Here is a 114,553-nt window from a genome sequence, read left to right as displayed (position 1 = left end):
GAATCACCGCGCCGGGGTAAGCCACCATGTCATCGAGAAATGCGCCGTTGGTGGCGTGATTGCTCACATAATCGTGATCGTCCAGGTGGCGCAACAGGTCCAGGTAGCCCTTGAGGCTGGCTACCGGACTGGTCAGTTTGAACGCCAGACTATTGAGCCAGCCCGGTGAGCGGAACCAACCCGGTGGGAGTTCGTGGGCGCGCCAGCCGGTACGTCGCCGCAGCCAGCCCAGGGTATGGCTGATGCGTTGATACTGGCGGCCGAGTATCCCGTTGCGATGATAGTCCGTGGGCGCGCCGACCAGGACCAGATTGCCGATGTCCGGATCACGTCCCAGCGCGCAATAGCACAGACTGAACAGCCCGCCGAAACTCCAGCCGTGCAGATTCAAGCGACGTTCGCCGCTGTGCTCGCGAACCCGTTCCAGCATGCCGGGAAGGCATTCGGCAAAGTAATGGGCCAGCCCCTGACGGTCGTGCGCCCTGCCGGGGCGTCCCCAATCGATCAGGTACAGCTCGAAACCCCTGGCGCGTAAATAACGCACCAGACTGCGTTGTGGGAACAGGTCGTAGATCAGCATGTTCACCGCCAGCGGCGGCACCAGCACCAGGGGGGTACGCTGTCGTTGTGTACTTACCACCAGCTCGCTGCCGTCTTCCAGCGGGACGGAAGTTTCCGCCAGCGGAGGGTAGTAGCGCAGCCGGGCCAGCCCATCGTCATGGATCACTTGAAACGGTGTGGTCTGCGCCTGAATCAGCGGGCGCGGACGGATGATCCATTGGCGGGCGTTTTCCAGGGTGGCGCGGGCGGAACCCAGGGCGGGAACGGAAAGCGGCATGATACGAACGGTTTCGGCGAATAGCGGGGCGCGCAGTGTACTGGGGGACGGGGTGGCCGGGAGTTGCCGGTGAGCCGCTGGCCCCTGTCGTGTTGGCAAGCCGCGCGCCGCCCGGCGGTTCAGAAAATGCCGTTGTCCAGACCGGCGGCCAGATACAGCCCCAGTTCTTCCACCTGCTCCACAAAGGCATCCTGCCAATCGCCTCGGCAGACCAGTGGTGGCTGCACCCAGTTCCAGCGCAGACCGGTAACGATGGATTCGATGGCGCGGCGAGTGCCGGTGCCATCGTGGCCGGCGCGGATGTAAAGCGCGCAGGGCAGTCCCTGTTTGTGTTCCAGTACGGCGTAATAGGTACGGTCAAAAAAATCCTTCAGTGCGCCGCTCATATAGCCCAGATTCTCGGTGGTGCCGAGCAGAATGGCATCGCAGGCCATGACGTCATCGGGGCCGGCTTCCAGCGGCGGTTTCCAGATCGCGCGGACATTCTCGATGTCGTCATGGCCGGCGCCGCGCAGGGCGGCGTCCACCAGTTTGCGGGTATTGGGCGAGGGCGTGTGGGCCACGATCAGCAGGGTTTTGGTGTCGCTCATGAGGTCAGTTTAAGGAGCCTCCCCCAGATTCACCAGGTCCGGGTCGATACCCAGGGCTGACAGATTCTCGGTGGTCACCCGCTCGGTGCAGAAACGCATCAGATAGTGCGGACCGCCGGCCTTGAAGCCGGTGCCGGAGAGGCGTTCACCGCCGAACGGCTGGCAGCCGGGCACGGCGCCGATCTGGTTGCGGTTGATGTAGAGGTTGCCGACGCGGACTCGCTCCACCCAGTCATCGATGTGCGCCTGGATGCGGCTGTGAATGCCCAGGGTGAGGCCGTAGCCGGTGCGCTCGATGTAGTCGATCACTTTGTCCCGCTCATCGTGACGCCAGGCGGCGATGCACAGCAGCGGCCCGAAAATTTCTTCTTCAGGCAGGTGTTCCCAGTCCACCAGCGCCGCTTCCGGCGCCACGTAGAATCCCTGTGCGCCAAGAGCCGGGTCAACTTCCGGCGTGACCGCGCTCCAGCGAGCGTGGCGGCGCAACCCGGCGCGGGCCTGTTCCAGTTGATCGCGGGCGCCGGCGTTGATGACCGGCCCCACGTCGCTGGCCAGCAAGGCGGGATGGCCCATTTTCAGCGACGCCATGGCGCCTTCGAGCTTGGGCAACAGGCGGTCAAGCAAGGTGTCCTCCACCAACAGCACCCGCAGGGCGGAGCAGCGCTGACCGGCGCTGGTGCAGGCGCTGGTCAGCACGTCCCGTACCAGTTGCTCAGGCAGAGCGGAGCTGTCGGCGATGAGGACATTGAGTCCGCCGGTTTCGGCGATCAGCGGCAGCAGGGGACCGTCACGGGCGGCCAGGGTGCGTTCGATATGTTTCGCGGTGGCGGTGCTTCCGGTCACCGCTACTCCGGCGAGGGCAGAATCGTTAAGCAGGGCGTCGCTGATTTGGCTGGCCTCGCCGCCGACGAAATGCAGCGCCGCCTCTGGCACGCCCGCCTCGTGCAGCAGTTGCACCGCCCGCCAGGCGATGAAGGGTGTGTCGGAAGCCGGCTTGGCCAGTACGGTGTTGCCACTGACCAGCGCCGCGAGAACCTGCCCGCAAAAAATCGCCAGCGGAAAATTCCAGGGACTAATGCAAAGGAAGACGCCACGGGCATGCCAGGTCAGTTGGTTGGCCTCACCGCTGACATGCTCCAGGACCAGCGGTGTTCCCTGCAGTGTCTCCGCCTGTTGCGCGTAGTAGCCACAGAAGTCATGGGCTTCGCGCCAGTCGGCGAAGGCGTCGGCGAAGGTCTTGCCCCCTTCCAGCATGAGCAAATAAAGCAGTTCCGGCTGATGCTGTTCCAGCAAACCGGCGAAACGTCGCACGATGTCCGCTCGTTCCGACACTGGCCGATGGCTCCAATCAACGAAGGCCTCCCGCGCCTGGGCATAGGCCTGATGGACCGTGTCAACGTCGGCAAGGAAAACTTCTCCGAGTTCGCGGCCGTCGGCGGGGCTGTGGCGAGGCCGGGGATGATCGTTCGACGCGCCGGCGCGCCAGCGGTGATCGTGCCATTGATGCAGGGATTGCCGTAATGAATGCAGAACGTCAGGGTCGGTCAGTGACGGTAGCGTCGGCACCCGGCGGGGCGAGAACCGTTCTGGTGGCGGCAGCAATTCCTGTGGTTGTTCCCGGGCAGGGCGCCAGTTCAGGGTAGGGTCCACCGCCAACTGTTCCGCCGCGATGTGTTCATCCAATAGCAAATTGACGAAGGATTGGCTGCTGCCGTTTTCCATCAGACGCCGGACCAGATAGGGCAGCAGCGTACTAAATGGGCCCACGGGGGCGTACAGGCGAAGTGGATAGCCGTGCCGTTCAACGAAGACCCGGTGCTGGGCTTCGCCCATGCCCGCCAGTCTCTGGAATTCAACATCGCCGCTGAAGCCGTCCAGATGATGATGCAGCCAGGCCAGGGTATGGCAATTGTGCGTGGCGAATTGCGGATAAAAACACGTCGGTTCGGACAGCAGCCGTTTGGCGCAGGCCAGGTAACTGATGTCGGTATGCACTTTACGGGTATGGACCGGGTAATCACACAGGCTCTGCTGTTGCGCCAGCTTGATCTCGGTGTCCCAGTACGCCCCTTTCACCAGGCGCACCGGCAATTTCAGATTATGTTCGCGCGCCTGATCGGCCAGCCAGTCGATCACCGCCGGCGCCCTTTTCTGGTAGGCCTGCACCGCCACGCCCAGCCCCTGCCAATCAGCAACTTCCGGCAGGGTGAGGGCTTGCCCGAACAGGCGCAGAGCGATCTCCAGGCGGTCCGCCTCCTCCGCGTCCAGGGTTACCGGAATGCCGGTGGTGGCGGCGCGGGACACCAGATCCTGCAAGCGTGGCCACAATTGCTCCCGCACGATGGCCCATTGGGCGAATTCGAAACGGGGATGGAGCGCGGACAGCTTGATGGAGATGCCGTCCCGGGCCAGCACCGGCAGGCTCGGGTCCTGACCGGCGAGCACCTCGATGGCCTGGCGATACTGGCGATGGTAGTGCTCGGCTTCGGCATCGCTCTGCGCTGCTTCACCGAGCATATCGAAGGAATAACGCAGCGATGGATCGCGGCGCCGCAGAGCTTGTGGCAGGGTTTCGCCGAGCACGAACTGGCGGGCAATCAGTTGCACACCCTGCACCAGGGCGCGGCGGAACAGTGGGTCTCCGAGACGCCGGCGCAGCCCATGCCAGGCATCTGGAAGACTTTCATCCTGCTCCAGCCAGCGGGCTGACAGGGACAGGCCGCGGGCGGCGACCTGTATCAACGCCGGGGCGTCGTCGTCCGGCAGGCTCCAGTCGCCACGGGTGAGCAGATCGTGAATCAGGTCGTTGGCGTTATCGGCATCGGGAATGCGTAACAAGGCCTCCGCCATTGTCAGCAGCAGACGGCCCTCGCGGGAATTCAGGCGCCAGCTGTGCAGGAACTGTTCGAACAGGGCCGGGCGGGCGGCGCGGGCCGCCTCCACCAGAGACTGGCATTCGGCGGCGATGGCCTGCCGGTCCGCTTCGGCGAGCCTCAGAGCGGGCAACAGATCGGCGATCAGGGTGTTCTGATCCGCCAGATGAAGCGCCCGCAACGGGGCCAGGTCGGGGCGGGGGGCGGGCAGGTCGGCAAGCGGTGGGATCATGATGTCGATCTCCAGGCTCTCCATGAAGCCATCAACGGGGGTATGCTGATGGCAACGGGGCGTGCGGAAAGAGTCACGTCTGTTTTGAGGATAACCGCGACGGGCGGTTTCGGCGAGGATTGGCCATGTTGTCATTACCCGCGCTGGCGGCGCCGTCCTATCTGGGTGGACGGCGACCGGAAAGGCCCTGGCGGCCTGGAGATATCCGCTTGACGCCGTTGTGGCGAAGACTGCGGCGGCGCCATGGTCTTACGCTGGACTGGCGCGGCTGTTTAACGCCACCGGACAAGGCGTCCGGCCAGCCCGCCCTGGCCGAATACCTGAACAGACTTCGAGACGGCGTGTACAACGAACTGAGCAGCGGCCGGCCATTGTTCGTGCTCGGCGGCGATCACGCCAATGCCATGGCGGTGTGGGACGCCGCCATGGCGGCGGTCGGTGAGCGCCGCTTCGGACTGCTGTGGATCGACGCTCATCTGGACTGCCATACCTTCATGACCACCCCTTCGGGCAATGTGCATGGCATGCCGCTGGCGGCCTTGTTGGGGCTGGCGGATCCGCCCCTGGCGGCGCTGATGCCCGGCCGCTGCCGGTTGCGGCCGGAAGCACTGTGTCTGTTCGGGGTGCGCAGTTATGAGCGTGCCGAACAGGAAGCCATGGCGCGCTTGAAGGTCCGCGTGATTCAGGCGGCCCGGGTGCGCCGCGACGGCATCGACGGGGCTTTGGACGGAGCGCTGGATCACCTGGAGCGGCACTGCGAGCACTATGGAATCAGCATCGATCTTGACGCTATCCATCCGCGCCAGGCGCCGGCGGTGGCCACGCCGGTGGTCGGGGGGCTCAATGGTCCGGCCTTGTGTCAGGCGTTGTGCCGGAGGGTGGATCCGGATCGCTGCCGGATCCTGGAAATCGCCGAGTTCTACCCGTCGCTGGATCGCGCCGGCCGCACCCAGCGGCTATTGGCGGATCTGGTTGGCGCCTGGTGGTGGTCCCGCGGCAGCCGTCGGCGGGGGTGGGCCTGAGGCCTCGTCAATTGCCCGCCACCAATGAAAACAAGTCCTTCGGATCGGCCAGATCCGGTACCAGGGTCACCTCGCTACCGATGTCGTATCGCTCCGCCAACCGTGCCACCAGGTCCAGCACCGCCAGGTCCTCCACGGCGATGCCCACGGCATCGAACAGGGTGATTTCATCATCGTTGTCACGCCCGGGGCGCTGATCGGTGAGCACTTCCCACAATTCAGCATGGACGCTGGCGGCCCCGGTTTGCTGGATCTCGCCTTCCTGTTCGCTTTGCGGCCGGTACTCCACCACGGTTTTGCAACGGCGTATCACCTCTGGTGACAGTTCCGTTTTACCCGGGCAGTCGCCGCCCATGGCGTTGATGTGGACGCCGGGACGCAGCAGTGCTTCGTCGATCAGGGACTGGTGTTGCTTGGCGGCGGTGAGCGTGATCCAGACATCGGCGTCACGGAGCGTATCGGCGATGTCCTGTCCCCGCCGCAGCCGGAAACGGTGGCCGAGATGGCCGGCGAATTTGTCCATGGCGGTGCCGTCGATGTCGAAGTAGTTGACCTCCGTCACCGGCAGGCGGCTGGCCAGGGCCAGCACCTGGAATTCCGCCTGGGCGCCGCAGCCGATCAACGCCACCCGCTGGCTTTCCAGCCGCGCCAACAGGCCGGCGGCCAGGGCCGCCACGGCGGCGGTCCGCACCGCGGTCAGCAAGGTCATCTCACTGATCATCAGCGGATAGCCGCTGGGCACGTCGGCCAGCAGGCCGATGGCGGTGACACTGAGTTTGCCCCGCGCCGGGTTGCCCGGGTGGCCGTTCACATATTTGACGCCATAGAGCCGGTCATCGGCGCAGGGCATCAGTTCGGTAACGCCGAAAGGGTAATGGAAGGCATGGCGGGGAGAGAGCTGTAACTCCGGCCAGCGGCGCAGATAATCCTCGATGGCATCCACGGCCAGTGCCAGGAAAGGTTCCAGGCCGACGCGCCGGATCAAGGTCTGCATATCGGTCACGGTGATCAGCTTCATACGCCCTCCCGCGTGGATACATCCCCATGCTACCCCCGCTGGCCGCCCTACAGATAGTCCAGAGGCAGGGCACTGGTGTCGATCACCCGCCGCATCACGAAGCTGGAGTGCACGCCGCTGACACCCTCGATGCGGGTCACCTTGTTGAGCAGAAAGTTCTGATAGTGGTCGATGTCCGGCACCACCACCTTGAGCAGGTAGTCCGCTTCCTGGCCGGTGACCAAATAGCACTGCTGCACTTCCGGGTACCGCGACACGGTGGCCTCGAAATTGGCGAAGCGCTCAGGGATGTGGCGATCCATGCTGACCTGAATCATGACGGTGAGGTCCAGACCCAGCTTCCGGGGATCCAGCACCGTTTCCCGCCGCAGGATGATCCCCGCCGCTTCCAGCTTTTGTACCCGGCGCGAGCAGGGTGAAGGGGACAGGCCGACCCGCTCAGCCAGTTGTTGGTTGGTGAGACCTCCGTCTTCCTGGAGAGCTCGCAGTATGCGGACGTCGGTACGGTCCAGATTTGCCGGTTTTTCCATCGTTGCGACGATTCCTGTCTATTTTCGAATGATTTTCGAGATAATATTGCTCAATATTCGAAAATTTAGGGAAAAAAGCAAGCACATTGCCTGGTTGTCTACGTAAACTGTCTCTTGTCGTCACGGGTCACAAGTCCGGGCGACACCGGAAGCGGCCCCGCCCTACCCGGCGGTGGTCGTACCCGGATCCGCGTTGGCCGGTGATCCCGGAGAACGACAGAGGGCCTGCCTGGCGGGCCCCCAGAACCCAAAAAGCGGGCTTCCCTTACCAGGGTATCAACTGGAGTCACTTCATGAGTTTCGATCATCGCAAATACAGTCCTTTCGTCACCGTCGACAAACCGGATCGCAAGTGGCCGAGCCGCCGCATCGAGCAGGCGCCGCTATGGGCCGCGGTCGACCTGCGTGATGGCAACCAGGCGCTGATCAAACCCATGTCGGTGGCGCAGAAAAAGCGTTTCTTCAAGCTGTTGGTGGAAGTGGGCTTCAAGGAAATCGAAGTGGGTTTCCCGTCCGGCAGCCAGATTGATTTTGATTTCTGCCGTGCCCTGATCGAGGAAGACCTGGTGCCGGACGATGTCCATATCCAGGTGCTCACCCAATCACGGCACGAGCTGATCGAGCGCACCTTCGAAGCGATACGTGGCGCCAAGAACGCCATTGTTCACATTTACAACGCCACCTCGCCGACGTTCCGCGATCAGGTGTTCAATGTGGACAAGGAAGGTTGCAAGGCCATCGCCGTGCAGGCCGCCACCTGGGTGCGTGACATGGCGGCGCGGCAGCCGGAGACCCATTGGAGTTTTGAGTACTCGCCGGAGACTTTCAGTGCCACGGAGACCGATTTCGCCGTTGAGGTGATCGATGCCGTGAATGAGGTATGGCGCCCGGATCAGGGACAGCGGGTGATCATCAACCTGCCCGCCACGGTGGAGGTGAGCACGCCGAATGTGTTCGCCGATCAGGTGGAGATCGTGCATGAAAATATCCGCTATCGGGAGCATGTACTGATCAGTGTCCATACCCATAACGACCGTGGCTGTGGCGTGGCCGCCGCCGAGCTGTCGATGATGGCCGGCGCCGACCGGGTGGAAGGCACCTTGCTGGGTAATGGCGAGCGCACCGGGAACATGGATCTGGTCACCTGCGGCATGAACCTCTATACCCATGGGGTCGATCCCGGAATTGATTTCTCACGGATGAAGGAAATCGTGCAGGTGGTGGAGGAGATCACTGATATCCCCACGCATCCCCGTCATCCGTACGCCGGCGACCTGGTGTTCACTGCCTTTTCCGGCAGCCATCAGGATGCCATCCGTAAGTGTCTCGGCCTGTACAAGCCTGGTGACATCTGGCGTGTGGCTTATCTGCCCATTGATCCGGCGGATCTGGGCCGGCGCTATGAGGAAGTGGTGCGGATCAATTCCCAGTCCGGTAAAGGCGGCGTGACGCACGTGCTGGAGCGGGACTACGGCATCAGCCTGCCGCGCTGGCTGCAGCAGGAAATGGCGAAACTGGTACAGAGTGATGCCGAGGAAGACGGTGGTGAGATCGATAGCCGCCGGGTACATCAGCGCTTCAACAGTGACTATCTGGAAGTGCCGAATGGCTGGACCCTGCGTTCCTATGACCTGCATCGCGGCGAAGAAGGGGTGCAGGCGCAGATCAGCATTGGCGATGAGCGTTCACCGGTGACGGTGCTGTCCGGCCGCGGCGAAGGTGCCGTTGGCGCTCTGGTGGAGGCACTCAATCGACGCCAAGGGTGGCAGTTGCAGGTGGAAGCGTTCGATGAGTATTCCTTGGGCGACAACACCGAAGCCAATGCCATGGCCTGTGTCCGGGTGCAGGTTGGCGGCCACACACAAAGTGCCGTGGCGCTGGCCGCGGACACCACCGCCGCTGCCCTGCAGGCGATCCTGTCCGCCGCTGGCCGCATGGCCGAAGCTCAGGCGCGGAAAAGCGCCTGAGATTGGCATCGCGAGCCTGCCCCTTCCCATTCGTTTCCGATCACCGGTCCTGTTCTTGTGGCTGGTGATCGGTTTTGTCCTTCTTCTCTCCGGGCTCTCCCTCGCTTCCATCATCTTTTTCGCCTGGATTTGGTGGCGAGCAATCATCAATCCAGGCAACCGCCTCGGTGGGGACGAAGTAGGTCTTTTTTGAGCTTGTGCCGTGTGGGCGTACCACATATTGGCTGTCCGCTTCCGTCAGAATTTTCAATGGAATGCTCGTGATGGGGGTAGCGTGTATATCATCTAGAACAGAAAGCTGAGTGTTCAAACCAAAAATTGCACAGGCCCTGGCGCCTGAGGCGGAGATTTGTAGAGCATTGGCGGTTAATGCCGACCCCACCGGTTGAAGAATGGTGTGGGATAAAGTCATCAATGCCAGCGCAGCGAAAGTGCTAGTGGCGATCGGCTGCTTATTTTTTGACAACGTACCTATGAAAATGGCGCCAAGGATTTGAGTGAGTATCAAGGCGATGAAAAAAGTACTAATTAGAGAGATTCTTTGATCATTGGGTCCTTGTTGGATACTGCTTTCCGAAATCGCTAATGCGGGAAGGGTAAAGATAAAAAAAGTCAGGATTTGAAATAGGCTGCTGAAGAGACTTATAAAAAAAGCATGAGTTATGCTTTTCCTGGTTCGGAATATAATGGCTGCCAGTGTGGTTAGGAAAAAAGTAGCGAAGACGAGGAGCAGACCTGACGTAGTGATTCGGGTTCCATCTTCCGAATTTGGTTCTAGAGCGAGAAGTTTGTATACGGTTGCCAACCATATGACGCATGACAATAGTGAGGCCATCGACCAGATTAGAGCAAAAGGATGTTTCTGAAAGAGTAGTTTCGCTCTTCCCGTTATGCTCTGAAATCGACTCCGCTTGGTCGCTAGTAGAAGCCTTTTCTTTCTGGAAGGAACTCTGACTTTTGGTAGCTCTGAATACAGAAAGAGTGCAGGAGATATAATCATTGCAACGATGAGGGTAATCGCCAGCAACTGAAATACAAATAAGGCCGGTAACCCAGTAATGATTCCGGGTGAGAATAAGCTTAGTGGGACTTTTTCGTGGACGATATAGCCATAAAGCCCCAGTACGGCCAGGACAAGAACCATACTGGCCAATGGCCAGGTCCGCTCATTTAACCATTTCAAGTCACGACTGATTGATTTTATTGCGCGGTGGGTAGCAGGGCCGCCGGAGGTTGAAAGTGCTGTCTTGTTCAAACCTAACTATCCATGAATATAGAAAACCCAATTAATCCGAGCCGATATCGAAAAAACGCCCCAGCAACACCGACAGCAACCGCTGATTGGCGGTGAATGCCTGGGGCATGCTGAGGATTTCCGTGGCGCTCTGGGTCCAGGGGCCGGGGCTCAGGTCGGTCGCGCATTCCTGGCATAGGGTGCGGGCGTTGTCCTCGCCCATTTCCAGGTGAAATTGCAGGGCCAGGACGTTTTCACCGTAGCTGAAGGCCTGATGCTCGCATCCCCAACTGCGTGCCAGATGCAGGGCGCCGTCGGGGATTTCGAACGTATCACCGTGCCAGTGAAATACCGCGGGTGCATCGTTGAACAGGCTGCCCAGCGGGTGCTGGCGGCCCAACTCGGTGCTCTGTACCGGAAAAAAGCCGATCTCCTTGTCCGGATTCTTATGCACCCTGGCCCCGAGCGCGCGGGCGATCAGTTGGGCTCCCAGGCAGATACCAAGCACCTTGTGGCCGCGATCGATGCAGGCGCGGATAAAACGCTTCTCGTCCGCCAGCCAGGGGTAGCGGTGCTCATCGTCCGCGCTCATGGGCCCGCCCATGACGATCAGCGCGTCCAGGTCATCCGGATCGGGCAGCTCTTCACCGTGATAAAGGCGGGTGGCGGTGATGCGCGCGCCATTGGAGGCCAGCCAGGGTTCTATGGCTCCCAGCTTCTCGAAGGGCACATGGGTCAGGTAATGGATGCGCATGACCAGCCTCTCAGTTCCGGTTACAGGTACTCCGCGGTGAACACCGCCAGCAGATGGTGTTCCTGGTCGTAGAGACTAAGCCGCTCACCATCGATCCGAAAGCCCCGGGTTTGCTCCAGACTGGCGAGGAAGGCGCCGGAGACATTGTCTCCGGCGCAGGCCCGTTCGGTGGTGGTTAATTCCGTGAAGGTGAGGTTGTCGCCGTCCACGGTGAAACCGCCGGTAAGGCGATTGCAGCTGGTATCGCCCTTGACCGTGTTATCGCCGGCAAGGATCAGGTGGGCCTGGTTCCGGCCCTCGGCGGGGGGCGGGGCGGTCCGGCCGTCCACGTCAATCAATTTCCAGTAGGTGTTGGTCAGTTGCGCGGAGGGTTGTTCGCACTGCTCGGGCTCCATCACCTTGCGATAATCGCGAACCACCAGGGCGTCCACCAGCGTACCGGCTTCCCGGCCGCGCCGTTTTTCCAGGGTCCCGTCCAGTTCCATGAACATGGGGGCCATGGGTTCCAGGCCGGCTTGCTGGTAAGCCTTGGCCAGGGCATCGGCCATGGCGCCGGTCACGGTCAGGCGCCGGTCGCTGTCGCAGGGCGTGAAGATGGCCTGCTCGTTGTGGTAAAGGTAACGACCGACGAAGCTGACCGGTGCCGGCCCGCTGTCATGGGCGGTCATGTTCACCGTGGCGAGCCGCCCTTCATCGTCCCGCTGCAAAGGGGTGTCCCCGGTGGTCATGACAACACCGCCATCGACGATGACCCTGGCGTTCACCGAATAGTCGGCGCCGGCCTTGAGGCGCCCCTTGGCCAGGTACAGATGGAACGGCTGCGGACTGTCCCGCAAGTGAACCAGGCGCTGCAGCAAGGGGGTCCGGTTGGCGTCCATCAAGGTCACGGCCAGCACCGCTTGCGGGGGCAGTTTGGTATCGCTGGCGAAGGTGATTTCGCCGGCGATCTCTTCCACCGCTTCGCTATCCCGTTGATACACACCGGTGTAAGGGAGGTTTTCGTCCTGCTCTCCCTCCTGGCCTTCCAGGGTCAGTGTGTCCTGCTCCAGGGCCACGCTCAGGGTGGCTTCGTTGACGTTATCCTGCCCATTCAGGTAGCGCAGGATCAGTTGATCGTCGCGGCGTTCCCAGCTCAACCCCTGGTGCTTGCTGTCGCCAACCAGAAACAATTCGCCGTCCTCGGCCAGTACCAGGATGCGTGTTGCCTTGTCACCGTCGGGGCGCCAGGCGCCGCTGATGCTGTCCCGTTTCACGGCGGCCGACTCGGGGGCTGGGCTGGCTTGCTCGGGCTGCGGTTGCGGCGCAGCGGGGGCATCGGGGGAGGGGCTGTCGTCACAGGCAGCCAATAGCGCTACCAGGGGCAGCACGAGCCCGATTGCTTTCATAGGAAGCTCTCCAAATTCTGTCTTGAATATCTAGTCGAATCGAACGCCAGGTTCGAACCCGTGGGTGCGTGATGGTGAGATACCATCCGCCCCGTTTTGTTCAGCTCCGGTCTGGCAAGGCCACCAGCGGGAGCTGGTTTTGTATCCACTGGGTGCGCTGGTGAACGTAATCGGTGACACCACGCACGTCGTAGTAGCTGGGGCGCGGCAGCATCGCCGCCAGTTGCGCCGCCTGCGCCGGCCCCAAGGACGCGGCGCTGATGCCGAAGTAATGCCGGGCGGCGGCTTCGGCACCGAAAATCCGGTTGCCCCATTGGGCGGTATTCAAATACAGCTCCAGGATCCGCTGTTTGGACATGGTCGCTTCCAGCATCAGCGCGATCAGCGCCTCCTGGCCTTTGCGCCAGTAGCTGCGGTCACTGTTCAGGAACAGGTTCTTGGCCAACTGCTGGGTGATGGTGGACCCCCCGGCCACCGGGCGCCCCGCCTTGCGGTTGCGCTCGATGGCGTGGCGGATTCCGCGCCAGTCAAAGCCGATATGCTCAACGAAACGGGCATCCTCGGAGACCAGCACCGCCCGTTTCAGGTCCGTGGCGATCTGATCGTAATCACGCCACAGATACTGCACCGTGCCGTGTTGGCGGGACCGTTCCATGAAGGCGGTATTTTGCGGGTTGTAGGCACGTAAATACAGTACCTGGCCGAGGAACCACAGTTGTGTTCCCAGCACCACGATGACGGCCAGACCCAGCAGCGAAAGAAAAAAGCGTTTCATGGCGTACCCGTTCCGTCCGGCGATGCCGGCGGCGTCCCTTCTCATGATCCCGGTCTATGTTGTCCAAAAGCGGCGGGTTTGTCAGGTTGAAAACGTCGGGAACGTGACCGGAGCCTGCTCCTGGTCAGCGTCCCGGCACCGGCAGGTCGAGCTTGGGCGGCTCATGCCGCTTCGGTGAGGAAAATGGCTTGGCGGTGTTTCGAGGCTGGTCCTGGCTCTTGGTGCCGGTCATATCGTTGATTTCCAGCTTGTGTTTTTCCGTGGGGTTCTCCTCGAGAGAGCCGGAATCATCGTTCTGCAGGCGGGTACGCGGAGTGCTGCTCAGGCCTTCGTAGTCGAGGCCGTAATTGTAGTCTTCCTCGTAGACGTCATCGCCGCGGATGTAATCGTAGCCGTCCGCGTGAACCGAGCCGGCGGTCAGCAGGCCGGCCGCCAGGAGGGCGATAAGCAGGCGCATGAGGCTTCTCCCTGTGGCTTCACGGAAGATTGGACGCCAGCGGGCCGGAGGGGTTCCCGGCCGGGTCAGTCTTGCTCGGGCGTCTTTGCTGTCAGAGCCACGATCGCCTCGCGATTGTTGACGAACAGATTGTCGTCACCAAGCCGTTGCAGCAAGCCGATGTGGGCCAGACGGTCGCGCACCTGCTTTTTCACCCCGGACAGGGCCAGCCGGATGCCGCGCCGCTGCAGGTCCTGATGCAACTGGGACAGGGTGTCGGCACCGGTGGCGTCCATGTCGTTGACCGCTGAAGCGCAGATCAGGATAACCCGGAGATCGCTTTCTTTTTGCAGGCGTTCGCGGATGAAACGGTCCATTAGCGGCGCGGTGATGTAGGTCAAAGAGGCGTCCAGGCGCAGCGACAATACCCCCGGCGCGATCGGAGGCAGGCCGTTGAGGGTACGATCGCGCAAGGTACCGGCGGGATCCAGCCCCAGCTCAATCAGGCGCGGGTGGGCGCGCCGGTAAAGAAAGAACACCATCGCCAGCAGAAAGCCGGTGAGGACACCCCAATGCAGGTACGGCACCGCGATCAGAGTGGCGATGAAGGTGGCCACGGCTACCACGCCATCGTCCCGCGAGGTGCGGAACAGATGCAGAAAGGCCTTCGGCTGGATCAGATTGAGTACCGGCACAATGATGATCGCCGCCAATACCGCGCGGGGCAGATGTTGCAGGTAACCGGTGAAAAACAGCAGGCAAACCAGCGTACACAGGGCGGCGAACAGAGCCGACCAGCCGCTGGTGGCCCCCACGTAGAGGTTCAGGGCGCTGCGGGAGAAGGAACCGCTCACCGGGAAAGCGCCGCTCAGACCACTGGTGATCTTGGCCAGGCCCTGGCCCACCAGTTCCTGATTCTGATTCCAAAGGCGGCCGTCCGGATTGGGCAGGGTGCGGGCACTGGCCATGGCTTCGGTAAAGCTGATCAGGGCGATGATCACCGCCGCCGGCAGCAAGGCGCGGTGTTGTTCAAGGGTGAGGGAGGGTGGCCATTGGGGGGTGGGCAGACCGGCGGGAATCAGTCCCACCACGTTCCCTCCCAGTGCCTGATAGCCGAACAGGGCACTGATGGCGATGCCCACCACACACACCACCAGAACACCGGGCAGGCGTGGCGCGAAGCGTTTTTGCAGCCACAGCAGTGCGATCGACCCCAGGCCGAAAGCCAGGGTCCATAGCCAGGCGGCGTCGGCATCGGCCAGATGACGCTGGAGGCCGGCCAGGGCAGTGCTGAAATCCTGGCTCTCCAGGCCGAGCAGGGCTGGCACTTGAGACAGTAAAATGATCAGTGCCGCCGCGTTGATGAATCCCGTTATCACGGCGTTGGAGATGAAGTTAGCGATCACTCCAAGGCGAAAGGCGCCAAGCAGGAACTGGATCAGACCGGCATACAACGCCAGCCAAATGGCCAGCACCACCCATTGGCCGCTTTCCGGTTCGGCCAGAGGGTGCAGCGCGGCGTAGGTCAGCAAGCTGGTGAGGGCCACCGGGCCCACCGCTAGCAGCGCCGAGGAGCCCCACAGAATCCCCACGATACTGGGCAACAGCGCGGCATAGAGCCCGGTGACCGGGGGCATGCCCGCCAGAGTGGCGTAGGCGATGGCTTGAGGAATCAGTACCAGTCCCACGGTAATGCCGGCGAAGGCGTCCTTGCGCAGTGATTGTGCGCTGGGACGGGGCCACTGCGTGAACGGCAGCAGGCGGCGGATCCAGGGCTTCATTGAAACTCCATGAGCGACATCGCGGCGCGGCTCACGGTAAGACCGGAGCGCCGGTGCAAGCTTATTTGAGGTAATGTGAGGCAATTATAAATGAGGAGAGGCGGGTATTGAAATTGGTTCTCCAGCCTATTTTTTGATGGCTGGTTATTAACAGGGATGATTACGGCAAAGGCTGAAAGCGGCCACTGGCCGCTTTCGCCAGGATGGATCACTCCACGGTGATGAAAACAGGGTTGGAGTAGAACCACAGATCGTTGTAATTGCGGGCGTTGATGGCATCAAAGCGGGCGGCGTCATTGGCTACCTCTACTTTGGCGTCCGGCAGCGGCTCGCCGTCTTCCATTTGACCAGGCACATTGACCGCCAGATTGGTGCCGCGCAGACGCAGGTACTGATCGCCGGTGACGGTGAGAGTGTGGGTGATGACATTGTAACCGTCCTCGTCCACGGTCCAGTCGTTGGCGGTGAAGCGGGCCAGAACCCGGGTGCTCGGGTTGCTGGCGGACTGGTAATCGGCGGAATCGGGTTGCGCGGGCGCCTGGACATCGCCGACGATCAGGTCCACATGATCCACCGTCGGTTTCATATAGGCGGACTGGCCGCTTTCCAGCGGATACTCGTAGTGATTGGTTTGCGGGCTACGGAAGCGGATGGTCACCGTCACCTGTTCGCCCAGGGCCGCCGTCAGAGTGCCGCCCATCGGCGTGCTGCCTTCGGTGCTCTCGGCCTGAAACTCCAGTGCGTCGATCAGATCACCGAAAACGCCGAACAGACGGCCGCCGCGCAGACCGTCCAGCAGGGCGGAAGCATCCTCGCCATCCTTCCAGACATAGGTTTTGGCGTACTCGCCAGGGGCATAGCCGCTGCTGTATCGGCCCTGCGCCGTGGTGAAATGGTAGTCGGAGTTGGCCACGTTCCAGATCCGCCGGCCTTCACCCAGCAGCGCGTCCCAGGTGCCTCCCAGTTTCGCTACCAGGTAGTCGACACCGCCATAGGTGCGCGAACCGAGGTTTTCCTCGGTATAGGCCTCGGCGTAGCCGCCCCGATCCGGCTCCATCTGATTACCGACCATGCCTTCGATGGCGAAGAACTGATCGGGGGCCAGGTCGTGCATCTGACGGATCTGGGCGATGGTGTATTTGCCCATGTAGCGGGAAGGGTGATTCAACAGCATATAGCTGTCGGGATGATTGTCACGCAGCCAGCGTAACGCGGTGAGGGCGTCCTCGTGGGTAGTGTTGGCGCGCGGCTGATCGCCCAGGCTTTCCACCAAAGCGGGATCGAAAAGGCTGGCATCGCGGGTGGTGAACAGATACTCGAATTCCGCCACCGCTTGCAGATTGGCCTCGGACATCGGGTCGTCCATGCCGATGCCGACATTGACGTGATCATGGGTCGGCATGTCCCACTCGAAAGAGGAATACATCAAGGCGCCGGGATAGCGGTCCTGGTCCAGGGCCTGCTTCAGATAAGGCACTTCGTAGTCGATGAGCGCCTGATAAAAGGGTATGGATTCTCCCAGCTCGGCGCCGTCATGATCCCGATAGGACGTGCGCAGATGATTGGAAATGGTGAGCCAGTCCAGGTCGTAGCGGGTGAAAGCATCGTCCAGCACGCTTTCCAGGGACACCTGGGCATCGTCGGATTGATAGGTATGCACATGCAGATCGCCGGCGCTCCAGGTCCCGCTGGGTTGCGGTTCTGGAGTTGGCTCCGGGGTGGGTTCCGGAGAGGGTGAGGAACTGTCCCCGGAGCCGCCGCAGGCGCTCAGGAAAGTGGCGAGTGTGATGGCCGACAATAAAGAAACGCGAGAGTCGCGGGAAAAAAGAAATGACATTAAAAGTACTCTCCAGATCAGGGCACCAGGTCTGGCGCCGTGAAAAAGAAGAGCACTGTGGATCAATCAAGTGACGATATAATGACGCGGAGCTACATACTGGTCAGTCTTTCTTTTCTTTCCAAAAGCGCAGGTGAAGAGCGGCGGCTTCCTCTTCCAGTAGTGGTCCGATCACCTGAACGGAGCGCTGCCCGGCGGCGAAAACCGTCCGGCAGGGCAGGTCCAGGGTCGGATTCTCGGGGTGGTTGCCGGTAATCGCTTTGAGTCGTTTCTCGGAAAGACCGTAGACCACGCGTCCGACGCCCGCCCAGTAGGCCGCCCCGGCGCACATGGCGCAGGGTTCGGCGGAGGTATAGAGCGTGCACCGGGCAAGAAAATCCGGTGAGTAAGATTGAGAAGCACGCGTGAGGATCACCCGTTCCGCATGTCCGGTCATATCATGATGAGGCAGGAAGGCGTTCTCCTGTTCCAGCAGAATTTCGCCATCGGCATCCACAAGTAGCGCACCGAATGGATGGCAGCCATCGTTCAGTGCCCGTTCGGCGACCAGGAAGCTTTGCTGTATATAGTGCTCGTGATCCAGTCCCCGTGATATTTCATTGGTGTTCATGGTTCTCCCATTCATCTCTTAATAGCTGCGACGGCAGAGCGATAAAGCGCGCTCAGGATTTCGGCAGGCTCCAGGGAAACCACCATTTCTGGATCATTGCCACCAGCCGGAACAGGATCAGACTGATGGTGACCAGAATGGCCAGTGCGGCAAACGCCTGGGGCACTTTGAAAAACGAGGTGGAGAAGGCGATGAAAAATCCCAGTCCATTCTCGGCGGCGACAAATTCCGCCACCACCGCGCCGATAATGGCCAGCGTGATGGAAATGCGCAGCGCGGAGAAAATATGGGGCACCGCGAAAGGCAGTTGAATGTTGCGAATCTCGCGCCAGCGGCTGGCCCCGAGGGAACGGGAGAGCTCCAGCAGTTCAGGAGGTGTCGACATCAGTCCGGTGACGGTGGAAACGACGATGGGGAAAAAGGTGATCAGGAATGTAATGACGATGCGCGGCGCGTCTCCGGCGCCCAGCACCACCACGATAATCGGCGCCACGGCGACGATGGGGGTGGACTGCACCACCACCAGCATCGGGTAGAGTGTTCGGGACAGCAGCCGGCTGTTGGCCAGAGCCACCGCCAACGGAATGCCGATCATCACCGCCAGCGCATAGCCCAGCAGGCTGACCCGGAGCGTTGCCCAGATATGGCCACCCCAACTGCTGGGGCTCACCGCCAGTGCGCCTTCAACGATGGCGCTGGGAGGGGGAAGCAGATACACCGGCACGTCCAGCAGACGGCAGCCAAGCTCCCAGATCAGCAGCAACAGCAGGGCGGCAAGGACCGGTGCTCCCCGGTCCAGCAGTCGCAGAAGCGCGCCCCCGGCGGATTCAGGCGAGGACCGCATGGCTGAAGACCTGGCCGCGGATATGGTTGGCGATTTCATGGAAGCGGGGCTCCGACAAGGTTTTCAGGGTGCGCGGGCGTGGCAGGCCCACGTCGATGATCTCGCGAATGCGTCCGGGGCGGGCGGACATTACCAGGATGCGGTCCGCCAGCAGCAGGGCTTCGGGAATGGAGTGGGTGATGAACAGCACTGTTTTGGGGCGCTCGGTCCAGATGCGTAGCAGCTCGAAGCTCATCTCGTCACGGGTCAGGGCGTCGAGGGCGGAAAACGGTTCGTCCATCAACAGAATATCCGGGTCGTGCAGCAGGGCACGGGCGATGCCCACCCGCTGTTGCATGCCGCCGGATAATTCGGAGGGGCGTTTATGGGCGAAGTCCCGCAGCCCCACGGTGCCCAACAGTTCCTGCGCCCGCTGTTTTTCCTCAAGGGTGACGCGGCCGTACTTGTGCTTCATCGGAAAGGTGATGTTGTCCTCCACATTGAGCCAGGGCAGCAGCGTGGGCTGTTGGAATACGATGCCGATTTCCTCGCGGGGCTCGGTCACCGGCAGCCCATAGATTTCCGCCCGCCCGGAGGTGGGCCGTACCAGGCCGGCGATCACCCGAAGCAGCGTGGATTTGCCGCAGCCGGAAGGACCGATAACGGCAATGAACTCGTGCTTGTGAATGTCGAAGCTGACGCCGTCCAGCGCGTTGATGACACCGCCATCGGAGGAAGTGAACACCTGGCCCACATTGTTGAAGCGAATGCTTGGTCGCGGGCCGTCGTTATCGTCGTGGGGCGCCATGAAAACCTCGAATCGGGTTTGAGTCCATAAAGCCACCCGGAGTGGCCGTCATAGTGTGAGCGTTGCAACATGCGCGCCAAAAGCAGAGATTTCCGCACGGGCCGTTGCCAGACCGGCATCATCCTAAGCTGCGAAAAAAAACGCGGGCCGGAAAGCCCGGACCCGCGTGCAATGAAAACGTTTTCTTGATGTTGTGCTTGCCTACTTGCTGATGAAGTCACCACTGACGGCGTCTTCCGGATTCAGCGTATCCTCCGGTAGCCCCTGGGCTTTGGCGACCCACTTCCAGGTGGTCGCAAGGAGAGAGGGATTGAAAGTGCCAGCGCCATCGCGCTCGCTGATTTCGTTTTTCATCAAAGGAATGGAGGCGGAAAACTCCTCGGCGGCCACCTCCGCGTCCACTTCCGCCACCTTCGCCTTCAGCGCTGCTCCCGCTTGTTGGGGATCTTCAATAGCCATTTTTTGCGCCTGGCGATAAATGGTGAGTACCTTTCTGACCAGCTCCGGCTTTTCCTTGATCAGACGGTCGGATGCAAACACCGAGAGGCCATAGCCATCAAAGCCATAGTCGGACCAGGGTAAAACCCGGATCTCCTTGCCGGCTTGCTTCATTAAGGCGTTGAAGGCCGGCAGCTTGGTAATCCAGTTGATGGTGCCGTCCACCCGGCCGGTACTCATCATCGGGCCCATGGCCCCGGGGTCCACTTTGGTGACACGCACATCGTCCGGCGACATGCCGTTGGCTTCCAGGACCAAGGGCCAGGTGACATTGGAGGCGGAGAAGGTGGCGGTAGCGAGATTCTTTCCTTTCAAATCGTCCAGGGTTTCGATGCCGGAATCGGCACTGACGAAAACCGCATCCGGCTGTTTGGTATAAACGGAAAGCACGGCGGTTACTGGCACGGTGGCCCCTGCCTTCGCTTGCAGTAGCGCGGACAGGCCGCCGGTTCCCATGTCGGCGGCGCCAGTGGCCAGTTTGGTGACCACATCGCTGGAACCACGCCCTGACATGATTTCCACTTCGATATCCTCGGCGGCGAACAAGCCTTTTTCCACGGCGAGGTAAATGATGGCCTTGTCGCCGGCGGGCAACCAGTCGTTGAGCCAGCGGATTTTATCCGCCGCCTGAACGCCCGCCGTCATGCTCACCAAGACGGCGGTCAAAAGGTAACGTCTGAAACGGTAGATCATGGGAAACTCCTTTCGAGTCCGGGGTCGCGTGCGGCGATACACCCTCGTCTATCTATAGTGGTCCATGCAAAGGGCATGCCTTGTCCCGTGTGTTAACGCGATGAAAGAAACCAGCCAGTATCTCTCCAAGCTTTTGGGGGGAAGCCAGTTGCGGGGCATGCCCTGTATCGAGTGTGGCGACGTCTGCGCCGGGCACCTGTTGTTGCATCCAGCGCTGTGCCTCCAGGATCACCGAGCGGTCACGCAGCGCTTCCACATACAAGCGTGGTAATGCGCCGAAGCGCTCAGGTGTCCAATGCGCGACACCAGCGCGAGGACCTTCCGGTTGTGGTGTGAGCTGTCGCGCGGCGGCCCAGGCGGGAGCATCGTCGACGTCGTGAAAAAAGATGTCGCGGGCCGCGGCGGGCGGCACCTTGCTGTAACGGCGCCTTTGGTCCCAGGTCAGATGCGGGCCGATGCCGGCGGCGGCGGGATTTCTCTGGACCAGATGCCGGGTCAGGTCGGCGAAGCCGGTGCCCGTGGGCAGCATCATTCCTGCCACGTAGGCGATGCCCGCGATATGGTCCGGGCGGTTTTCCGCCACCTGGGTGGCGATCACGCCGCCGCCCGAGTGCGCCACCAGGAAGGCGGGGCCGTCGAGCTGATCGAGGGCTGTTTCCACACAGGCGACGCAGTCCGTGAAATCGACCTGCTCCGCGGTGCCGGTACCGTGGCCATTGCCGGGCATATTCAGCGCGTGGGGATGGAATCCCCGCTGACGCAACAGGGGTACCAGGGCGTCCCAGACCCAGGCACCGGCCCAGGCGCCGTGAATCAGAATGACATCGTTCATCGAGTTACTGGAGCTACTTATAGGTGCGTTGATACATGTCGATCATGTGCTGTTCGACGGTGACCGGCGGATACTTCGGAGAAGCGCCTGGGGCAAGACAGCTGGGCAGGCACCGCACCTGATGGTCCGGATTTCCGGAATGGAAGAACGGCACGGAGAAACGCTCACGGCCGGACAGGTTGACCACGCGATGCAGGGTCGAGCGATAGCGGTCATTGGTCCAGCGGGCGATCATGTCACCCAGGTTCACCACATAGGTGCCGGGAACGGGATCGGCATGAATCCAGCCCTGGCTGGCTTGATCCCAAACCTGCAGACCGGGATTGTCGTCCTGTAGCAGCAAGGTGATGCCACCAAAATCGGTATGGGCGCCACAGCCTTTTTCGCCGGGCTCGGGATTGCCCGGTTGCGGCGGATAGTGCAACAGACGCAGGACCGCCATCGGCTCATGGCAAAAATCAGCGAAGTAGTCTTCCGGCAAGGAGAGTGATAGCGCCAACCCTTGCATGATCCGCGCGCTGAGTTCGTTCATGGCTTCGAAGTAGGTTTCCATGGTCTCACGGAAGCCGGCTTGCCGTGGCCATTGGTTGGCGCCGTGATTGAACTTGCCGGCGCGTACCGCCGGATGGTCGTCCGGCAAGTCGCGGCCAATATAGTAGCCTTCCTTCAGATCCGGTGGCGCGTCCGCTTCCAGAGTCTGGCCGCGCAGCGGTTCATAACCCCGGTTGGCGGGCGAAAGCGCTTTGTCGACCTGTTTTTTGGTCGCCAGTGGCTGTTCGAAGAACGCCTTGGCGGCAGCGAACACCCGCGCCTGCAAGCGTGCTTCGATACCGTGGTTGCGAATGTAGAAGAAGCCCTTGTCGAGGCAGGCGGCGCTGAGTTGTTCGGCCACCGTTCGGCGTTGTTTCTGGTCACCGTCGATCAAGGCCCCGATATCGATGATCGGCAGTGACTGCTGATTAACCTTTTGCGCTTGCAGGGTGCTCGTCATGGAACTTCTCTCGTTGGCGGACGATCCTTGCCTGCCAGTTTGCGCGGCGCCCCGGCGGTGCCAAAGAAGAGAATATCGACCGTGCCGATGCCGATCCGGCAGCGGCGCCGGGAATCAATCGGTCAATGGTTCACCGATGTCGTTGGCCTCACGGCGTTCCCGCTCCGCCAGTTCGTCGGCCAGCAATCTTGCGACGGCATCGGCCGCCACCGGCAGGGAGCGGCCGGTACGGGCGTAAATGCCGAGGTCGCTGAAAACCGGACCATTGTCATTGAGAGGAATATGTCGGAGTGCGCCCGATGCCAATTCCGCCTCCAACCCGATGCGGGTCTGGAAGGTGACACCGACACCGCGCCGCGCCAGCTCCTTGCCCAGCTCCACCGAATTGGATTGCACCACGCCTTTGTCATCGATGCCGGCGCGCTCGATGGCGGGTTTGAGCAGGTGGTACACCGACAGGTCGGTCTTCGCCAGGATCAAAGGGTACTCAGCACAGGTGGCGAAGCTGACTTCGTGGCGTTTTGCCAGAGGATGCTCAGCCGGCACCAGGGCTCCGAGCCGGAACCGGCCTACCATGATCTGTCGCAGGCCGGTGCTGCGTTGCAGGGCGAAGGCCATGCCCAGGTCGGCGGCGCCGCTGGTTACGGCTTCGGGAATGTCGCGGGAACCGAGGGTGACCACGCCCAGGGTCACCTTCGGGAAGTGCTCCCGGGCGCGTTCAATGATGGTGGGCATGAAGTCCGAGGTGACCCCTTCCACGGTGGCGATTTCCACGTGACCGGTGCGCAGCCCTTTGAGCGCGTCCAGCTCCGAGCGTGCCCGTTCCGCGTCCTGCAATACCACCAGGGCATGGCGGGCGAAGATCTCACCGGCGGTGGTCAGCCTGAGTCCACCAGGCAGGCGTTCGAACAGTGGCGTGCCAACTTCGTCCTCGAGTTTCAGGATCTGCCGGTTGACCGCGGAGGACGCCACGAACAAGCGCCGTGCCGCTTCCCGTATGGAGCCGGCGCGGCGTACCGCGTCGAAGTACACCACCGCCGGAGAATGAACGCGCAACCGTGTGCTCATCGGGAGCCTCTCTATCCGTCGATCAATCTATCCGTCGATCAATGTTCGCGACAATTGATTGTGCCGTTCCACCAGGCGTGGCAGTTCCACGGTGGTGAGCTGCCCGTCACGCACCACCGTCTTGCCATTAACAATACTCAGAGAGACTCGCCGGGGCGCGCAGAACAACAGGGCCGCCAGCGGATCGGACAAGCCACCGGCGAAGGCGATGTCGTCCAGTTTCCAGGCCACCAGATCGGCGCAGTAGCCAGCCTGGATACGCCCCAGATGATCACCGCGCCCCAGTACTTCGGCGCCGCCACGGGTAGCCAGTCGCAGTGCTTCGCGGGCCGACAGGGCAGTGGGGTCTTCGTCTCGGACCCGCGCCACCAGCATGGCCTGGCGGGCCTCTCCCAGCAGATCATTGCCGTCGTTGGAAGCGGAGCCGTCCACGCCCAGGCCGACACGGACACCGTTGTCCAGCATGCGGCGGATCGGGGCATGGCCCGATGCCAGGCGCATATTGGAACAGGGGCAGTGGGCGACGCCGGTGCCGGTGCGGCCGAATAACTGAATACCGTGCTCGTCCAGGTGCACACAGTGAGCGTGCCAGACGTCGTCACCGACCCAGTCCATTTCCTCGGCGAATTGCGCCGGTGTCATGCCGTAGCGCTGCTGGCTGAAGGCCAGATCCTTGCCGTTCTCGGCGGTATGAGTGTGCAGCCGCACGCCAAGATCACGTGCCAGGATCGCGCTCTGACGCATCAAATCCGGCGAGACCGTGAACGGCGACGATGGCCCCAGCGCTACCTGCAACATGGCATCGGCGCTGGCATCGTGGTGCGTTTCCACCACTCGCTGCATTTCCTTGAGCACCGCGTCCTCATTCTTCTCCACCACCAGATCCGGCGGCAGCCCGCCCTGACTTTTGCCCAGCGTGATGGCGCCACGGACACCGTGATAGCGCAGGCCCATGATCGAAGCCGCCTCGATGTTGTCCTCCAGGCGGCCGCCGTTGACATAGAAGTAAGCGTGGTCGGCGGCGGTGGTGCACCCGGAAAGCATTAACTCCGCCATGGCGGTTTGCGCCGATACCGTCATCATTTCCGGGGTGATATTGGCCCAGACTGGAAACAGGGCGTCGAGCCAGTCGAACAGCTCGGCGTCTTGCGCCGCCGGTAAGGCCCGAGTCAGGCTCTGGAACATATGGTGATGGGTGTTGACCAGACCCGGTATCAGCACATGGCCACTGAGGTCGATGGTTTCGTCCGCCTCCCGGAACAGGGTGTCGCTCGGGCCCACCGCGCGAATGCGGTTGCCTTCGATCAGAACGGCGCCGTCACGGATCTCGGTGCCGTGATCGTCCATGGTCGCCACTACAGTGGCGTTTTTCAGTAGCAAAGTGCGGCTCATCACCCGGGCTCCCTTTTCTAAAAAGCAAAAACGCGAATCAGCGCGACCCGAGGACCGCGCGGAAGAACGTACACTGACCTGTATACCGCCACCGGTGGCGCACACTCAAACCCGGCCGAGAGGGCCGTCGCCAGGACCAGCGGTCCGTTTTACCTCAGGTGTAACGCAAGATGCTTGCCAGATCGATGTCGCCGGAGGGCTCATCCAGATCCAACAGGCCTTCAAGGGTGTCCAGGTGTTCCCGCGCCAGTTGCGCGGCCTGGTCCGCCTCGCCCTTGATAATCAGGTCGGCCAGGCGACCGTGATCATTACCAAGAAAGCAGGCGGTGATGCCCGGGGCTTTGTATAGCGCGATGACAATGGAGGTGCGCAATACCAGTTCCAGCATCATCTTGCCGAGCACCTGATTGGGGCACTGGCGAGCCAGATACTGGTGAATTGCCATGGAGCAGTGCACGCGGTGTTGGTCCTGGCCGCGCTCGTGGGCGCTCTTTTCTTCCTTGATCAGTTTGCGCAGGGCTTGTGCCTCGGATTTGCCCAGGGTGCCGGCCACCAGGCGGGTGACCTCCCCTTCCACCAGGCGGCGGGCGGCGAAAATCTGCCGGGTTTCCTCGATGCCGGGTCTGGCCACCACCGCCATTTGATTGGGGCTTTGCTCGGTGACGTGATCGGATGCCAGCCGGGTCAGTGCCTTGCGCACGATGGACCGGCTCACTCCGAACAGTTCGCTTAATGCCACTTCCGGCAGTTTCGAGCCGGGAGGCAGCCGCTGGGTGAGCACCGCCTGATAGATGGAATCGTAGATGGTCTGGTCGGTGGCTTTGCGCGAGCCCCGGCCACCATTGGTGTGCATGGCGCCTAGCGACGCGGCGGCCTGTTTGTCCGTACGGGGATCGACAGCCATGGGTACCGTTGTTCCTTCTTTTTTGGACTAGCGGAATGTATACAGACCTTTATACGGGTGCAACCGGAAGGCGGATACCCTCCAGAAGATGTTCCTCGCAGTTGTGGCCCGGCCCTTCCCGGTCCACTACCAGGAAGTCGCCGCCAGGCGAAAGGGCCAGCAGGGGATGATGCCAGGTGCCCGCGTGATAATTGACGCCGGTGCCATCGGTGATCAAAAAAGCGTGCAGGTCCGCCACCGCCGGCGGTGGTCCGGGAGGGGCGACCACCACGATGTAAGGCTGACCGGCCAGCGGCACGAACGCCTGGCTGCCGAGGGGGTGGCGTTCCATCAGCACCAGAGTGTGCGGTAGTGAGATTGGTCGCGGCCGGAACAGACTGAGAATGGCGCCGCCGTCGGTGCCGGTTTCCACTTTGGCCAGCCGGTGGTAACGCCGGCATTGGTCATCGTTGATCAGGAAGTAGTCCCGCTCATGGCTATGGATGAGGTCGCCGAAGGGGGTGAACGCCTCCGCCGTCAACGGCTCCAGTGTCAGCTCTTGAGTGGTCATTGTATCTGGCCGAACACGCGAAAGCGGCTGATGCCGCCATCCGGGTGCATATTAAGACGAACATGCGTCACCGCATCCAGGGTCTCCAACTGGTCCTGGAAGTGGTGCATGGCATCCGGGCCCAGCGGTTGCGGTGTCAGCAGCGTCGGCCAGAACATACTGGAAGCGCGTAGCAGGGCGGTGTCCGCGTGGTCTTCCAGATTGGCCGCTTGCACTGATACCTGAGCCGGAAAGTTGCCTTTGAAAAAGGCGGTGTCCACTTCCAGTCCGGTGACACGGCCACGGTGGCCCAGACCGATCACGCACCAGTCGAAACCCGGTTCGCGGCGCCGCCGGGTTTCCCAGCCGTCCCCCATGTTAAGGCCCCGGCCGGGATAGAGCAGGGAGTGCGGCCAGCCGTAGTGGGCGTCGCTCAGAGCCAGGACCTGGCCGCCAAGCCGGGCCGCCGACAGTTCCACTTCCTGGTCCGCGTCAACGCCGGCCCAGTCCACTCGTGGGCGGCCCAGCACACGAAAGCGCGCGACGCCGCCGTCGGGATGGAGGTTCAGACGAACGTGGGTGGCATGGCCTGGGGTCGGCAAGGTGAAGCGGTGCAGATGGTCGCCTTGCAGAGCGGTCATGGTCAGCAGGGGCTGCCAGCGAGCGGAAGCCGGATCCTCGCCATCGCCGAGGACGCAGGCGTCCACGGAGGCGGCCATGGGGTAGTTGCCGGTGAAGTGAGCGGTATCGATTTCCAGTTGGTGGACGTCACCGGGGGCGCCCAGGCGCACGATTGCACTGTCGTGTCCGGGGCCGCGGCGGCGGCGGGTTTCCCAGCCATCCATCCACTTGCCGTGATCATCGAACTTGTCGGCGATGAATCGAGGGGGCGTCTCCGCCAGCATGCGTTCGGCGCTGGCGAAGAACTGGTCGGTAACCGATACGATCTCGGTGCCCAGCCGGGCGGCGGCGAGATTCGGGTAGGCGATGATGGTGTCCGTCATTGAGAGCTCCATGGTTCCGGTCATGGCCGGGTTATTCCGTCGGACGGTTTTCCGAATTGTGTTCCGCGCCTTGTTGCAACCAGCGGGCCAGCAAAGCGCGTTCGTCGTCGGTGATGCGGGTGATGTTGCCTGGCGGCATCACCGAAGTGGTCACGGCCAACTGGCCGATCTGGGTTTTGTGGGCGCGGATTTGCGCCGGTGTATCCAGCCGCACGCCCTTGGGCGGTGTGGCGAAGCCGGCGAAATCCGGGCGCGCCGCATGACAGCCGGCACAGCGTTCCTGCACGATGCTTTGCACCTGGGAGAAGGGCACCGGTGGCAGGTTCGCATCCACCGGTGCTGGTCCGGATGGTTTGGTCAGTACGATCAACACGAGCAGCCCGGCCGCGCCGGCCAACGGTAATGCGATCTTGGCGGGCCGGGGCAGATGGCGGATGTTGAAGTAGTGACGGATTACCATGCTGGCCGCCATCAGGGTGGCCAGAATCAACCAGTTCCAGTGGCTGCCGTAGGTACCGGGGAAATGGTTGCTGATCATGATGAACAGCACCGGCAGAGTCAGATAATTGTTGTGCCGGGAGCGTTGCGCTCCGGCCAGGCCCCTGGCGGCATCCGGTTCGCGACCGGCGGTCATGGCGTCCACCATGGCGCGCTGGCCGGGAATGATCACGAAAAAGACGTTGGTGACCATGCAGGTGCCAATGGCGGCGCCGACATGAATATAGGCGCCACGGCCGCTGAAAATCTGGCTCAGTCCCCAGGCCAGAGCCACCAGCAAGATAAAGCCCACTGCCGCCAGCAGCGCAGGACGCCGGCCCAGTGGTGAGCGGCACAGTCCGTCGTACACCAGCCAGGAGAGAATCAGCACGCCAATGCCGATCAGGCTGGCGGTAAGCGGGGATAACTCCGCCACCGAGGGATCGATCAGATTGGTTCCGGCATTCAGGTAATACACTACGAACAACAGCAGGAAGCCGCTCATCCAGGTGTAATAGGCTTCCCATTTGAACCAGTGCAGACGTTCGGGCAGTTGTTCCGGCGCCACCTGATACTTCTGCAGGTAGTAAAAGCCGCCACCGTGGATGGCCCAGAGAGTACCAGCGACGCCCGGTGGCTTTTGGCCCTCTCGCTGCAGATGGTTCTCCAGCCAATTGAAATAGAAAGAAGCCCCTATCCAGGCTATGCCGACAGTGATGTGCAGCCAGCGGATCAGCAGGTTGGCCCATTCGTACCAATGCGCTTCCATCGTTTCTCCCCCCTGTTAACTGCCGCGGTAGGTGCTGTAACCGTAGGGAGAGACCAGCAGTGGAACGTGGTAATGCTGGTCGGGGGTGCTGATGCCGAAGCGGATCACCACGTCATCCAGAAATGAGGGGGTCGGCAAGGATATCCCCCGGGCAAGGAAGTAGTCCCCCACCGCGAAGTTTAGTTGGTATACCCCGCTTGCCATCGTGACGCCTTCAAGCAACGGCGTGTCGCAACGTCCATCGGCATTGGTTTTGCATTCGGTCAACAGACGGGCCTGGCTTCCCTCGACTCGCCACAGCTGGAGAGAGAGATCGGCGGCGGGGCGGCCACTACTGGTGTCCAGAACGTGGGTGGTCAATCGGCCCATGTTCGCTCCTGTATTCGTTTTAATGTCGACAATTATTAAGTCTAAATGTATACATGCATGATTAATGCCAGAGTGGAGGCAAGCATGAGTAACCCGTCTTATCCCCGTGACCTGATCGGTTACGGGGCCAGTCCGCCCAATCCACGCTGGCCCGGTGAAGCCCGTGTGGCGGTGCAGTTCGTGCTTAATTACGAAGAAGGAGGGGAGAATTGCGTCCTGCACGGTGATCCGGCTTCGGAGTCCTTCTTATCTGAAATGGTCGGGGCCGACGCGCGCGAAGGCGTACGTCACATGAGCATGGAATCGCTCTATGAGTACGGCAGCCGGGTCGGGGTGTGGCGCCTGTTGAAGCTGTTTCAACGCTATCGGATTCCGCTCACCGTGTTTGCCGTGGGCATGGCGGCGGAGCGGCATCCGGAAGTCATTCGCACCATGGTGGAGCAGGGCCACGAAATCTGCAGTCACGGCTATCGCTGGATTGACTATCAATATGTGCCGGAGTCGCTGGAGGCGGAACATATCGGTCGCGCGGTTGAGGCGCTGACACGCGCCGCCGGCACGCCGCCGCTGGGCTGGTACACCGGCCGCACCAGTCCGAATACCCGGCGGCTGGTGGTGGAGCACGGCGGCTTTCTCTATGACGCCGACGACTACAGTGATGAGCTGCCGTTCTGGACGACCGTGTCCGGGCGCAAACATTTGGTGGTGCCCTACACGCTGGATGCCAACGACATGCGTTTCGCCAGCCCTGGTGGTTTCAACAGCGGCGATCAGTTTTTCACATATCTGCGTGATGCTTTCGACACACTGTATCAAGAGGGGGCGGAGCAGCCGCGCATGTTGTCGGTGGGTTTGCATTGCCGGCTGGCGGGGCGTCCAGGCCGGGCCGCGGCACTGGAACGCTTCCTCAAATACCTGTGCGCTCATAACCGGGTGTGGTTCGCCCGGCGTATCGATATTGCCCGACACTGGATGGAGCACCATGGCTGAAACCGTCGTCCGTCTGACCCCACGCCCGAGCCGGCTCAGCGAGGCTGATTTCGTTGAACGGTTCGGCGATGTTTATGAACATTCTCCATGGATTGCCAGAGAGGCTTACCAGTTGGGGCTCGGTGAGCCGCAGGACACCCCGCAAGGATTGGCGGAGGTGATGGCGCGGGTATTTCGCGCGGCGGATCCGGAGCGCCAGCTGGGCGTATTACGAGCGCATCCGGATCTGGCCGGCAAAGCCGCGCTGGCTGGTGAACTGACCCGGGACTCCAGCGCGGAGCAGGCATCCGCCGGCCTTGACCAATGCACCCCGGAAGAATTTTCCCGGTTTCAAACGCTTAATGATGCCTATCAAAAGCGTTTCGGTTTCCCGTTCATCATCGCGGTAAAAGGGTTGCACCGTGGGGACATTCTGAAGGCCTTTGCCGACCGTTTGGAGCATGACCTGGAACAGGAGCGCAGGACCGCGGTGGAGCAGGTGAATCGTATTGCGTTACTGCGTTTATGTGACCGGGTCGGGTGAGACCGGAGTGCCGCCGAGCCAGGTCTGTAATGGGCGCCGTTCCAGATCGGCGGCATCGCCGCGCAGTAATTCCTCGAACCAGTCCTCGATACCGGCTTTGCCCGCCGGGCGTGGCAGTAGAACGAAGTCCGCCCTTTTTCCCGCGGCCAGACTGCCGGCTTCGTCGCCACGCCCCAGGCAATCCGCGCCGGCCTGGGTGGCCCGGTAGAGCGCTTCTTCCGGTGTTACCGGGACGCCGGCGGCACGATGCTGGTCCACAAAGCGCTGCATGACGTGCAGCATGCTGTGGCTAGGCCCTGCTCCCACATCCGAAGCCAGAGCAAACCTCAGCCGGTGCCGCCGTACCGCTTCCAGATCCATCCGGCCGCTATCCAGGGCCTCGTTGCTTGAAGGGCAATGCGCGATCCAGCTGCGCCGTTGGGCAAGGGTGTGGTACTCGCGCTGCGAAAGGTGAATGCAATGGCCGAGCACCGTGCGTGGGGTCAACAGCCCGGCCTGATCATAAACGTCGGTGTAGTCCCGCGCTTCGGGGAAGGCTTCCCGGACTTCACGGATTTCCCGCGGGGACTCGGACAAATGCGTCTGCACGAAGGCGCCGGTGCGTCGCGCCAGTTCTCCCAGCTCCCCCATCAGCCGGGCACTGCAATTGAGAGCGAAGCGCGGAGTAATGGCGTAGCGCGCGGTGCCCAGTTCCTCCAATAACGGCGCCACGGCCTCGGCGTTGTCCGGGCTGGCCCTGCGCAGCGGCTCCGGGGCGGATTTTTCCATGATGGCGTTGCCCAGGATCCAATCGCCTCTGGCGTGCTCGGCGGCGATGCGCAGGGCGCCGTCGTGCGGGCTGGAATAGGCCATGCCCAGGGTGGTGCCGGCGCGGATCGTGTCGCTGAAGAAAGCACGGGCATGGTCATGGGCCAGCCCGGCGTGCTCGAAGCCGGCTTCTTCCGGCCAGATGTGTTCGCGTAACCATTCCATCAGATCGGTCTGGAAGCGCCCGCGAACATGATGTTGCACCCAATGAATATGAACATCCGCGAAACCGGGCACCAGCAGGCCGTCCAGCTCCAGAGTGTTGCGGTCCCGGCCGTCGGCGAACTGTTCTATCCGGTCCACGTCGACGATGCGCCCAGCCTCGATCAAAAGGCCTCCGTCGCTGATGTATCGCCAGCGGTCAGCGTCCAGTGGTGTCAGCAGGCTGGCTCGGATCAGCAAAGTCTTGGGCATGGTCGGAAATCCCTAATGTATACATCAGGAGAGAACCATATCGCTTGATGCGAAGCGAGGGAAGCGGTTCCTTGAAGTGGACGAAAAGACTTAAAACAGTGATCAAAAAAGGGGCGAGCGCACAAATATAACGCATAAATTCGGCAAGGCTGTATCAGTATTAGGGGTGTTGTCACCATGGCATGGGAGTTGCCTGTATACATTTTTTTTTGAGGAATGTGCCATGACATCGATTGATCCGGACGGCGCCACCGTGTGTGTGATCTGCGACTCCCGCTACGGCAGTACCCTGGCGCTGGCACGGGAAATCGCCGAGGGGGCGGGCAGCGGTGGCGCCCGGGTCCGGCTCTGCCGGGTGGAACTGAGTGAGCCGGAATTCAGTGTCGATAGTGAGCGGGCCGACTACCGGGAGGCACAACGAATCTATCGTGAACTGCCCCGCGCCACGGCGGACGATTTGCGTTGGGCCAAGGGGATCGTTTGGGGATCGCCTACCCGCTACGGCCTGATGAGTACCCCATTACGCGCCTTTATCGACGAAGTGGCCCCGTTGTGGCGGGAAGGCGCTCTGATCGGCAAGGTCGGCGCCGCTTTCACCTCCACCGGTGGCATGCATTCAGGTAACGAGATGACGTTGTTGTCTCTGCTACTCCCATTCATGCAGCACGGGATGATCATTGCCGGTGTACCGCATAGTGTTCCCGCGCTGGTGCGCACACGTAAGGGCGGCTCCCCCTATGGCGCCTCGGCGGTCACTGGTTTCGATGGCACTTTGTCCGTGGACGATAACGAGAAGGCGATTGCCCGCTCGCTGGGGGCGCGGGTGGCGCGACTGGCCGCGCAGGTACGTCCGGAGCCGGCATCGGTGGAACTGGCCGCCGCCAACCGGGAGCCCTGAAAAGGGGCATGCCTCATGCTTCTTTTTGTGGCCGCAAAAAGGCGGCACGAAGGTTGCTTGCATACAAAGCCGAGGGCCGATCAACACTTTTTTGTGGAGTCTGAAATCATGTCATTCGGTTTTTTAAAGCATCTGTTCGGATATCGTCGCACTGGCCTGGGGGTGGTCATGGCGGCGATTGTGGGGAGCGTCGCGGGCGGTGTTCAAGCCGACGACAAGGTGACCATAGGCACCAGCTGGTACGCGCAGGCGGAGCACGGCGGATTTTATCAGGCCAAAGCCACGGGGATTTACAAGAAGTACGGTCTCGACGTGAACATCAAAATGGGTGGGCCCCAAGTGAATGGCCTGCAATTGCTGGTGGCTGGGCAGTACGACTTCACCATGGGGTATCCGATCCGCAACATCAATGCGGTGAAGGAGGGGCTCCCGGTAGTGACCGTGGCGGCGACCTTTCAAAAGGACCCCCAGGGACTGATCGCCCATCCGCAGGTGGCATCGCTGGAAGACGTTAAAGGGCACACCGTGCTGATATCCACTTCGGCGCGCACCACCTACTGGCCCTGGCTGAAAGCTGAATACGGTTTCACCGACGACCAAGCCAAGCCCTATACCTTCAGTCTGGGTCCCTTCCTGGCCGACAAAGAGCTGGTGCAGCAGGCGTATATCAGCTCCGAGCCTTTCGCCGCGGAAAAGGGTGGCGTCAAACCGAATATTTTCCTGTTCGCGGATCATGGTTATCCGCCCTATGCGGCGACATTGGAAACCCGCGGGGATCTGGTCGAGGAAAAGCCGGATGTGGTGCGCCGATTTGTCCAGGCCACCCTGGAAGGCTGGAAGAGTTACCTGCAGGACCCGCAAGCAGGTAATGCCCTGATCAAGAAAGACAATCCGCAAATGACCGATGAACAACTGGCTTTCGGTATCGAGAAGTTGAAGGAATTCGGCATCGTCACCGGCGGGGATGCGGGGGAGAAGGGCATTGGTTACATGAGCGATGAACGCTGGAAGAAGACGTTCGACTTCATGGTGGAAGCGGGCCTGGTCGGTGCCGACGTGGATTACCACAAGGCTTACACCCTGGAATTTCTGCCGCAAACACCGGTACTTCCCTAGGACACCTGCCTCTGTTGGTGAAAAGGAGAACGATGATGGCATTTTCCCTTAAGGCCTGGACGGGCTTTCCGGCTGAACATCTGCGCGGGTTTTTGCTGTGCTGCGCTTTATTGATTCCGGCTGTGGCGGTGGCGCAGCAGCCGCTGACCAAGATCACTTTTGGCACCAACTGGTTCGCCCAGGCGGAACATGGTGGCTTCTACCAGGCCAAGGCCACCGGAATATATGAGAAGTACGGACTCGATGTGACCATCACAATGGGCGGGCCTCAGGTGAACAATCTGCAGCTCCTTCTTGCCGGGCGGCAGGATTTCACCATGGGGTATCCGATCCGCAACCTCAATTCGGTGAATCAAAACATGCCCGTGGTGACCGTGGCGGCGCCGTTCCAAAGCGATCCACAGGCCTTGTTGGCGCACCCTCACGTCAAGTCTCTGGAGGAGATAAAGGGGCAGCCGGTGTACGTCTTCTCCGGCGCGCAACAGACATTCTGGCCCTGGTTGAAGCAACGGTTCGGATTTTCCGACGATATGATCCGCCCCTATACGTTCAGTGTCGCGCCATTCCTGGCGGATAAGAGTGTGGTGCAACAGGGCTATGTCACTTCCGAGCCATTCGCCATGGAGCAGGGCGGCGTCAAGCCATCCATCTTCCTGTTCGCCGACTACGGCTATCCTCCCTACGCTCAGACCATCGAAACCACTCGGGAGATGATTGAAAGCAACCCGGAAGTGGTGCGTAAGTTCGTGCAGGCGTCCATGGAGGGCTGGAAAAGTTACTTTGAAAATCCGGCGCCGGCCAATGCCCTGATCAAGAAGGATAACCCGGAGATGACCGATGCCCAGATCGCCTTTGGCATTGGCAAGATCAAGGAGTATGGCCTGGTGGCCGGTGGTGACGCCGCCACCAAAGGGCTCGGAGTGATGACGGATGAACGCTGGAAAGCCACCTTCGACTTCATGGCGAAGGCCGGGTTGGTACCGGAGGATATGGACTATAAACAGGCTTATAGCCTGGAATTCCTGCCGAGCCCGCCGGTGATGCCATAACCGGGTTCCGATGGCACGGTAACTGCATACATTTCTTTCGATAACGGTATACCGCTTTGTGTCCATGGTGGCGAGGCGCAAAGCGGTGCACGACTCTCGCCACCCTGATCAGAGGACAAGCCGGCCCTGGGGTAATGGGCGGGGGCTGCCTCGCCTGGGCCCGCTGCCGTTACGGCAGTGCTACCGGACGTGGAGCGGGCCCCAACTGGAGAGACTGGCCATGCTTGCAACTCAACAACCCGTACTGCGTCGTTTTTGGTATCCGGTGATGCCACTGGAACAACTTGACGATGGCCCCAAGCCCTTCCGGCTGATGAACGAAGAGCTGGTGCTGTGGCTCGATTCCGAAGGCAAACCGCACGCCGCTGAGGACCGCTGCGCGCACCGTACCGCGCGTTTATCCCTGGGCTGGGTGGAGGGCGACAACATTGTTTGCCCCTATCACGGTTGGACCTATGACGGCGGTGGCGGCTGTGTCCGTATTCCGCAGACGCCTGATCGCCCGGCCGGCCGTGCCAAGGTCCGTGCCTTCAACGCCGAGGCTCGTTACGGCTACGTGTGGGTGTGCCTCGGTGATCCGCTAACCGATATTCCTCACATGCCAGAGGCGGACGAGCCCGGTTACCGCGTGATCCATCAGTTTTATGAAGTCTGGCGCACCGCCGGCCTGCGTTTGATGGAGAATTCCTTCGACAATGCTCACTTCAGCTTCGTGCATCGGGAGAGCTTCGGCCAGTTCGACAAGCCGATCCCGGCCAAGCTCAACATCGTCGAGGAGGACTTTGGCTTTCGCTTTGAAACCGTGGCGCCGGTGAACAACCCGCCGTTGCAGAAAAAGCTGTTGAAGATGGACAGCGATACCACCGAGCGGCACATGACCAGCAACTGGTTCATGCCGTTCGGTCGCAAGCTCAATATCCGTTACCCCAACGGGCTGGTGCACGCGATCATCACCTACGCCACGCCAATCGACGATGAGCACTCCATGATCTGTCAGTGGGCTTATCGCAGCGACTCCGAGGCGGACGCGCCGGCGGAGCAGATCATCGCTTTCGATCGTCAGGTGACCGAAGAGGACAAAAGGGTTCTGGAAAGCACCGAATACGACGCGCCTCTGGATACCGCCAGTGGCGAGGAACGTCATATGCCTTCCGATCAGCCGGGCATGGTGATGCGCAAAATGCTGTTGGCGTTGCTGGCCCGCTTTGGAGAGGAAGAAGCACGCATTTCTGGGGCCCGCATTCCGATGAAGGAAAAGGCCTCATGAGCGACCTGCTGATTCGTGGCGCCGAAGCGGTGATGACCGGACTGCCCGGGGATCAGGCCCGGGCGGGAGCGGTGGACCTGCGTATCCGTGACGGTGTGATTCACGAGATGACGGCGGGGTTGATCCCCGCCGCCGATGAACGGGTAATCGAAGCGCGCGGCTGCGTGGTCTATCCGGGTTGGGTCAACACCCATCACCACCTGTTCCAGAGTCTGCTGAAAGCGGTGCCGGAAGGTATCAACGAACCGCTGTTCGGCTGGCTCGGCGCGGTGCCTTATCCGCGCCTCACCCGTATCCGTGACCATCATCTGGAAACCGCGGCGATGGTGGGGTTGGCGGAACTGTTACTCTCCGGCACCTCCACCTGTGCCGACCACCATTACATTTACTACGCCGGCCTCGACAGTGAGATGGGGGATGTGCTGTTCGAGGTGGCGGACCGTTTGGGATTGCGATTCGTATTGTGCCGTGGCGGCGCCACGGAGAAAGGGCGGCACCCGGGCTATCCCAACAATCTGGAATCGGAGAGTGTCGACGACATCATCAACGATGTGCAGCGGCTGCGCGAACGCTATCACCAGGTGGGGGCCAACCCCATGCGGCAGGTGGTGATGGCGCCGACCACGCCGACCTTTTCGGTGAATCCCGCGGTGCTCAGGGAGTTGGCCCGGGCCGCCCGATCCATGGGGGTTCGGCTGCACAGTCATCTGTCGGAGACTCGGGACTACGTTACCTACTGCCGGGAAGTACACGGCATGACGCCGGTGCAATTCTGCGCCGAGAACGAATGGCTTGGAGAGGACGTGTGGTTCGCCCATATGGTTCATGTGGCGGACGATGAACTGCCGTTGTTGCTGCAAACCGGCACAGGGATTGCCCATTGCCCGCAAAGCAACTGCCGGCTGGGCAGCGGTATCGCCCGTGCTCCGGAGATGTCGCGCCTGGGTATTCCGGTATCGCTGGCGGTGGATGGCGCTGCCTCCAATGAGGCCGCCGACATGATCCAGGAAGCGCATCTGGCCTGGATGGTGCACCGCGCCCAGGGAGGCGCCGACGCTGTCACCGCCGAAGAAGTGATCGAATGGGGCACGCGAGGCGGGGCCCGGGTGCTGGGACTGGACGGCATCGGCACTTTGAGTGTCGGCAGTGCCGCGGATCTGGCGATTTACGATCTGGACCAGCCCCGCTACTTCGGCGTGCACGATGTGGCGGTGGCTCCGGTGTGCGCCGGGGGAACCGCATCGTTGCGCTACCTGTTGGTGAACGGAAAACCGGTGGTGGAGAACGGGGTTATTCCGGGCCTGGATATGGAGGCGTTGCGGGAGCAGGCCGCCAGGGCCACGGCGGAGTTGCATTGATGAAGCGGATGCCGCAAGCGCCTCCGATAAGACCTCCGGCGCTGTGGTGGCTGGTGCTGATGGTGCTGCTGGCGGGCCTCAATCTGCGCCCGTTGCTGACCACGCTCGGAACCAATCTGGAATTGATCCGGGTGGACCTGGGATTGTCCAGCACTCTGATCGGTGCCCTGGCGGCGATCCCTACACTTTGCATGGGGCTGGTCTCCCTGGCCGGTGGTTGGGTGATCACCCGGCTCGGTGTCGGTGCCGGTATGCGCCTGGCGTTGTTGCTGATCGCGGTGGGCTGTGTCCTGCGCTGGGCTGGTGACTGGTTGCCGATGCTGGCTTTGGCGACGGCACTGGCGGGATTGGGGATTGCCTGTGGCCAGGTACTGATCCCCGTGGTGATCAAACGCTATTTCCCTTCCCGGGCGGCGTTGATGATGGGGGGCTATACCACTGCCATGAATCTGGGCGCGGCCCTTGGGGCCCTCGCCGCGCCTCTGGCGATCAGCACCCTGGGTTCCTGGCAGGCGTCGCTGGCGATCTGGGCATTGCCCGCCTTGCTGGCGGCGCTGCTGTGGCCCGGCCGCCTTAGGGTATTCACCGAAGACGGCCCGGCCGGCGTACCCTGGCGCAGTGCTCTTGGGTGGCGAATGGCGTTATTTCTGGGAACCGGTTCACTGGCCTACATGACGTTACTAGCGTGGCTGGTGCCGCTCTATATGGCTCTTGGCCTGACTCAGGAACAGGGTGGCGCCATGTTGGTGGCCTATACCGCGGCGCAAATCGCTGGCGCTTTGCTGGTGCCGCCCGTGGCGCAGTTGCAACCGGACCGGAGGCCGGCCTTGGCACTGACTTTGGCTCTGCTGTCTCTGGGACTGGCTGGTTTATGTTGGGCGCCAACCTGGGGCGGCGCCAGTTGGGTGGTGCTGGCCGGGTTCGGGTTGGGTGGCTCCTTTCCCCTCGCGTTGACACTGCCGCTCGATTACGCCCATACGCCGACGGAAGCTGGCCGGCTTTCCGCCATGGTGCTGGGGTTCGGCATGCTGATGGGGTCGTTCGGACCTTTGTTGTTCGGGGTGTTGCGGGGTGGCTTTGGCTTTTCCGCGGCGCTGATCTTTTTACTGCTGGCCACGGTGGCTTCGTTCCTGCTCGGCCTGACGTTCCGCCCGCCGAACAGGGACCGGAGCGGAACCGGCCCACTGACCGTTGATGTAAAGGAGATATCCCCGTGAATGTTATGGAGCACGCGGTATTTCGCCGGTTCTGGTACCCCGTTATGCCGATGTCGGAACTGAAACAGGGGCCACGAAGGTTCGAGTTGCTCGGCCAGGCGCTGGCATTGTTTCTCGATGACGACGGCGTTCCGGCGGCACTGGAAGACCGGTGCTGTCATCGTACCGCCCGCTTGTCCCTTGGCGAAGTTTGTGACAATGCCATTGCCTGTCCTTATCACGGCTGGCGCTACAACCGGGAAGGACAATGTGTTCTGGTGCCGCAGATGCCGGATCGTGATCCGGGGCCGAAACGCCGGGTCAAAGCGTTCTCCTGCCGGGAAAAATACGGCTACGCCTGGGTGGCGCTGGAGCAGCCCTTGTTCGACATTCCGGATTTCCCCGAGGCGGTGGACGATAGCTTTGTCCTGATCCACGAGTTTTATGAGGAGTGGCGGGTTTCCGGTCTGCGGGTGATGGAGAACGAGCTGGACATGGCTCACCCCAGTTACGTGCATCTGGGCACCTTCGGCAGCCCCGAACATCTGGTGGCCGAGGACGCGAAGATCGAAGAGTTTCCCGGTGGTTTTCACTATACCGGCCGATTGGGGGTCAAGCAGGCCCATCACGCCCAGGATCGCAATAATGAGCGCTTCCTGGATTGCAGTTGGTATGCCCCCTTTATTTGCCGGTTGCGTATCAACTATGCCGACGGTCCCGCCCACGTGATCATCAATTGCCAGGTACCGCTGGCCCATAACCGTTCACAGGTGGTGCAGTTTTGTTTTCAGGAAGATGATGGAACCGGTATTGATGAAGCCGCGATCCTGGCGTTTGATCGCAAGGTGACTCTGGAGGATAAGCACGTGCTTGAAAGCACCGACGCGGATGTGCCTCTGGACCCTCGTGATGAGCGGCACATGGTGTCGGACAAGCCGGGACTGGTGATGCGGCGCATGATTCAGGCCTTAATAGAGGATCACGAAACGCGGGCGGTTACGTTTCAGTAGTCTTTACACTGCCTTATTTTCTTTAACCGGGGTATGCCCCGGTTTTTTTTGGGCTGGAAAAAAGCTGAAAGATTCATGAGGGCTCTGGCGGTTGACGGAAGTAACGATGCCTTTTTGTATGCACGGCGAACTAAAAAAGGTATCGGTTGTGGGCGCGAAAGGAAATGAAAAAGCCCTATGGTGGGGCGAAATAATCGGCGCCTTGCCCTTTTAGAGCGCGTCTTTGGTTTTTCCCGTCAGGTTAATAAAAAAGAAAAAAATAGAATTTGAATAAGCTGTTGTTTTTTCTCGTTAAATCCTTGTGGCATGCATTTTGAAAGGTTTTCGCTGTTCTGTATGCAAGACCGATTCGGTTGCGCATGTGAACGGGGTTCGGCGCCGTTGTGTTGAGGGGCCGGCACATTGCTCTAGGGGAACGAAGAGCATTTTAGGTATCGGACACCAGCCATAGGGAGGCAGGTGCGGTCACGGGAACGGTGAAACCTTCGGGATCACCGGATGCCCACCGGCCTCATGAGTGGCGGGTATGTCCTGGCTGATTTAACGAGGAATAGACGTGAAACTGAAGAAGCAAGCTGCAATCGTTCTGGGTGCCGCCGCGCTGATGTCCGCCGCCGGGCCAGTGTCCGCCGAGGCGAAAGTCTCGTTCTATGGTCTGCTCGATCTCTGGGCGGGTAGCGCGGGTAACAAAACCACGGGGGATGACACTCTCAAGATGGACGCGGGGGGAATGGCCACCTCGTTCCTGGGTTTCAAAGCCAGTATGGATTTGACGCCGGGGATTACCGGTATCGCCGCCGCCGAGATGTTTTTCCGCCCGGATAACGCCGAAGACGGACGCTATGGTGGTGACGAATTCTTTGCTCGCAGTGCTTATATAGGCGCCACCGGCGATTTCGGTACTCTCAAGGCCGGACGAAACACCGCGCCGTACTACCTGCCAGTGGTGTTCAGCAACTCGCTGGGAGGCTCCTTCACCTTTTCTCCCTCCATCCTGCATTCCTTCCAGGGGGGTAACTACGGACCGATCATGGGGGACTCTGGCTGGAGTAACTCCCTGGCCTACACCACTCCGGAGATGGGCGGTCTGACCGCCACTCTTATGTATGCCTTCGGTGAAGAAGAAGACGAACACGGCGAGAACAAAGTCGGCGGTAACGCGGTTTACCGCAATGGCAAGTTCATGGCCACCGTCGCCGCGCACAGTGTCAAACAGGGCGCTCTTGCCGTCGGTGATGTCAGTGCCGGCGAGTACGGCGCCATTCCGGACGCCACCGATCAGGATGCAGTGATGGTCGGGGTCGCCTACGACTTCGACATCTTCAAACTGTTTGCCCAGTACCAGAACCTGGCCACCGATACCCTCAATGGTGACGTGGACACCGATACCTATGTCTTCAGCTTCGCGGTGCCGGCGGGTGGTGGTTCGGTGCTCGGTTCCTACGGTTACTCCGATTTCACCGGAGCCTGGGAGACGGAGCGCGACACCTGGTCCGTGGCTTACAGCTATCCGCTGGCCAAGCAGTTGGACCTGTATGCCGTCTTCATGCATGACGACGTTGAGATCATTGGCGATGCCGATAGTTACGGCGTGGGGGCCCAGTTCCGCTTCTGATCGCCTTGAGCGTCTCGTCTTGGGGCTTCGTTGCCCCTCTGCATCGTGGCCCCAAGGCGAGCTCTTTTTCAACAGCGAATGCGAGGTCGTGTCATGACTCAATCGGATGCTCTTCATCCTCTGCCGGCCAAGGCCAAGCCCTGGAACCGCTGGCGGGTGAGTGATGATCACGCGGATCTGAGCCGCGCGGGTCATCGTGTCCGTCCGCTGACCATAGCGGCGCGGCCCAAGAACCTTACTCTGGATGTGTCCCGGACCGCGTTGCTGGTGGTGGACATGCAGAACGATTTTTGTAGCGCCGGTGGATGGCTGGATCACATCGGCGTGGACTACCGGCCGGCGCGGGCGCCGATCGAGCCATTGCGAGCGGCGCTGCCTTGTTTCCGGCGCGCGGGCATGCCGGTGGTCTGGGTTAACTGGGGAAACCGCCCTGACCTCGGCAACATAAGTCCGGCTCTGCTGCACGTTTACAACGGATCAGGTAACGGTGTCGGGCTTGGCGATACTGTTCCGGCCACCGGCGCCGCGGCGCTGCAGTCCGGAAGCTGGGGCGCTGCCGTCGTCGATGAACTGGCCGTGGACCAGACCGACATCCAGGTGGCCAAATTCCGCATGAGTGGATTCTGGGACACGCCGCTGGACTCGATCCTTCGCAACCTGGGCATCACTACCTGCCTGTTCGCCGGCGTCAACGCCGACCAATGTGTATTGCATACCCTGGCGGACGCCAACTTTCTCGGTTACGACACGATCTTCCTGGAAGACTGCTGCGCCACTACCTCGCCGGCGTTCTGTTGGGAGGCCACCTTGTACAACGCGCGGCAGATATTTGGATTTACCGCCCAGGCCAGCGACGTATGCCGGGCTTTGGAGGAAACACAACCATGATGCCGCTGTTCAAGCATCCCGAGCAGTTTGAAGCTTTTCGTATCAAGGAAGGGGAGAGTAACCGACTGGTGGTGATCTGCGATGGGCCCGGCGACGGTCTGGGATTCATCGCCTGTGTGGAAATTTTCGATGAGGGCGGCACCACGCCACCAAACACCCATAAGGAAGCGGACGAGTTCTTTTTTGTATTGGAAGGGGAAGGGCGCGCCCGTTGCGACGACCAATGGGTGACATTGAGAAAAGGGGACGCTCTGGTAGTGCGCGCCGGCTCCGAGCATGTGGTGGAAAATGTCGGCAAGGGCCGTTTTTATACACTTACCGTGATGGTGCCGGACGAAAATTTTTCCAGATTGATACGCTCCGGTGTCCCCGACGTGCTCGATGACGACGACATGTGTGTGCTCAAGGGGGCGTCGTCATGAGCGCCATTCCGCCCACGGTAATGAGCATGCGAACCCGTGATGGGGTTCGTCTGGACGCCGATGTCTACAGCCCGGACGGGCAGGGGCCCTTCCCGGTGTTGCTAATGCGCCAGCCGTACGGCCGCCGTATCGCCTCCACCGTGACCTATGCCCACCCGAGCTGGTATGCCGCCCGTGGCTATCTGGTGGTGATTCAGGACGTGCGTGGCAGGGGTACATCCGAAGGGGAGTTCGAGCCGTTCATCCATGAGCGGGACGATGGCGAGGACACCTTGGAATGGGTATCACGGCTGCCCGGCGGTAATGGGTGCGTGGGCATGTACGGGTTTTCCTACCACGGCGCCACCCAACTGTTCGCCGCCGCCAGCCGGCACCCGGCATTGAAGGTGATGGCGCCAGCCATGTGCGCCTTTCATCTGGATCGGGACTGGGCCTATGAAAGCGGCGCGTTGCGACTGTACAACACCCTGAGCTGGGCGGCGCAACTGGGTGCCGAGAGCGCACGGCGGCGGGGTGATGCCGACGGCTTCAGCGCCTGTTATGGCATCGGGCATGCTCCTTCCCCGGTACAACTGGTCGATCCGGCGGCACCGGCCTTGCGTGAAACGCTTGCCGATACGTTCTACGGCGACTGGCTGGACCAACCACCAGGCAGTGATTATTGGCGGCGACGCTCTCCGGGCACCATGCTCGACGGTGTCGATATCCCGGCTTTGCATGTGGGGGGCTGGTACGACAGCTTCCTCACCGGCACCCTCGCCGCCTATCGGCATTTCCAGAAAGGCCGACAGCCGCAGCGGCTGCTGGTGGGCCCTTGGGGGCATCTGCCCTGGATTCCCCAGGTGGGGCAGCGTTGGTTGGGCGACAGCGCCTGCTCCCCAGTAGACGATCTGCAATTGCGCTGGTTCGACTTTTTCCTCAAAGGCGAAAACAACGGCGTGACGGCGGAGCCGCCGGTTTCCCTGTATGACCTGGGCGAGAGCGATTGGAAGGCGTTTCCGGCCTGGCCACGGCGGCAAGCGGGAAAATGGTATCTGGCCAGCAACGGCCGGGCGGGTATTGATCCTCACGGCGGCTTGCTGCGCGACAGGCCCGGTGAGGGGGAACCGGCGGAAGACGTTTGGGTGCACGATCCCTGGCGACCGGTGCCGACATACGGGGGGCACTTGCCGCCGTCTCCGGGCATTCAGGACCGTACCGCGCTGGATGCCCGCCCGGATGTGCTTACCTACACCACTACTGCCCTGGCCGCGCCTCTGGCTCTGGCTGGCGAAGTGCGCGTGGTGCTGTCGTGCGCCGCCGATGTGGACTGCTTTGATCTGTGCGCGGTGCTGGGCGTGGTGGATCCGGAAGGGCGTAGCCGCAACCTGACCCAGGGCTACGCGCGCGTTGCTGGCGGGGTGGTGACCGTATCCATGCGTGCGGTATGCGCCACCATCGCCACCGGCCAGTGTTTGCGCCTGAGCATCAGTGGCGCCTGTTATCCCGGTTATGCGCTCAATGACGGCTCCGGCCGGGTTCAGGGCGATATCCGTTGCAGCGATTATCCGATCATGACTTTGCGGCTCGATGTCGGCGAAAGCTGGCTGGAGCTGCCCGTGGTATCCGCCACGGACAATGACTGACGAATCCGGAGGGAAACTCATGGTGAAACAACTCAAGGCGATTCGTGATGAGGTGGTGGTGTCAATGACGGCATCGACGAAGACGGACGATCAGGCGCGGGCGTTTGGTGGCCGCCCGGTGGTGGAGGTCGCTGGCGTGGACAAGGTCTACGGCAACGGCACCGTGGCACTGAAGGAAGTGAATCTGACCGTCGGGGAAGGGGAATTCGTCAGCCTGCTGGGACCCAGTGGTTGCGGTAAATCCACCTTGTTACGGGTGATGGCGGGTCTCGGCGAGGCTTCTTCCGGCACGGTGAAGTGGTGGGAACAGGATTATCAGGTGGTGGGCCAGAAGGGGCGTAAGCTGGCGTTTGTATTCCAGAACGCCACGCTGATGCCATGGGCGCGGGTACGCAAGAATGTACGCCTGCCGCTGGATCTGGCCCATGAACATGGCGAGGCCTCGGAAGCCCGCATCGATCAAGCGCTGGAAATGGTGGGGTTGAGCAAGTTCGGCAACGCTTACCCGAGGGAGCTGTCCGGGGGGATGCAGATGCGGGCTTCCATCGCCCGCGCCATGGTCACGGAGCCGAACCTGCTGCTGATGGATGAGCCGTTCGGTGCTCTCGATGAGATGACCCGCAACCGGCTCAACGACGATGTTCTGCGTCTGTGGAAAGAGAAAGGCTGGACCGTGGTGTTCGTGACGCACAGCGTTTACGAGGCGGTGTATCTCTCCAACCGGGTGGTGGTAATGGCGGCGCGTCCGGGCCGGGTGGTGGAGGACGTCAGGATCGACGCGCCCTATCCGCGTGGCGCCGAGTTCCGCGTGTCCACCGAGTTCGCCAATTACTGCCGGCGGGTGTCCCTGGCGTTGGAAAAGGCCAGCGCTCAAGGTGAGGAGGACCACTGATGAAACAGCCTCTATTGCAGAATGAACGGTTCGTTCAGATCGCCGCGCCTTTATTCGTGGGTGTGGTGTTCCTGTGTTTCTGGGAGCTGGCGGTGCGTGCCGCCGAGTTGCCGGTGTACATCCTGCCCGGACCGGTGGCCATCGCCAAATCCTTCGTCACGGACTGGGCAGTGTTGTTCCACAGTCTGATGATGACGTTGAAGGTGACGTTGCTGGCATTCGTTATCGCCGTGGTGCTAGGCACCGCCGCTTCCCTGCTGTTCGTGCAGAGCCGCTGGATCGAGGTGAGTCTGTTCCCCTATGCGGTGCTGATGCAGGTGACACCGATCGTCGCCATCGCGCCGCTGATCATTATCTGGGTCAAGGACACCACTTGGGCACTCACCGTGTGCGCGGTGATCATCGCGATCTTTCCGATCATTTCCAATACCACGCTGGGGCTGCGCAGCGTGGATCCCAATCTGATGAGTATGTTTCGCATGTATCGGACCGGACGCTGGCAGCAGCTGATCCGACTGCGCATACCCAGCGCCCTGCCGTACTTTTTTGGCGGCATGCGTATCAGTACCGGTCTGGCGCTGATCGGCGCGGTGGTGGCGGAGTTCGTGGCCGGCACCGGCGGCAGCCAGGCCGGGCTTGCCTATTTGATTCTGCAGGCCGGCTACAACCTGAATATTCCTCGCATGTTCGCCGCTCTGGGCCTGATCACCGTCACCGGCATTCTGTTGTTCGCGCTGATGGTGTGGCTGTCCGACCGGGTGCTGCGCAACTGGCATGAAAGCGCTCTCAAGGTAGAGCAATGACCGATTCCATAGGGAGCCATGCAATGGACCAAAACACGATGCAGCGGCTGGCGGCGGATCTGGGTGATCTGGAACTGATCACCGACAGTACCGCCTTGCAGCGCTACTCCAAAGACTTCTCCTGGTTCAGTCCGGTTCTGACCGAGGCGTTGGAGGGCAAACGGGCGGACGCGATTGTGCGCCCCACCAGTGAGGAGCAAGTGCGCCGGGTGGCTGCTGCCTGCTATCGCCACCGGGTGCCGCTGACACTGCGTGGCAGCGGTACCGGCAACTACGGTCAGTGCACGCCGTTACGTGGCGGTGTGCTGATGGACATGAGCGGACTGAACAAGGTGCTGTGGATCGCCGATGGCGTGGCGCGGGTCCAGGCCGGCGCCCGGCTGGTGGATATCGACAACGCGGCCAGGGAAAAAGGCTGGGAGTTGCGTTTACTGCCATCCACCTATCGGTTGGCCACCGCCGGTGGTTTCTTTTGCGGCGGCTTTGGCGGTATCGGCTCGATCACCTACGGTTCCATCGGCGACCCCGGGAATGTTCTGGGGGTGCGGGCCATGAGCCTGGCCGAGCAACCGGAAGTCAGCGAATTCCGCTCCGCCGAGGCCCGCGACCTGTACCACGCCTATGGCGTCAACGGGGTGATCACCGAGCTGGAGTTCGCGCTGACACCGGCGATGAACTGGCAGGAGGCCGTGCTCAGCTTTCCCTCCTTCATGGAGGGCGTGCGTTTTTGCCAGACACTGGGGCGGGCCACCGGCGTCATTAAAAAGCTGTTGACCCTGCTGGCGGATCCGCTGCCGAAAATGTGCGGTCTGGGCAAGGACGTGGGTGAAGGGCGCACCGCCGTATTGTGTCTGGTGAACCGCGCCGCCATGGAGGCGGTGGAGGAAATCGCCGCGAACTTCAACGGCCGCATCGAGCGTCAGCAAGATAACGCCGAGGTCTACGGCACCGCCAAAAGTCTGGTGGAGCACACCTGGAATCACACCACGCTGCACATCCTGCGCAAGCACAAGGATATCACTTACCTGCAGAGTGGCTTCCGGCCTTGGGAAAACGTGGAAAAGGTGGAGCAGATGTACCGGCACTTCGGTAACGAAGTGATGATGCATCTGGAATTCCTCAAGGCGGATGGCGCGGTCACTTGTAGTGGCTTGCAGGTGATCCGCTATACCTCCGAGGAGCGCCTTAACGAGATCATTCAGTATCACCGGGATAACGGTGTCCATGTCAGCAACCCGCACACTTATATTCTTGAGGATGGTGGCAAGCTCAGCGTGGATCCTGGACAGCTGGCAATGAAACAGCGGCTGGATCCGGCCGGGCTGCTGAACCCTGGCAAGATGCGCAGCTGGGATGAAAAAGGAGCGGCGGCATGAGTCAACTGAACGGCTGCGTGCCACCCCACCGTTTTTTGCCTTACCTGACCGCGCCGGAGATCGAGGCGTTGCCGGACAAGGCCAACACCGTGATCGTATTGCCGATTGGCGCCATCGAGCAGCATGGTCCGCATCTGCCCATTTGCACTGACACCGCCATTGCCACCGAGGTAAGCGGCAAGGCGCTGGCGGCGTTGCCGGAGTCGGTGCCGGCGTTCGCGTTACCGCCGGTATGGTGCGGTAAATCCAACGAGCACATTCAATTCTCTGGAACGGTGATTCTCAAGGCCGACACCTTGCTGCGGGTACTTTGGGATATCGGCGAGAGTGTGTACCGCATGGGGTTCCGCAAGCTGGTTCTGGTCAACGGACACGGCGGTCAGCCTCAGGTGGTGGAAATAGTGGCCCGTGATCTGCGCGCTGAGTATCCGGATTTCTGTTTGTTTCCCGTATTCACTTGGGGGGTGCCGAATCGGGCCGGGGAATTTCTATCCGAGCGTGAAAAGGCCGAGGGGATTCATGCCGGCCGCGCGGAAACCAGTTTGATGCTGGCGTTGACGCCGGATCATGTTCATCTGGACCGGGCGGTGGGGGAGTATCCCTGTCCGCATCATCATGGCCTGCTCACTCCGGAAGGGCGTTTCCGTTTCGCCTGGTTGACCCACGATCTCAGTGCCAGCGGCGTGGTCGGGGACCCGGAGGGCTCCAGCCGTGAAGAGGGGGAGACGGTCCTGGCCTCTTTGGTGGAAGGCTGGGTTGCCGCGCTGGAGGAGATTCACCGATTCCGCATGCCTGTACCGGGCTCGAACGATTAAATGAGGGTAATAGCATGTCGACGCTGAAACGACGGACCCTGAAACAGCCGATATTGAAACGACGATGGTGGCTCGATGGTGCTCTGGCACTGGCGGGCTGGTGCCTGTCGGTGACGGCGCTGGCGGAGGAGTTGACCCCGGTGACGGTTTCCACCACCTGGTATGCCCAGGCTGAGCACGGTGGTCTCTACGCCGCCAAGGCCATGGGGTTGTACCAAAAGCACGGCCTGGATGTGACCATAAAAATGGGCGGCCCGCAGGTCAATAACGTGCAACTGCTGGTCGGTGGCGTCACCGATTTCAGCATGGGCTACAGTCTGCAGTCCTTCAATGCGGTGAAGCAGGGACTGCCGCTGGTGACGGTGGCCGCGTTTTTCCAGAAGGATCCGCAATCCCTGATGGTGCATGAAGGGCAGGGTTACCACACTATCGCCGATCTGAAAGGCGCGGGGCTCCGCATTCCCACCGCCGGCCGGGTGGCGTACTGGCCCTGGCTCAAGGCCAAATACGGTTTTACCGATGATCAACTGCGGCCCTACGACTACACCATCGGGCCCTTCATTACGGATCCGAAGGTCGCGCAGCAGGGCTACATCACCAACGACGGCTACTTTCTGCGGAAAGAAAACGTGGCGGCAAAAAGTTTGTTGCTGGCGGACGCCGGTTGGGAGGCCTACTCGGCGACACTCGACACCACCCGCGAGATGATCGAGAAGCACCCCGCGGTGGTTCAGGCGATGGTGGCGGCCACCGCGGAAGGCTGGAAAGCCTACTTTGAGGATCCGCGGCCGGCGAACAGCTTGATCAAGGCGGATAACCCGCAGATGGAAGACGCACTGATCGCTTACAGCATCGATAAAATGCAAAGCGAGGGGATCCTGCTGTCTGGTGATGCCAAGGGTGGCCGGTACGGCATCATGAGCGACCGGCGCTGGGGGGAGTTTTATCGGCAGATGGTCGATGCCGGTACTTTGCCGGATGACCTGGACTATCAGAAAGCCTACGACCTGCGTTTCGTGCGGGCGCTTTATCCGGAAGAGTGATTCTCCGGATGGCTGACCGGGGTGGTCTCCGTAGCGCCGCGGGTCTCCAGATAATCCTGTGAAGTACGGTGGGCGTGCAAAACGTGATCCCGGATCAACTGCGCGGCCCGCTCGCTTTCACCGCGCACGATGGCCATGACGATGTCGCTGTGCTCGGTGAAGGACGCGGCCAGACGTTCCCCCACTCTGAATTGCGCACGGCGGTAAGCCAGCACCCGGGAACGGGCGGCCATGGCGGTTTCATATAAGTAGCTGTTATGGCAGCCGCGAAACAGCTTCTCATGGAAGCTCAGGTTGGCCGCGTCGTAGGCGTCCACGTCGCCGTCGGCCACATGGGTATGGCTGTCCAGGTGGCTGGCGAGCAGGTCCTCCCGTTCCGCGCGGGTCATATTGAGCGCCGCCATGCGCGCGCAGGCCGCTTCCATTTCCGCCGCGTATTCGAACATTTCGCTGAGCCGCTGCTCCGGCACTTCGATGACGAACACGCCGCGCCGGTGCTGGTGTTCGACCAGCCCGGCGGAGGCCATTTCCCGCAAGGCCTCGCGTACCGGAGTACGTGAAACGTTGAAGCGGCGGGCCAGGGCAATCTCGTCCAGACGCGTGCCCGGCGGCAGCAGGCCGCCGAGAATCTCATCGGACAGGGCGCGCCGGACCTGCTCCGCCAGCGGACGGTCATCCTCGCCGGCGGCACTGAGCACAGTCTGTTGTGTCATGACGCTTACTCCTCCATGAACGACACATGGGCGGCCACTACCCGCCATCCCTCCGGACGGCGGGCCCAGACCTGACTCTGGCGACCGATGCGCGGGTTCCCCGGGCGGCGGAACTCGGTCCAGGCGGTGGCCAGATCGTTGCCATGGGCGGTGATCACGGTGTTATGTAACTGGCGTTGCAATCCCGAGGACGGCCGCTGCGCGCGGAAGGCGGCAATTTGCCGGTAGCCGTAGAGATTCTCGCCGGCACCGTAGCGCACCACACGTTCGTCGTTCCAGAACAATTCGTCCAGCACGGTCACATCATTTTCGACCAGCGCTTTCTCGTAGCGCAGGAACGCGGCTTTGACTTCCGCCACCACGTCCGGTCGGTCCAATTCCAGGGCCATTATTAGTACTCCACATTATTACTCTTCAGGGCCGGCGCGTCAGGTGCTGATGAATTCGGGCAGGCGGGTCGCCAGATCAAGCAGCTGTTGATCGCTGCCCGCCGGGCCGATCAATGACAGACCCACCGGGCCTTCACGGTCACGCAACAGCGGCAAGCTCAATTGCGGCAGCCCGGTGGTGCCGGCCAGGGCCGTCATCCGCAAGGTGCGGCCGCGGATGTCTTCCACCCTGGCCTCGTCGGCTTGCAAAGGCAGGGCCGAGGTCGGCGTGGTGGGCAGGCAAAGCAGGGTGTCCTCACCGAGCAGGGCGCGGATCCTGGTCCGCAAAGCCTGGCATTGTTCACGGGCATCCTCGGCCTCGGCGGTGGTGATGCGGGACGCCGCCTCGAAGCGCTCCTTCACGCCGGGGCCGAATACCGGTTGCTCGGCTTCGATCCAGGAGCCGAAGCGGGCCCAGGCTTCGTAAGCTTGCAGTGGCCGGAACGCGTTGAAGTAGGTGTCCAGGTTGCCAACACTGATGCTGCCGCCAAAGGTCACGCCGGGCAGGCCGTTGCCGACCCGCGCTTCCAGTTGCGATACGACGTCGGCATCGGATTGCGCCAGTGCCTCCTCCACCAGCAGTAAACGGCGCGGCGCGGGCCGGTCGCCGGCGGGCAGCAGAATCCGGCCAATGCGGGCCATGAGCCGGGCGTCCCGGGCGAACCAGCCAAGGGTATCGAAACTCTCCGCCAGATGGGCGCAGTGACGGTAGTCCACCACGCCATGGGTGGGACGCAGGCCATGGATGCCGCAGTAACTGGCGGGCACCCGCACCGAACCGCCGGTGTCGCTGCCCAGCGCGAAGTCCACCAGCGCGGCGGCCACCACCGAGGCGGAGCCGCTGGAGGAGCCGCCCGGCACCGCGCCCGGCACCGCCGGATTGGGTGGCGTGCCATAGTGCGCGTTCTGGCCCGCCAGGCTGTAAGTCAGCTCGTCGGTGTGGGTCTTGCCGATCAGTTCCGCGCCCGCCGCCAGCAGGTTTTCGATCATCGGAGAGGTGTGTCGCGCTGGCGGCTGGCTGGCGCGCCAGCTCGGCTGGCCGATGCCGGTAACGGTGCCGGCTATGTCGAACACGTCCTTGACGGCGAAAGTCAGGCCTTGCAGCGGGCCCTCTCCGGTGGCGTCGAGGTGCACCGGGTCGAAATCGAGAAAGCCGTTTTCCAGTATCACCGCCGGCCCCTCCAATGTTGGCGGCTGGGAAGGTTTTGCATTGGTGTGCTCCTTGAGAACCTTGGGACGTCCAAAGCAGACGGAGCAGTGTTCGTGCCAACCTTCGGTGCTGGAAAAATGCGGATTTGCGAGGCAGTGGGGAGAAGTGGGGCCCCGTAAAGGGGCAGAGGGGCGTGGATGTATACAGAAATGGGGCAAGCGGGCCTGGTGTGGGCCTTTTGCTTCCATCGTGGACAGCGAAGCAGCGTTACGCTTTTGCGGGAACGCCGTGAATACATCCCCGTACAGATCCGCGTCTCTGATGGAGGCACCCCAAACCGTGATGATGAAAAAAGGGCGCCTGGCGGCGCCCGAGAGGGTTACAAAAAGGGATGGCGTTCAGAGCGTCGCGACGATGCCGTCGCTGCGCGGGTCGGCGGCGCCTTCAAGCAGGCCGTTGGGATGACGCACCACGGCGCCGGCGTGGCCCATGGTATCGCTGAAGTCCTCGCCCAACACTTCCACCTGATGGCCGGCGTCGCGCAGTTGTTGCACCAGGGCGGGGTCAAAACGCGCTTCCAGTTTCAGGCTGGTGCTTTGTTCCCCCCAGGTTCGACCGAGCAGCCAGCGTGGCGCGGTCACGGCTTGTTGCAAGGGCTGATTGAACAGGGCGTAACGGCTGAATACCGCCGCCTGGGTCTGGGGTTGGCCCTCGCCCCCCATGGTGCCGTACACCATGGTGCGGCCGTCGTCGAAGCGGGCCATGGCCGGGTTCAGGGTATGGAACGGTTTACGCCCTGGCTTCAGGGTATGCAGAGCGGCTTCATCCAGGGAGAAACTGATGCCCCGGTTTTGCCACAGTACTCCGGTGCCGGGCAGCACGATGCCGGCACCAAATTCCCAGTAAATGCTCTGGATGAAACTGGCGCAGCGGCCTTCACGGTCGATACAGCCCATCCAGATGGTGTCGCCGGGTTGCGCCGGGTATGGCCAGGGCAGCGCGCTCCGGCGGTCGATGCGTTGCACCCGCTCGGCCAGATCCGATTGGCTGAGGAAACGGGCCGGATCCTCGCTCATATAGGCCGGGTCGGTGCAATACTGGTCGCGTACCAGGAATGCCTGTTTGGTGGCCTCCACCAGCCCGTGCAGGTGATCGAAACCTTCGCCGTCCGTTACCCCGAGCCGGTCGAACAGGCCGAGAATCATCAACGAGGCCATGCCCTGGGTGGGCGGCGGCTGGTTATACAGCGTGCTGCCCCGCAGGCGCACCGACAGCGGCGGTAACGTCCGCGCCTGATAGCCGGCCAGATCCTCGCGGGTGAGCGGACTGCCGGCCCGGGCCAGATCCTCGGCCATGGCGGTGGCCAGCTCGCCCCGGTAAAAATCCTCGGTGCCGGCCCGCCCGATGCGTTCCAGGGTGGCGGCCAGTCGCGGCTGTCGCAGAATGGCACCTTCCACCGGCACCCGACCCTGATCCAGGAAGGTGTCGGCGAAGCCGGAAACGGAGGCCAGCTCCGGCAGCTTCTGCCGGGTCAGTTGTTCCTGACTGCGGGTCACCGCCACGCCGTCCCGGGCATGGCGTTGGCCGTCTTCCAGCAAGCGTGAGAGTGGCAGCTTGCCCCCCCATTGGCGCGCCACGTTCATGGCCTGACCCCAGCCGCCGACGGTGCCGGCCACGGTGAGCGCCGCCAACGGGCCGCGGGTGGGGATGCTGTCGTGGCCGCGTTCCCGGTAGTAGTCGACATCCGCGGCGGCGGCAGCGGTTCCGCAGGCTTCGATCGCCACCGGTTCCTCGCCGGGAGCGCCCAGGATCCAGAAACCGTCGCCGCCGATGGCGTTCATATGCGGGTACACCACGGCAATGGCCGCCGCCGCCGCCACCATGGCTTCGGCGGCGTTACCGCCTTCGCGGAGCACGTCCCGGCCGGCTTGGGCGGCCAGATGATGGGGTGCCACCATGACACCGCCGAGCGCGCGTTTGGTCGTCAACATGTCGTGTTCTCCAGGCCGTGGCGGTTACAGCAAACCGTACAGCATGCGTAGTGAAGTCAGGAAAAGGAAAAAGGCGAAAACCTGCCGTAACCGATTGGCGTTCACCGCGTGGGCAATGCGCGCGCCGATTGGCGCCATCATCATGGTCATTGGCACGATCAGCGCCAGACCGGCCAGATTGATGTAGCCGAGGCTCAGCGGCGGGCGATTGGGCACGCCAAGACCATTGATCAGAAAACCAATGGCGCCGGGCAGGCTGATCACCATGCCGATGGCGGCGGCGGTGCCCACCGCGCGGTGGATCGGATAACCGAAGGCGGTCAGCAGCGGTACGCTCAGCGTGCCGCCGCCGATCCCCATGAGAGTGGAGAAACCGCCCACCAGGGTGCCGATGATCTGCTTGAACGGGGTCGGCGGCAGGGCGTCGGTCAGCGCCAGACCCTTGCTGCGGAACGCCATGTTGGCGGCCACCAGCAGAGCGACCACGGCGAAGATCGCGGTCAGAGTGGTGCCACGCAGATAGCCGCTGATGGCGATGCCGATCAATACGCCTACCAACAAGGCGGGCCCCCAGGTACGTAACAGGGAGACGTCCAGGTTTCCCTTCTTGGCGTGGGCCCGGGACGACATGATCGAGGCTGGAATAATGGTGGCCAGGGAGGTGCCCACCGCCACGTGCATTTTCACCGACTCGTCCACGCCCAGCAGCGTGAAAAGGTGGTACAGCACCGGCACCACCACGATGCCGCCACCCACCCCCAACAGACCGGCCAGCAGGCCGGCGATGATGCCGGTGGCTAGCAGGGCGACCACCAGCCCGGCCAGCCATCCGACACTGTGACCACTCAAAAGCTCCACGATCATCCCCAGACGATTTGATCTGCGCCGGCCGGTTGCTTCCCGGGCGCGGCTCCTGATTTCCCTTCGAGGAAATTCTGGCCAGAATGCCATTTTTGTATACAAGAATAAAGTGCTGATTTATAGGTATTTTTAGGAATTTTATGGGCTATTTTGGGGCGATATCATGTTATTGCACCAATATTGTGCATTGCTGTTCAGGGTTTGGCACGGCGTGGTGGTTGCGATGTGTTTTGTTGTGGCAAGAGAAGCGGGGGTAGATTTCAGATCGAGGTTTGTAACTTGTTGACTTTTATGGTTTTGTTTTGCCTTCCGAAGCCGGTGAGTTGATTGGATGCTCGGTCCGGCATTCCAATAGTGGTTATTGAGTATTCACTCTTTTGAACGGGGGCATCCGTGTTTGCAGTAAAAGCCACCCAGCATGTTTTGGCGGTCAAGGATCTTGAGAAGACTGAAAGCTACTTTCTCGACAAACTGGGGTTTTCCGCCCGGTTCCGTGTGGACGGTTGGTCGTTCTTGAGTCTTGGTGATTTTCACGTGATGTTGGGGCACTGCCCGGACGAGCTTCCAGCCAGTGATACGCATGAGCACTCGTACTTCGCCTATGTAAACTGTGAGGGCATAGACGAGATTTACCGAGACTACCAGCAGCGTGGTGCCGAAATTTTCCAGGCAATATCCGATAAGCCCTGGGGTTTGCGTGAGTTCGGCGTGGCGACGCCCGAGGGGCATCGAATCATGTTCGGTGAAGAGATTGAGCCATCAGGGAACTCATAACCCGTTGCTCAAGTACGTTCCCTGCCTTGGTGTGTATCAACAATTCGTTATGGCTTAGTTAACGATTGGCCTGGCGCGGTTCGGCGCGGAAGTCGTAGGTGGCGTTGAGTCGTTGCGCCAGATAGTCGCTACAGCTGACCGGCGGGTAGTGTGGCTGCTGGTCGGGGAACAGATCGCGAGGATCGACCATGGCGTCCGGATCCGCTTCCATGAAAAACGCCACGGAGTAGCGCTCCGCTTTCGGGGTGCGTACCCGATGAGGCGTGGACTGGTAAAGGTCGTTGCTCCAGCGCATCAGGCAGTCGCCGATGTTGCAGACAAAAGCGCCGGGAAAACTGGGGGCATCAATCCACTGGCCATCCTTGGTGCGCACCTCCAGACCGGGGACGCCATCGGTTTTCAATAGCGTGACGTTGCCGTAGTCGGTGTGAGTGCCTGCGGCGCCGTCCGCCCTTCGCGGGTCACCCTGGGCGGCCGGGTAGCGCAGCATGCGCAGGGTGGCGATGGGCTCGATCAGGCGGGACTCGAAGAAATCTTCAGGGGCGCCCATATCCAGGGCGAAACCTCGATGCAGGGTGCGGGCCACGTTCAGGCAGCGGTGGTAATAGTCCAGGGTCCGCTCACGCCAGCCGGGTAGATCCGGCCAGTAATTCACGCCGCGGAAGGGCTTGTTATTGAGCACGTCGGGGTGGTCCGCCGGCAGGTCATGGCCGATGTTGAACGCTTCCTTGCTGTCGGCGCCGGAAACCGGGTTGAGTTTTTCGTCCTGGATCGCCACGTAGCCGCGATTATGCGGGGAGCGTTTGATGGAGAGTGCCTCCTTGCGGTCGGACGGCAGTGAGAAGAAAGCCGAGGCGTCCTCGAACAATGCCTCGAACACGGAGTCCGGAATCCCATGATCCACCAGGTAGAAAAAACCGATATCCCGGCAGGCGCGGCCCAGTTCGTTGGCCGTGGCCTGACGCTCCGCCGGCTGTTCGCTCAACAACCCCGCCATGGAAATGATCGGTAAGGATTCCATCGTTGTGTCCTTGATTCACCACTCGCCCGAAATCGGATTCTCGATCATGGTGGCCCGGCTTGCGTGGGGTCAACGGTTGCGCCGGCAATTGGCGATGCCGATTTTCGCGCGGGGTGAGCGCCTATTTAGCGCGGCTGCTCTGGGGATGGGCATGCAGATACTGTTTGAGGAAGTCCAGGAACAGAGTAACCCGTGGGGCCAGGTGGCGGCCGTGCAGATAGAGGGCATTCAAGGGGGCGGCGGCCGGAGCGTGGCGGGGCAGTACCTGGACCAGACGGCCGCAGTGCAGGTCCTCGCCCACGTCCCAGATGGACTTCAATACGATGCCGGCGCCTTGCAGGGCCAGGGCATGGGCGGCCTCGCCGTCGTTGCAGCAGAAGGCGCCGGTGATGCGCACGGCGTTTTCACGTTGCCCGCGACCGAAATACCAGTCCGCTTGCGGCTGCTGTCCAATCAGGATGCAGTCGTGATCGGTCAGGTCCGCCAGTTTGCGCGGGGCGCCCTTGCGTTGCAGGTAATCCGGGCTGGCACACAGCACCCGGCGGTTGGGGGCCAGACGGCGTGCCACCATGCGCGAGTCCAATGGCTCGCCATAGCGGATCGCCAGATCGAACCCGCCTTTGGCCAGGTCTTCCACCGTGTCGGTCAGGGCCAGTTGTACCCGCAGTTCCGGGTATTCGCGGGTGAAACGTGACAGTGCCGGCACCAGGTGGCGGCGCCCGAACCCGGTGGGGGCGGTCAGGTGCAGGGTGCCGGTGACGCTGTCATGGTGATGCAGCAGGGCCGCTTCCGCCTCGTCCACCTGGGACAGCAGGCGCAGGCAATGCTGATGAAGAATGTCGCCTTCCTCGGTGAGTGACAGCCGGCGGGTGGTCCGGTGCAGCAACCGTGCATCCAGCTGCCGTTCCAGTTCTCCCAGACGTTTGCTTACTACCGCCAGGGACAGGCCCAGTTCGCGTGCGGCGGCGGAGAGGCTGCCCCGTGCCACGATGCGTTCGAAGATGCGCAGGTCGTTGATGTCCTTAAGCATGATTATTCTCAACGATTTGGAAACAATCCTTATCCGATTACGGTGATTGTGCAACGCCTTTTGAATGCGCACATTATCTGTTCATGACGGTTTGCAGGTTTGAACCCGAAATCGGAAGGCTGAGTATGAATATTGATTTATCCGGTAAGACCGCGCTGGTCACCGCTTCCACTGGCGGTATTGGTTATGCCATTGCCGTGGGGTTGGCGGCCTCCGGAGCGGAGGTGATTCTCAATGGCCGCGGTGATGAGTCGGTGGCCCGGGCCAGGGACAGGCTGGCCGCGGACGTGCCGGGCGTGAATTCACGCGGTGTGGCCGCGGATCTCGCTAATCTTTCCGGTTGCAAGGCGCTGCTGGCGGAAATTCCGGCGGTGGATATTCTGGTCAACAATGTCGGCATCTATGGTCCAAGGGATTTTTACGATACTGACGACGACACCTGGGATGATTACTGGGAAACCAATGTCATGTCCGGTGTACGGCTTTCCCGGGCCTATCTGCCGGGAATGGTGGAGAAGAGCTGGGGCCGGGTGGTGTTCATTTCATCGGAGTCGGCCCGCAATATTCCCGCCGACATGATTCATTATGGCGTCTCCAAAACCGCGCAACTGGCCTTGTCGCGCGGCCTTGCCAAACATGTGGCCGGCAGCGGCGTCACCGTTAATGCGGTCTTGCCCGGGCCCACGCTTTCGGATGGCTTCCGCGCCATGATGCAGGATGAGATGGAACGCACCGGCAAGTCGGTGGAAACGCTGGGCCGGGAATTTGTTATGGCGGAGCGTCCGAGCTCGGTGATCCAGCGCCCCGCCAGTGTCGAGGAAGTGGCGAACATGGTGGTCTATGTCTGCTCCACCCAGGCTTCCGCCACCAGTGGTGCCGCGCTGCGCGTGGATGGCGGCGTGGTGGACGACATCTGCTGACCCGGTCTTCGATACGAAGCGGTCGATATAAGGATAAGGAGGTGTGCCGATGCTGTCCCGACGTACTCTGTTGAAGGCCGGCGCGGCCTCCGCCGCCGGCCTGGCGCTGTCGCCGCTTTGGGCAGCCAGCGAAAAGGACGCCGCCATGGCGATGCGGACCATTCCTTCCAGTGGTGAAGCGATTCCGGTTATTGGCATGGGATCGTCCGGCAGTTTCGAGGTGGGCACCTCCGATCAGGAACGCGATCCCCTGCGCGAAGTGCTTCGGCGTTTTTTCGCCGGTGGCGGGCGCTTGATCGATACCGCGCCCAGCTATGGTTCGGCGGAAACGGTGATCGGTGACCTGTTGAGCGAGCTGGGACTGCGGGAAAAAACGTTTCTGGCCACGAAAATTTCCAGCACTGGCAGAGAGGCCGGCAAGGCCCAGTTTGAAAACTCGCTGCGCCGCCTGAAAACCGACAAGGTGGAACTGCTGCAGGTGCACAACATGCAGGACTGGCAAACCCAGATGGCGCTGATCAACGACCTCAAGAAAGAAGGCAAGGTGCGTTACAGCGGCGTGACGCACTGGCTTGATAGTGGTCAGGATCAGTTGGCCGAGGTGGTGGAAGCCAGCAAGCCGGATTTCCTGCAGATCAACTATTCGGTGATTTCCACCAAGGCGGAAGAGCGACTGTTTCCGCTGGCCCGGGATTTGGGCGTGGCGGTGTTGATCAATCGGGCCTTTGACGATGGCCGCCTGTTCCGCCAGGTGGCGGATCGGCCGCTGCCGGAATGGGCGCCGGAAGCCGGGATCGATTCCTGGGCCCAAGCGTTCCTGAAGTTTTCCATCAGCCATCCGGCGGTGACCGCGGTCATTCCCGCCACCGGGAAGCCCCATCGCCAGAGCGATAATCTGCAGGCGGGCTATGGGCCGATGTTGACCGAACAACAGCGCCGCGATTTGCGGGCCCTATTCTCCTGACCATGGCGCCCACCCACCCGGTGTCGCGGCTGGTGGTCCGGCTGTTCAATGTTCGCCCTATTGAGGCCCCGGCCGTGGTGGCGGGGTTGTTGATGTTTTTCTGCCTGTTCACCGGCTATTTCATGCTGCGGCCGGTACGCGAAACCATGGGTGTGGCCGGCGGTGTCGACAATTTGCAATGGCTGTTCACCGCCACCTTCGTGGCCACCCTGGTGGCGCTGCCGGCGTTCGGCTGGATCGCGTCGCGGGTATCCCGGCGCCATATTCTGCCCTGGGTGTACGGCTTCTTCGTTATCAATCTGCTTGGTTTCGCCGCTGCCATGGTCTGGCTGCCCGGAGAGGTCTGGGCCGGGCGGGTGTTCTATGTCTGGCTTTCGGTGTTCAACCTGCTGGCTATTTCTCTTGCCTGGAGTGTGCTGGCGGATGTGTTCGTCAGTGCCGAAGCCAAGCGCCTGTTCGCCTTGATTGCTGGTGGCGCCAGCCTGGGGGGACTGACCGGGCCGGTGCTGGGCACGGTGCTGGTGGGACCTGTTGGCCACGCCGGGTTGCTGGTGCTGGCGGCCGGTCTGCTTGCCGCCAGCGCGGCCGCGGCGGGCTGGTTGCATCGCTGGCGGGACCACCACCGGGAGCCGGATAGAGAGCGCGCCGGCGACGGGCGCCGCGAACGCGCTTTGGGCGGCAATCCCCTGGCCGGTATCAGCGAGGTGTTCGGCTCTCCTTATCTGATCGCCAACGCGGTTTTCGTGCTGTTGCTGGCCAGTGTCAGCACCTTTCTCTATTTCGAGCAGGCCAGGCTGGTGGCCGAGACGTTCCCCGACCGTACCCGGCAAACTCAGGTGTTCGGATTAATCGACACAGTGGTGCAGGCGCTGGCCATTCTGACCCAGGTGTTCCTGACCGGCCGCATTGCCCAGCGCCTTGGTGTGGGGGTTCTGCTCACGGCGGTGCCTTTGGTGATCACCGCGGGGTTTCTCTGGCTCGCTCTGGCGCCCACGTTCGCGGTCTTCGTTGTCGTCATGATCGCCCGCCGCGCCGGCGAGTACGCGCTGGTCCGCCCCGGCCGCGAGATGCTCTACACCGTGGTCCCCGCCGAACAGAAATACAAAGCCAAGAACGCCATCGACACCGTGGTCTACCGGGGTGGCGATGCGCTTAGCGGCTGGGTGAAAAGCGGGCTGGATCTGATTGCCTCCGTCCCCGCGTTGCCGATGGTGATTGGCGCGGGGATCGCCCTGACCTGGGCCGGTGTGGGGGCCGGCCTGGGCAGGGCGCAGAAGCGAAAGGAAACCGGGGCGGACGGTGGGTGTTAATCCAGATTCAAATAATAGGTTTGTCCCCAGGCCTCATCGACCTCGCCCGGTTTAGCGGAAAAATGCACCTGCCGATACGTGGCGGAAGACAATAACTTGGCCAGTGTCTCGCTGGGAACGCTGTAGTTCCGGGAAGTCAGGTTCAATTGGCGTGCCCGCCGGTTGGGGCTCAATGCCTGTTCGGAAAGGCCCTGGCGGAATTCGTCCATCGACGGCCGGAGCCTTTGCATGGTGAAGCCTCTCAGCTCGCACTGCAGTATGCCGGCGACCGAGCTTTCGACACAGGCGTCGTCCACGAACCAGTTGTTGGGCGGTTTGGCGAAGACACCGTCGATCATCACTATCTCGCCCGCGCTCAGGTCAAAGGTGGCGAAGTCGCGATCCAATACCGTGGCCACGTCGACGGCGGGCTTGGCCACCTCCTTCACCGTGGTGTGATAGCCGGCTTCCCGCATCACCCGTTTGCGGGATTCCATTACGTTATGGGGGATGCAATGGCCGCCCATCGTAGGGGTGCAATAGGTCTTGAGGCGAGGGCGGTCATTCCAGGAGATCTCGTCTTGCCACTCCTGGGTCCATTCATGGCCTTTGTAGGAGCCGCTGCTCAGATAGGTGACTCCCAGACCTCGTGAAGCGACCGGTTTGTCGGCCCGTTTCATGCCGTCGAGCTTGGCGTCCCTGGCCTGATAATTGACCACTTTGAGGCTGTAGCGGCCCGGCTCTTCCACCGAGACCAGATAATCCCGGCCATCGACCCGGATCTGGGTGGCCCGCAGCCAGGTAAGAGAGTAACTGCCGCCGGCCTGATTGGGGTTCTCCCAAAGCACATCCAGGCCGTCTTCGCCACGGAAGCCCTGGTGGTAGGCGTCCTTGGTGAAAATGGGGGACATCACCACGGACTTGCCGGCGGCAAGCGCGGTCTTGAGCTGCCGCGCCAGATCGTCCATTTGCGCCTTTTCTTTTTCCGGATCGACCCCGGCCAGCTCGGGCGGGATAGGGAGTAGTTCTGGTGCGTTGTGGGACTTATAAGCGTTGTAGACGCCGCAGCCGGAGCTCAATGCCAGGCTCGCCAGCAGCATCGATAACAAACCGATTCTGATCATGATGTTATTCCTGTCCCTATTCCGAGGGTTCCGAGGAGGCCAGGTCCGGCCAGAACGGTAACCGGGGCGCCACGGATCCGGCGTGCGCGTCTGATGGATCAAGAGAATATCGCGGCCCATGGGCCGCTCCTACCCTACGGTGGTTGGGTCTGTCGGGGGGGCGTCCTCACCAAATCAACGGCCGGGAACGAAAAAGGGGCGCTCCGAATGGAGCGCCCCTTTGCTTTCACCGGTCTTTCATCGGTGAAGCGTTGATTGGTGGAGCCGGCGGGAATCGAACCCGCGTCCGTCAGCAATCCGCCTGCAGATCTACATGCTTAGCCGTGTCTATTGATTTAAGCCCTTTCAGCCCGACGGGCAGGACGAAAGAGCCGAGCCCCTTTAAGTTTTAACAGCGCGGCCCGGGGCGGACTTTGCTGCGAGCCTGTGTAGCGATGCCGGTCGCGCTTCCCCACAGGCTGGGTCGCTTGACCGTAGGCGGGCCTTAGGCCGCCAGTGCGTAAGTATCGTCGTTTGCGATTACTTTAAAGATGCCACAAATGTTTTACGAGACTCGTGACCTTCTCGGCATGCACCACAGAGTTCAATACCGGCGTCGAAACCTTGTCGGCCCCTGGGGGTTGCGTAGTGTACGAGATGGGGGCAAGGAAGTCGAAAACAAGTGGCGGGAGGGCGTGTTGCAGAGCTTTACATAAATTGTCGGACAATCGTACATGTTGTCATGGTTGTGTCGTCGGACGGGCGCATTATGGGTTCGTCGCACGGGGTGCGGCTGGGTGTGCCGACGGGCCAGGCGCCAAAAGCGAAGGGCTGCGGGGACACCCATGTGATCCACACGATGACTTACAGCGAGCCCCCAATCAGACTGAGAAAGTGGCCGTTGATCAAGGCATCGTCATTCATTGAGGAGAAAACGATGAAGACGATCTTTCGGTCAGCCAAAGAGGGTGCCACCTATTTGCTGGCTCCAATAACCGCGCGGCCCTTGCTGGCCCGCAGTTTGCAGTTACTGCTGGTGCTCTGTGCCTATGGCGCGGGTGTGCTGGTGGTGGAACGGGTTTCCGGAGACGCCCGGGTGCCGGTGATTCTGTTCGCGGTGTACTTCCTGCCGGCGGTGTTGCGCTCCTGGTTGCTGTTCTACTGGTGTGTCCGTGACGAGGTAAAGGCGCTGATGGCTAACCATCGCCACACTGCCTCCTGACCGTCCCGCACTGCCTGATCAACGCGCCTCGGCGTCGCGCTAGTTGCGGCGCAGGAGGCGTTGTTTCTGGCGATTCCAGTCGCGTTCCCGCTCGGTGGCGCGCTTGTCGAACTTCTGCTTCCCTTTGGCCAGGGCGATGTCCAGCTTGGCCAGTCCGCGCTTCCAGTACAGGCTCACCGGCACGCAGGTGTAGCCGTCCTTTTGCACGCCGCTGAAGATGCGGGCGAGTTCGCGCCGGTGCAGGAGCAGCTTGCGGTTGCGCAGCGGGTCCGGGGTGATGTGAGTGCTGGCGGTGGGGAGCGGCTCGATGCGGGCGCCGAACAGGTAGGCCTCCCCGTCGCGGAGCAGGATGTAGGCCTCCGACAGGTTGGCTTTCCCTTCACGCAGGGATTTCACTTCCCAGCCTTCCAGCGCGAGTCCGGCCTCGAAGTGCTCTTCCAGGTGGTAGTCGAAGCGCGCCTTGCGGTTCTGCGCCACGGTGCTGGATGGTGTTTTCGCTTTTTTCGCTTTGCCCATGGGGGCGCGATTATAGAGACAGCCCGGTGCTTTAGCGAGCGTCATTGGCATGCCGGCATGGACGGCCTGCGGTTTTGCGGCTTGAGCGCCTGTCGCAAAATCAACACAATGATCGCATTTCACCAAGGGGTAAGGTTTGCATGAAGCAAGGTGACAAGCCGGTCCACGGCATGTGGACCAGCCGGTGGGCGTTTATTCTCGCGGCTACCGGATCCGCCGTCGGGCTCGGCAATATCTGGAAGTTCCCGTATTTCGCCGGGGAATATGGCGGTGGCGCCTTCGTGCTGGTCTATCTGCTGTGTATCGCTCTGGTCGGTGTGCCGATCATGGTGGCGGAGGTGATGCTCGGGCGCAAAGGCGGCATGAGCCCGGTGCATACGATGAAAAAGCTGGCGGCGGAGAGCAAGGTGAGCCGCCGCTGGGCCGGGATCGGTTACATGGGAGCCCTGGCCGGGTTCCTGATCTTGTCGTTCTATTCGGTGATCGCTGGCTGGACGCTCTATTACATCTGGGACATGGCGCAGGGAGGTTTCCAGGGCATCTCCGCCGCCGGCTCTCTGGCCCATTTCGAGGGGATGCAGGCGAACGCCTGGTTGATGTTGGGTTGTCACACCGCCTTTATGGTTCTGACCATGTGGGTGGTGGCCCGTGGCGTCAGCCGGGGGTTGGAAAAAGCGGTGCAGGTGCTGATGCCGCTGCTGTTCGTGCTGCTGATTGGCCTGGTGGTTTACGCCAGCACCACGCCGGGGTTCGCCCAGGGCGTGAACTTCATGTTCCACTTCGATTTCTCCAAGCTCTCCGGCGAGGCGGTAATGGCCGCTCTGGGGCAGGCGTTTTTCACCCTGAGCCTGGGGATGGGCGCGATCATGGTGTACGGCGCCTATATGCCCCGTGAGGTCCAGGATCGCCGTACCGGCAAGACCCGGCGGGTGTCGATCGTCTCCACCGTGGGGATCATCGCGTTACTGGACACGCTGGTGGCGCTGGGAGCGGGTTTGGTGATTTTTCCGGTGGTGTTCAGCAATGGCCTGGAGCCTTCTCAAGGGCCGGGGTTGCTGTTCGTGACCCTGCCGTTGGCGTTCGGTCAGATGCCTGCTGGCGTCATTGTCGGGACGGTGTTCTTCGTGCTGGTGATGTGCTCGGCGCTGAGTTCCTCGATTTCCCTGGGTGAGCCGATGGTGGCCTGGCTGGTGGAGCGGGGGCTGGGACGGCCGCTGGCGGCCTTGGCCGTGGGGCTGACGGCCTGGGTGATCGGTGTTGGCACGGTGCTGTCGTTCAATTACTGGAAGGACGTGACCTTCCTGGTGGGCACCTTCTTCCAGAATATCGATTTCCTCGCCTCCAGCCTGATGTTGCCCCTGGGGGGGCTGTCGATTGCCATTTTCGCCGGCTGGGTCATGAAGGAAACGCAGGCCCGCAAGGAGTTGGCGATGAAGAGCTTCGGGCTGTACATGGTGTGGCGGGCGGTGGTGCGTATTGTCGCGCCACTGGCGGTGGCGGCGGTATTCCTCAATGCCCTGATCGGCGCCCTGGGAGGTTAGGCCCATGGCTGGGACTATTCGCGTCGAAGTGGTTTACGCCTTGCCGGAGAAGCAGAAGCTGATCGCGGTGGAGGTGCCGGAGGGCGCTTCCATGCTGGATGCCGTGACCGCTTCGGGTATTGCCGAGCATTTCGATGGGCTGGATCCGGCGAGGGTCAGCATGGGGGTGTTTGGCAAGGTCGAGCCGAATCCGGCGGGGCGCAGGCTGGCGGAAGGGGAGCGGGTGGAAATCTACCGGCCGCTTAAAGCGGATCCGAAATCAGCACGCCGGGCCAGGGCCCGGCGTGCCAGCCAAGGCTGAGATTGGATCAGTTGGCGGCTTCCTGGCGCCGGTCCTCGGCGCGCCGCAGCAATTCTTGATCCTGGTGGCCGGAGGTGCGCTCGCGCAGATCGCTGGTGACCTGGCCGTCGTAATGACTGTAATGTCCCTGGTCGAAATGCACCACGATCTGTTGTTCCACCATCTCCCCGTTACCCGGCTGGTACTGCAGCAGGTAATACCAGGTGTTGGGGGTGAACGGGTCGGTCAGCGTGGGCGGACCGAGCACGAAGCGAACCTGCTCGGGGGTCATGCCCGGTCGCAGGCCGGACAACATATCCTCGGTGACCACATTCCCCTGGGGAATGTCGATGCGGTACACCCCCGGGAAGCGCAGGGAGCTGCAACCGGCCAGCAGGGTGGTCAATATGGCAAAAAGGGCGATGATCCTTGGCATGGGTTTTCGACTTGGCATAATGTTCGGGCGATAATACAGACTTGAACGGGGGGAACAAGGTTCCCTGAAAGTCAGGCGATCCCCAAAAGGCGGCTACGGAGCAAGTACATTGGATAATCAGGATCTTAGAAAGGCTGGGCTCAAGGTGACCTTGCCGAGGGTGAAAATCCTTCAGCAACTGGAATCCTCCGATTCCCGGCATCTCAGCGCGGAAGACATCTACAAGGCGCTGATGGAGGCCGGCGAGGATGTGGGGCTGGCCACCGTCTATCGGGTGCTCACTCAATTCGAGCAGGCGGGCATCGTATTGCGCCACAATTTCGAGGGAGGCTCCGCCGTATTCGAGCTGGCCGATGAGGGCCATCATGATCATATGGTCTGCACCGAGACCGGTGAGGTGATCGAGTTCGTCGATGAGGAAATCGAGAAGCGTCAAAAGATGATCGCCGACAAGCACGGCTACGACATCGTCGACCACGCCCTGGTGTTGTACGTTAAGCCGAAGCGCAAATAACTGATCGGCCCAGGCCCGGTTCACCGCCAGCCAGCCCGACGCCGCATAGCGGCGCCACGCCCGCAAGCCCCGCTCCCCGACCCAATCCCCGTGCCTCAGGGCACGGGCGGTGGGGTTTTGTCAGGCCACTTCCTGGCCCTTCTCGAGCATTTCCCGGGCATGGGCCAGGGTGGAGTCGGTGATCTCCACGCCGCCCAGCATCCGCGCCAGTTCCTCCACCCGGGCATCCGGGGCGAGGGGCTGGATGCGGGTGCGGGTGGTGTTCTTGCCCTGAATTTTGTGCACTTGCCAGTGCTGATGTCCCTGGCTGGCCACTTGCGCCTGGTGGGTGATGCACAGTACCTGGGCGTGTTCGCCCAGTTCCCGCAGCAGGCGGCCGACGATTTCGGCCACCCCGCCACCGACCCCCACATCCACTTCATCGAACACCAGGCTGGGCACCGTCAGGTTGCGCGCGCAAATCACCTGGATTGCCAGGCTGACCCGGGACAATTCGCCGCCGGAAGCGACCTTGGCCAGCGGCCGTAATGGCTGCCCGGGATTGGCGGAAAAACGGAATTCCACCAGATCCAGGCCTTCGGCGCCGGGGCTGTCGTCTTCCACCACGGTTTCCAGTCTGGCGGCTTTCATGCCCAGGGCCTTGAGCTGGGTGGCGATCTGACGAGTGAGTGTGGTGGCGGCGGTCTTGCGGGCCTTGCTGAGCTTGCGGGCTTCGCTCATGTAATGTTCCTGGGCGTCTTGCTCCGCTTTGGCCAGGGCCTCCAGGTGCTCATCGAAGTGCTCCAGGGTGTCCACTTCCCGGGCCAGTTGCTGGTGATGCTCCACCAGTTCTTCCGGGCGCACCCGGTGTTTGCGGGCCAGGCTGTAGGCCTGCCCCAGGCGCTCTTCCACTTGCGCCAGCCGCTCCGGGTCCAGGTCCAGGCGGTCCAGATAGTGACGCAGGGCTTCGGCGGCCGCTTCCACCTGCAGGCGGGCGGATTCCACCGTGTCCAAAGCTTCCGACAAAGCGTTGTCGTGGTCGCGGGCTTCTTCCAGCCAGTGGCGGATCTGGCCCAGTTGATCGTTACAGGTGCCTTCCTCGCCGTCGTACAGGGCCGCCACGGATTGCTGGCACAGGCGGATCAGGGCGTCGGCGTGGCCCAGGCGTTGTTGTTCCTGATCCAGCTCCGCCAATTCGCCTTCGGCCAGAGACAGGGCGTCCAATTCGTCCAGTTGGAAGCGCAGCAGTTCCTGGCGCTCGTTCTGTTCGCGGGCGCCGGTGAGAGCCTGGTCGTGCTCCTGGCGGGCCTGTTGCCACTGGCGCCAGGCGTTTCGCACGGAAGCCGCCAGATCGCCGGCGCCGGCGAAATTGTCGAGCAGTTGGCGGTGAGTGTCCCGATGCAGCAGGGCCTGGTGTTCATGCTGGCTGTGAATGCTGATCAGCAACTCGCCGAGCTGACGCACGTCGGCCAGGGGGGCCGGCGTGCCGTTGATATAGGCCCGGGAGCGGCCGTCGGCACGGACCGTGCGGCGCAGCAGGCAGTCATCGCCGTTATCCAGTTCCCGCTCTTCCAGCCAGGCCCTGGCCTGGGCGTGGTTGGCCACGGTGAAACTGGCCAGCACTTCCGCCCGTTCGCAGCCCGGCCGAACCACGGCGGAATCCGCCCGTTCTCCCAGGGTCAGGGAAAGGGCATCGATCAGTACGGATTTGCCGGCGCCGGTCTCGCCGCTGATGACGGTGAGGCCGGATTCCGGTTCCAGCTCGAGTTGATCGACGGTGGCGAAATGGCGAACGCTCAAGTGAGTGAGCATGTACGGAACCCCCGTGTTTCCTGGTTTGGGCGTTTGTAGCGGGTGGCGCGGCGGTACTCGCTGCGCGGCTCGGACAACTGTTATTCTGACCAGTGCCTCGTTGATGTTAGGCGATTCCGGCCGCGAGCGTAAGAGCAAGGTGAAGAGGAGTAACACTGGACGGCGACCGTTTCGCTGGCAACAATCGGCAATGGGTGGGCGCTCCGCCCATCCCGATTGGCAGTAATGGGTGACGAAAGGCAGCTGTGGAACTCAACGAACGCAAGCAACGGTTACTCATGGCCCTGGTGGAACGTCACATCCGTGACGGCCAGCCAGTGGGCTCGAAAACCCTGGCCCAGGGGGGCGGCCTGGCGGTAAGCCCGGCGACCATCCGCAATATCATGGCGGAACTGGAGGATCTGGGGTTGTTGATCAGTCCCCACACTTCGGCGGGCCGGGTGCCCACCGAGCGTGGGTATCGCCTCTATGTGGATACGCTGCTGGCGTCCAGCGCCATGCGCAGCCCGGATCACCAGCAGTTGCGTGATGAATTGCGCCAGTTGCTGGCACCGGATCAGTCGCCGCAGGAGTTGGTGTCCCAGGCATCCCGTACTCTGGCGGAACTGACCCGCATGGCCGGTCTGGTGGCGGCGCCAAGACGCCAGGTCAGCACGCTGAGGCAGGTGGAGTTCCTGCCGCTGTCCGGTCAGCGCGTGCTGGTGATTCTGGTGGTGAACCGCTCCGAAGTGCAAAACCGTATCATCCATACCGCCCGCCAGTACGATGAGACGGAATTGCGCCAGGCCGCAAACTACATCAATCACACCTACGGTGGTTGTGACCTGGACGCCATCTGTGACGGCCTGTTGAGCACCATGGCGGCGGACCGGGCGCAGATGGACGCGCTGATGCGGACCACCCTCGACGTGGCCGGTCAGGCCTTGAGGCAGCCCGGGGAAGAAGAGTCCGATTACGTGGTGTCCGGGGAGTCCAATCTGCTGGATACCGCCCAGGCCGACAGCATCGACAAGCTGCGGGACCTGTTCAACGCCTTCAACCACAAGCGCGATATCCTGCATTTGCTGGAGCGCAGCATGAAGGCCGATGGCGTGCAGATCTTCATCGGCCGGGAGTCCGGCTACCAGCCGTTCGAGGAGTATTCGCTGGTGTCGGCGCCGTACCGGCTGGAAAACGGCCCGGTGGGCGTGCTGGCCGTGGTCGGCCCCACCCGCATGGACTATGAAAAAGTCATCCCCACCGTGGATATCACCGCCCGCATCCTGTCCGCCGCCCTCAATCAACTGTGAAAAGCAGTGAACAGTGAATAATGAGCAGTGAATAGCGGCCCGGCTCCGCGAAAAGGGAGGGCGCGGGCACGGCATTGGTGCTCGGAGGTGTCCTCGCGCGCGCTGTTAGCTCTTCACTATTAACTGTTAACTGCTTTCTCGCTTGCCCTTGAATCCGCTCAACCTGTTCCCATATCTTTGCCCGCCTTCCCGAGATGGATCCCGCATTCGGGTATTTTGGAGTGGATATGAGCGATCAGGACAAACAGAAACCCCAAGATGAGGCGGTGACCCAGGATTCAGAACTGGAGAACCCCCAACCTGCCGCCGAGGTGGCTGACGAAGAGGCCGCCGCGGAGCCGGATGCGGCCCGGCAGCTGGCTGAGGCGCAGGAGCAGATGCAGCGTCTGGAGAAAGCGTTGGCCGAAGCGGACCTGCGTGCCCAGGCGGAAATCCAGAATGTGCGCCGCCGTGCTGAACGCGAGGTGGAGAACGCCCATAAGTTCGCCCTGGAGAAGTTCGCCGGTGATCTGCTGTCCGTGGCGGACAGTCTGGAGCGTGGCCTGTCCACCCTGGATGCCGAGGATGAGGCGCTCAAGCCCGCCCGCGAGGGTCTTGAGCTGACGCTGAAGGTGCTGATGGATGCCTTCGGCCGGCACAACCTGGAGCAGGTGGATCCCCACGGCGAGCCCTTCAATCCGGAGCGTCACGAAGCAATGACGATGATTCCGGCCCCCGGGGCGGAGCCCAATACCGTGATTGACGTACTGGAGAAAGGCTACCTGCTCAACGGCCGCTTGATCCGTCCGGCGCGGGTGGTGGTCAGCAAGGCGGAAGGTTGATCCGGCTCCCTTGAAAAGACTCGGGGCGCCGCCATATAGCTGGCAAGTTCATTGAGGTTCAACTGTCCGGGTGGCCTTTGGCATTCGGATCGTGTGAAGGAGAAACAGACGTTATGGGTAAGATTATTGGTATCGACCTTGGCACCACCAACAGCTGTGTGGCTGTGATGGAAGGTGACAAGACCAAGGTGATCGAAAACGCCGAGGGCGCGCGCACCACGCCGTCCATCATCGCCTACACCGAGGACAACGAGGTGCTGGTGGGTCAGGCCGCCAAACGGCAGGCGGTGACCAACCCGCAAAACACCGTGTACGCGGTGAAGCGCCTGATCGGCCGCCGTTTTGAAGACGAGGTGGTGCAAAAGGACATCAAGATGGTGCCCTACAAAATCACCAAGGCCGACAATGGCGACGCCTGGGTCGACGTGAAGGGCGAGAAAATGGCGCCCCCGCAGATTTCCGCCCAGGTGCTGAAGAAAATGAAGAAGACCGCGGAGGACTATCTGGGTGAGCCGGTGACCGAGGCCGTCATCACCGTGCCCGCGTACTTCAACGATTCTCAGCGTCAGGCCACCAAGGACGCCGGCCGCATCGCCGGTCTGGACGTGAAGCGGATCATCAACGAGCCCACCGCCGCGGCCTTGGCCTATGGTCTGGACAAGAAGGGTGGTGATCGCACCATCGCGGTGTATGACCTGGGTGGTGGTACCTTCGACCTGTCCATCATCGAGATCGCCGAAGTGGACGGTGAGCACCAATTCGAGGTGCTGGCCACCAATGGTGATACCTTCCTGGGTGGTGAGGATTTCGACCTGGCGCTGATCAATTTCCTGGCGGATCAGTTCAAGGCGGACTCCGGCATCGATCTGGGCGGCGACCCGCTGGCCATGCAGCGCCTCAAGGAAGCTGCCGAGAAGGCCAAGATCGAGCTGTCCTCCGCCGAGCAGACGGAAGTGAATCTGCCCTACATCACCGCGGATTCCACCGGTCCCAAACACCTGGTGGTGAAAGTGACCCGGGCCAAACTGGAGTCCCTGGTGGAAGGGCTGGTGAGCCGTTCCCTGGAGCCCTGCAAGACCGCGCTCAACGATGCCGGCGTGAAAGCGTCCGACATCACCGACGTGATCCTGGTAGGTGGCCAGACCCGGATGCCGCTGGTACAGAAAAAAGTGGCTGAGTTCTTCGGTAAGGAAGCGCGCAAGGACGTCAACCCGGATGAAGCCGTGGCCATTGGCGCCGCCATTCAGGGTGCCGTACTCAGCGGTGACGTGAAAGATGTGCTGCTGCTGGACGTGACCCCGCTGACTCTGGGTATCGAGACCATGGGCGGTGTGATGACGCCGATCATCGAGAAGAACACCACCATCCCGACCAACGCGTCGCAGGTGTTCTCCACGGCGGACGATAACCAGACCGCGGTGACCGTGCACGTGCTGCAGGGCGAGCGTAAGCAGGCGGCGCAGAACAAGTCCCTGGGGCAGTTCAACCTGGAAGACATTCCGCCGGCGCCGCGCGGCGTGCCGCAGATCGAGGTGACCTTCGATATTGATGCCAACGGCATTTTGCACGTGGGCGCCAAGGACAAGGCCACGGGCAAGGAACAGTCGATCCAGATCAAGGCGTCTTCCGGTTTGTCCGACGATGAGATCGACAAGATGGTGCGCGACGCCGAGGCCCACGCCGACGAGGATCGCAAGTTCGAGGAACTGGTGCAGACCCGCAATCAGGCGGATCACCTGGTTCACGCGACTCGCAAGACCCTGGAGGAGGCGGGCGACAAGGCCACAGAGGAAGAGAAAGAGGCGATCAATAAAGCCATCTCCGATCTGGAAGCCGCGCTCAAGGGTAACGACAAGGACGACATCGAGGCCAAGACCAAGGCGCTTACCGAGGTGTCCGGTTCCCTGGCACAGAAACTGTATGCGGAGGCGCAGCAGGCCCAGGGCGGCAACGCCGGTGATGAACAAGGCAAGCAGGCCGCAGACGATGTGGTCGATGCCGAGTTCGAAGAAGTGGATGACGACAAGAAGAAGTAAGTCGAAATCCGCCGGACGTTGACGCCGGGCGCTTGGCGCTGCCGAGAGCAGCGCCAAGCGTCCGGCGTTCGGCGTCTGGCGCCATATAAAGGCTCACTATGTCCAAACGCGATTATTACGAAGTGCTGGGGGTGTCCAAGGACGCCAGTCAGCAGGATCTGAAAAAGGCCTATCGACGCCTGGCGATGAAATACCATCCGGACCGTAATCCGGATGACGCCGAGGCGGTGGCCAAATTCAAGGAAGCCAAGGAGGCCTACGAGGTCCTGTCCGACGAGGACAAACGAGCTGCCTACGACCGCTTCGGCCATGCCGGAGTGGAAGGCCAGGGTGGCTTCGGCGGAGCCGGTGCCGGAGGTTTCGGTGGCGGCGGCTTCGGCGACATCTTCGGCGATATTTTTGGCGACATCTTCGGTGGCGGCGGCCGTGGTGGCCGCGGCCCGGCCCGTGGCGCGGATCTGCGCTATACCCTGGAGCTCAGCCTGGAACAGGCGGTACGCGGCTGTGAGGAGAAGATCAGGATTCCCTCCTGGGACAGCTGTGAGGTGTGCCATGGCACGGGGGCTGAAGCCGGCGAGGAGCCGGTGACTTGTCCCACCTGTAACGGTATGGGGCAGGTGCGCATGCAGCAGGGCTTCTTCACCGTGCAGCAGACCTGTCCGGCCTGTCACGGCGAAGGCCGGATCGTCAAGAATCCGTGCCGCAACTGTGGCGGCCAGGGCCGGGTGCAAAATACCAAGACGCTGTCCGTTAAGATCCCGCCGGGAGTGGATACCGGTGACCGTATCCGTCTGGCCGGTGAGGGTGAGGCGGGCATGCACGGGGCGCCGGCTGGCGACTTGTATGTCCAGGTGGCGGTGCGTGAGCACGAGATTTTCAAGCGTGACGGCAGCGATCTGCACTGCGAGGTGCCGGTGAGTTTCGTGGACGCCGCTCTGGGCGGTGAACAGGATGTGCCCACCTTGAACGGCAAGGTCAAACTCAAGGTGCCGCCGGAGACGCAGACCGGTAAGCTGTTCCGGCTGCGTGGCAAGGGGGTGACCCCGGTGCGGGGTGGTCCGCCGGGCGACCTGATCTGCAAGGTGGTGGTGGAGACCCCGGTCAAGCTGAGCAGCGAGCAGAAAGATCTGTTGCGCAAATTCCAGTCCTCCCTGGACAAGGGTGGTAATCGGCACAATCCCCGCCGAACCAGCTGGTTCGAGGGCGTGAAGCGCTTTTTTGACGGGCTTTAAGCTCTGGACGGGCTCTGAGGGCAACCCTCTGAAATAGGGTGAAAACCATGAAAGTAGGCATCATCGGCGCCGCCGGGCGCATGGGGCGCATGCTCATCGAGGCGACGCTGGCCAATCCGGAAACCGAGCTGGCGGCGGCGGTGGACGTGCCGGGTTCTTCCCTGATCGGGGTGGACGCCGGTGAACTGGTGGGCGCGGGCAAGCTGGGCGTTACCGTGGGTGATGATCTTGCCGCGGTGGCGGATCAGGCTGATGTGTTCATCGATTTCACCGTCCCGGAAGCGACGGCGCGCAACATCGAGACTTGCCGTCAGGCGGGCAGCCGTCTGGTCATCGGTACCACCGGTCTGAACGATGAACAGAAGGCGCGGTTGCGCGCTGCCAGCGAGGAGGTGGCGATCTGCTTCGCGCCGAACTACTCGGTGGGCGTGAATCTGTGCTTCAAGCTGCTGGAAACCGCCGCCGCCGTGCTTGGCGATGACGTCGATATAGAGATTATCGAGGCTCATCACCGCCATAAGATCGATGCGCCGTCCGGTACCGCTCTACGCATGGGTGAAGTGGTGGCCCAGACCCTGGGGCGGGACCTCAAGGAGTGCGCGGTGTACGGTCGGGAAGGCCGCACCGGTGAGCGTGACCGTCAGACCATCGGATTCGAGACCATCCGTGGTGGTGATATTGTTGGCGATCACACCGTCCTGTTCGCCGCCGAGGGCGAACGGGTGGAGATTACCCATAAGGCATCCAGCCGCATGGCCTTTGCTCGCGGAGCAGTGCGCGCCGCTCTGTGGCTGGGCGCTCAGCCCAAGGGGTTGTTCGATATGCAGGATGTGCTTGGGCTGGCGGGAGAGAGTGCCGGCTGGGGCGCCCGCTGAGATTGGCCGCCACGGTGCCGCTGACGGGCTTCCGCCCGTGACACTGGCGGCCGAAAGCACTAGAATAGGTCAAGCCTGAGGGCGCGTGGGGCGCATGAATCGCTGAATAACATGAAAAAGCGAGGTGGAGGAATCCACCTCGCTTTTTTGCGACCGGCCCCCGCCCCGAATCTTCCAAGGGTTTGTCCGCTGTATACGGTGTTGCCCGCCCTGGCTTCACGCGGACAACCCGGAACCCTATCAGCCTTGGAGGTTGCGTTGACGGTACCCGCCATACTCGCATTAGAAGACGGCAGTCTCTTTCGGGGTGTTGCCATTGGCGCCACGGGTGAGACCGTGGGTGAGGTGGTGTTCAACACCGCGATGACCGGATATCAGGAAATCCTCACGGACCCGTCCTATGCCAAGCAGATCGTCACACTGACGTATCCGCACATTGGCAACACCGGGGTCAATGAGGAGGACGAAGAGTCCTCCCGGGTGTGGGCCGCCGGCCTGATCATCCGGGATCTGACCCTGACGGTAAGCAGCTGGCGTGCCGAGCAGTCCCTGCCGGAGTACCTGCAGCAGCGGAACATCGTGGCCATCGCCGATATCGACACCCGCCGCCTGACCCGCATCCTGCGGGAAAAAGGGGCTCAGAACGGTTGCATCGTCGCCGGTGATGATATCGACGAGGAAAAAGCCCTGGCCGCCGCGCGCGCCTTCCCCGGTCTCAAGGGGATGGATCTGGCCAAGGAGGTCAGCGTCAGCGAGCCCTATACCTGGACCGAGGGGACCTGGGTTCGCGGCGAAGGCCATCGTCCTCAGGCGGAGGCCCTGTTCAACGTGGTCGCCTACGATTTTGGCTGCAAGCGCAATATCTTCCGGATGCTGGCGGACCGCGGCTGCAAGCTGACCGTGGTGCCGGCCCAGACCCCGGCGTCCGAGGTGCTGGCGATGAACCCGGACGGCGTCTTCCTGGCCAATGGTCCCGGTGATCCGGAACCTTGTGATTACGCGATCCAGGCGATCCGCGAGATTCTGGAGCGCAAGCTGCCGCTGTTCGGTATCTGCCTGGGGCATCAGTTGCTCGGCCTGGCCAGCGGCGCCCGCACCATGAAGATGAAGAACGGCCATCACGGCGCCAACCACCCGGTCAAAAACGTGGAAGACGGTACGGTGATGATCACCAGCCAGAACCACGGTTTCGCGGTGGACGCGGAGACCCTGCCGGATAATCTCAAGGTGACTCATGTGTCACTGTTCGACGGTACGCTGCAGGGCGTGCATCGCACCGATGTGCCGGCGTTCAGTTTCCAGGGGCACCCGGAGGCCAGTCCTGGTCCCCACGACTGCGCGCCCCTGTTTGATCACTTCATCGAGTTGATGGAGGCGCACCGCGCCTGAGACGCGCCGGACGCCTCACCCCTGGCGTCCGGCCCGGCAATGAATTAACCCGGTAACGAATTAACCAGAGTCCGACGGTCAGCAAAAATGCCCAAGAGAACAGACATCAAAAACATCCTCATCATCGGCGCCGGTCCCATCGTGATCGGCCAGGCCTGTGAGTTCGATTACTCCGGTGCCCAGGCCTGCAAGGCGCTGCGAGAGGAAGGCTACCGGGTGATCCTGGTGAACTCGAACCCGGCCACCATCATGACCGACCCGGCCATGGCCGACGCCACCTATATCGAGCCCATTACCTGGGAGACGGTGGCCAAAATCATCGAGAAGGAGCGCCCGGACGCGCTGCTGCCCACCATGGGCGGGCAGACCGCGTTGAATTGCGCCCTGGATCTGGAGCGCCACGGCGTGCTCGAGAAGTTCGCCGTGGAAATGATCGGCGCCAACGCCGACACCATCGACAAGGCGGAAAACCGTGACCGCTTCGACAAGGCGATGAAGAACATCGGCCTGGAGTGTCCGCGCGCGCGGGTCGCCCATACCATGGACGAAGCCTGGGAGATTCAGGCCGAGCTGGGCTTTCCCTCGATCATCCGTCCTTCCTTCACCATGGGCGGCTCCGGCGGCGGGGTGGCCTATAACAAGGAAGAGTTCGAGGAAATCTGTACCCGGGGTTTCGAGCTGTCCCCCACCCACGAACTGCTCATCGATGAGTCGCTGCTGGGATGGAAGGAATACGAGATGGAGGTCGTGCGTGACCGCAACGACAACTGCATCATCGTCTGTGCCATCGAGAACTTCGACCCGATGGGCGTGCACACCGGCGACTCCATCACCGTGGCGCCGGCGCAGACTCTGACAGACAAGGAATACCAGGTCATGCGCGATGCCTCCCTGGCGGTATTGCGTGAGATCGGCGTGGAAACCGGTGGGTCCAACGTGCAGTTCGGCATGTGCCCGGATACCGGCCGGATGGTGGTGATCGAGATGAACCCGCGGGTGTCGCGGTCCTCCGCCCTCGCTTCCAAGGCCACCGGCTTCCCGATCGCCAAGGTGGCGGCCAAGCTGGCGGTGGGCTACACCCTGGACGAGCTGCAGAACGATATCACCGGCGGCGCGACCCCGGCCTCCTTCGAGCCGTCCATTGATTATGTCGTCACCAAGATTCCGCGTTTCAACTTCGAGAAGTTCGCCGACGCGGATCCGGTGCTGACCACGCAAATGAAGTCCGTGGGCGAAGTCATGGCCATCGGCCGTAATTTCCAGGAGTCCCTGCACAAGGCCCTGCGCGGACTGGAAGTGGACTCCGTGGGCTTCGACCCGAAAGTGGATCTGGACGCTCCGGATGCCGCCGAGCGTATCGCCCAGCAGCTGTCGACGCCGGGGCCGGAACGCATCTGGGTGATTGGGGATGCCTTCCGTAGCGGTCTTGGTGTGGACGACGTGTTCGCGCTGACCAAGATCGATCGCTGGTTCCTGGTGCAGGTGGCTGACCTGATCGCCGAGGAAAGCCGGCTGGTGGACTTCACGTTCACCGACCTGAGCCGTGACACGCTGTACCGTCTCAAGCGCAAGGGATTCTCCGACGCCCGCCTGGCCCAGCTGCTGGGCGTGCGGGAAGCGGATGTGCGCAGCAAGCGCCATGACCTGGGCGTGCGGCCCGTGTTCAAGCGGGTGGATACCTGTGCCGCGGAATTTCCCACCAGTACCGCTTATATGTACTCCAGCTACGACGAGGAGTGTGAATCGAACCCCTCCGACCGTGACAAGATCATGGTGATCGGCGGTGGCCCGAACCGGATCGGTCAGGGCATCGAGTTCGACTATTGCTGCGTGCACGCCGCCTTCGCCATGAAGGACGACGGTTACGAGACCATCATGGTCAACTGTAACCCGGAGACCGTGTCCACCGATTACGACACCTCCGACCGCCTCTACTTCGAGCCGGTGACGCTGGAAGACGTGCTGGCCATTGCCGATGTCGAGCGGCCCAAGGGCGTGATCGTGCAGTATGGCGGGCAGACGCCGCTGAAACTGGCACGGGCTCTGCAGGCAGCGGGCGTGCCGATTATTGGCACCAGCCCGGACGCCATCGATGAAGCGGAAGATCGCGAGCGCTTCCAGCAGATGGTCAATAAGCTTGGCCTCAAGCAGCCGCCGAACCGCACCGCCCGTTCCCTGGAAGAAGGCCTGAAGCTGGCGGAAGAAATCGGCTACCCGCTGGTGGTGCGGCCCTCCTACGTGTTGGGCGGCCGGGCCATGGAAATCGTTTACAACGAGGCGGAACTGCGCAGCTACATGAACAACGCGGTAAGTGTCTCCAACGATTCTCCGGTGCTGCTGGACCGCTTCCTGGACGACGCCATTGAAGTCGACGTGGACGCTATCTGCGATGGTTCCGACGTGGTTATCGGCGGGATCATGCAGCATATCGAGCAGGCCGGCGTGCACTCCGGCGATTCCGCCTGCTCGCTGCCGCCGTACTCGCTGGACGACAAGGTACAGGACGTGATGCGCCAGCAGACCGCCGCCATGGCCCGCGAGCTGGGCGTGGTCGGCTTGATGAACGTGCAGTTCGCGGTGAAGGGCGAGGACGTTTACGTGCTCGAAGTGAACCCGCGGGCGTCCCGGACCGTGCCCTATGTGTCCAAGTGCATTGGTGTTTCCCTGGCCAAGGTGGCGGCCCGCTGCATGGTGGGGATCAGCCTGAAGGATCAGGGCTTTACCTCGGAAGTCACACCGCGCCACTATTTCGTCAAGGAAGCGGTTTTCCCGTTCGCCAAATTCCCGAAAGTGGACCCCATTCTCGGCCCGGAAATGAAATCCACCGGCGAAGTGATGGGTATTGGCGGCAGTTTCGCCGAAGCCTTCGGCAAGGCCTCCCTGGGTGCGGGCGAACGTTTGCCCCGGGAGGGCACGGCGTTTATTTCCGTGCGCGAGGTGGATAAGCCCGCGGCGGTGGACGTGGCCCGTACCCTGAGTGAGCTGGGCTTCGAACTGGTCGCCACCCGTGGTACCGCGGCGGTCATCGCCGAGGCGGGGCTGCCGGTGACGCCGGTCAATAAAGTGCTCGAGGGACGGCCGCATATTGTCGACATGATTAAAAACGACGGCGTGGCACTGATCGTGAATACCACCGAAGGCAAGCAGGCGATCCGCGATTCCTTTGCGATTCGCCGTTCCGCCCTGCAGCACAAGGTGTTTTACACCACCACGATCACCGCCGCGCAGGCGGTGTGTCAGGCCATGGCCCTGCGCGATGAGCCGCAGGTGCGCCGGCTGCAGGATTTGCACGCCGAAATTTGATCTAAGAGCCTGTTTGCGATCTCTACGCCGCCGCGCCGGAGTTCATTTTGTTGTCAGGTCGTGATTCCGATTGTGCGGTGTAGTCCATCTACATAAACAAGCGTAATCGCGGGCTGGCGGCAAAAGGGGCCCGGCCCTCTGGGTTGCGCTGGAAAAGCCGCCAGACGACGCCCCGGCCTTTGACTTTGGACCCACCAGAGCCTGCAGCCCGCGACGCCGTCTGGCGGCTTTTCCAGCGGCAACGCGGTGGCGTAGAGATCGTAAACAGGCTCTCTGGGGTACCCGGGGCCGGGTGCCCCGCGCTACCCACGGACGATTATTTGAGGTTGAACCTATGCAACGCATTCCGATGACGGTCAGTGGTGCCGAAGCATTGCGCAAAGAGCTGGATCATCTGAAAAAGGTGGAACGGCCCCGTATCAGCGCGGCCATCGCCGACGCCCGTGAGCACGGTGATCTGAAGGAAAACGCGGAATATCACGCCGCTCGCGAGCAGCAAAGCTTCTGCGAAGGGCGCATCAATGAGATCGAAGGCAAGCTGTCCGCCGCTCAGATCATCGATATTACCCAACTGGACAACACCGGTAAGGTCATTTTTGGCGCGACCGTGACCATCATCGATGTGGATACCGATGAAGAGAAGGTCTACCAGATCGTTGGTGACGACGAAGCCGACATCAAGCAAGGTAAGATCAGTGTGAATTCACCCATCGCCCGCGGCCTGATCGGCCGGGAGGAAGGCGATGTGGTGCAGATCGACACCCCGGGAGGCACCCGGGAGTACGAGGTGGATAAAGTCGAGCACCTGTAAGGGGCTCGCGTGGGGCTTCGGGCTGGACCGGGAGCCCCTGCTTCAGTCCTGGGCTCTCAGGATATTGGACAGTTTGGGGTTGGGCTTGGCGGCCGCCCGGTAAAGCAGGGCGATGTTGCCGATACGCTGGATCAGTTCGGCTCCGCTGGCCTCGCACAGCGCGTTCACCAGATCGGTGCGCTGGTCGCGGGTGGGGGCGTTGACACGCACCTTGACCAGTTCGTGATCTTCCAGGCGCCGGTTCAATTCCTCGGTGAAGGATTCGGTCAGGCCCTTGTCGCCGGTCTGCAGCACCGCTTTCAGGTGGTGGCCGATGGTGCGCAAGCGCTTTCTGTCCTGTGGGCTCAAAGGCATGGTGTTCTCCAAATCGGGGGCGCTATTCTAGGTACGCGGCTGCTGCCCTGCAATCATCACCGGGGCTCCGGGCACTATTCCTTCGGGCGGGCATCCGGACCGGGTAACAGGATGAACCTTTATGGCCAGATCAAAAAGTAGCCAGCGATGGTTGCGGGAACATTTTGACGACCACTGGGTGGCCCGTGCCCAGGCCGAGGGCTATCGCTCCCGGGCCAGTTTCAAGCTGCTGGAGATCCACGAAAAAGACAAGTTGTTCCGGCCCGGTATGCGTGTGCTGGATCTGGGGGCCGCCCCTGGGGGCTGGGCCCAGGTGGCCGGGCGGCTGGTCGGTTCGCGGGGAACGGTGGTGGCCAGCGATATTCTGGCCATGGACCCGATCCCGGATGTCGCCTTCATCCAGGGGGACTTCCGTGAGGAGGAAGTTTACCAGCAAATCCTGGACAGCCTGGGTGGGCACAAAGTGGACCTTGTAATGTCCGATATGGCCCCCAATATGAGTGGTAACCGTGCCGTGGACCTGCCGCGGGCCATGTATCTGGCCGAATTGGCCCTGGATATGGCGGAGAGCGTCCTTGAACCGGACGGCGTTTTCCTGGTCAAGGTGTTTCAGGGAGAGGGCTTCGATGAGTATCGGCGGAGTCTTCAGAGCCGGTTTCGCCGGGTGGTGAGCCGCAAACCGGCGGCCAGCCGCCCACGCTCCAATGAAGTGTATCAATTGGGGTGGCACCTGAAATAGTGTAAGGTTTAGATGTCAGTATGCGCACTTGCGCCCGAACGAATCGAGGTCTCCCTTGAACGACATGACCAAGAACATCGTACTGTGGCTGGTGATTGCCGGGGTCCTTTATGTGGTGGCCTCCAGCATCAACCCCCAGCCCAGTCAGCAGATGCTGAACTACTCCTCCTTCATTGAGAGCGTGGAGAGTGGCAAGGTGGCCCGGGTAACCATCGGGGATACCCGGATTTCCGGCGAGATGAAGAATGGTGGCAAGTTCGAAACGGTCAAACCGCCGGCGCTGGACACCAATCTGATTCCCACCCTGATCCAGAATAAAGTGGATGTGGTCGGCAAGGAGCCGGAACGTCAGGGCTTCCTGACCCAGTTGTTCCTGTCAGTGCTGCCGATCCTGTTGATCCTGGCCATTTTCATCTTCTTCATGCGGCAGATGCAGGGCGGTGGCAAAGGTGGCGGCGGGCCGATGACCTTCGGTAAGTCGAAGGCGCGGCTGATGAGCGAAGATCAGATCAAAACCACCTTCGCGGATGTGGCCGGTGTCGAGGAAGCCAAGGAAGAGGTGCAGGAACTGGTGGAGTTCCTGCGTGATCCCGCCAAGTTCCAGCGGCTTGGCGGCAAGATCCCCCGTGGTGTGTTGATGGTGGGGTCTCCGGGTACCGGTAAGACCCTGCTCGCCAAGGCCATCGCCGGCGAGGCCAAGGTGCCGTTTTTCAGCATCTCTGGTTCTGATTTCGTGGAAATGTTCGTTGGTGTCGGCGCCTCCCGGGTGCGCGACATGTTCGATCAGGCCAAGAAGCACGCGCCCTGTATTATCTTCATCGACGAGATTGATGCCGTGGGCCGTTCCCGTGGCGCGGGCCTTGGCGGTGGTCACGATGAGCGTGAGCAGACCCTCAACCAGTTGCTGGTGGAGATGGATGGTTTTGACGCCAATGACGGCATCATCGTCATCGCCGCCACCAACCGTCCCGACGTGCTCGACCCGGCGCTGTTGCGTCCGGGCCGGTTCGACCGTCAGGTGACCGTGCCGCTGCCCGATATCCGTGGCCGCGAACACGTCTTGAAAGTGCATATGCGCCCGGTGCCGGTGGCCGAGGATGTGGACGCCAGTGTGATCGCCCGTGGTACCCCGGGTTTTTCCGGCGCCGATCTGGCCAACCTGGTCAATGAGGCCGCTCTGTTCGCCGCCCGCGCCAACAAGCGGGTGGTGACCATGGAGGAGTTCGAGAAGGCCAAGGACAAGATCCTGATGGGCGCCGAGCGCCGCTCCATGGTGATGAGCGAGAAAGAAAAGCTGAACACCGCCTATCACGAATCCGGCCACGCGATCGTGGGCCGGCTGGTGCCGGACCACGATCCGGTCTACAAGGTGAGCATCATCCCTCGTGGCCGTGCCCTGGGCGTGACCATGTACCTGCCCGAAGAGGACAAATACTCCCAGTCCAAGAGAGGGCTGGAGTCGTCCATTTGTTCTCTGTTTGGCGGCCGTATCGCCGAGGAAATCACGCTTGGGTTTGATGGTGTGACCACTGGTGCCTCCAATGACATTGAGCGGGCCACGAAGCTGGCCCGGGCCATGGTGACCAAGTGGGGCCTGAGCGAGAAGATGGGGCCGCTGGCCTATGAGGAAGACGAGGGCGAGGTGTTCCTGGGTAAACAGGTGGGGCAGCGCAAGCACATGTCCGAGCAGACCACCGAGGAAATTGACCGGGAGGTGCGCTCCATCGTTGATCGCTGCTACGCGAGAGCCAAGGAAATTCTGGAGAATAACCGGGATAAGCTGGATCTGATGGCCGAAGCGCTGATGCAGTACGAGACCATCGATGCCGAGCAGATCGACGATATCATGGCCGGACATAAGCCCCGCCCGCCGAAGGACTGGCGCGACCAGGGGCCCGGAAGTGGTGCTTCCTCATCCGGCGAGAACGCCTCCGACGACGCCAAGCCCGGCGACGATCCCATCGGTGGACCCGCCAATACTCACTGATGCGCCAGATTACTAAACTGACCTGTGGGGCGCGGACACTGGACCTGTCCGCGCCCGTCGTTATGGGTATCCTTAATGTCACCCCGGACTCGTTCTCGGACGGTGGCCAATTCACTTCCCTGGACTCGGCTCTGCGTCGGGCGGAGCAGATGCTCGCCGACGGCGCCGCCATCATCGATGTTGGTGGCGAGTCCACCCGTCCCGGCGCTGATCCGGTGTCCGAACAGCAAGAGCTGGATCGCGTGGTGCCGGTGGTGGAAGCCCTGACCCGCGAACTGGACGCCCTGGTGTCGGTGGATACCAGTACCGCGAGTGTGATCCGTGAAACCGCCCGCGCCGGCGCGGGGCTGATCAATGATGTGCGCTCATTGCGCCGTGACGCCGCCTGTCAGGCGGCGGCGGAAAGCGGTTTGCCCGTATGTCTGATGCATATGCGCGGCGAGCCGGGGGACATGCAGGATAATCCCCGATATCAGGATGTTACCGCCGAGGTGATCCAGTTCCTGGAGGAGCGGGTGGCGGCGTGTGTGTCGGCGGGGATCGCCCGTGACAGGTTGTTGGTGGACCCGGGCTTTGGTTTCGCCAAAACCGTGGGCCACAATCTGAAGCTGCTGGCGGAAATGGACCAGCTCAAGCGTTTGCAACTGCCGATACTGGTGGGGTTGTCGCGTAAATCCATGGTCGGAAAAGTGCTGGACCGGCCAGTGGAGGAGCGCCTGCCCGGTTCACTGGCGGCGGCGGTGATGTGTGTTGAACGGGGCGCGCTGATCGTGCGTGCCCATGATGTCAAAGAGACCGTGGACAGCGTGCGTTTTGCCCGCGCTGTAATGGAGACAGTGGATGAGTCGTAAATATTTCGGTACGGACGGGATCCGTGGCACCGTGGGTGAAGCGCCGATTACCCCGGATTTCGTGCTCAAGCTGGGTTGGGCCGCCGGCCGTGTGCTGGCCGCGCGTGGCGGCAGCAAGATTCTGATCGGCAAGGACACCCGGATTTCCGGCTATATGTTCGAATCGGCGCTGGAGGCGGGTATTTCCGCCGCCGGGGTGGATGTGCGGCTGCTGGGGCCGATACCGACGCCGGGCATCGCTTATCTGACCCGCACTCTGCATGCCCAGGCCGGGATCGTCATCTCGGCGTCCCACAACCCCTACACCGACAACGGCATCAAGTTCTTTGGCGCGGATGGCCGTAAGCTGAACGATCAGATCGAACAGGACATCGAGCATATGCTGGATGAGCCGATCTCGGTGGTCGGCTCGGATCGCATCGGCAAGGTGCGCCGTATCGATGACGCTCGTGGGCGCTATATCGAATTTGTCAAAAGCACGGCACCGGGGCTGAGCCTGGCCGGGCTGACCATCGTCGTCGATACCGCCAATGGCGCCGCCTACCACATTGCTCCTGATGTTCTGGAGGAGCTGGGCGCCAATGTGTTGCCGATGGCCAACACTCCGGACGGCTTCAATATTAACCGGGGGTGCGGTTCCACCAGTCCCGAGGCGCTGCAGCGCAAGGTGCTGGAGAGTGGCGCCGATCTCGGTCTTGCTCTGGATGGGGATGCCGACCGCCTGATCATGGTGGACGATCAGGGTGAGGTGGTGGATGGCGATCAACTGCTGTATGTGATTGCTCGTGACCGCCAGCGTAATGGTGCCCTGCACGGTGGTGTGGTGGGAACCCTGATGTCCAACTACGGCCTTGAGCTGGCGCTGGAGCAGCAAGGCATTCCGTTTGCCCGGGCCAAGGTCGGTGACCGTTATGTCATGGAGCAGTTGGACAGCCGCGGCTGGCTGCTCGGCGGTGAGTCTTCCGGGCATCTGGTGTGTCTGGATCGCACCTCCACCGGCGACGGCATGGTGGCGGCGTTGCAGGTGCTGGCGGCGCTGAGCCGGGAAGGCCGGGGGCTGCGCGATGCGGTGGCGGAAGCGCCGCTGGTGCCGCAGACCTTGATCAATGTGCGCGGCGATAATCGCGACGGTTTCATGGAGCGCCCCGAGCTGCGGCAGGCGGTGAGTGACGTGGAGGCGGAGCTGGCCGGCAAGGGCCGGGTCCTGTTGCGTCCTTCCGGTACCGAGCCGCTGGTGCGGGTCATGGTGGAAGGGTTGGATGGCGCGCAGGTGGAACGCCTTTGCCAGCGTCTGGCGGAACAGGTACAGGCGATTATCGCCTGACCGCTGAATACGGGAACAAGTGAATGACAAGAACGCCGCTGGTAGCCGGTAACTGGAAAATGAATGGCCGGCTGGACATGGTGGAGGCTCTGGGGGCTTCCCTGGGTGGATTGAGGAACAGCCGGGCGGAAGTGGCCGTGTGTCCGCCGTTTCCCTATCTGGCGGCCCTGGCCCGCGCTCTGGGCGGCAGCGGAGTGCAAATTGGCGCGCAAAACGTGAGCAGCCACGAGGATGGCGCCTTCACTGGCGAAGTCTCCGCGGAAATGCTGGCTGATATGGGGTGCCGCTACGTGATAGTGGGGCATTCCGAGCGCCGTGCTCTGTACGGTGAAGATGATGAGCTGGTGGGTGAAAAGTTTCTTCGTGCCCAGCAGGGAGGGCTGATACCGATCCTGTGCGTTGGCGAAACGCTGCGTGAAAGGGAGGCGGGCGAGACCGAGCAAGTAGTCGTGCGGCAGGTCTCATCGGTGCTGGATGTGGCGGGTATCGGTGCTTTCGACCAGGCGGTGGTGGCTTATGAGCCGGTTTGGGCGATCGGCACCGGTGAAACCGCCACCCCCGAACAGGCCCAGGAAGTGCACGCCCGTTTACGCTCGGCGCTGGCCGCGGAGGACGCAAGTGTGGCTTCCCGCATCCGGCTGCTTTACGGCGGCAGTGTAAAGTCGGATAATGCCGCCCTTCTGTTCGCCCAGCCGGATATTGACGGTGGTCTTATCGGCGGGGCCTCACTGAGCGCGGATGAATTCAGCGCGATTTGTCTCGCGGCGGAATAAACGGTTACTTATGGATATTGTGCTTCATGTGGTCCACGTGTTGGCGGCTCTGGGCCTGATCGGCCTGGTCCTCATTCAACACGGCAAAGGTGCCGATGCCGGCGCCTCTTTTGGCGGCGGCGGTTCGCAGACAGTGTTCGGCAGCGCGGGCTCCGCGAACTTCCTGACCCGGTCCACGGCGGTGCTGGCGGCGGTGTTCTTCATCACCAGTCTGGCTCTGGCCTGGATGGCTCGTAACGAGGCCACCCAGAGTTCCAGTATCCTGCCGATGGTGGAAACCGTTGATGAAGTGGATGTGCCGGAAAGTGATGCGCCGGCGGTGCCGCAATCCTCCGATGTGCCTTCCAGTAGTCAAGGCGATGTTCCGGCCGCGGGCTCCGATGTGCCTGCCAGCGGTCAGGGCGATGCTCCGGCCATGGAAAGTTCTGAAAAAGGCACTTCAGATGTGCCGGCGAGTGATGTAGAATCCCCGGCCCTGGATGAGAGTCAGGCTGGTTCTCAACCCGAGTGATACCAGGTTCTTTGCCGAAGTGGTGGAATTGGTAGACACGCTATCTTGAGGGGGTAGTGGGCTTACGCTCGTGCCGGTTCAAGTCCGGCCTTCGGCACCAATTTGGAATGGGCTTTTGGTAACCGCCATTCACGGTTGGTCACCCTTTCCGGCTCAGGGAAGGATGTGTTGGTAGTAACTTCGAATGTGCCTTTCAGGGTGCTTCGGATTCCCTGGCCGGGATTAATGGCTCCGCGATGATGCCGCGGTTAAGACTCGGAAAAATAAATACTTTTTTTGAGTTTGCATTGACAACGGCGGCACGAATACATACCATGTGCGCCGCGATTTAGTGCGGGGTGGAGCAGTCTGGTAGCTCGTCGGGCTCATAACCCGAAGGTCGTAGGTTCAAATCCTGCCCCCGCTACCACTTAACGGAACCGCATCCCGGTTCTGTGGTAAGAAAGCCCCTCATCGTAGGGGCTTTTTGTTATTCAAAGCCGGGATGGCGAGTGGGAATGGGCGTTATGCCCATTTTTTGTTTCTGGCGCCGGAATCAAGGCAATGTCAAAACGCACGGAACAGATCAGGGAGCTGCTGGCTCCGGTAGTCAACGACATGGGCTACGAGCTCTGGGGTATCGAATACCTGCAGGGGCGTGGCGCGGTATTGCGTCTGTACATTGATCATGAAGCCGGCATCACCGTGGACGATTGCGTCGCGGTGAGCCATGAAGTCAGTGGCGTGCTCGACGTGGAAGACCCGATCCCTGGCGAGTACAACCTTGAAGTGTCCTCTCCGGGCATGGATCGGCCGCTGTTCGAACTTTCCCAGTTTGAACGTTACCTAGGCGAGCAGGTGCAACTGAAACTGTTGGCCCCGGTAGCGGGCAAGCGCAAGATGATGGCGACTCTGGTGGCTGTCGATGGTGATACGCTGGTGGTGATGCTCAATGGCGACACCCTGCGTATTCCTTACAGTCAGGTGGACCGCGCTCGTCTGGAGCCACGCTTCGACTGAGCGTGACCTGAAAAAACCTTTGTAAAGGCCTGGCCATGAACAAAGAGATCCTGCTGGTAGCGGAAACCGTTTCCAACGAGAAAGGCGTCAGCCGTGACGTCATTTTCGAGGCCATCGAACTGGCCCTGGCGGCGGCAACCAAAAAACGTTTCAAGGAAGAAGACGTGGAAATCCGCGTGCACATCGACCGGGTTACCGGCGATTCCCGCACCTTCCGCGTCTGGCATGTGGTGCCCGATGAAGACCTCTATGAGTTCGGCAGACAGCTGACTCTCGACGAGGCCCACGAGCACGACGAGAACCTGCAGATTGGCGACGTTTACGAGGAAGAAGTGGAATCCGAGGCCTTTGGCCGTATCGGTGCCCAGACCGCCAAGCAGGTGATCGTCCAGAAAGTGCGTGAAGCCGAGCGTCATCAGGTGATCGAGGAATATCGCGACCGCATCGGCGAGTTGATCAGCGGCACGGTGAAGAAAGCCACGCGTGACGCCATCATTCTGGATCTGGGTGGTAATGCCGAAGCGCTGATCACCCGTGAGCACATGATCTCGCGTGAGAGCGTGCGCCAGAACGACCGCGTACGTGCTTATCTGCTGGGTGTGAACGAAGAAAATCGCGGTCCGCAATTGTTCGCCAGCCGGGCTTGCCCGGAGATGCTGATCGAACTGTTCAAGATTGAAGTGCCGGAGATTGGCGAGGAGCTGATCGAAATCAAAGGCGCAGCCCGCGATCCGGGTTCCCGCGCCAAGATCGCGGTGAAGACCAACGATCAGCGTATCGATCCGGTGGGGGCTTGCGTTGGTATGCGCGGTGCTCGCGTGCAGGCGGTGTCCAACGAGCTCGCTGGAGAGCGTATCGACATCGTGCTGTGGGACGACAATCCGGCGCAATTGGTGATCAATGCGATGCAGCCGGCGGAAGTGGCGTCCATCGTGATGGACGAAGAAAGTCATTCCATGGATATCGCCGTGGAAGACGAATCCGCCCTGGCTCAGGCCATTGGTCGCAGCGGCCAGAACATTCGCCTTGCCTCCGAGCTGACCGGCTGGGAGCTGAATGTGATGACGCTGGACGATGCGCAGAACAAACAGCAGGAAGAAGCCCAGATGGCCATGGAAACCTTCATGAGCCTGCTGGATGTGGATGAAGATGTGGCGGCGATACTGGTGGAAGAAGGCTTCACCTCCCTGGAGGAGGTGGCTTATGTGCCCACCGAGGAAATGCTCGCCATTGAAGGCTTCGACGAAGATATCGTCGAAGCGTTGCGCCAGCGCGCCAAGGACGCTTTGTTGACCCGCGCGCTGGTGTCCGAAGAGAAATTTGAATCGGCCGAACCCGCCGACGACTTGCTGGGTATGGACGGCATGACCCGCGATCTGGCGGTGGAATTGGCCTCCCGTGGCATTGTCACCATGGAAGACCTTGCCGAACAAGCGGTGGATGACTTGCTGGATATTGAAGGGATCAACGAAGAGCAAGCGGCTCAGTTGATCATGACCGCCCGCGCTCCCTGGTTTGAAGATGAGAACGCCGGTGAGTAAGTAGAGCGGTGGGGCAGGGCGCCACCATAAGCGGACAGGAGAGTGTTGCTGACATGGCAGAAACGACCGTAAAAAGTCTGGCAGAGGTTGTGAAGATTCCGGTGGATACGCTGCTTTCGCAGATGAAGGACGCCGGACTTCCTCACACCGACGCAGGTGATGTGGTCTCCGATGAACAGAAGCAGCAGCTGCTCGCGCATCTGCGTAAGTCCCATGGCGCCCAAGACGCGGAGCCCAAGAAAATCACCCTCAAACGTCGCTCCACCAGCACCATCAAGACGACGGGTGCCGCCGGTAAAGCGAAAACCGTGAACGTGGAAGTGCGCAAAAAGCGTACCTACGTGAAGCGTGAGTCCATCGAAGAGCAAGAGCGTTTGGAAGCGGAGCGTCAGGCGGAAGAAGCAGCCCGTCTGAAGGCCGAGGAAGAGGCCCGCCGCGCCGAGGAAGAAGCGCGCCGTAAGGCGGAGGAAGAAGCTCGCCGCAAGCAGGAAGAAGAGGACGCCCGCCGCGCTGAGGAAGAAGCGCGCCGTAAAGCTCTGGAAGCCGACAGTGCGGCTTCCGGTGGCGCGGAAAAAGAGGCCGAGGACAAGAGCAAGCGCGTTTCCGTGCCGAAGACCGCCAAGAAAGCCGACAAGGTGGAGACGGCGGAAGAGCGTGCCAAGCGCGAAGAGGAAGAGCGTAAGCAGCGCGAGGCCGAGGAAGCACGGCGCAAGCAGGAAGCCGAGGCCCGCCGCAAGGCGGAGGAAGAAGCTGCCCGCCGTACCGCCGAGGAAGCCCAACGTATCGCCGAGGAGCTGGAGAAGCGCGGCGGTGAACAGTCCCAGGAGAAAAAGGAAGAGGAAGACGACAAAGCCTCCTCCATTGTCCGGGATGCCGTGGAAGCCGGGTATCGTACCGAGGAACGGCAATCGCGCCGGCGTCGTCGCAAACCCAAGAGTGGCGGCGTGGTCCACGGCCAGATGAAGAGCTCCATGAACCGGGAGCACGGGTTTAAAAGCCCCACGGAGAAAATGGTGTACGACGTAGAAATTCCGGAAACCATCACCGTGGCGGAACTGGCTCAGCGCATGAATATCAAGGCCAAGGAACTGATCAAGGCCATGATGAAAATGGGCGAGATGGCCACCGTCAATCAGTTTATCGACCAGGAAACCGCTGTCCTTCTCACCGAGGAAATGGGGCACACCCCCAAATTGGTGAAAGGCGAGGAAGAGGCTCTGGAGGACGATCTGGCGTCTCTGGTGGACCGTTCCGGCGAACAGGAAGTCTCCCGTGCACCGGTAGTGACCATCATGGGGCACGTCGACCATGGCAAAACCTCCCTGCTGGACTATATCCGCCGCGCCAAAGTGGCCGCCGGTGAAGCCGGGGGGATTACCCAGCACATCGGTGCCTACCATGTGAACACCGAGCACGGCATGATCACCTTCCTGGATACCCCGGGCCACGCCGCCTTCACCGCCATGCGTGCCCGTGGCGCCAAGGCCACCGATATCGTGATTATCGTGGTTGCCGCGGATGACGGTGTGATGCCGCAGACGGAAGAGGCGATCAACCACGCCAAGGCCGCCGGCGTGCCGATCATCATCGCGGTGAACAAGATCGACAAGGAGCAGGCCGACCCTGACCGGGTCAAGAACGAACTGGCCGCCAAGGATGTGATCCCCGAGGAGTGGGGGGGCGACATTCAGTTCGTCAATGTCTCCGCGCACAGCGGCGAGGGTGTGGATTCCCTGCTGGAAGCGGTGCTGTTGCAGGCCGAGGTGCTGGAACTGAAAGCCGCCGCCGTGGGCCCCGCCAGTGGCGTGGTGATTGAATCCCGGGTGGAAAAAGGTCGCGGTAACGTGGCTTCTATCCTGGTTCAGGCCGGTGAGCTGGAAGTGGGCGATATGCTGCTGGCCGGCGCATGTTTCGGCCGGGTCCGCGCCCTGGTGGATGAGAATGGCCAGCAAGTGAAGAAAGTGGGCCCGTCCATTCCGGTGGAAGTGCTTGGTCTGAACGGCGCGCCGGAGGCCGGTGAGCAGGTCCAGGTGGTGCCGGATGAGAAGAAAGCCCGTGAAGTGGCCGAATTCCGTCAAGACCGTGACCGTGACGTCAAACTCAAGCGTCAGCAGGCTTCCAAACTGGAAAACCTGTTCCAAAACATGGGCTCCGAGGAAACCAAGCACGTCAATATCGTGCTCAAGGCAGATGTGCGCGGTTCCCTGGAGGCATTGATCGGCGCGCTGACCGACCTGTCCACCGATGAGGTGAAAGTGGGGCTGGTCTCCACCGGTGTCGGCGCGATCAATGAGTCCGACGTCAATCTGGCGATGACCAGTGAGGCGGTACTGCTCGGCTTCAACGTACGGGCGGATGCCAAGGCCAAACGCCTGTGCGAGGCGGAAGGCATCGACCTGCGTTATTACAGCGTGATCTATGAACTGATCGACGATGTGAAACAGGCCATGAGCGGTCTGCTGGCACCGGAGAAGCGTGAGGAAATCCTTGGCGTGGCCCAGGTGCGGGACGTCTTCCGCTCCTCCAAGTTTGGTGCCGTGGCCGGGTGTATGGTGGTGGAAGGTACCATCCATCGGAATCGCCCGATCCGTGTACTGCGTGACGATGTGGTGGTCTTCGAGGGCGAGCTGGAATCCCTGCGCCGCTTCAAGGACGACGTTCAGGAAGTTCGTAACGGCATGGAGTGTGGTATCGCCGTGAAGAGCTACAACGACGTCAAGGAAGGCGACAAGATCGAAGTCTTCGAAGTGAAGGAGGTGGCGCGCTTCCTGTAAGCGCGTCCGCACTATGAGTCGTCATCGCCGTCCCCAAGGTTTTCAGCGTACCGACCGTATCGCTGATCAGATTCAACGCGAACTGGCCCGGGTCCTGCGTTTTGAAATGAAGGACCCGCGCGTGGACATGGTGACGATTCAGGACGTCCGGGTTTCCCGCGACCTGTCTTTCGCCGATGTGTATTTCACATTGCTGGGGCGGGACGCGGACGCGGGAACCGAGGCCGAAGCCGTATTGGGTGGCGCCGCCGGCTTTCTGCGCAGTGCTCTGGCCCAGACCCTGAATACCCGCACCACGCCCCGGTTGCGTTTCCATTACGACCTGACCCCCGAACATGCCTCGCGGCTGTCACAGCTGATTGACGAAGCACGGGCGGAGGACCGGGCACAAAGCCCGGATCAGGAAGACCAAGACCACGATTGATCTCGGAGCATAAGACGGTGGGAAAACGACGCCGCGGAGGCCGTCCTCTGAATGGCATTTTGTTGTTGGACAAAGCTGATGGCGTGACCAGCAACGGGGCTTTGCAAATGGCCAAGCGCATGTTCGCCGCGGCCAAGGCCGGGCACACCGGTAGCCTGGATCCGCTCGCCACCGGCATGTTGCCGGTATGCTTCGGTGAGGCGACCAAATTCAGTCAGTTCTTGCTCGACGCGGATAAGCGCTACCGGGTCACCGCCCGTCTCGGCGTGACCACGGAAACCGGCGACGCCGACGGCGAGGTGGTGGAAACCCGCCCGGTCTCGGTCACCGAGGCCCAGGTATTGACCGCGCTGGATCGTTTCCTGGGAGAAATCGAGCAGGTGCCGAGTATGTATTCGGCGATCAAGCACAATGGCACACCGCTGTATAAGTTGGCGCGGGAAGGTATTACCGTGGAGCGCGAACCACGCCGGGTGACCATTCACGAAATTCGCGGGGCGCGCCTGGAAGGCGAGGACCTGACGTTCGAGGTGGCCTGTTCCAAGGGCACTTATGTCCGTTCCCTGGTGGAAGACCTGGGTACGGTGCTCGGCTGCGGTGGCCATGTGATAGCGTTGCGGCGCCTGTCCGCTGGTCCCTATCCGGAAGAGCGGATGATTACCCTTGAGCAGTTGGGACTGCTCAAGGAGCAGGGTGGTTTCGAGGCAATTGATGATTTGCTCTTGCCTTTATCCACCAGCGTGGCAGACTGGCCGCGCGTCAATCTGGGTGACAACGCGGCGTATTATCTGCGCCAGGGTCAGCCGGTGATGGCCAGCGACCGCCCGGCCGAGGGCTGGGTCAGTCTTTATCAGGCTTCCACGGAGCAGTTCCTGGGAGTCGGAGAAGTACTGGAGGATGGGCGAATAGCGCCCCGTCGTCTGGTATCGGAGTGACCCGAGCGGGTCGCGCAAGCGGGACGGCAGCTATAAATATGCATGGCTGACCGTGACTAATGTTGCATATTGGAGTGTATACAATGGCTTTGAGCGTCGAAAAGAAAGCGGAAATCCTGAAGGAGTTCGGTCGTAAGGAAGGGGACTCCGGTTCCCCGGAAGTGCAGGTTGCCCTGCTGACCGAGAACATCAACCAGCTGCAGGGTCACTTCAAGGCCCACAACAAGGACCACCACAGCCGTCGTGGTCTGATCCGCATGGTTAACCAGCGCCGCAAGCTGCTGGACTACCTGGCTGGCAAGGATCGTAGCCGCTACCTGCAGTTGATCGAGCGTCTGGGGCTGCGTCGCTAAGCCCTGGTCATGTTCGATTCACGACGGAAGCTCGGCCATGCCGGGCTTCTGTTGTTTTTGGCGTACCGAAAAAGCAGTGACGAATGCCGGGACGATCCATGGTGAATGAAGGCTATGGCGCCCACGGAGCCAGGGTTATGATGCCCTGGCAAAGACTGATGGAAGAGTGAAGAGAAGAGACGAGAGATATGTTCAATATAGTGCGCAAAGAGATTCAATACGGCGCGGATACCGTGGTGCTGGAAACCGGGCAAATTGCCCGTCAGGCCACCGCCGCCGTTATGGTCACCATCGGTGACACCCAGGTCCTGGTGACCGTGGTGGGCAAGAAAGAAGCGGATCCCGGTAAAGGCTTTTTCCCGTTGACCGTGAACTACCAGGAAAAAACCTATTCCACCGGCCGCATTCCCGGTGGTTTCCTCAAGCGTGAGGGGCGTCCCAGCGAGAAGGAGACCCTCACCTGCCGCCTGATCGATCGCCCGATCCGGCCGCTGTTTCCCAACGGTTTCATGAACGAAGTGCAAATCGTTGCCACCGTGATGTCCTCTGACAAGAACCAGGATCCGGACATCGCCGCCATGATCGGCACTTCCGCCGCCCTGGCCATTTCCGGTATTCCGTTCAATGGCCCGATCGGCGCCGCCCGGGTGGGCTTCAAGGACGGTATGTATCTGCTCAACCCCAGCTATTCCGAGTTGGAGGATTCCCTGCTTAATCTGGTGGTGGCGGGTACCGAGCCGGCCGTGCTGATGGTGGAGTCCGAAGCCAAGGAGCTGAGCGAGGACCAGATGCTGGGCGCTGTGCTTTACGGCCACCAGGAAATGCAAACCGTTATCCAGGGCATCAAGGCATTTGCCCAGGAAGTGGGCACCCCGGCTTGGGAGTGGCAGGCGCCGGCGGAGAACGCCGAACTGAAAGCCGCGATCAAAGCCAAGTACGAAAGCGCCCTGGCCGAGGCTTACACCATCACTGAAAAGCAAGCGCGCTACACCAAAGTGGGTGAGCTGCGTGACGCTTGCGTGGCCGAGTTCGTCACTGACGACGAGAACAGCCCGGAAGCCGGCGAAGTGAAAAGCCTGTTCGGCAAGATCGAGAAGAACGTGGTGCGTGAGGGTGTGTTGTCCGGCAAAGCACGTATCGACGGTCGTGCCCTGGATCAGGTTCGCGCGATTGACTGTAAAGTCGGGGTGCTCAAGAAAACCCACGGTTCCGCTCTGTTTACCCGGGGTGAAACCCAGGCCATCGTAACCGCTACCCTTGGCGGCATGCGTGATGCCCAGTTCATCGATGCCCTGGAAGGCTCCCGTCAGGACCACTTCATGCTGCAGTACAACTTCCCCCCGTACTGCGTGGGTGAAACCGGCATGATCGGCTCTCCCAAGCGCCGTGAAATCGGGCACGGCCGTCTTGCCCGCCGCGGCGTGGAAGCGGTGGTGCCGAACGAGAAGGATTTCCCTTATACCATCCGTGTGGTCTCCGAGATCACCGAATCCAACGGCTCCTCCTCCATGGCCAGTGTGTGTGGCACCTCCATGGCGCTGATGGATGCCGGTGTGCCGTTGAGCGCTCCGGTGGCCGGTATCGCCATGGGTCTGGTGAAGGAAGAGGACGGCCGTTTCGCGGTACTGTCCGACATCCTGGGCGACGAGGACCACCTGGGTGACATGGACTTTAAAGTGGCCGGCACCGAGCGCGGCGTGACCGCGCTGCAGATGGACATCAAGATCGAGGGCATCACCGAAGAGATCATGGAGAAAGCGCTGGAACAGGCTCAGCGCGGCCGCCTGCATATCCTCGGCGAAATGGCCAAGGCGATCTCCGTGTCCCGTGACCAGGTTTCCGACAATGCGCCGACCCTGCTCACCATGAAGATCAATTCGGAGAAAATCCGCGACGTGATCGGTAAAGGTGGCGCGGTGATCCGGGCTCTGACCGAGGAAACCAGCTGTACCATCGACATCGAGGACGACGGCAGCATCAAGATCTACGGCGAGACCCGCGAGGCGGCCCTGGAAGCGCAACGTCGCATCGAGGAAATCACCGCCGAGGCCGAAGTGGACAAAATCTACGAAGGCGAAGTGACCCGCGTGGTGGATTTCGGTGCTTTCGTGCGCATCATGCCCGGTACCGAAGGGCTTCTGCACATTTCCCAGATCGCCGAAGAACGTGTGGAGAAGGTCTCCGATTACGTGAAGGAAGGTGATGTGATCCGGGTGAAAGTGCTGGATGTGGATCAGCGTGGCCGCATCAAGCTGTCCATGAAGGAAGCGAAAGAAGGCTGATTGCATGTAATTGCACCCTTTTGGGAGTTCAGCCAAAATAAGAAGGCCCGCGGATGCGGGCCTTTTTAATGCCTAGACCGACAGGCATTGGGGACAAAAAATCAAAAAAGGGAAAGATACATGAAGACCACTTTGGGGACCGCGCTGGTAACCGGCGCGGTACTGCTGTCCGGCTGTGCCACCATCGTTTCCGATTCCAAATACAACGTCGCCATTCAGTCCGATCCGCCCGGGGCTCACTATCTGGTTCGCAATACCAAAAAGAACCAGGAAGTCACCTCCGGTGTAACCCCGGACACGGTGAGACTGAAAGCGGGTAACGGTTTCTTTTCCAAAGCGACCTATGAAGTCACTTACGAGATGCCCGGCTACGAGAGCATTTCAGTCCCGGTGGAATCGGGCATGGATGGCTGGTATATCGGCAACATTGTGTTTGGCGGCGTGATCGGCTTGCTTATCCTGGATCCGGCCACCGGGGCCATGTGGCGCATGGATGAGAATGTTCATGCCACTCTTCTGGGAATACCGGAACCGGAGCCGGAGCAGGCGCCGCCGGTTGAAGTGCCAGACCTGCAAGCCGCGCCGGATGTGGAGATGACGGAACCGGCTCCCGCCGCCTGAGTCAGGAATGGTGCGGGGCTGACCTGGCGGTGGTTACGACACCATGGCGGCGATCCAGCCCGCCACCAGTAATGGCAGGTTGTAGAACACAAAGGTTGGAATCACGGTGTCCCGGATATGGTCATGCTGGCCGTCGGCGTTGAGCCCCGCTGTGGGGCCCAGCGTTGAATCCGAGGCCGGTGAGCCGGCGTCTCCAAGTGCCGCCGCGCTGCCCACCAGGGCCGCGGTGGCCAGGGGGGAAAAGCCCAGCGCCAGACACAGCGGCACATATAAGGTGGCGATAATCGGGATGGTGGAGAATGAGGAGCCGATGCCGAGGGTGATGAATAACCCGAGCAGCAACAGGCCTGCCGCCGCCACACCCGGGCTGTTCAATTGGCTGGTGACGGCTTCCACCAGCAACGGCACCTGCCCGCTCCCCTTCACCACCGCCGCGTAGCCGTTGGCGGCGATCATGATGAAGCCGATCAAAGACATCATCTTCACGCCTTGAGTAAAGGCGTCCTGGGATTCCCGCCAGGGCACCACTCCTCCAGCGGTGAACAGCAGAAAGCCGATCAGTGCGCCCAACACGATGGAGTCGGTGAGCAGTTGCAGGCTCACCGCGCTGCCCAGGGCGAGCGCCGCTACTACAAGCGTCCGTGGGGATAACCGTGCCTGATCCTCTTCGCCGGGTAGGGTCACCGGCTGATAATTCCGGGGCTTGCGAAACCACCACAGTGCCAGCAACAGGCCCGTCAGCATGCCGCCGGCAGGTAACAGCATGGCCCGGGGAATCTGCTCCTTTGCCAGATCAAGGCCGGCCTGGGCCAGGCTGGGTTCCAGTTGTTTGTAGAGAAACAGACTGCCAAAGCCCACGGGCAGCACCATATAGGGGGTGATCAGGCCGAACGTCAGCACGCAGGCGGCCAGCCGCCGGTCCAGCCTGAGCCGGGCCATGACTCCGAGCAGCGGTGGTACCAGGATGGGGATGAAGGCGATGTGCACCGGAATCAGGTTCTGGCTGATTACCGCGGCACCGAGCAGGACCAGAATGATCAGGTTGCGCAGCCGCCGCAGCTGTCCGGGGTCGGGTGTGCCGCCGAGGCGCCGGATCAGCCGTGCCGCCAGCCACTCTGTGACGCCGGAGCGGGCAATGCCCACCGCGAAGGCGCCCAGTAAAGCGTAGCTGAGAGCAATCGGGGCGCCGCCGCCCAGCCCTTCGGTGAACAGTGTCAGGGTGTCATGCAGGGACAGGCCACTGAACAGGCCGGCGGTGAGGGCGGCGCACACCAGCGCCAGAACCACGTTCAGACGCGCCAGGCTCAGGCCCATCAGAACCAGAACCGATATCACGACCGCATTGGTCAACATTGCATTGTCCTCGACGCCGGTGCTCGCGAGGTGCGCAGTCTACCGGGGTTGGTTGTGGCTGTCTCCGCTGGGGATGTGAATATGGGGCAAATCGCTTGACCCTATTGTCAGAATTATAAGCATGCTTATAATAAGGATGTTATCCGAGGAGTGAGCATGGGCGGAACGGACACCACGGTTGGGATGAGCCTGAACGATGTGGCGCGCATGATGCGGCGGGATTTCGATCGTCGGGCTCGGGAGCAGGGGCTGAGCCGGGCCCGCTGGCAGGTGCTCTGGCAGCTTTCCCGGCGGCAGGGCGTGCATCAGGCTGCCCTGGCCGAAGCGATGGATCTGGCCCCCATCTCGCTGACCCGCCAACTGGACCAACTGGAAGCGGAAGGATTGGTGGAGCGGCGCCCGGATCCGTCCGATCGCCGGCGCCGGTTGTTGTTTCTGACCGATCAGGCCCAGCCGGCGCTGGAGCGATTGAGGGGGCTGGCCGAGCAAACCCGCGCGCGGGCTTTTGCGGGATTGGAGCCCTCGGATATCGACACGCTCATTCGGATTCTGGCCGCCATGCGCGCCAACTTGTGTGATCGCCCGGACCAGGGAGACTAGAGTGACCTCGATACAACGAACCCGCCGTCTGGGCATGGGCTTTGGCCTGCTGGTGGCGATGGCGGTGATTCTGTGGCTGATTTTCGGCGGCCAGCGCTATGTCAGCACGGATAACGCCTACGTCAAGATCGACATGTTGTCCCTGGCCGCCAACGTCAGTGGACAGCTGGTGGCGGTGAACGTGGAACGCAATCAGGTGGTGGAGAAGGGGCAGGTGCTGGCGGAAGTGGATCCCCGGCCGTTTCGCATCGCCGTTGCCGAAGCACGAGCGGATCAGCAGGCGGTGCGCAATCGCATTCTGTCGTTGCGGGGAGACTACGCCCAGGCCATGGCGGAGCGGGACCAGGCCAACCGTGATGTGTCCTATTACCGGCGTGAACTGCAACGTCTGCAGCGAATGAGGCGCAGCTCGGTATCCGAGGCACAACTGGACAGCGCGCGACAGAAGCTGGACCAGGCTCGCGCCAACGGCTCCGTGGCGGAACAGCGCCTGGTCAGCTTGCGGGCGCAACTGGCGGGCGGCCCTGATGTGGCGGTGGAGGATCATCCGGATTACCAGGCCGCCACCGCCAAGCTGGAGCAGGCGGAGTACGATCTGTCTCAGTGCCAGGTTATCGCGCCGGCTTCCGGCATCGTCGGTGGTGAAGTGCCGATGGTGGGGGAGCGGGTGAACGCCGCGGTGCCGATCATTTCCTTGTCGAAGACCGATACGTTGTGGGTGGAAGCGAACCTCAAGGAAACCCAGCTGACCCGGATCGTGCCGGGGCAGGCCGCGGAAGTGGAAGTGGACACCTTCCCGGGAGTGAAATGGGAAGCGGAAGTCATCAGCCTGAGCCCGGCCACCGGCTCCGAGTTCGCGCTGATTCCTCCTCAGAATGCCAGCGGCAACTGGGTGAAAGTGGTTCAGCGGCTCCCTGTGCGGCTTCGCTTGCTACCCAAGGATGGCCAGCCGGTCCTGCGCTCCGGAATGAGCGCCGAGGTGACCATCGACACCGGTGACGAGCCCGCGCAACAGACCGCGCAGGCGCGGTAATATGACGCGTATCGAGGACCAGCGTCTGGTCACCGCCAGTATCATGCTGGCGACGGTGATGCAGGTGCTCGATACCACCATCGCCAATGTGGCCCTGCCGCATATGCAGGGCAGCCTCTCCGCCAGTACCGACCAGATTACCTGGGTCCTGACTTCCTACATCGTGGCTTGCGCCATTATGACCCCGGCGGTGGGGTTCGTGACGTCGCGTATCGGCCGGCGCCAGGTGTTTCTATGGTCGGTGGCCGGATTTACCGTGGCTTCCGGTTTGTGCGGCCTGTCCACCTCGCTGGAACAGATGGTGGCGTTCCGTATCTTGCAGGGCATCTTCGGTGCGGCCCTGGTGCCGCTGTCCCAGGCGGTGCTGCTGGATTCTTATCCAGTGGAAAAACACGGGCAGGCCATGGCGGTCTGGGGGGTGGGTGTGATGGTCGGGCCAATCCTTGGTCCGACACTGGGAGGCTGGCTGACCGAATGGTACAGCTGGCGCTGGGTGTTCTACATCAACCTGCCGTTCGGCCTGCTGGCTTATCTGGGGATCTGGCTCAGTGTACCGGACACGGAAACCCGGAAAACCCGGTTTGACCTTACCGGTTTTGCCCTGCTTGCGCTGGCCATCGGTGCTTTCCAGTTGATGCTGGACCGGGGCGAACACCTGAAATGGTTTGGCAGCCTTGAGATCCAGCTCGAGGCGGTGCTGGCGGTGGCCGGCCTGTATCTGTTCGTGGTGCACTCGCTGACCCATAAAGCCCCTTTCATCGATATGGCGTTGTTCAGGGACCGCAATTTCGTCACCGGTGTCGTCTTTATTTTCGTGGTGGGGATCATCCTGCTCGCCACCATGGCATTGCTGCCGCCTTTCCTGCAGCAATGGAAGGATTACCCCGCCGCCACCACCGGTATCGTGCTGGCCCCCAGGGGGCTCGGGTCGATGGTGTCGATGATGCTGGTGGGGCGTTTGATGCGCACCCGCCTGGATCCCCGCGCACTGGTGATCACCGGGCTATGCCTGACCAGTTTGTCGTTGTACCAGATGGCGGGCTTTACCTTGCAGGTTTCTCAGAGTGACCTGATCTGGACCGGCGTCCTGCAAGGGTTGGGGCTTGGCCTGGTGTTCGTGCCGGCCTCCGCGCTGACCTATGCCACCCTGGCGCCTTCGTTGCGGACCGAGGGGACATCGCTGTTCTCCCTTTCCCGTAACCTCGGTTCCAGCGTCGGTATCTCGATCATGACCGCCATGTTGACCCGCAACCTGTGGATCAACGAACAACAACTGGGCGAGCAACTGCAACTGAAGGCCTGGATTGCACAGGGCTTGCCGATGAAGGATCTGGTGTCCGGGGTGCCGGCCCAGGTGTACCACACTCTGTTGAGTCAGGCGGCGGAGATCAGCTACATGAACGATTTCCGCTTGCTGATGTGGATTAATATGGCGGCCATTCCGCTGGTGCTGTTATTACGGCGCCAACCCCCTTCGACGGCCTGACCGTTTCTCCATCCGCATGTTTTCCCGTGGCTGCTCCGAGCCCGCTGACGAGGCGGGGGAGCCGCTATTTCTTGCCGGCCAAAAACAGATTATCGGCTGCGCAAATCAAAACTTTAGCTTTTTCTCCGTGGGTATAACGGCATTAGTTATTAATGCTGTTTTGGTTTAAAGATAAGAAAAAAAGACTTTTTTTGGTTAAGGATTTTCTATTAGAGTCGGAAATGTGAACAAATGAAAATGAAAAAAACACCGGAAAAGGGCTGATGAAAAGGGGAAAGACATGGACGCGATGGAGCAAGGAAATCGGCGGCTGTTTCGGAAGGGTATGGGTGTTGTTGGTGGACAATGGTGGCGATGGGGTGCGGGGATCGCCTGCTCGTTGCTGATGTCACAAGTCCTGGCCAGTGACGGGCAGGTGCGTTTTCGTGGCAAGATCGCGGTGGCGACGTGTGAGGTGGGCGTGCCCGCCGCCTCCGGGGGGGCGGTCCCGGTATCCAGCTGCGAACGGATCAGGCAGGAAGTGGCGGATCCGATGGTGTTGATGAACACCCCCAGCCCCCACATGAGCTGGCACCGGCTCGATGGCAGCATCATCACGGGGGATGTGGAAACCATCGTCAGTCAGGCCGCGGATACGCCGACCATTCTGTATCTGAATTATCCGTGACAAGATTAAAAAGCCCGGCCCCTTACTATACGGGGGCCGGGAGACAGGCTAACGGTGATATCGATCCGCCTTAGCGGTTGCGGCGGGTATCGATTAATTGGTCAACCACACTGGGATCCGCCAGGGTGGAGGTGTCGCCCAGGCTGTCCAGCTCATCGGCGGCGATTTTGCGCAGGATACGGCGCATGATTTTGCCGGAGCGGGTCTTGGGCAGCCCTGGCGCGAAGTGGATCAGGTCCGGTTTGGCGATCGGACCGATTTCCTCGGTGACCAGCTTGCGTAGCTCCTCGATCAATTCCTCGCTGCCCGTGGCGCCGGCCATCAGGGACACATAGGCGTAGATACCCTGGCCTTTGACATCGTGTTGATACCCCACCACGGCGGCTTCGGCGATGCTCTTGTGCAGCACCAGAGCGGACTCGATCTCGGCGGTGCCCAGGCGGTGACCTGACACGTTCAGGACATCGTCGACCCGGCCGGTGATCCAGTAATAGCCGTCTTCGTCGCGGCGGGCGCCGTCACCGGTGAAGTAGTAACCCGGATAAGCACTGAAGTAAGTGTCGACCATGCGTTGATGATCGCCGTAAACGGTGCGGATCTGGCTCGGCCAACTCGCTTTGATCACCAGGTTGCCGGAAGTGGCGCCGTCCAGCTCCTTGCCGTCCGGATCCATCAGGGCCGGCTGTACACCGAACATGGGCAGGGTGGCGGAACCGGGTTTCAGATCCACGGCACCGGGCAAGGGGGCGATCATGATGGCGCCGGTCTCGGTCTGCCACCAGGTATCCACGATCGGGCAGCGCTCCTCGCCCACCACTTTGTAGTACCACTCCCAGGCTTCCGGGTTGATTGGCTCGCCCACTGTTCCCAACAGCTTCAGGCTCTGCCGTGATGTCTTGGTGACGGGCTCATCGCCGAGCCCCATCAGCGCACGAATGGCGGTGGGTGCGGTGTAGAAGATGTTTACTTTGTGCTTGTCCACCACCTGCCAGCAACGGGAAGCGTCCGGGTAGGTGGGCACGCCCTCGAACATCAGGGTGGTGGCGCCGTTGGCCAGTGGACCATAAACGATATAGCTGTGGCCGGTGACCCAGCCCACGTCGGCGGTGCACCAATAGATGTCGCCGTCGTGATAGTCAAATACGTATTTGTGGGTCAGGGCGCTTTGCAGCAAATAGCCGGCGGTGCTGTGTACCACGCCTTTGGGTTTGCCGGTGGAACCGGAGGTGTACAGGGTGAACAACGGATCCTCGGAGTCCATCCATTCCGGTTCGCACTGCGGGTCGGCCTGCGCCATGGCTTCGTGGTACCAGAGGTCGCGGCTGTCGTTCCAATCCACGTCGCCGCCGGTGCGTTGTACCACCACGCAGCTGTGGACGCTGGATTGGCCATTCATCGCTTTATCAGCGTTGAGTTTCAGCGGTACCGTACGGCCGCCGCGTACGCCCTCATCGGCGGTGATGACGGCACAGGCATCAGCATCGTTGATGCGGTCCTTGAGGGCTTCCGGAGAGAAGCCGCCGAAAACCACCGAGTGGATGGCGCCGATGCGGGCGCAGGCGAGCATGGCGTAGGCGGCTTCCGGAATCATGGGCATGTAAATCACCACCCGGTCGCCCTTTTTGACGCCGCGGCCGCGCAGCACATTGGCCAGTTTGCTGACCTGCTCGAACAGTTCCTGGTAGCTGATGTGCTTGTCCTGGTCCGGTTCGTCGCCTTCCCAGATGATGGCGGTCTGCTGGGCGCGTTGCGGCAGATGACGATCGACGCAGTTGTAGCAGGCGTTCAGTTTGCCTCCGGCGAACCAGGCCGCGCGACCTTCCTTGAAATCCCAGTCGCTGACGGTATCCCAGCGGGTATGCCAGTCCAGCAGCTCTTCGGCGCGGGCCGCCCAGAAGGTTTCCGGATCATTGACGGATTGTGCGTACCAGCGCTCATAGGTGTCGCGGTCCATGAGGGTCTGACGCTTGAATGACTCCGGAACCGGGTGGATTTTATGCTCGGACATTGCGGCCTCCTTCCATACTGCTCGCCGGTGGCTTGTTGTTAGACATTGTCCGCACCCGCCCCGGGTCGGGACACGCCCTTGGGCGATGGTGATGACAAGGGTCGGGTGAGGTGAAAGTGCGGCCGCATTATGGCGCGGCAAAGGAACGCACAGGAATTAAACTATGGTCTAACTCCCTTTGGCGCAAGGGTGGGGGATACTTTGGAGGTAGGTCGATGAGGGAATCGCGGCGCACGGGCGGTTGCCGCACAATGGCCGTGAGCATGACAAACAAAAACGCCGGCCTCGGGGGCCGGCGTAGGCGAATCAGGGTACGGGCGCGAGCGTGGCGCGCAATATCAGGCGACTTGTACCGGGATCGCGTTGCTGGAGCCTTTGACTTCGTTGCCTTCGCCGACGTAAATCAGCCGTGGCTTGAAGTTAATCAGCTCTGAGCTGCCGTAGCTGGCGTAAGCGCAAATGATCACGCGATGGCCAGGTTGGGCTTTATGGGCGGCGGCACCATTGACGGAGATGATCTTGGATCCTTCTTCCGCGCGAATGGCGTAAGTTTCAAAACGCTCGCCGTTATCCAGGTTATAGATCTGGATTTGCTCATACTCGAGAATGCCGGCCATATCCAGCAGATTGCCATCGATGGCGCAGGAGCCTTCATACTCCAGTTCCGCGTGGGTAATGCGGGCCTGGTGCAGCTTGGCTTTCAGCATGGTGCACTGCATATCGGGTACCTCTCTGAACAAGCCACGGACGGCCTGGGCAGGCTGTCTGCGGGGCGGCAGTATGCATGAATCACCGGTCACATACAAGGCGCCGCGGAACCGCCAAATCCGTGCTTATTTATGTGTTAAGTAACGAAATCGTCACGTTGTCGATCAACCGCGGTTGCCCCAGCCGGGCGGCGGCGGCGACCACCAGATCCTGGTGTTGCGGGCCCGCCGGGGCCAGTGTGTGGGCGTCGGCCACGGTGAAATAATCCACCTGGAAGCCTTGCTCGCCGAGGGCCCGGGCCAGGCGCGCTTCCAGGGCCCGGTAATCCCTTTCCCCGGAGGCGATGGCATTGCGCGCCTGCTGCAGATGCTGGTGCAGCAACGCCGCCCTGGGCCGTTCCGCGGCGGTCAGGAAGCCATTGCGGGAACTGCGGGCCAGGCCATCTTCCTCGCGGTCGGTGGGGGCACCGACAATGCGGATCGGCATCATCAATTCCGCGGTCATGCGGCGGATCACCGCCAATTGCTGGAAGTCCTTTTCACCAAATACGGCGATATCCGGCTGCACAATATTAAATAATTTGCTCACAACAGTGGTGACACCGCGAAAGTGCCCCGGCCGGTTGGCGCCGCACAAGTGATCCCCCAGGTCGTCCACGGATACCCAGGTTTTGTTGCCGCCCAAGGGGTACATCTCATCCACGCTGGGTATAAACAGCAGATCGGCCTTTTCTTCCCGCAGCAGAGCGCTGTCCTGGTCCAGGGTGCGCGGGTAGGCGTCATAGTCCTCGCCGGGGCCGAACTGGGTCGGATTGACGAAGACCGAAACCGCCACGCGGTCGGCCTGCCGGCGTGCCTCACGAACCAGACTGAGGTGACCGTTGTGCAAATTCCCCATGGTGGGGACCAGGGCCACGGTTTCGCCCGCCCGTTTCCAGGCGGCGATGGCGTCGCGGGTGGCGCTCACGGTTTCCGCGATATGCATGGTGGGATGCCTCCACGATAAAAAGACGTCCCGGCACGCTCGTGCCGGGAGGGGCATTTAGAAACAGTGTTCCTCGGCGGGGAAGCTGCCTTCCTTGACGGCCTGATCATAGGCGCGGATCGCGGCGGCGATGTCGCCGGCGTCGGCCATGAAATCCTTGACGAAGCGCGCTGGCCGCGGGTTCAGGCCGAGCATGTCGTGCAGCACCAGCACCTGGCCGTCGCACTCCGGCGCGGCGCCGATGCCGATGACCGGCGCCTGCACGTTGGCGGTGATCTCGGCGCTGAGACCGCGCGGCACGCACTCCAGCACGAACAGGGCGGTTCCGGCCCGGTCCAGGGTGATGGCGGCTTCCAGCAGTTCCTTGGCGCCGGCTTCATCCTTGCCCTGTACCCGGTAGCCGCCGAAGGCATTCACCGATTGCGGGGTCAGCCCCATATGGACGCAGACTGGAATGCCGTTGCGCTTGAGCACCGTGACGGCTTCTTCAAGCCAGGCGCCGCCTTCCAGTTTGATCACATTGGCGCCGGCGCGCATCAACTGGGCGGCGGCGTCCAGGGTGCGTTCCAGGGTGGCGGCCCCCATGAACGGCACGTCGGCGATGATCAGGCTGTTCTGATTGCCGCGGGCCACGCATTCCGTGTGATATACCATCTGTTCCAGAGTGACCGGCACGGTGCTCTGCTGCCCCTGGATCACGTTGCCAAGGGAATCTCCGATCAGCATGGCTTCCACGCCGGCATCGCTGATCAGGCGGGAAAAGGTCGCGTCATAGGCGGTCAGCACTGAAAATTTGCGGTGCTCTTGTTTGTACTTCTGCAGGGTGCGGATGGTTACGGGCATGGGGCTCTCCCCTGACAAATAGACGGAGGCGCCTGGAAGGTAAAGGCAGGCGCCCGGGGCGGGCTTGGGGACTCGGAGGCAAGGCGGTTCAGAGGTTCCCCAGCGGCCGGGGGTTAAAATAGTGGCGCCCCGAGCGGATGTCCAGCAACTCGGCCACCAGTTGCTGGTAGTCCCGGTCGCCCTCCACCAGATCGATGTCGGCGGTATTGACGATCAGCAGCGGCGCGCCGTCGTAGAAATGGAAAAAACGGGTATAGGCGTCGTTGAGCCGTTCCAGGTAGCCGGGATCCATGCGCTGTTCGAAGTCAGTGCCGCGTTTGAGCACCCGTTGCCGCAGGGTGGCGGTGGGGGCCTGCAGGTAGATCACCAGATCCGGTGTCGGGGCGTCGATCAGCATGTGCTTGTAGACGTTGTCGTAGAGCGGGAACTCTTCGTCGCTCAGCGTCACCTCGGCGAACAGCCGGGTCTTGTCCACCAGGAAATCCGCCACCCACGGGCCGCTGAACAACTCCTGCTGGTGCAGGTTGCGCAACTGTTCCGCCCGCTGGAACAGGAAAAACAGCTCGGTTTGCAGGGCGTAGCGGGCCGGGTCCTGATAGAAGCGGGACAGAAAGGGGTTGGCTTCGGCCTGTTCCAACAGGGTATCGAAACCAAAAGTATCCGCCAGGCGCCGGGTCAGGGTGGTCTTGCCGACACCGATGGGGCCTTCCACGGCAATCAGACGAGGCAGATTGCCGGCTTCACGACGCTGTTGAATGCGCTGGCTCAACAAAGTGGTTCTCCTCCAGGTCGGGCAGACGGCGCAGTGGCTGATCCGCCACTCCAGGCCAATAGTCGGACAGCGGGCGGCCGTCCGGCAAGCGTGCGTCCGGGGCAATGTCCAACAAGGGGCGCAGAACAAAGGCGCGTTTGTGCATTTCCGGGTGAGGGACGGTGAGACGGGGCAAGCGGATGGTCTGGTCCCGCCACAGCAGAAGGTCCAGATCCAGGGTACGTTCGCCCCAGCGCCGATGCCGTACTCGTCCGGCTGCTTTTTCCAGGTCCTGTAAAGCGCTGAGCAGGGACAGCGGCGGCAGGCGGGTTTCCAGCAAGGCCACGGCGTTGACGAAATCGGGCTGATCCTGCGGGCCCACCGGCGCGGTATCATAGAGAGCGGAATGCGCCAGCAGGCGAGTCATCGGCAATACCGCGATGGCTTCCAGGGCGCGGCTGACGCGCTCGGCGGGACCATCCAGATTGCTGCCCAGACCGACGGCGATCATGCTTCGCTGTCGCCTCCGCCCCCGCTGCGTCGGCGCCGACGCCGCCGCCGGCCGCCCTGGCGTCCGGCCTGGCCCAGATCCTGAACCATGGCCCGTTGCTGGGACTCGTCGGCGGCTTGATAGCGGGTCCACCATTCTCCCAGGCCGGGTTTGATTTCACCGGCCTGTTCGCGCAGCAGCAGAAAGTCGTAAGCGGCACGGAAGCGGGGGTGCTCCATCAAGGTATCCGCCCGCTTGCCATTGCGTTTATCCAGACGCGGTTGCAGGTCCCACATCTCGCGCATCACCGAGGAAAAGCGGCGAGGCACCGAAGTATGGTGGCTTTGCTCGTTAAGCGCCCAGGTGGCGGCTTTGTGCAGGGCTGGCGCTGGCGGAATGCCGTCCTCGCGGTAGCGATTCAACTGAGTAACCAGCACCGGCCACAGGAACACCGCGTAAAGGAAGGCCGGGGTAACCGGCTTGTTCTCGGACAGGCGCCGGTCGGTGTTGTCCATGGCGGCCAGGATCAGCCGTTCCCAGACTTCCCCCTGTTCACTTTCCAAGGCTTCATGGGTGTTGGGGAACAAAAAGGCGAACAGACCCAGCTTCCGCAGCTGTTCAAAGGATTCCCGGGCATGGCCGCTGAGGAACAGCTTGAGCACCTCGTCGAACAGGCGGGCGGGCGGAACCTGCAGTAACAGCGGCGCCATTTCAGGAATTGGCGCCCGGGTGGCGCGATCCAGCTGAAAGCCCAGTTTGGCGGCGAAGCGGGCGGCGCGCAGCATGCGTACCGGATCCTCGCGATAGCGTTGCTGGGGATCTCCGATCAACCGGATGATGCCGCGCTCGATGTCCTGTCGGCTGTTGACGAAATCGTACAGGGCGAAATCGGCGATATTGTAGTAGAGAGCGTTGATGGTGAAGTCGCGGCGCAGCGCGTCTTCCTCGATGCTGCCCCAGGTGTTGTCTCGCAGCACCAGGCCGGTTTCCTCATGGGCCCGGTGCTGATCGTCATCCAGATCGTCATCCCGTTGGAACGCGCGGAAGGTGGAGACCTCAATGACCTCGCCACCGAAACGCACGTGCACGATCTGGAAGCGGCGGCCAATGATGCGGCTGCGCTTGAACAGCCGGTAGACCTGCTCCGGAGTGGCATCGGTGACCACGTCGAAATCCTTGGGTTGCCGCCCGCACAGCAGATCCCGCAGGCACCCTCCGACCAGATAGGCTTCGAACCCGGCCTTATGCAATCCGTAGAGTACATTGAGTGCGGCCCGGGACACCTGTTTACGGGAAATAGGGTGGGCGTCGCGGGGAATCACCTTGGCCTTGGGAAGGCGGGGCGTGCGTGGGGAACCAAACTGAATAAGGCGGGTCAGTTTCTCCAGAAGCTTTGACGCCATTGAGCGATTATCGTCCTAGCTGAATGAAAGGCGGCATGGTAGCACCTTTTTCGCGGCGCAGGTTATTGATCGGCGCCTTGCAACGGAAAGAGATCGAAGGCAAGCTGGGCGTTTAAAAGTAAAAAGGCACCACAACCTTGGTTGTGATGCCCTATGCGCTGATTCTGTTGTTGTTATTGTTTGTGTTGTTTTCTGCCTTGCGCCGTACGCACATGGTGTTACGGCATTTCTCTCGTTCGGCTCATCCACTTTTTGTTCTTCTTTTCTTGTTCTTATTTGAGCCTTGCCGCCTTGGTTGTTTTGTTTATCTGGCGTGGGATTCATAGTGCATGGATGGATTTTTCTTTGCAATAGCATGTTAAATCCTTATAAATCAGCAGCTTACGAAAAACATGAAAAAGCGGTTCCAAAGCTGGGGGTGTGGGGTAACGTTCTTGTTACCCGCCTTGTGTAGTAAGGTAACACTTGATCGTTGAGTGCGACTGAGGGAGTAACAATGAGGGGTCCACAAGCCATTTCCGGCAAAGGTGGGGCAATCACTTCCACACGGCGCGCTATTGGCGAGTGAATTTGCTTTCCACGGACGAGGCTGCGAGTCGCCGTGGGGCGGCCTTGCTGGCGAATGGGCTCCAGGGCGGAAAGATTCGCCAGCCGACGGTATCGGATTCAGCGCCGGCCGCCCTTGCGGCGGGGAATGCCCAGGCGTTGACGGCGCTCCCACAGGCTTTTGCGGCTGATGCCGAGCTTATTGGCCAGCTCGGTCTCGGTCATGCTGTCCTGGTTTTCCAGGACAAAGCGGGTGAAGTAGTCCTCCAGCGACAGATCCTCGGAGGGATCCAGGCTGGCGCGGCTGGCACGGGTGGTGCGTTGTGGCGCGCGGTCCGGATTCAGGCCCAGTTGACCGGGACCTATGGCTTCTTCCTCGGAGAGAATCACGGCCCGCTCGATGACGTTTTCCAACTCCCGCACGTTGCCCGGCCAGCTGTAACCACGCATCGCCTCCAGTGCTTCCTGAGTGAAAAACAGGTTCTGCCGCCGCAGTTTCTCGCTGCCACGGGCCAGAAGCGCGCTGGCCAGATCCTCGATATCCTGCTCGCGGGCCCGCAATGGCGGCACTTCCAGCTCCATCACGTTAAGCCGGTAATAGAGGTCACGGCGGAATCCGCCTTCGGTGACCAGGGTGGGCAGATCGGTTTGGCTGCTGGCCAGGATGCGTACGTCCACCCGGCGTGTGGCCAGGGAATCCTGACGATGAATCTCGCCCTGCTCCAGCAGCGTCAGCAGCCGGCTCTGCGCTTCTCCGGACAGTTCGCCCACTTCGTCCAGAAACAAGGTGCCGCCTTCCGCCTCTTCAATGCGGCCGGGCTGTTCATCGTTGCCGAACAGATCATCCAGTTGCAGGGTTTTCGGCAGGGAGGCGCAGTGCACCGTAATCAGCGGGCCACTCGCCCGTTCACTGTGTTCATGGATGGAACGGGCGGTCAGTTCCTTGCCGGTGCCGGCTTCCCCAAGAATCAGTACCGGGGTGTCGGTGGGCGCTACTCGGGCGATGCGATGTTTGAGCTCGCGCATGGCCTGGCACTCACCGACCATGGCGTTAACCGGATAGCTGCGTTCCATATCACGGCGCAGCGCCTGGTTGCCGCGATTGAGCCGGCCTTCCTTCAGCACCCGTTCCACGGCCAGCAGCATTTCCTCGTGATCGAACGGTTTGGGAATGTAGTCCACCGCGCCCTGGCGCATGGCGTCCACCGCCGAACGCAGACTGGCGTAACTGGTCATGATCAGCACCGGCGTCGGGTTGGCCTGTTCAATCAGAGCCGTGCCCGGTTCCCCCGGTAATCGCAGATCGCTGATGATCAGGTCGTACTGATGCAGGCTTTTCTCCTGGGCCTGCTCCACGGATTCCGCTTCCGTCACGGAGTGATCATGCCGCTCCAGCAATTTTCGTAGCGCGCCGCGAATCACGGGCTCGTCTTCCACGATCAGTATGTGACTCATACTGCCTTCCTTCTAATTCTGATAAGCGGGCAGGTCGATGATAAACCGGGTGCCATGGTCGCCTTCCACCGGGCTCTCCACGCGCACCGTCCCCTGATGGTCTTCGATGATACTGTAAACCAACGCCAGTCCCAGACCCGTACCGCGGCCCGGCGGCTTGCTGGTGACGAAGGGTTCAAACAGGGCATCGCGCAGTTCAGCCGGTATGCCATGGCCGCGATCCTCGACTTCGATACGCACATTCTCACCCTCCGGGCGGCTGCGGACCGTGATCGGGGCGTCGTCCTCGCTGGCGTCCGAGGCGTTGCTGAGCAAGTTGACGAACACCTGCAGCAAACGTTGCGGGTCACCCATCACTTCGTGGGTCGGGTCGCAGAGATTGCGGAAGTGTTGCTGGCGGCGGTCCGGGTCCAACTGCAGCAGGGCGATGGCTTCGGCGACGGTGTCGAAGACTCGCACCGGGCCATGAATCACGTCGCGCATGCCGCCGGAATGACTGAACGTTACCAGTGATTCGACGATGCGGGTGATGCGGCGGGTTTGCTCCATGATCTGGCGTCCGCTGAGGCGCTGCTCCTCATCGATGCTGTCGCCTTCCAGATTCTGTGCGAGACAGGCGATGGCGGTAACCGGATTGCCGATCTCGTGAGCCACCCCGGCGGCCAGACGGCCGATGGAAGCCAGCCGCTCGTTGTGCGCCAGATGCGCTTCCATATGACGCAGATCGGTAATGTCCTCAAGCACCAGCACCAAACCGCCGGCCTGCTCGGACGGGCCGGCGCCACGGATCAGCGATTTATGCAGACTCAGCCAGCGAGCCTGGCCGTTGACCTCGATGCTGCGTTTGGGGTCGTGGGCGTCCTCGCCGCGGCTGAATTCGGTGAGCAACTCTCCCCAGGGGGAGGGCAGATGGTCCAGCCGCGAGCCTATGGTGTCTTCCGCCTCGATGCCGGTCAGGGTTTCCACCGCCCGGTTCCAGCCAATGATCTCGCCGTCGGCGCCCAGGGAAATAACCCCCATCGGCAATTCAAGCAGGGTTTGCCGGTGGAAACGGCGCAGGCTGTCCAGTTCCGCCGCCAGACCGGAAAGGCGATCCCGGTACTTTTCCAGACGGGTTTCGATAAAGCGAATATCCTCGCTGGATTCCTCACCCTCGCGCGGCCGATAGGGCACGTTTTCATCCATCAGTTGATGGGCGACGGAGGGACCGAGCAGGCCGGACAGGTTGGTCTCCAACTGATCGCGCAGCCGCCGCAGGGCGTAGGGGCGGGTCTCGGTATATTTCAGGCGCAGGTCCCGCAGCGCCATTTCCACTTCACGGGCGGCGGTTACCGGCCCCAGCGGGCCGCTCAGGGACGCGATGAAATCGTCCACGGACTGAGCGCTCAATTCCCAGCGATACGGGCGCCGCAGGCTGTCCACCGCGCAGGCTTCGGCGGCGGACCGTTCCGCCCGGGACATTGGCGTGACGATCGACACCACCGCGTAGATCAGGCCATTGAGACTCACCGACGCCAGTGCCACCCGGTGCCATTGGGTGGCGCCTTCCGGATACTGCCAGCCGAGCCATTGCAGGACTTCCTGGGCGTGCCAGTGCGGCGTGATCAACGGGAATAACAGAGCCACCGCCCAAATCACGAACCCGGCCAGCATGCCGGCGAACAGGCCGCTGCGATTGCCCGATGGCCAGAACAGCGCTCCGATCAAACCCGGTACGAACTGCAACGTCGCGACGAACGACAACACCCCCAGCTCCACCAGGGAATGGTTGGGACCAGTGAGCCGGTAGAATAAAAAGGCCAACGCCAGAATGGCGGCGATCAGCACCCGCCGGGTCCACAGCAGATTGCGGTACAGATCCTGGGCGGAACTGAGAGGGCTGGCCGGCAGAACCAGGTGATTCAGGCACATGCCGGAAAGCGCCAGAGTGGCGACGATCAGCATGCCACTGGCGCCGGCGAGCCCGGCCAGATAGGCGAGCACCGCGCCGTGGCCGTTTTCCCGGCCGACGCCGAGCGCGAAATAATCCGGAATGGTCGGCGCGTCGATGGCGAGCGCGGACCACAGGATCAGCGGCACGCACAGCGCCATGATCAAAAACAGCAGCGGCAATCCCCAACTGGCGGTGATCAGGGCTCGAGGATTGAGGTTCTCGGTGAAGGCCATGTAGAACATATGGGGCATCACCACGGCGGAGACAAAAAACGCCATGATCAGACTGTGCCAGGTGCCGTCCTGCAATGGCTGGTAAAGACGGGTGAGCATCTCCGGATTGGTGTCCAGCCACTGATTCAGGCCGCCGAGACCACCAAAGACGCCGAACAGCCCGAGCAGGGCCACCGCCACGAACGCCACCAGTTTGATCAGCGATTCGGTGGCGATGGCGACGACCAGCCCCTCATGCCGTTCCCGGGCGGTGGCATGGCGGGCACCGAACAAAATGGCGAACAGCGTGATCAGCAGACAGAACCAGAACGCCAGCCAAGCGGGATCCGGATCCCCGGTCAGGATCTGGATCGACTCCGCCACGGCCTTCAACTGCAGTGACAGTAGCGGCAGCATGCCGATCACCATCATCACCGTGGTGAGTGCCCCGGCCAGGCGGCTGCGATAGCGGAAAGCGAACAGATCCGCCAGGGAGCCCAGCTGATAGGTCGTGGTCAGACGCAGGATCGGCGCCAGCAGGATCGGCGCCAACAGAAACACCCCGGAGATGCCGAGAAAATAGGCGAGAAAGTTGTAGCCGTAACGATAGGCGTAACCCACCGAGCCATAGATTGCCCAGGCGCTGGCGTAGACTCCGAGTGACAGTACATAGACTACCGGGTGACGCACCCAGCGTGAGGGGATCCAGCCCCGCTCGGTGATCCAGGCCACCAGGAACAGAAACAGCAGGTAGCCACAGGCGATCAGGATCAGTTCGCTGACACTATACGTCATTCGTGTCCCGGCTCTTGGCGATCCAGTAGCTGAGAGCGATCAGGGCCAGCCAGATCAGATAGGGGCGATACCAGCCGCGCCCGCCCTCGCTCCACCAGCCAATGATGGCGGGGGAAAGAAGATAGGTGCCTAAAATGAAAATGATCAGTAGTCGGTCGGTATACATGCACTCTAGTCCGGCGGCGAGGGCGCCTCGACCGATTCAGGCTCGGTTCGGCCCAGTATGATTGAGCAAACGGCTGGGATTGAGCATACCAGAGCCCGTTTATGATCTGTACATCACTGGAGAAGGCCTCAGCCGGCGTGGCGATGTACAGATCATAAACGGGCCCTCAGACCTGCCCGCCTTGTAAAAGCGCGGGAGCGGGTAACTCGGTGCCGCGCGGTAGTAGTGCCGGTGTCCAGTTTTCCCGAGCCCATTGCAGCAGATCGGTGACCGGTGCCTGTTGCAACCCGGCCGGCGGGGACAGCCCCAGGCAGGTCAGTGCCGCATGCGTGAGCGGTCCCTTGAGGTCCGGGTTCAGTGCGGCGCCACCTACGGATTTACTAATCTTCCCACGACCATCCGGCTGCAGGATCACGGGCAGATGAGCATAGCGGGGCGCGGTTGCGCCGAGACAATCCAGAACACGGATTTGCCGTAGTGTGGAGGTCAGCAGATCGGCGCCGCGCACCACATCGGTGATGCCCTGATCACGGTCATCCAGTGCGCAGGCCAGTTGATAGCTGAACAGGCCGTCACGGCGGCGGATCACGAAAGGGCCTTCCTCGTCGGCGAGCTGAGCGCACACCCGGCCCTGTAACCGATCATCGAAACACAATGCCGCCACCGGTACGGTCAGACGCACGGCGCGATCCGGTCCGGGCGGCTGCGCCACCGACGGCCCGGGATGCACATTGCCCAGTGCTTTCAATTGTTGCCGTGATAGCGTGCAGTAAAAGGCCTGCCCCCGTTCCATCAGGGCGTCGAGTGCCGCCTGATAGGCATCACCGCGCTTGCTCTGATAGAGCAGAGCCCCGTCCCAATGCAGTCCGAATGCTTCCAGTTGCCGCAGAATGGTGTCCGCCGCCCCCGGTTGCTCCCGTGGCGGGTCCAGATCATCCATGCGTACCCGCCACTCCCCCCGGTGATAGCGGGCATCCAGCCAACTGGCCAGAGCGGTGACCAGAGAACCGAAATGCAGCGGGCCGGAAGGGGTGGGGGCGAAACGACCGCGATAGGACATAAAGCAGCTAACAGTGAAAAGTTAATAGTTAACAGCGCAAAGAGAAGAAGCTGGACTGGCCCCATTTAAGTAGACACGGACTGTAAAGTAGCCGCATAGGCGTTGGGGGTGAGCCCTCCCAGCGTCATGTGGCGTCGTACTTTGGG

The 114,553-nt window shown here is 61.6% G+C and carries 104 protein-coding genes, 2 tRNA genes and 1 other RNA gene (1 of these 107 cut by a window edge); 56 read left to right on the top strand and 51 right to left on the bottom strand.

Going from position 1 to position 114,553, the window contains the following annotated elements:
* The 3 genes from CRO06_RS13875 to putA all read right to left on the bottom strand — a co-directional run.
* Positions 1-838, bottom strand: the 5' portion of a protein-coding gene (locus tag CRO06_RS13875) for an alpha/beta fold hydrolase (protein WP_097058690.1). It extends 293 nt beyond the left edge of the window; the window shows 838 of its 1,131 coding nt (coding positions 1-838); its start codon is at positions 836-838; its stop codon lies off the left edge, out of view.
* A gap of 119 nt (positions 839-957) precedes the next feature.
* Positions 958-1,428 (bottom strand): flavodoxin family protein, encoded by a 471-nt coding sequence (locus tag CRO06_RS13870; protein WP_097058689.1) that lies wholly within the window; start codon positions 1,426-1,428, stop codon positions 958-960.
* Between the two features lie 9 nt (positions 1,429-1,437).
* Positions 1,438-4,533: a bifunctional proline dehydrogenase/L-glutamate gamma-semialdehyde dehydrogenase PutA gene (gene putA, locus CRO06_RS13865; RefSeq protein ID WP_179746607.1), complete on the bottom strand. Its 3,096-nt coding sequence runs from the start codon at positions 4,531-4,533 to the stop codon at positions 1,438-1,440.
* A 125-nt stretch (positions 4,534-4,658) separates the two neighbouring features.
* On the opposite strand from putA, the gene CRO06_RS13860 reads away from it, so the two are divergent.
* The gene (locus tag CRO06_RS13860; protein ID WP_022993631.1) at positions 4,659-5,555 is read left to right on the top strand and encodes an arginase family protein; all 897 of its coding nucleotides are present in this window, start codon (positions 4,659-4,661) and stop codon (positions 5,553-5,555) included.
* Positions 5,556-5,562: 7 nt separating this feature from the next.
* On the opposite strand, the gene CRO06_RS13855 is transcribed toward CRO06_RS13860, so the two are convergent.
* Both CRO06_RS13855 and CRO06_RS13850 read right to left on the bottom strand, forming a co-directional pair.
* Entirely contained in the window at positions 5,563-6,573 is a 1,011-nt protein-coding gene (locus CRO06_RS13855; protein WP_097058687.1) for an ornithine cyclodeaminase, read from the bottom strand.
* Positions 6,574-6,620: 47 nt separating this feature from the next.
* Entirely contained in the window at positions 6,621-7,103 is a 483-nt protein-coding gene (locus tag CRO06_RS13850; RefSeq protein WP_022993629.1) for an Lrp/AsnC family transcriptional regulator, read from the bottom strand.
* 293 nt (positions 7,104-7,396) lie between these two features.
* On the opposite strand from CRO06_RS13850, the gene CRO06_RS13845 reads away from it, so the two are divergent.
* Positions 7,397-9,070: a 2-isopropylmalate synthase gene (locus tag CRO06_RS13845; protein ID WP_097058686.1), complete on the top strand. Its 1,674-nt coding sequence runs from the start codon at positions 7,397-7,399 to the stop codon at positions 9,068-9,070.
* Between the two features lie 40 nt (positions 9,071-9,110).
* Here the strand turns inward: CRO06_RS13845 and CRO06_RS13840 are convergent, their stop codons facing one another.
* The 20 genes from CRO06_RS13840 to uraH form a co-directional block, all read right to left on the bottom strand.
* Complete coding sequence (locus CRO06_RS13840; RefSeq protein WP_143247743.1) at positions 9,111-10,325, bottom strand: hypothetical protein; 1,215 nt, start codon at positions 10,323-10,325, stop codon at positions 9,111-9,113.
* 31 nt (positions 10,326-10,356) lie between these two features.
* Positions 10,357-11,058, bottom strand: coding sequence for a type 1 glutamine amidotransferase (locus CRO06_RS13835; RefSeq protein WP_097058684.1), 702 nt, complete (start codon positions 11,056-11,058; stop codon positions 10,357-10,359).
* Positions 11,059-11,078: 20 nt separating this feature from the next.
* Positions 11,079-12,443, bottom strand: coding sequence for an META domain-containing protein (locus tag CRO06_RS13830; protein WP_097058683.1), 1,365 nt, complete (start codon positions 12,441-12,443; stop codon positions 11,079-11,081).
* 100 nt (positions 12,444-12,543) lie between these two features.
* Entirely contained in the window at positions 12,544-13,263 is a 720-nt protein-coding gene (gene mtgA, locus CRO06_RS13825; protein ID WP_231504662.1) for a monofunctional biosynthetic peptidoglycan transglycosylase, read from the bottom strand.
* Between the two features lie 79 nt (positions 13,264-13,342).
* On the bottom strand, positions 13,343-13,675 hold the full coding sequence (locus CRO06_RS13820; RefSeq protein ID WP_097058682.1) for a hypothetical protein: 333 nt from the start codon (positions 13,673-13,675) through the stop codon (positions 13,343-13,345).
* Between the two features lie 65 nt (positions 13,676-13,740).
* On the bottom strand, positions 13,741-15,435 hold the full coding sequence (locus CRO06_RS13815; protein WP_097058681.1) for a SulP family inorganic anion transporter: 1,695 nt from the start codon (positions 15,433-15,435) through the stop codon (positions 13,741-13,743).
* 208 nt (positions 15,436-15,643) lie between these two features.
* A complete protein-coding gene (locus CRO06_RS13810; protein WP_022993621.1) occupies positions 15,644-17,272 on the bottom strand; it encodes a CehA/McbA family metallohydrolase domain-containing protein in 1,629 nt (542 codons plus the stop codon).
* A 103-nt stretch (positions 17,273-17,375) separates the two neighbouring features.
* On the bottom strand, positions 17,376-17,882 hold the full coding sequence (locus tag CRO06_RS13805; protein WP_097058680.1) for a nucleoside deaminase: 507 nt from the start codon (positions 17,880-17,882) through the stop codon (positions 17,376-17,378).
* 52 nt (positions 17,883-17,934) lie between these two features.
* Positions 17,935-18,726 carry an ABC transporter permease gene (locus CRO06_RS13800; protein ID WP_097058679.1) on the bottom strand — a complete coding sequence of 264 codons (792 nt, stop codon included), beginning with the start codon at positions 18,724-18,726 and terminating at the stop codon, positions 17,935-17,937.
* Positions 18,710-19,513, bottom strand: coding sequence for an ABC transporter ATP-binding protein (locus CRO06_RS13795; protein WP_022993618.1), 804 nt, complete (start codon positions 19,511-19,513; stop codon positions 18,710-18,712). Before CRO06_RS13795 ends, CRO06_RS13800 begins: the two co-directional genes overlap by 17 nt.
* A 201-nt stretch (positions 19,514-19,714) precedes the next feature.
* Positions 19,715-20,704, bottom strand: coding sequence for an ABC transporter substrate-binding protein (locus CRO06_RS13790; RefSeq protein ID WP_063139895.1), 990 nt, complete (start codon positions 20,702-20,704; stop codon positions 19,715-19,717).
* Positions 20,705-20,756: 52 nt separating this feature from the next.
* Entirely contained in the window at positions 20,757-21,536 is a 780-nt protein-coding gene (locus tag CRO06_RS13785) for an alpha/beta fold hydrolase (protein WP_097058678.1), read from the bottom strand.
* Positions 21,537-21,549: 13 nt separating this feature from the next.
* Positions 21,550-22,527 carry an isopenicillin N synthase family dioxygenase gene (locus CRO06_RS13780; RefSeq protein WP_063139894.1) on the bottom strand — a complete coding sequence of 326 codons (978 nt, stop codon included), beginning with the start codon at positions 22,525-22,527 and terminating at the stop codon, positions 21,550-21,552.
* A 114-nt stretch (positions 22,528-22,641) separates the two neighbouring features.
* Entirely contained in the window at positions 22,642-23,595 is a 954-nt protein-coding gene (locus tag CRO06_RS13775; protein ID WP_097058677.1) for a LysR family transcriptional regulator, read from the bottom strand.
* 27 nt (positions 23,596-23,622) lie between these two features.
* A complete protein-coding gene (locus CRO06_RS13770) occupies positions 23,623-24,987 on the bottom strand; it encodes an 8-oxoguanine deaminase (RefSeq protein WP_097058676.1) in 1,365 nt (454 codons plus the stop codon).
* 154 nt (positions 24,988-25,141) lie between these two features.
* Positions 25,142-25,891 (bottom strand): GntR family transcriptional regulator, encoded by a 750-nt coding sequence (locus CRO06_RS13765; protein WP_022993612.1) that lies wholly within the window; start codon positions 25,889-25,891, stop codon positions 25,142-25,144.
* Between the two features lie 49 nt (positions 25,892-25,940).
* Positions 25,941-26,441 carry an ureidoglycolate lyase gene (locus tag CRO06_RS13760; protein ID WP_097058675.1) on the bottom strand — a complete coding sequence of 167 codons (501 nt, stop codon included), beginning with the start codon at positions 26,439-26,441 and terminating at the stop codon, positions 25,941-25,943.
* Entirely contained in the window at positions 26,438-27,424 is a 987-nt protein-coding gene (gene alc, locus CRO06_RS13755; protein WP_080531610.1) for an allantoicase, read from the bottom strand. The genes CRO06_RS13760 and alc overlap by 4 nt, the downstream gene beginning before the upstream one ends.
* 31 nt (positions 27,425-27,455) lie before the next feature.
* Positions 27,456-28,670, bottom strand: coding sequence for a urate hydroxylase PuuD (locus CRO06_RS13750; RefSeq protein ID WP_097058674.1), 1,215 nt, complete (start codon positions 28,668-28,670; stop codon positions 27,456-27,458).
* 15 nt (positions 28,671-28,685) lie between these two features.
* Positions 28,686-29,039, bottom strand: a complete 354-nt coding sequence (gene uraH / locus CRO06_RS13745) for a hydroxyisourate hydrolase (protein ID WP_097058673.1) — start codon at positions 29,037-29,039, stop codon at positions 28,686-28,688.
* A gap of 84 nt (positions 29,040-29,123) precedes the next feature.
* Here uraH and puuE point away from each other — a divergent pair, with 84 nt between their 5' ends.
* Both puuE and uraD read left to right on the top strand, forming a co-directional pair.
* On the top strand, positions 29,124-30,029 hold the full coding sequence (puuE, locus tag CRO06_RS13740) for an allantoinase PuuE (RefSeq protein ID WP_055099509.1): 906 nt from the start codon (positions 29,124-29,126) through the stop codon (positions 30,027-30,029).
* Complete coding sequence (gene uraD, locus CRO06_RS13735; protein ID WP_097058672.1) at positions 30,022-30,552, top strand: 2-oxo-4-hydroxy-4-carboxy-5-ureidoimidazoline decarboxylase; 531 nt, start codon at positions 30,022-30,024, stop codon at positions 30,550-30,552. The genes puuE and uraD overlap by 8 nt, the downstream gene beginning before the upstream one ends.
* On the opposite strand, the gene CRO06_RS13730 is transcribed toward uraD, so the two are convergent.
* Complete coding sequence (locus CRO06_RS13730; protein WP_097058671.1) at positions 30,532-31,773, bottom strand: amidohydrolase family protein; 1,242 nt, start codon at positions 31,771-31,773, stop codon at positions 30,532-30,534. The two genes, uraD and CRO06_RS13730, sit on opposite strands and share 21 nt — an antisense overlap.
* A gap of 223 nt (positions 31,774-31,996) precedes the next feature.
* Here CRO06_RS13730 and wrbA point away from each other — a divergent pair, with 223 nt between their 5' ends.
* The 16 genes from wrbA to CRO06_RS13650 all read left to right on the top strand — a co-directional run bounded on the left by wrbA (position 31,997) and on the right by CRO06_RS13650 (position 49,146).
* Positions 31,997-32,671, top strand: coding sequence for an NAD(P)H:quinone oxidoreductase (wrbA, locus tag CRO06_RS13725; RefSeq protein WP_097058670.1), 675 nt, complete (start codon positions 31,997-31,999; stop codon positions 32,669-32,671).
* 15 nt (positions 32,672-32,686) lie between these two features.
* On the top strand, positions 32,687-33,787 hold the full coding sequence (locus CRO06_RS13720; RefSeq protein WP_244902835.1) for an ABC transporter substrate-binding protein: 1,101 nt from the start codon (positions 32,687-32,689) through the stop codon (positions 33,785-33,787).
* A gap of 35 nt (positions 33,788-33,822) precedes the next feature.
* Positions 33,823-34,836: an ABC transporter substrate-binding protein gene (locus tag CRO06_RS13715; RefSeq protein ID WP_244902834.1), complete on the top strand. Its 1,014-nt coding sequence runs from the start codon at positions 33,823-33,825 to the stop codon at positions 34,834-34,836.
* A 220-nt stretch (positions 34,837-35,056) separates the two neighbouring features.
* On the top strand, positions 35,057-36,103 hold the full coding sequence (locus CRO06_RS13710) for an aromatic ring-hydroxylating dioxygenase subunit alpha (RefSeq protein WP_022993601.1): 1,047 nt from the start codon (positions 35,057-35,059) through the stop codon (positions 36,101-36,103).
* Positions 36,100-37,461, top strand: coding sequence for an amidohydrolase family protein (locus CRO06_RS13705; protein ID WP_097058667.1), 1,362 nt, complete (start codon positions 36,100-36,102; stop codon positions 37,459-37,461). The genes CRO06_RS13710 and CRO06_RS13705 overlap by 4 nt, the downstream gene beginning before the upstream one ends.
* Positions 37,461-38,678, top strand: coding sequence for an MFS transporter (locus tag CRO06_RS13700; protein ID WP_097058666.1), 1,218 nt, complete (start codon positions 37,461-37,463; stop codon positions 38,676-38,678). Before CRO06_RS13705 ends, CRO06_RS13700 begins: the two co-directional genes overlap by 1 nt.
* A 5-nt stretch (positions 38,679-38,683) precedes the next feature.
* Positions 38,684-39,667: a Rieske 2Fe-2S domain-containing protein gene (locus tag CRO06_RS13695; protein ID WP_022993598.1), complete on the top strand. Its 984-nt coding sequence runs from the start codon at positions 38,684-38,686 to the stop codon at positions 39,665-39,667.
* 556 nt (positions 39,668-40,223) lie between these two features.
* Positions 40,224-41,282, top strand: a complete 1,059-nt coding sequence (locus CRO06_RS13690; RefSeq protein ID WP_055099504.1) for a porin — start codon at positions 40,224-40,226, stop codon at positions 41,280-41,282.
* 93 nt (positions 41,283-41,375) lie between these two features.
* Positions 41,376-42,170, top strand: coding sequence for a cysteine hydrolase family protein (locus CRO06_RS13685; protein ID WP_097058665.1), 795 nt, complete (start codon positions 41,376-41,378; stop codon positions 42,168-42,170).
* A complete protein-coding gene (locus tag CRO06_RS13680) occupies positions 42,167-42,592 on the top strand; it encodes a cupin domain-containing protein (protein WP_055099502.1) in 426 nt (141 codons plus the stop codon). The genes CRO06_RS13685 and CRO06_RS13680 overlap by 4 nt, the downstream gene beginning before the upstream one ends.
* Positions 42,589-44,217 (top strand): CocE/NonD family hydrolase, encoded by a 1,629-nt coding sequence (locus CRO06_RS13675; protein ID WP_097058664.1) that lies wholly within the window; start codon positions 42,589-42,591, stop codon positions 44,215-44,217. Before CRO06_RS13680 ends, CRO06_RS13675 begins: the two co-directional genes overlap by 4 nt.
* Before the next feature lie 19 nt (positions 44,218-44,236).
* On the top strand, positions 44,237-45,109 hold the full coding sequence (locus tag CRO06_RS13670; protein WP_022993593.1) for an ABC transporter ATP-binding protein: 873 nt from the start codon (positions 44,237-44,239) through the stop codon (positions 45,107-45,109).
* Positions 45,109-45,912, top strand: coding sequence for an ABC transporter permease (locus tag CRO06_RS13665; protein ID WP_022993592.1), 804 nt, complete (start codon positions 45,109-45,111; stop codon positions 45,910-45,912). The genes CRO06_RS13670 and CRO06_RS13665 overlap by 1 nt, the downstream gene beginning before the upstream one ends.
* Before the next feature lie 23 nt (positions 45,913-45,935).
* Positions 45,936-47,288, top strand: coding sequence for an FAD-binding oxidoreductase (locus tag CRO06_RS13660; protein WP_097058663.1), 1,353 nt, complete (start codon positions 45,936-45,938; stop codon positions 47,286-47,288).
* Positions 47,285-48,103, top strand: a complete 819-nt coding sequence (locus tag CRO06_RS13655; protein WP_097058662.1) for a creatininase family protein — start codon at positions 47,285-47,287, stop codon at positions 48,101-48,103. The genes CRO06_RS13660 and CRO06_RS13655 overlap by 4 nt, the downstream gene beginning before the upstream one ends.
* 14 nt (positions 48,104-48,117) lie before the next feature.
* Positions 48,118-49,146 (top strand): ABC transporter substrate-binding protein, encoded by a 1,029-nt coding sequence (locus CRO06_RS13650; protein ID WP_097058661.1) that lies wholly within the window; start codon positions 48,118-48,120, stop codon positions 49,144-49,146.
* Here CRO06_RS13650 and CRO06_RS13645 read toward each other — a convergent pair.
* The 5 genes from CRO06_RS13645 to CRO06_RS13625 form a co-directional block, all read right to left on the bottom strand.
* A complete protein-coding gene (locus tag CRO06_RS13645; protein ID WP_051414069.1) occupies positions 49,131-49,859 on the bottom strand; it encodes a GntR family transcriptional regulator in 729 nt (242 codons plus the stop codon). The two genes, CRO06_RS13650 and CRO06_RS13645, sit on opposite strands and share 16 nt — an antisense overlap.
* A gap of 5 nt (positions 49,860-49,864) precedes the next feature.
* A complete protein-coding gene (hpxZ, locus tag CRO06_RS13640) occupies positions 49,865-50,248 on the bottom strand; it encodes an oxalurate catabolism protein HpxZ (RefSeq protein ID WP_022993587.1) in 384 nt (127 codons plus the stop codon).
* Positions 50,249-50,287: 39 nt separating this feature from the next.
* Positions 50,288-51,457 (bottom strand): amidase, encoded by a 1,170-nt coding sequence (locus CRO06_RS13635; protein WP_179746605.1) that lies wholly within the window; start codon positions 51,455-51,457, stop codon positions 50,288-50,290.
* Positions 51,458-51,835: 378 nt separating this feature from the next.
* A complete protein-coding gene (locus CRO06_RS13630; protein ID WP_097058659.1) occupies positions 51,836-53,428 on the bottom strand; it encodes a gamma-glutamyltransferase family protein in 1,593 nt (530 codons plus the stop codon).
* 24 nt (positions 53,429-53,452) lie between these two features.
* Positions 53,453-54,292, bottom strand: coding sequence for a sulfite exporter TauE/SafE family protein (locus CRO06_RS13625; RefSeq protein WP_231504660.1), 840 nt, complete (start codon positions 54,290-54,292; stop codon positions 53,453-53,455).
* A gap of 390 nt (positions 54,293-54,682) precedes the next feature.
* Here CRO06_RS13625 and CRO06_RS13620 point away from each other — a divergent pair, with 390 nt between their 5' ends.
* On the top strand, positions 54,683-55,063 hold the full coding sequence (locus CRO06_RS13620; protein ID WP_097058658.1) for a VOC family protein: 381 nt from the start codon (positions 54,683-54,685) through the stop codon (positions 55,061-55,063).
* Between the two features lie 58 nt (positions 55,064-55,121).
* Here the strand turns inward: CRO06_RS13620 and CRO06_RS13615 are convergent, their stop codons facing one another.
* Positions 55,122-56,084: an isopenicillin N synthase family dioxygenase gene (locus CRO06_RS13615; RefSeq protein WP_097058657.1), complete on the bottom strand. Its 963-nt coding sequence runs from the start codon at positions 56,082-56,084 to the stop codon at positions 55,122-55,124.
* Between the two features lie 121 nt (positions 56,085-56,205).
* Positions 56,206-57,114, bottom strand: a complete 909-nt coding sequence (locus CRO06_RS13610; protein ID WP_097058656.1) for a LysR family transcriptional regulator — start codon at positions 57,112-57,114, stop codon at positions 56,206-56,208.
* A 125-nt stretch (positions 57,115-57,239) separates the two neighbouring features.
* Between CRO06_RS13610 and CRO06_RS13605 the strand changes: the two genes are divergently transcribed.
* From CRO06_RS13605 to CRO06_RS13595, 3 genes are read left to right on the top strand one after another with little or no spacing between them, the layout of a single operon-like run.
* On the top strand, positions 57,240-58,034 hold the full coding sequence (locus CRO06_RS13605) for an SDR family NAD(P)-dependent oxidoreductase (protein WP_026948202.1): 795 nt from the start codon (positions 57,240-57,242) through the stop codon (positions 58,032-58,034).
* 49 nt (positions 58,035-58,083) lie between these two features.
* A complete protein-coding gene (locus CRO06_RS13600; RefSeq protein WP_022993579.1) occupies positions 58,084-58,998 on the top strand; it encodes an aldo/keto reductase in 915 nt (304 codons plus the stop codon).
* A 2-nt stretch (positions 58,999-59,000) separates the two neighbouring features.
* Positions 59,001-60,308: an NTP/NDP exchange transporter gene (locus tag CRO06_RS13595; RefSeq protein WP_097058655.1), complete on the top strand. Its 1,308-nt coding sequence runs from the start codon at positions 59,001-59,003 to the stop codon at positions 60,306-60,308.
* Here the strand turns inward: CRO06_RS13595 and CRO06_RS13590 are convergent.
* Complete coding sequence (locus CRO06_RS13590; protein WP_097058654.1) at positions 60,305-61,411, bottom strand: hypothetical protein; 1,107 nt, start codon at positions 61,409-61,411, stop codon at positions 60,305-60,307. The two genes, CRO06_RS13595 and CRO06_RS13590, sit on opposite strands and share 4 nt — an antisense overlap.
* A gap of 256 nt (positions 61,412-61,667) precedes the next feature.
* Positions 61,668-62,025, bottom strand: a transfer-messenger RNA (tmRNA) gene (gene ssrA / locus CRO06_RS13585).
* 302 nt (positions 62,026-62,327) lie between these two features.
* Here ssrA and CRO06_RS13580 point away from each other — a divergent pair.
* Positions 62,328-62,612, top strand: coding sequence for a hypothetical protein (locus tag CRO06_RS13580; protein ID WP_097058653.1), 285 nt, complete (start codon positions 62,328-62,330; stop codon positions 62,610-62,612).
* A 39-nt stretch (positions 62,613-62,651) separates the two neighbouring features.
* Here CRO06_RS13580 and smpB read toward each other — a convergent pair whose 3' ends face one another.
* Positions 62,652-63,128 carry an SsrA-binding protein SmpB gene (gene smpB / locus CRO06_RS13575; RefSeq protein WP_022993562.1) on the bottom strand — a complete coding sequence of 159 codons (477 nt, stop codon included), beginning with the start codon at positions 63,126-63,128 and terminating at the stop codon, positions 62,652-62,654.
* A gap of 140 nt (positions 63,129-63,268) precedes the next feature.
* Between smpB and CRO06_RS13570 the strand changes: the two genes are divergently transcribed.
* Together CRO06_RS13570 and CRO06_RS13565 are read left to right on the top strand one after the other, a co-directional pair.
* Positions 63,269-64,669: a sodium-dependent transporter gene (locus CRO06_RS13570; protein ID WP_022993561.1), complete on the top strand. Its 1,401-nt coding sequence runs from the start codon at positions 63,269-63,271 to the stop codon at positions 64,667-64,669.
* A gap of 4 nt (positions 64,670-64,673) precedes the next feature.
* The gene (locus CRO06_RS13565) at positions 64,674-64,970 is read left to right on the top strand and encodes an RnfH family protein (protein WP_022993560.1); all 297 of its coding nucleotides are present in this window, start codon (positions 64,674-64,676) and stop codon (positions 64,968-64,970) included.
* 7 nt (positions 64,971-64,977) lie between these two features.
* Here CRO06_RS13565 and CRO06_RS13560 read toward each other — a convergent pair whose 3' ends face one another.
* Positions 64,978-65,385 (bottom strand): outer membrane protein assembly factor BamE, encoded by a 408-nt coding sequence (locus tag CRO06_RS13560; RefSeq protein ID WP_022993559.1) that lies wholly within the window; start codon positions 65,383-65,385, stop codon positions 64,978-64,980.
* A 109-nt stretch (positions 65,386-65,494) separates the two neighbouring features.
* Between CRO06_RS13560 and fur the strand changes: the two genes are divergently transcribed.
* On the top strand, positions 65,495-65,899 hold the full coding sequence (gene fur / locus CRO06_RS13555; RefSeq protein WP_014996190.1) for a ferric iron uptake transcriptional regulator: 405 nt from the start codon (positions 65,495-65,497) through the stop codon (positions 65,897-65,899).
* Between the two features lie 120 nt (positions 65,900-66,019).
* On the opposite strand, the gene recN is transcribed toward fur, so the two are convergent.
* Complete coding sequence (gene recN, locus CRO06_RS13550; RefSeq protein ID WP_097058652.1) at positions 66,020-67,690, bottom strand: DNA repair protein RecN; 1,671 nt, start codon at positions 67,688-67,690, stop codon at positions 66,020-66,022.
* A gap of 245 nt (positions 67,691-67,935) precedes the next feature.
* On the opposite strand from recN, the gene hrcA reads away from it, so the two are divergent.
* The 8 genes from hrcA to greA all read left to right on the top strand — a co-directional run bounded on the left by hrcA (position 67,936) and on the right by greA (position 79,446).
* Entirely contained in the window at positions 67,936-68,979 is a 1,044-nt protein-coding gene (gene hrcA / locus CRO06_RS13545; protein WP_097058651.1) for a heat-inducible transcriptional repressor HrcA, read from the top strand.
* Between the two features lie 227 nt (positions 68,980-69,206).
* Positions 69,207-69,800 (top strand): nucleotide exchange factor GrpE, encoded by a 594-nt coding sequence (gene grpE / locus CRO06_RS13540; protein ID WP_022993555.1) that lies wholly within the window; start codon positions 69,207-69,209, stop codon positions 69,798-69,800.
* Between the two features lie 113 nt (positions 69,801-69,913).
* Positions 69,914-71,836, top strand: coding sequence for a molecular chaperone DnaK (gene dnaK, locus CRO06_RS13535; RefSeq protein WP_097058650.1), 1,923 nt, complete (start codon positions 69,914-69,916; stop codon positions 71,834-71,836).
* Positions 71,837-71,934: 98 nt separating this feature from the next.
* Complete coding sequence (gene dnaJ, locus CRO06_RS13530; RefSeq protein WP_022993553.1) at positions 71,935-73,068, top strand: molecular chaperone DnaJ; 1,134 nt, start codon at positions 71,935-71,937, stop codon at positions 73,066-73,068.
* 47 nt (positions 73,069-73,115) lie between these two features.
* Entirely contained in the window at positions 73,116-73,943 is an 828-nt protein-coding gene (dapB, locus tag CRO06_RS13525; RefSeq protein WP_022993552.1) for a 4-hydroxy-tetrahydrodipicolinate reductase, read from the top strand.
* Between the two features lie 258 nt (positions 73,944-74,201).
* Positions 74,202-75,332 (top strand): glutamine-hydrolyzing carbamoyl-phosphate synthase small subunit, encoded by a 1,131-nt coding sequence (carA, locus tag CRO06_RS13520; protein ID WP_026948185.1) that lies wholly within the window; start codon positions 74,202-74,204, stop codon positions 75,330-75,332.
* 87 nt (positions 75,333-75,419) lie between these two features.
* The gene (gene carB / locus CRO06_RS13515) at positions 75,420-78,635 is read left to right on the top strand and encodes a carbamoyl-phosphate synthase large subunit (protein WP_097058649.1); all 3,216 of its coding nucleotides are present in this window, start codon (positions 75,420-75,422) and stop codon (positions 78,633-78,635) included.
* A gap of 334 nt (positions 78,636-78,969) precedes the next feature.
* Positions 78,970-79,446, top strand: a complete 477-nt coding sequence (greA, locus tag CRO06_RS13510) for a transcription elongation factor GreA (protein WP_022993549.1) — start codon at positions 78,970-78,972, stop codon at positions 79,444-79,446.
* A gap of 42 nt (positions 79,447-79,488) precedes the next feature.
* Here the strand turns inward: greA and CRO06_RS13505 are convergent, their stop codons facing one another.
* Entirely contained in the window at positions 79,489-79,800 is a 312-nt protein-coding gene (locus CRO06_RS13505; protein WP_022993548.1) for a YhbY family RNA-binding protein, read from the bottom strand.
* Positions 79,801-79,921: 121 nt separating this feature from the next.
* On the opposite strand from CRO06_RS13505, the gene rlmE reads away from it, so the two are divergent.
* The 16 genes from rlmE to CRO06_RS13425 all read left to right on the top strand — a co-directional run bounded on the left by rlmE (position 79,922) and on the right by CRO06_RS13425 (position 95,914).
* On the top strand, positions 79,922-80,539 hold the full coding sequence (rlmE, locus tag CRO06_RS13500) for a 23S rRNA (uridine(2552)-2'-O)-methyltransferase RlmE (RefSeq protein ID WP_022993547.1): 618 nt from the start codon (positions 79,922-79,924) through the stop codon (positions 80,537-80,539).
* Between the two features lie 64 nt (positions 80,540-80,603).
* Positions 80,604-82,526, top strand: coding sequence for an ATP-dependent zinc metalloprotease FtsH (gene ftsH, locus CRO06_RS13495; protein ID WP_022993546.1), 1,923 nt, complete (start codon positions 80,604-80,606; stop codon positions 82,524-82,526).
* Positions 82,526-83,377: a dihydropteroate synthase gene (folP, locus tag CRO06_RS13490; protein WP_097058648.1), complete on the top strand. Its 852-nt coding sequence runs from the start codon at positions 82,526-82,528 to the stop codon at positions 83,375-83,377. Before ftsH ends, folP begins: the two co-directional genes overlap by 1 nt.
* The gene (gene glmM, locus CRO06_RS13485; RefSeq protein ID WP_022993544.1) at positions 83,367-84,701 is read left to right on the top strand and encodes a phosphoglucosamine mutase; all 1,335 of its coding nucleotides are present in this window, start codon (positions 83,367-83,369) and stop codon (positions 84,699-84,701) included. The genes folP and glmM overlap by 11 nt, the downstream gene beginning before the upstream one ends.
* Positions 84,702-84,724: 23 nt before the next feature.
* Positions 84,725-85,474 carry a triose-phosphate isomerase gene (gene tpiA / locus CRO06_RS13480; protein ID WP_097058647.1) on the top strand — a complete coding sequence of 250 codons (750 nt, stop codon included), beginning with the start codon at positions 84,725-84,727 and terminating at the stop codon, positions 85,472-85,474.
* Positions 85,475-85,484: 10 nt separating this feature from the next.
* Entirely contained in the window at positions 85,485-85,985 is a 501-nt protein-coding gene (gene secG, locus CRO06_RS13475) for a preprotein translocase subunit SecG (RefSeq protein WP_022993542.1), read from the top strand.
* Between the two features lie 13 nt (positions 85,986-85,998).
* Positions 85,999-86,085, top strand: a tRNA-Leu gene (locus CRO06_RS13470).
* 232 nt (positions 86,086-86,317) lie between these two features.
* Positions 86,318-86,394 (top strand) — tRNA-Met (locus tag CRO06_RS13465).
* Positions 86,395-86,528: 134 nt separating this feature from the next.
* Positions 86,529-86,984 carry a ribosome maturation factor RimP gene (gene rimP, locus CRO06_RS13460; RefSeq protein WP_022993541.1) on the top strand — a complete coding sequence of 152 codons (456 nt, stop codon included), beginning with the start codon at positions 86,529-86,531 and terminating at the stop codon, positions 86,982-86,984.
* A 35-nt stretch (positions 86,985-87,019) separates the two neighbouring features.
* Complete coding sequence (gene nusA, locus CRO06_RS13455) at positions 87,020-88,525, top strand: transcription termination factor NusA (protein WP_022993540.1); 1,506 nt, start codon at positions 87,020-87,022, stop codon at positions 88,523-88,525.
* A gap of 53 nt (positions 88,526-88,578) precedes the next feature.
* Positions 88,579-91,299, top strand: a complete 2,721-nt coding sequence (gene infB, locus CRO06_RS13450; RefSeq protein WP_022993539.1) for a translation initiation factor IF-2 — start codon at positions 88,579-88,581, stop codon at positions 91,297-91,299.
* A 13-nt stretch (positions 91,300-91,312) separates the two neighbouring features.
* Entirely contained in the window at positions 91,313-91,723 is a 411-nt protein-coding gene (gene rbfA, locus CRO06_RS13445; RefSeq protein ID WP_022993538.1) for a 30S ribosome-binding factor RbfA, read from the top strand.
* A gap of 17 nt (positions 91,724-91,740) precedes the next feature.
* A complete protein-coding gene (truB, locus tag CRO06_RS13440; RefSeq protein WP_026948181.1) occupies positions 91,741-92,658 on the top strand; it encodes a tRNA pseudouridine(55) synthase TruB in 918 nt (305 codons plus the stop codon).
* Positions 92,659-92,741: 83 nt separating this feature from the next.
* Positions 92,742-93,011 (top strand): 30S ribosomal protein S15, encoded by a 270-nt coding sequence (rpsO, locus tag CRO06_RS13435; RefSeq protein WP_014996168.1) that lies wholly within the window; start codon positions 92,742-92,744, stop codon positions 93,009-93,011.
* A gap of 188 nt (positions 93,012-93,199) precedes the next feature.
* Entirely contained in the window at positions 93,200-95,293 is a 2,094-nt protein-coding gene (gene pnp / locus CRO06_RS13430) for a polyribonucleotide nucleotidyltransferase (RefSeq protein ID WP_022993536.1), read from the top strand.
* 120 nt (positions 95,294-95,413) lie between these two features.
* Entirely contained in the window at positions 95,414-95,914 is a 501-nt protein-coding gene (locus tag CRO06_RS13425) for a hypothetical protein (protein WP_179746593.1), read from the top strand.
* 33 nt (positions 95,915-95,947) lie between these two features.
* Here the strand turns inward: CRO06_RS13425 and CRO06_RS13420 are convergent, their stop codons facing one another.
* Positions 95,948-97,267 carry a Na+/H+ antiporter family protein gene (locus CRO06_RS13420; RefSeq protein ID WP_022993534.1) on the bottom strand — a complete coding sequence of 440 codons (1,320 nt, stop codon included), beginning with the start codon at positions 97,265-97,267 and terminating at the stop codon, positions 95,948-95,950.
* Between the two features lie 156 nt (positions 97,268-97,423).
* Between CRO06_RS13420 and CRO06_RS13415 the strand changes: the two genes are divergently transcribed.
* From CRO06_RS13415 to CRO06_RS13400, 4 genes are all read left to right on the top strand, one after another.
* A complete protein-coding gene (locus CRO06_RS13415; RefSeq protein ID WP_244902833.1) occupies positions 97,424-97,867 on the top strand; it encodes a MarR family winged helix-turn-helix transcriptional regulator in 444 nt (147 codons plus the stop codon).
* Position 97,868: 1 nt separating this feature from the next.
* Positions 97,869-98,900: an HlyD family secretion protein gene (locus CRO06_RS13410; RefSeq protein WP_097058646.1), complete on the top strand. Its 1,032-nt coding sequence runs from the start codon at positions 97,869-97,871 to the stop codon at positions 98,898-98,900.
* Position 98,901: 1 nt separating this feature from the next.
* A complete protein-coding gene (locus CRO06_RS13405; RefSeq protein ID WP_022993531.1) occupies positions 98,902-100,386 on the top strand; it encodes a DHA2 family efflux MFS transporter permease subunit in 1,485 nt (494 codons plus the stop codon).
* A gap of 325 nt (positions 100,387-100,711) precedes the next feature.
* Positions 100,712-101,053, top strand: a complete 342-nt coding sequence (locus tag CRO06_RS13400; RefSeq protein WP_143247742.1) for a hypothetical protein — start codon at positions 100,712-100,714, stop codon at positions 101,051-101,053.
* Between the two features lie 70 nt (positions 101,054-101,123).
* On the opposite strand, the gene acs is transcribed toward CRO06_RS13400, so the two are convergent.
* From acs to gluQRS, 11 genes are all read right to left on the bottom strand, one after another.
* Positions 101,124-103,061, bottom strand: coding sequence for an acetate--CoA ligase (gene acs, locus CRO06_RS13395; protein ID WP_022993529.1), 1,938 nt, complete (start codon positions 103,059-103,061; stop codon positions 101,124-101,126).
* A gap of 338 nt (positions 103,062-103,399) precedes the next feature.
* Positions 103,400-103,780: an aspartate 1-decarboxylase gene (gene panD, locus CRO06_RS13390; RefSeq protein ID WP_014996160.1), complete on the bottom strand. Its 381-nt coding sequence runs from the start codon at positions 103,778-103,780 to the stop codon at positions 103,400-103,402.
* 118 nt (positions 103,781-103,898) lie between these two features.
* The gene (panC, locus tag CRO06_RS13385) at positions 103,899-104,753 is read right to left on the bottom strand and encodes a pantoate--beta-alanine ligase (protein ID WP_097058645.1); all 855 of its coding nucleotides are present in this window, start codon (positions 104,751-104,753) and stop codon (positions 103,899-103,901) included.
* Between the two features lie 57 nt (positions 104,754-104,810).
* A complete protein-coding gene (panB, locus tag CRO06_RS13380; protein WP_022993527.1) occupies positions 104,811-105,596 on the bottom strand; it encodes a 3-methyl-2-oxobutanoate hydroxymethyltransferase in 786 nt (261 codons plus the stop codon).
* 88 nt (positions 105,597-105,684) lie between these two features.
* Positions 105,685-106,365 (bottom strand): deoxynucleoside kinase, encoded by a 681-nt coding sequence (locus CRO06_RS13375; RefSeq protein ID WP_022993526.1) that lies wholly within the window; start codon positions 106,363-106,365, stop codon positions 105,685-105,687.
* Positions 106,337-106,858, bottom strand: a complete 522-nt coding sequence (folK, locus tag CRO06_RS13370) for a 2-amino-4-hydroxy-6-hydroxymethyldihydropteridine diphosphokinase (protein ID WP_022993525.1) — start codon at positions 106,856-106,858, stop codon at positions 106,337-106,339. Before folK ends, CRO06_RS13375 begins: the two co-directional genes overlap by 29 nt.
* Complete coding sequence (pcnB, locus tag CRO06_RS13365) at positions 106,855-108,240, bottom strand: polynucleotide adenylyltransferase PcnB (RefSeq protein WP_022993524.1); 1,386 nt, start codon at positions 108,238-108,240, stop codon at positions 106,855-106,857. Before pcnB ends, folK begins: the two co-directional genes overlap by 4 nt.
* 666 nt (positions 108,241-108,906) lie before the next feature.
* Positions 108,907-110,241 (bottom strand): sigma-54-dependent transcriptional regulator, encoded by a 1,335-nt coding sequence (locus CRO06_RS13360; RefSeq protein ID WP_097058644.1) that lies wholly within the window; start codon positions 110,239-110,241, stop codon positions 108,907-108,909.
* Positions 110,242-110,253: 12 nt separating this feature from the next.
* Positions 110,254-113,181 carry a sensor histidine kinase gene (locus CRO06_RS13355; protein WP_097058643.1) on the bottom strand — a complete coding sequence of 976 codons (2,928 nt, stop codon included), beginning with the start codon at positions 113,179-113,181 and terminating at the stop codon, positions 110,254-110,256.
* On the bottom strand, positions 113,171-113,347 hold the full coding sequence (locus CRO06_RS20075) for a hypothetical protein (RefSeq protein ID WP_022993521.1): 177 nt from the start codon (positions 113,345-113,347) through the stop codon (positions 113,171-113,173). Before CRO06_RS20075 ends, CRO06_RS13355 begins: the two co-directional genes overlap by 11 nt.
* Before the next feature lie 166 nt (positions 113,348-113,513).
* Positions 113,514-114,407 carry a tRNA glutamyl-Q(34) synthetase GluQRS gene (gene gluQRS / locus CRO06_RS13350; protein WP_097058642.1) on the bottom strand — a complete coding sequence of 298 codons (894 nt, stop codon included), beginning with the start codon at positions 114,405-114,407 and terminating at the stop codon, positions 113,514-113,516.
* Between the last annotated feature and the right edge of the window lie 146 nt (positions 114,408-114,553).

It is taken from the genome of Alloalcanivorax xenomutans (assembly GCF_900217905.1).
Classification (GTDB): Bacteria; Pseudomonadota; Gammaproteobacteria; order Pseudomonadales; family Alcanivoracaceae; genus Alloalcanivorax; species Alloalcanivorax xenomutans.
Note: the sequence above shows the minus strand (reverse complement) of the source record. Positions and strands in the feature narration are given on the sequence as shown.

Excerpts from the sequence above, each read along its gene's own strand:
- CRO06_RS13870 (WP_097058689.1), bottom strand. The coding sequence starts at position 1,428 with ATGAGCGACACCAAAACCCTGCTGATCGTGGCCCACACGCCCTCGCCC.
- putA (WP_179746607.1), bottom strand. The coding sequence starts at position 4,533 with ATGATCCCACCGCTTGCCGACCTGCCCGCCCCCCGCCCCGACCTGGCC.
- CRO06_RS13860 (WP_022993631.1), top strand. The coding sequence starts at position 4,659 with ATGTTGTCATTACCCGCGCTGGCGGCGCCGTCCTATCTGGGTGGACGG.
- CRO06_RS13855 (WP_097058687.1), bottom strand. The coding sequence starts at position 6,573 with ATGAAGCTGATCACCGTGACCGATATGCAGACCTTGATCCGGCGCGTC.
- CRO06_RS13850 (WP_022993629.1), bottom strand. The coding sequence starts at position 7,103 with ATGGAAAAACCGGCAAATCTGGACCGTACCGACGTCCGCATACTGCGA.
- CRO06_RS13845 (WP_097058686.1), top strand. The coding sequence starts at position 7,397 with ATGAGTTTCGATCATCGCAAATACAGTCCTTTCGTCACCGTCGACAAA.
- CRO06_RS13835 (WP_097058684.1), bottom strand. The coding sequence starts at position 11,058 with ATGCGCATCCATTACCTGACCCATGTGCCCTTCGAGAAGCTGGGAGCC.
- CRO06_RS13830 (WP_097058683.1), bottom strand. The coding sequence starts at position 12,443 with ATGAAAGCAATCGGGCTCGTGCTGCCCCTGGTAGCGCTATTGGCTGCC.
- mtgA (WP_231504662.1), bottom strand. The coding sequence starts at position 13,263 with ATGAGAAGGGACGCCGCCGGCATCGCCGGACGGAACGGGTACGCCATG.
- CRO06_RS13820 (WP_097058682.1), bottom strand. The coding sequence starts at position 13,675 with ATGCGCCTGCTTATCGCCCTCCTGGCGGCCGGCCTGCTGACCGCCGGC.
- CRO06_RS13815 (WP_097058681.1), bottom strand. The coding sequence starts at position 15,435 with ATGAAGCCCTGGATCCGCCGCCTGCTGCCGTTCACGCAGTGGCCCCGT.
- CRO06_RS13810 (WP_022993621.1), bottom strand. The coding sequence starts at position 17,272 with ATGTCATTTCTTTTTTCCCGCGACTCTCGCGTTTCTTTATTGTCGGCC.
- CRO06_RS13805 (WP_097058680.1), bottom strand. The coding sequence starts at position 17,882 with ATGAACACCAATGAAATATCACGGGGACTGGATCACGAGCACTATATA.
- CRO06_RS13800 (WP_097058679.1), bottom strand. The coding sequence starts at position 18,726 with ATGCGGTCCTCGCCTGAATCCGCCGGGGGCGCGCTTCTGCGACTGCTG.
- CRO06_RS13795 (WP_022993618.1), bottom strand. The coding sequence starts at position 19,513 with ATGGCGCCCCACGACGATAACGACGGCCCGCGACCAAGCATTCGCTTC.
- CRO06_RS13790 (WP_063139895.1), bottom strand. The coding sequence starts at position 20,704 with ATGATCTACCGTTTCAGACGTTACCTTTTGACCGCCGTCTTGGTGAGC.
- CRO06_RS13785 (WP_097058678.1), bottom strand. The coding sequence starts at position 21,536 with ATGAACGATGTCATTCTGATTCACGGCGCCTGGGCCGGTGCCTGGGTC.
- CRO06_RS13780 (WP_063139894.1), bottom strand. The coding sequence starts at position 22,527 with ATGACGAGCACCCTGCAAGCGCAAAAGGTTAATCAGCAGTCACTGCCG.
- CRO06_RS13775 (WP_097058677.1), bottom strand. The coding sequence starts at position 23,595 with ATGAGCACACGGTTGCGCGTTCATTCTCCGGCGGTGGTGTACTTCGAC.
- CRO06_RS13770 (WP_097058676.1), bottom strand. The coding sequence starts at position 24,987 with ATGAGCCGCACTTTGCTACTGAAAAACGCCACTGTAGTGGCGACCATG.
- CRO06_RS13765 (WP_022993612.1), bottom strand. The coding sequence starts at position 25,891 with ATGGCTGTCGATCCCCGTACGGACAAACAGGCCGCCGCGTCGCTAGGC.
- CRO06_RS13760 (WP_097058675.1), bottom strand. The coding sequence starts at position 26,441 with ATGACCACTCAAGAGCTGACACTGGAGCCGTTGACGGCGGAGGCGTTC.
- alc (WP_080531610.1), bottom strand. The coding sequence starts at position 27,424 with ATGACGGACACCATCATCGCCTACCCGAATCTCGCCGCCGCCCGGCTG.
- CRO06_RS13750 (WP_097058674.1), bottom strand. The coding sequence starts at position 28,670 with ATGGAAGCGCATTGGTACGAATGGGCCAACCTGCTGATCCGCTGGCTG.
- uraH (WP_097058673.1), bottom strand. The coding sequence starts at position 29,039 with ATGGGCCGATTGACCACCCACGTTCTGGACACCAGTAGTGGCCGCCCC.
- puuE (WP_055099509.1), top strand. The coding sequence starts at position 29,124 with ATGAGTAACCCGTCTTATCCCCGTGACCTGATCGGTTACGGGGCCAGT.
- uraD (WP_097058672.1), top strand. The coding sequence starts at position 30,022 with ATGGCTGAAACCGTCGTCCGTCTGACCCCACGCCCGAGCCGGCTCAGC.
- CRO06_RS13730 (WP_097058671.1), bottom strand. The coding sequence starts at position 31,773 with ATGCCCAAGACTTTGCTGATCCGAGCCAGCCTGCTGACACCACTGGAC.
- wrbA (WP_097058670.1), top strand. The coding sequence starts at position 31,997 with ATGACATCGATTGATCCGGACGGCGCCACCGTGTGTGTGATCTGCGAC.
- CRO06_RS13720 (WP_244902835.1), top strand. The coding sequence starts at position 32,687 with ATGCTTCTTTTTGTGGCCGCAAAAAGGCGGCACGAAGGTTGCTTGCAT.
- CRO06_RS13715 (WP_244902834.1), top strand. The coding sequence starts at position 33,823 with ATGGCATTTTCCCTTAAGGCCTGGACGGGCTTTCCGGCTGAACATCTG.
- CRO06_RS13710 (WP_022993601.1), top strand. The coding sequence starts at position 35,057 with ATGCTTGCAACTCAACAACCCGTACTGCGTCGTTTTTGGTATCCGGTG.
- CRO06_RS13705 (WP_097058667.1), top strand. The coding sequence starts at position 36,100 with ATGAGCGACCTGCTGATTCGTGGCGCCGAAGCGGTGATGACCGGACTG.
- CRO06_RS13700 (WP_097058666.1), top strand. The coding sequence starts at position 37,461 with ATGAAGCGGATGCCGCAAGCGCCTCCGATAAGACCTCCGGCGCTGTGG.
- CRO06_RS13695 (WP_022993598.1), top strand. The coding sequence starts at position 38,684 with ATGGAGCACGCGGTATTTCGCCGGTTCTGGTACCCCGTTATGCCGATG.
- CRO06_RS13685 (WP_097058665.1), top strand. The coding sequence starts at position 41,376 with ATGACTCAATCGGATGCTCTTCATCCTCTGCCGGCCAAGGCCAAGCCC.
- CRO06_RS13680 (WP_055099502.1), top strand. The coding sequence starts at position 42,167 with ATGATGCCGCTGTTCAAGCATCCCGAGCAGTTTGAAGCTTTTCGTATC.
- CRO06_RS13675 (WP_097058664.1), top strand. The coding sequence starts at position 42,589 with ATGAGCGCCATTCCGCCCACGGTAATGAGCATGCGAACCCGTGATGGG.
- CRO06_RS13670 (WP_022993593.1), top strand. The coding sequence starts at position 44,237 with ATGGTGAAACAACTCAAGGCGATTCGTGATGAGGTGGTGGTGTCAATG.
- CRO06_RS13665 (WP_022993592.1), top strand. The coding sequence starts at position 45,109 with ATGAAACAGCCTCTATTGCAGAATGAACGGTTCGTTCAGATCGCCGCG.
- CRO06_RS13660 (WP_097058663.1), top strand. The coding sequence starts at position 45,936 with ATGGACCAAAACACGATGCAGCGGCTGGCGGCGGATCTGGGTGATCTG.
- CRO06_RS13655 (WP_097058662.1), top strand. The coding sequence starts at position 47,285 with ATGAGTCAACTGAACGGCTGCGTGCCACCCCACCGTTTTTTGCCTTAC.
- CRO06_RS13650 (WP_097058661.1), top strand. The coding sequence starts at position 48,118 with ATGTCGACGCTGAAACGACGGACCCTGAAACAGCCGATATTGAAACGA.
- CRO06_RS13645 (WP_051414069.1), bottom strand. The coding sequence starts at position 49,859 with ATGACACAACAGACTGTGCTCAGTGCCGCCGGCGAGGATGACCGTCCG.
- hpxZ (WP_022993587.1), bottom strand. The coding sequence starts at position 50,248 with ATGGCCCTGGAATTGGACCGACCGGACGTGGTGGCGGAAGTCAAAGCC.
- CRO06_RS13630 (WP_097058659.1), bottom strand. The coding sequence starts at position 53,428 with ATGTTGACGACCAAACGCGCGCTCGGCGGTGTCATGGTGGCACCCCAT.
- CRO06_RS13625 (WP_231504660.1), bottom strand. The coding sequence starts at position 54,292 with ATGATCGTGGAGCTTTTGAGTGGTCACAGTGTCGGATGGCTGGCCGGG.
- CRO06_RS13615 (WP_097058657.1), bottom strand. The coding sequence starts at position 56,084 with ATGGAATCCTTACCGATCATTTCCATGGCGGGGTTGTTGAGCGAACAG.
- CRO06_RS13610 (WP_097058656.1), bottom strand. The coding sequence starts at position 57,114 with ATGCTTAAGGACATCAACGACCTGCGCATCTTCGAACGCATCGTGGCA.
- CRO06_RS13605 (WP_026948202.1), top strand. The coding sequence starts at position 57,240 with ATGAATATTGATTTATCCGGTAAGACCGCGCTGGTCACCGCTTCCACT.
- CRO06_RS13600 (WP_022993579.1), top strand. The coding sequence starts at position 58,084 with ATGCTGTCCCGACGTACTCTGTTGAAGGCCGGCGCGGCCTCCGCCGCC.
- CRO06_RS13595 (WP_097058655.1), top strand. The coding sequence starts at position 59,001 with ATGGCGCCCACCCACCCGGTGTCGCGGCTGGTGGTCCGGCTGTTCAAT.
- CRO06_RS13590 (WP_097058654.1), bottom strand. The coding sequence starts at position 61,411 with ATGATCAGAATCGGTTTGTTATCGATGCTGCTGGCGAGCCTGGCATTG.
- CRO06_RS13580 (WP_097058653.1), top strand. The coding sequence starts at position 62,328 with ATGAAGACGATCTTTCGGTCAGCCAAAGAGGGTGCCACCTATTTGCTG.
- smpB (WP_022993562.1), bottom strand. The coding sequence starts at position 63,128 with ATGGGCAAAGCGAAAAAAGCGAAAACACCATCCAGCACCGTGGCGCAG.
- CRO06_RS13570 (WP_022993561.1), top strand. The coding sequence starts at position 63,269 with ATGAAGCAAGGTGACAAGCCGGTCCACGGCATGTGGACCAGCCGGTGG.
- CRO06_RS13565 (WP_022993560.1), top strand. The coding sequence starts at position 64,674 with ATGGCTGGGACTATTCGCGTCGAAGTGGTTTACGCCTTGCCGGAGAAG.
- CRO06_RS13560 (WP_022993559.1), bottom strand. The coding sequence starts at position 65,385 with ATGCCAAGGATCATCGCCCTTTTTGCCATATTGACCACCCTGCTGGCC.
- recN (WP_097058652.1), bottom strand. The coding sequence starts at position 67,690 with ATGCTCACTCACTTGAGCGTTCGCCATTTCGCCACCGTCGATCAACTC.
- grpE (WP_022993555.1), top strand. The coding sequence starts at position 69,207 with ATGAGCGATCAGGACAAACAGAAACCCCAAGATGAGGCGGTGACCCAG.
- dnaK (WP_097058650.1), top strand. The coding sequence starts at position 69,914 with ATGGGTAAGATTATTGGTATCGACCTTGGCACCACCAACAGCTGTGTG.
- dnaJ (WP_022993553.1), top strand. The coding sequence starts at position 71,935 with ATGTCCAAACGCGATTATTACGAAGTGCTGGGGGTGTCCAAGGACGCC.
- dapB (WP_022993552.1), top strand. The coding sequence starts at position 73,116 with ATGAAAGTAGGCATCATCGGCGCCGCCGGGCGCATGGGGCGCATGCTC.
- carB (WP_097058649.1), top strand. The coding sequence starts at position 75,420 with ATGCCCAAGAGAACAGACATCAAAAACATCCTCATCATCGGCGCCGGT.
- greA (WP_022993549.1), top strand. The coding sequence starts at position 78,970 with ATGCAACGCATTCCGATGACGGTCAGTGGTGCCGAAGCATTGCGCAAA.
- CRO06_RS13505 (WP_022993548.1), bottom strand. The coding sequence starts at position 79,800 with ATGCCTTTGAGCCCACAGGACAGAAAGCGCTTGCGCACCATCGGCCAC.
- rlmE (WP_022993547.1), top strand. The coding sequence starts at position 79,922 with ATGGCCAGATCAAAAAGTAGCCAGCGATGGTTGCGGGAACATTTTGAC.
- ftsH (WP_022993546.1), top strand. The coding sequence starts at position 80,604 with ATGACCAAGAACATCGTACTGTGGCTGGTGATTGCCGGGGTCCTTTAT.
- folP (WP_097058648.1), top strand. The coding sequence starts at position 82,526 with ATGCGCCAGATTACTAAACTGACCTGTGGGGCGCGGACACTGGACCTG.
- glmM (WP_022993544.1), top strand. The coding sequence starts at position 83,367 with ATGAGTCGTAAATATTTCGGTACGGACGGGATCCGTGGCACCGTGGGT.
- tpiA (WP_097058647.1), top strand. The coding sequence starts at position 84,725 with ATGACAAGAACGCCGCTGGTAGCCGGTAACTGGAAAATGAATGGCCGG.
- secG (WP_022993542.1), top strand. The coding sequence starts at position 85,485 with ATGGATATTGTGCTTCATGTGGTCCACGTGTTGGCGGCTCTGGGCCTG.
- rimP (WP_022993541.1), top strand. The coding sequence starts at position 86,529 with ATGTCAAAACGCACGGAACAGATCAGGGAGCTGCTGGCTCCGGTAGTC.
- nusA (WP_022993540.1), top strand. The coding sequence starts at position 87,020 with ATGAACAAAGAGATCCTGCTGGTAGCGGAAACCGTTTCCAACGAGAAA.
- infB (WP_022993539.1), top strand. The coding sequence starts at position 88,579 with ATGGCAGAAACGACCGTAAAAAGTCTGGCAGAGGTTGTGAAGATTCCG.
- rbfA (WP_022993538.1), top strand. The coding sequence starts at position 91,313 with ATGAGTCGTCATCGCCGTCCCCAAGGTTTTCAGCGTACCGACCGTATC.
- rpsO (WP_014996168.1), top strand. The coding sequence starts at position 92,742 with ATGGCTTTGAGCGTCGAAAAGAAAGCGGAAATCCTGAAGGAGTTCGGT.
- pnp (WP_022993536.1), top strand. The coding sequence starts at position 93,200 with ATGTTCAATATAGTGCGCAAAGAGATTCAATACGGCGCGGATACCGTG.
- CRO06_RS13425 (WP_179746593.1), top strand. The coding sequence starts at position 95,414 with ATGAAGACCACTTTGGGGACCGCGCTGGTAACCGGCGCGGTACTGCTG.
- CRO06_RS13420 (WP_022993534.1), bottom strand. The coding sequence starts at position 97,267 with ATGTTGACCAATGCGGTCGTGATATCGGTTCTGGTTCTGATGGGCCTG.
- CRO06_RS13415 (WP_244902833.1), top strand. The coding sequence starts at position 97,424 with ATGGGCGGAACGGACACCACGGTTGGGATGAGCCTGAACGATGTGGCG.
- CRO06_RS13405 (WP_022993531.1), top strand. The coding sequence starts at position 98,902 with ATGACGCGTATCGAGGACCAGCGTCTGGTCACCGCCAGTATCATGCTG.
- CRO06_RS13400 (WP_143247742.1), top strand. The coding sequence starts at position 100,712 with ATGGGTGTTGTTGGTGGACAATGGTGGCGATGGGGTGCGGGGATCGCC.
- acs (WP_022993529.1), bottom strand. The coding sequence starts at position 103,061 with ATGTCCGAGCATAAAATCCACCCGGTTCCGGAGTCATTCAAGCGTCAG.
- panD (WP_014996160.1), bottom strand. The coding sequence starts at position 103,780 with ATGCAGTGCACCATGCTGAAAGCCAAGCTGCACCAGGCCCGCATTACC.
- panC (WP_097058645.1), bottom strand. The coding sequence starts at position 104,753 with ATGCATATCGCGGAAACCGTGAGCGCCACCCGCGACGCCATCGCCGCC.
- panB (WP_022993527.1), bottom strand. The coding sequence starts at position 105,596 with ATGCCCGTAACCATCCGCACCCTGCAGAAGTACAAACAAGAGCACCGC.
- folK (WP_022993525.1), bottom strand. The coding sequence starts at position 106,858 with ATGATCGCCGTCGGTCTGGGCAGCAATCTGGATGGTCCCGCCGAGCGC.
- pcnB (WP_022993524.1), bottom strand. The coding sequence starts at position 108,240 with ATGGCGTCAAAGCTTCTGGAGAAACTGACCCGCCTTATTCAGTTTGGT.
- CRO06_RS13360 (WP_097058644.1), bottom strand. The coding sequence starts at position 110,241 with ATGAGTCACATACTGATCGTGGAAGACGAGCCCGTGATTCGCGGCGCG.
- CRO06_RS13355 (WP_097058643.1), bottom strand. The coding sequence starts at position 113,181 with ATGACGTATAGTGTCAGCGAACTGATCCTGATCGCCTGTGGCTACCTG.
- CRO06_RS20075 (WP_022993521.1), bottom strand. The coding sequence starts at position 113,347 with ATGTATACCGACCGACTACTGATCATTTTCATTTTAGGCACCTATCTT.
- gluQRS (WP_097058642.1), bottom strand. The coding sequence starts at position 114,407 with ATGTCCTATCGCGGTCGTTTCGCCCCCACCCCTTCCGGCCCGCTGCAT.